We start from the raw sequence: 95,052 nt of genomic DNA on the forward strand, positions 1-95,052 counted from the left end.
CTGCTGGATATCGAAGCCGATACGGTTGTCGGCGCTGATGCGAAAGTGCAGCGTCTCGCCAGTCTCAACTCGCGCGGCCCGCTCGCGTAGCAGATTGCCCATGCCGCACAGGGTGTCGTCTTCGGGATCGGACTCGATGCTGACGATGCGCATACCCTCCGGCACCTGCAACCGCACCTGTTCGCCGACGTGGATGCGTGCGGCGAGCTTGCGATCGACCATCACCGCCACATAGCAACCACCGCCGCGCACGCCGAAGTCGCGGGTCACCACCAGCTCGCCGCCGTTGGTGATGGGCGTCTGATAGCCGCGCAGACGTTCCTGCGGCACCGGCTTGATGTCCTCCGGGTCAGCCTGCCAGGACGAGCAGCCGGCCAGTGCCAGTAGGGAAGCAAATGCGAGGGGCAAGCGCATGCGGGACTCTCCGATCAGATAAGCGAAGCGCTGATGGTATGACAGGTTTACGCTCGCCATGCGGGAAATACGGCGGCTGATCTAACGGGTCGACACCGGATGGCTGCTCCCGGGATAGGGCCGCTCTTCTTCTAGCCCGCCGTCGCGCCGGTAGACCTCGACCGAAGCGGTCTTGCCCGCCATGAATCTATCCAGCTCGGTGAACATCTCGTCCTTGGTCACCGTCCGTAGCACGGTTTCGCGGGATTGCGGGTCGGTCAGCTCCCAGCCCATCGGGGTTGGATTCACGTGGTATTTGTCATGGGTACTCCTGATGGCGGGCGCAGGTTCGATCGCGTCCTGGGCTGGCGGGCTATCGGTCGTCGACACCGTCCTCGATCTCGCTTTCGTCGAAGTCCGGATCCTCGCCGGGCTCTTTCTCACCGCTATCGGTCATGGTGACGTCCGGCGATTCGTCAGCGGGATGGTCATGTTCGGATTGATCCTGATGGTGCTGGCTCATGGCGATCTCGCTGTATGACGCAATGGGGTCTATCGCATTGGAGCCGCCTCAGTCCGACGGCGTTCGCTTCACCAGGTGCCGGCGGTCCGATCGCCATCGGTTGCCGGCAGGAGAATCCGCCGCGCCGGCCAACTTGCGATTGCAGCCGCACCAGGACTCCACCACACTGCCGTCAATCCCACCTGTGACCGGAGCTGCCCCCATGCCTGCCAACAACCATCCCCCGCGCGACAGCATTCTGGCCGACCCGAATGCGCTCAGCTGCACCATCTACCGTGCCCACGAAACCGATCCGGACGGCGAAGAAAAGGACATGGGCGACGCCCGTGTGATCATCACCGGACAGTTCGAACCGCCGCAGGAATGGGACGCCAAGGCGCGCGCCGATTACTTCGACGGCATGCCGGAAGACGCCTTCTTCACGGCTGTATTCGCCAGCGAAGCCGGCACCGACTCCAAGGGCTATTTCACCGTCGAGGCCGATGATTACGCCGCCGTGACCGAGCAGGACGGCACCATCTCGATGTTCTATGTCTGCGAGCGCCTGGACGACGGCACCTACGTGCTGCTGCGCGAAGAAGACGACGGCGAGGAATAAGCCGCCGGTACCGCCCGCCGCACTAACGCAACAAACGGGTAATCGAACCCGCTCCCACCCAACCGGGTCTGCTCTTCATGGGCAGCCCGTCGGTCGTCCGGCCGAACCGCCTGCATCATCCGTCGCCATCAAAGAGGAATCGCATGAGCCCTCTGCAACATCGCTGGCAGTCGCCGGTTTTACGTATGAAGCTGGTCGCCGGCCTTCTGCTGCTGCTCGCGGCCCTGCTCTATGTCGTGGCGACCGCCTTGGAACCACGGCACCCGGCTTGGGGTTATCTCGCTTCTTTCGCCGAAGCGGCCATGGTTGGCGCCATTGCCGACTGGTTCGCCGTCACCGCCCTGTTCCGCCACCCGCTAGGCCTGCCCATTCCGCACACAGCAATCATTCCGCGCAGCAAGGCCCGGATCGGGCAGAACCTGTCGGTCTTCATCACCACCCACTTCCTTTCCACCCCATTGGTACTGGCCAAGCTGGAGGCTCTGGATATCGGCGGACGCCTGGCCAACTGGCTGCGCCATCCGGCCAATGCCGACGCCGTCGGCCGGCAGCTCACCGGCATGGCACGTTTCGGCGCCGAGTCGCTGCATGACGAGCGGGTGCAGGCCTTCGTCCAGGCCAAACTGATCAACCGCGTGCGCAAGATCGATCTTGCGCCGGTCTGTGGTCAGGTGCTGGAAATGCTCACCCGCCAGGGCAAGCATCAGGCGATGCTCGATGAAGCGCTGATCAAGCTCGACACCCTGCTGCAGGATGACGACACCCGGGCATTGGTAGCCGACGCCATCACCGCCGAAGTACGTACCCTGCGCTACCTGGGCCTGGGCAGGGCCGTCGGCGGCTGGTCGGCGAACAAGTTCGTCGACGGCGTTTCGGCGGTGATCGCCGAAGTCGCCGAAGATCCCGAGCACCCGCTGCGCGAACGCTTCGACGAGCATGTCGGCGAATATATCGAGCGGCTCAAGCATGACCCGGCCTATCGGCTGGAGGTCGAGCGCCTCGTCGCTCAGTTGCTTGAGCATCCAGCCACCACCGACTACCTACAAACGCTCTGGCGCGAGCTGGCCGACTGGCTGGAAGCCGATCTGGACAGCCCGGACTCGCGCATCGGCAAACGGATCGTGCGCCTGACCCAGGGCCTGGGCGACTCGCTGGCCGCCGACACCGCGATGCGCACCTGGATCAACGAGCAATTGATGGCTGCCGCACCCACGATGCTCGAGCGCTACCGCGGGCAGATCGGTAAATACATCGCCCAGCGCGTGGAGAACTGGGAGAGCCGTGAGCTGGTCGAGCAGATGGAGCAGAGCGTCGGCAAGGACCTGCAGTACATCCGAATCAACGGCACCCTGGTCGGTGGGCTCGTCGGCCTGGTGTTGCATGCGCTCACGCAGCTGGCCGTTGGGTAGGCGGCCGCGAGGGAGATCGGCAATGCCCCGCTACATTCAGGCGCTGAGCAGACGCAATGTTTCGCTGATATGGCTGGCGCTCGCATCGCCGGTCAATGGCCGATCCCAACGTAGGGTCGCCGGGTGCCCGGCGAGGTACCACAAGCGATTGGCCAGTTGATCGGCATCGCGCGCGTCGTGGGTCACGCAGATCATCGCCATCTGCGGCTGCGCGTCGAGCAGGCGGACGATAAGCGCGCGCAGTTCCGTCGCGCGGTCGGGATCCAGCGAAGCGAAGGGTTCGTCGAGCAACAGCAAGTCCGGGCGGATCGCCAGGCTGCGCGCCAGCGCCGCACGACGCGCCATGCCCAGCGACAACTGATCGGGCAGCCGATCCGCGGCATCGCCCAGCCCCACCTCGCTCAGCAGTCGCTCTATGTCTGCCGCCGAGGCGCCGACCAGTGCCAGATTCTGGCGCACGGTGCGCCAGGGTAGCAGGCGATGCTCCTGAAACAGGTAGCCGACCCGCGGAGGCTTTCCCGCGCGGAGCGTCGGCACCAGCCGTGGATCGAGCCCGGCGATGGCGTTGAGCAGGGTCGTCTTGCCGATACCCGAGGGGCCAAGCAGGCAGATGCGGTCGCCGGCAGATACCTGCAAATCGATCGCCCCTAACACCGGATGGGCGGCCGCGGCACCATCGACGCGCAGCTTAAGCATGCTGCACGCCCGCCTCGCGCCAGGCCGACGCCCGTCGTTCGAGGGGTTGCAACGCAGCCAGTTCGATCAGCTGCACCACCGCAATGAAGGTCAGGCTGTAGGCCAGGATGCTCGCCACGTCGAAGACCTGAAAGGCCATGTGCAGCTGGAAACCGACGCCGTCCGAGCGCCCGAGCAGCTCGACCACCAGCACGATTTTCCAGATCAGCGCCAGGCCGCCTCGGGTCGCCGCCATCAAGTAGGGAAACAGCTGCGGCAGCCACACATCCAGTACCCGCTGGCGACAGCTGAAAGCGTATACCTGGGCCATCTGCTCGAGCTTCGGATCCAGGCTGCGCGCGCCTTCGCGCAGCGTGACCGCGACATTGGGCACCTTGTTAATCACCACCGCCAGCACGGCCGCCGCTTCCACCAGGCCGAACCAGACGTAGAGCAGGATGATGGTCACCAGCGCCGGCAGGTTGAGAAACAGCACCAGCAGCGGATCGAGCACGGCGTTGGCCGTGCGCGAACGGCCCATCCACACGCCGAGCAGCGCGCCCAGGGCCATCGCCAGAATGAAACTGATCAGCACCCGACGCAGGGTTACCACCAGGTGATGCGGCAGCTCGCCATTGTGCAGCGCGCGCCAGAAGGTCTCCAGCACCGCTGCCGGCGAGGGCAGCAAAGGGGTGTGCATCAGCCATGCGATCAGCGCCCAGAATGCCACCAGCAGGGGCAGCGCGAGCCAGCAGGCCCAGCGCGTATCGCTCATGGTTCGCTCTGGAACAACGCGGCCGGCATCAGGGCCGCCGGGGCGGTGCCGGTCAGCGTCAGCAAGCGCTGCAAGGTCGCGATGCGCGCCGCGTCCAGCGGTTGCGGAATGCCCTCGACAAAGCTGTTGCGCAAGGCGGCGAACACCGCCTCGTCATCGGCCCGCATCAGGGGACGAATCGCCTGCCACGGCTCTGAGCTGCTCGCCAACGCACGCTTGGTCTGGCGCAGGGCCCTGCTGAAATGCCGCAGCAGCGCCTCGTGCGACGCGGCCCAATCCTCGGCGAACAGGTAGCCGAGCACCGGCAGATCGGGGGCGAGGTCCAGCGTGCGGAGCAGATCAGCCAGACGAAATGCACTGCGCACGCCGCCTTCGCCACGCAAGCGCGCCGAGAAATGCCAGAAGGTCAGCAGCGCGTCGATCTGGCCGCGGCGCAGCGCCTGCCCCAATAACGGCGGCGCGGCGTACTGCACGGTCGCGTCGCGCGCCAAGTCGATGCCCTGCCGCGCCGCCACGCGCTGCAACAATTGCCAGCCGAGGCCGTCCGGCCCGCCTGCGACACCGATGCGCTTGCCGCGCAGGTCGGCCAGTCCGTGGATGTCGCTGCCCTCGCTGACCAACACTTCGCCGATCTGCGAGGAAAACGGCACGTAGCGGTAGGCGGTGCCAGCGGTATAGCGCGCCTGGGCCCAGAGCAGGTCGCTCACCGCCCCGTCGACGCTGCCGCTGGTCAGCGCCAACCGCGATGCTGGCAGGTCGGCCACCAGGAGCACCTGCAAGTCGAACCCGTTAGCGTGATCCAGCCCGTGACGCTTGAGGTGGTCGAGTTCCCAGTGCGGCGTCCCGAACTGCAACACGCTGAGAGTCAGCACCGGCAACGCTCGCTCCTCGCTCTGCGCGGACGCAAGTAGCGGGACCAAGGCCACCAGAACTGCAGGCAGGCATCGACGCGCCGCTCGGAAGGCGCGGACGGAGAACCGGGTGAGGAACCACGAAGCAGGCATCATGCCCGCAGGGTACGAAGACGCCAGCCCGTCACGAATAGTACTTTGGTGCTCGTTGGCTGCTGCGATGGTCGTGGCTACGGCGGTGCAGCAGCCACGATCTCACGCGGCCTGTGATCGAAGACCTAAGCGCTCTGCTGCTTCAGCCGCTGCACCAGCCGTGCCTGCAGTTTCTCCAGTTCTGCCGGCTCCGCCTTGCCCGCCGCATGGATGCCCAGCCCTTCGCCGGCAAAACGCGGGACGATGTGCACATGGATGTGAAAAACCGTCTGCCCCGCCGGGGCACCGTTGAACTGCGCGACCTGCACGCCGTCGGGCTGCAACTCGTCGACGATCACGCGGGTCAGCTTCTGCACCACCGCCATGACCTTGCACAGCGCCTCGGTATCCACATCGAGGATGTTGCACGCCGCGGAGCGCTTCGGAATCACCAGCGCATGGCCGTAGGACTGGGGGAACAGGTCGAGGAAGGCAAGCACGTCGTCGTCCTCGTAGAGCTTGTAGCAAGGCGCATCGCCCCGAATGATCTGGCCGAAAATGTTTTGCGGGTCGTAGGGAGTGGTCAGCGACACGTGCAGCGCTCCATGAAGTGGGGTGAGCGCCAACCATAGCGGGAGCCGACCACGCAGAGCCAGCGGTACGTTGATGGCGTTGCGCAAGCCTCGAGCAGCCCTGACACATGCATTCGAACGCATATGCACCGGAACGATGCAACGTCGCGAGCGCTCTCAATCTCACCACCCACCCGAACCGAGGTCTTCACAATGCGCGTCCGTCCCTCCCCGCTCGCCGCTGCCGTTGCCCTGTGCTTCTTTTCCCTGACCAGCTTTGCGGCCGACCTCAAGCCCGACGAGCTACTCAAACAGGCCGAAGCCGAGCAGAAGCCCTATCTGGAAACGGTGAAGGCGCTGGTCGCCGTCGATACCGGCACCGGGCTGGAAAAGGGCCTGGCGACCGTCAGCCAGATGCTGGTCAAGCGTCTCGAAGCCTTGGGGGCAAGTGTCACGACCACGCCCGCAACGCCTTCGGCAGGCGACAACATCGTCGGCACGCTGAAAGGCTCGGGCAGCAAGAATTTCATGCTGATGGTTCACTACGACACCGTGTTCGGCGAAGGCACGGCCGCCAAGCGTCCGTTCCGCATGGACGAGCAGCGTGCCTACGGGCCCGGCGTCGCGGACGCCAAAGGCGGCGTGGCGATGATTCTTCACGCGTTGGAATTGCTCAAACGCGAGGGCTTCGACGACTACGGCAGCATCACCGTGCTGTTCAACCCGGACGAGGAAATGGGCTCGTCGGGCTCGAAGCAAATCATTGCCGAGCTGGCGCGCAAGCATGATTACGTCTTCTCCTACGAGCCGCCGGACAAGGATGCGGTGACCACCGCCACCAACGGCATCAACGCGGTGATACTCGAGGTGAAGGGCAAATCGTCCCATGCGGGCTCGGCGCCAGAAGAGGGTCGTAATGCCGTGATGGAACTGGCCCACCAACTGGTGCAGCTGCGGGACCTGGGCGATCCGAGCAAGGGCACCACCGTCAACTGGACCATGATCGAGGGCGGCGAGAAGCGCAACATTATCCCCGCCAGCGCGAAAGCGGAGGCGGACATGCGCTACTCGGACCTCAGCGAGTACGACCGGGTGCTCGCGGATGCCAAACGGATCATCACAAAGCAGCTGATCGACGAGACCACGGTCGAGGTGCACATCGACAAGGGCCGCCCGCCGCTGGCGAAGAATGCCGGCTCCGAAGCCTTGGCCAAAACGGCGCAGGAACTCTATGGCGAGATCGGTAAGGATATCGAGCCCATTGCCATGCGCTTCGGCACCGACGCCGGTTACGCCTACGTCCCGGACAGCGATACGCCTGCGGTGCTGGAAACCATGGGGGTCGTCGGTGCCGGCCTGCATTCGGACGAGGAATACCTGGAGCTCGCCAGCATCGCGCCGCGCCTGTACCTGACGGTGGCGATGATCAAAACGCTTTCCACGCAGTGATTGTTCAGCCCTTGAGCAGAACGCGGCGCGGGGGCGCATTGACGGCCCGCGCCGGAAAATGACCGCGTCACCTCGCAGCCGCTATCCTCACCTACCGAATCCTGTCTTGCGGAGAGCGCACCATGCATGACCTGTCTTCCTTCCCCATCACCCAGAAATGGCCCGCCAGCTACCCTGATCGCCTGCAGCTGTATTCGCTGCCCACGCCCAACGGGGTGAAGGCGTCGATCATGCTGGAGGAGACCGGTCTGCCCTACGAGGCGCATCTGGTCAATTTCGAGAGCAACGATCAGCTCTCGGAGGAATTTCTCTCACTGAACCCGAACAACAAGATCCCGGCGATCCTCGATCCCAACGGACCGAATGGCGAGCCGCTGGCACTGTTCGAGTCCGGTGCGATTCTGCTGTATCTGGCGGAGAAGACCGGTCAGTTCATGCCGGAGGATGCCGCGGCTCGCTACGAGACGATCCAATGGCTGATGTTCCAGATGGGCGGCATCGGCCCGATGTTCGGCCAGTTGGGCTTCTTCCACAAATTTGCCGGCAAGGACTACGAGGACAAGCGCCCACGCGATCGCTACGTCGCTGAAAGCCAACGCCTGCTGGGCGTGCTGGACAAGCGCCTGGAAGGCCGCGATTGGCTCATGGGCGGCCGCTACAGCATCGCCGACATCGCCACCTTCCCATGGGTGCGCAACCTGGTGGGCTTCTACGAAGCGCGCGAACTGGTGGAATTCGAGCGCTTCGTTAACGTGCAACGCGTGCTGGACGCCTTCATCGCGCGGCCGGCAGTGGCCAAAGGTCTGAACATCCCGCCACGTGGGTGAAGGCCCAAAAAATTACTGATAACAGCCACAAGTCGTAACCGGCTTATCAGGCGCGGGCCGGGCATCTGATGAAATGCAGTCAGCGCTGATCCGATCTGTCCGAGGCGCGGCGAACCGCGCCCACCTCAGATCACCTTCGCCGCACGGCCGATGAACTGAATCGGCCCGGTCGGCGACCCGGTGGGCTGCTCCAGCGTCAGCTCGAAGAGTTGGTTTGGTTGCAACGGCGGAAGGTCGTCCAGGCGAATTTTGACGACTCACCCGGCTTGACCAGGCCAAGGGAGACCGGTGCCTGCCAGCGGCCCGCCTTGGTCCAGAGCCGCAAGGCCTTGCCAAACGGCATCTCTTTTTCATCCACACGCAGCGGTGGCTGGAGTTGTCAGAAAAAATCGCACATCCGTGTCGATTCCTTTGGCCGTGAATCGACCAATGAACAGAGCCAGCGGATTGAGCAGCACCGACTAGGCTGTTCTTCAACTGACAAAGGAGCCGCACGATGCGATTCATGGTGATGATCAAGGCCAACCAAGACACCGAAGCGGGCGTGATGCCCAGCGAGGAGGTGCTCGCGGCGATGGGCCAGTACAACGAGGAACTGGTGAACGCCGGCGTCATGCTGGGCGGCGAAGGCCTGCACCCCAGCCGCCGGGGCGCGCGCGTGCGCTTCAGCGAGGGGCAACCATCGGTGGTGGATGGCCCGTTCATCGAAACCCGCGAGCTGATTGCCGGCTACTGGCTGTTCCAGACCGGCTCGCTGCAAGAAGCCATCGACTGGGTAAAGCGTTGCCCAGCATCCGCCATCGGCGATTCGGAAATCGAGATTCGCCAGATTTTCGAAGCCGAAGACTTCGGCGCCGAGTTCACCCCAGAGTTGCGCGAGCAGGAAGACCGGTTGCGCGCACGGATCAGCCAATAACCCGAATAGGAGAACACCTATGAAAATCACCCCTTATCTCACCTTCGACGGCCAGGCGCGCGATGCCTTCACGCTCTACCAGAAGGTGCTGGGCGGCACACTGGAGATGATGACCTTCGCCCAGGCGCCAGAATCCGAGCATTTCCCGGCCGAACATCGGGAGCGGATCATGCATGTCTGCCTGAACCTGGGCGATTACCAGTTGATGGCGTCCGACACCATGCCCGGCGATGCCTGTGGCGGCGGCCCGTACGAAGGCATCAAGGGCTGCTCGATATCCCTGCATCCGAAAAGCGTTGCCGAGGGCGAGCGCGTATTCAACGGGCTGGCCGAAGGTGGCCAGGTCGTGATGCCACTGGAAAAAACCTTCTGGGCCGAGCGTTTCGGCATGTTCGTCGACCGCTTCGGCGTGTCCTGGATGGTCAACTGCGAGCAGGCCTAACGGCAGCTGTCGCCTAAGCACTGCCACCGATGCGAAGACGCCTGACTCCGCGCTGAGCCAAGCGTCTTCCACCCTACCGCCCCGACACCCGACGCGACTCGCGGAGCGAGCTGCCATGGCTCGCCATACGCGCCATGCGATTTTGGATTTTGCGCTCCGTCTATTTTGTTATAACGTATCGCAAGCCGTACGAGCAATCGCTGATTGCCGCCTCCAAATCCCCCGTCGTGAGCCGTTCCATGCCCTCCACCGCTGCCTCGCCAAATCCGGCGCGTCTACTTTCCATCGACGCGCTGCGCGGTCTGGTGATCCTGTTCATGCTGCTTGACCATGTTCGCGAAACCTTTCTGCTGCACATGCAGGTCTCCGACCCCATGGATGTGACAGTCACCGAGCCGGCCCTGTTTTTCAGCCGCACCTTGGCGCATCTGTGCGCGCCGGTGTTCATTTTTCTTACCGGCCTGTCCGCGTTTCTATTCGGCGAGAAGTACCAGGGACGCGCCGCCGTATCGAGCTTCCTGCTCAAGCGCGGTTTGTTTCTGGTGATTTTGGAATTCACCTTGGTCAATTTCGCCTGGACCTTCCAGTTCCCGCCGAGCGTGATTTACCTTCAGGTGATCTGGGCCATCGGGCTAAGCATGCTCGCCCTGTCGGCGCTGCTCTGGTTACCGCGCACGTTGCTTGCGGCGCTGGGGCTGGTGATCATTGCCGGACATAACCTGCTGGACCCGTTGCAGTTCGCCAGCGATTCGCTGATGCATGTGCCCTGGGCAGTCCTGCATGACCGTGGCTGGATCGAGGTATCGGAAAGCCTTCGCCTGCGCACGTCCTACCCACTGCTGCCCTGGATCGGTGTAATCGCCCTGGGTTACGCTGCGGGGCCGTTGTACGCACGGCCCGCCGATGCGGCATGGCGTCGGCGCCGCTTGCTGGGCTGGGGCCTTGGTTCGTTACTGGTATTCGCGCTGCTGCGGCTGCTCAACGGCTACGGCGAACAACCCTGGAGTGCGGGTGCTAACGCCGTGCAAACCCTGATGAGCCTGCTGAATATCACCAAGTATCCGCCGTCGCTGTTATTTCTCTGCCTGACATTGGGCATTGGGCTGCTGTTGCTGCTCTGTTTCGAACGCAACCAGGAGCGCGGCTGGCTGCGGCCATTGACGGTGTTCGGCGCCGCGCCGATGTTCTTCTACCTGCTGCACCTGTACGTGCTGAAGTTGCTCTATCTCGCCGCTGTGGCGATATGGGGCCTCAATCGCGGCAGCCACTTCGGCTTCGACGCGGTTTGGCCGCTGTGGCTGGGCACGCTGGTCCTGGCGGTCGCACTGTACCCAGCGGTACGCTGGTTCGCTGAGCTGAAAGCACGGCGACGGGATATCGCCTGGCTCAAATATCTTTGACGCAAGCCTCTCGTTGGCTGCGCATCAGAGGCAGCGGCCCGAAGCGGGTGATACCTCTTCAGCCACGGCCGCGAAACGCTTGCCGGTAATGGCTGGGCGATATGCCGAGTGCCTTGCTGAAGTGCTGCCGTAGCGAAACCGGCGAGCCGAATCCTGCCAATGCGGCGATCGCATCGATGGGCTGATTGGTGCTTTCCAGCAGACGCTGGCTCAACGCGATACGTTCGGCCAACAGCCAGCCGCCAACAGTGGTGCCGGTGTGCTGCCGGAAATGCCGGCTGAAGGTGCGACGGCTCATCAGCGCTTTTTCCGCCAGGCTATCCAGCGTATGCGGCAGGTGCAGGCTCGCCCGCGCCCAGTCCAGCAATTCGCCGAGACGGCTGTCCCGGCGGCTGGTCGGTAGGGGTTGCTCGATGAACTGCGCCTGACCGCCCTGCCGGTGAGGCGACATGACCAGGTGCCGCGCCACCTTGTTCGCCACCTCAGCCCCCCAGTGCTTGCGCACCAGATACAGACAGCAGTCCAGCGCCGCCGCCGTTCCAGCCGACGTCAGCAAATTAGCGTCATCCAGATAGAGCACATCGCTGTCCACCTGAATCCGTGGATGCTGCGCCTTGAAATGCTCGACCCACGCCCAGTGCGTAGTCGCGCGACGGCCTTCGAGCAGCCCGGTTGCGGCCAGCACGTAAGCGCCCAGGCAGAGCCCGACCAATGTCGCTCCCCGTTGATGAGCTGCTATCAGTGCTGCGAGCAGCGCGGCCGGTGGTGCCTCGTCGCCATCGCGCCAACTCGGAACGATCACCGTATCGGCCTGCTCCAGCGCTTCCAGCCCGTGCGCCACATTCAATTCGAAGCCCGCGGTGGTACGCAGCGGTCCGGCTTCGGCAGCGCAGACATCGACGGCATAACGGTGCGTGCGTGACATGGCATCGCCGAACACCATGCACGGAACGGAAAGATGAAAGGGACTTATCTGGTCGAAGGCGACCACGGCGATTCGGTGCAGTTGCATGGCGAGATGTCGGCTGGAGTTGGCCCGATCTTATCGCAAGTTGTCATTCGGGCCACTCACTCTCTCGGGTCGAGCGACGAAACAATGCGGTCGCCCCCAACTTCGAATGAGGACACACCATGAGCCAGCCAAAACGCGCGCTGATCGTCATCGACGTGCAGAACGAATACGTCACCGGCAACTTACGTATCGAATATCCCGATGTGCAACTATCACTGTCGAACATCGCCAGAGCCATGGACGCGGCCCGTGCGGCGGGCATCCCGGTAGTGGCCGTGCAGCACATCGCGCCGGAAACATCGCCGCTGTTCGCCCGCGGCAGCCAGCAGGCCGAGCTGCATCACACGGTCGCGGCGCGATCACATGACCTGCACGTGGAGAAGTCGCTGGCTAGCGCATTGGTCAACACCAACCTGGGCGCCTGGCTGCGTGACCGGCAGATCGACACCCTGACGGTGGTCGGTTACATGACCCATAACTGCGACAACTCCACAGTGGTGCAGGCGCACCATGAAGGCTGGAAGGTCGAGCTGCTGCACGACGCCACCGGCTCGCTGCCCTACCAAAACTCGGCCGGTGCAGCCAGTGCCGAGGAGATTCATCGAGCCTTCACGGTGGTGATGCACACCGGTTTCGCAGCCGTGGCGAGCACCGATCAGTGGCTCGAAGCGGTGAACACCGGGCAACCGCTGTCGCCGGACAATATTTACCTGTCCAACCAACGGGCGATTCAGGCACGCTGATCACCCAACTGAGCGTGACGCATACCCCATTGCGTTCAGTCCGCCGTCATCGACCCCAGCAAGGCTCGCATGTCCTGCCAGTGCGAGCCCTCCCAGAAAATCCTGCCGCAGCAATCGCAGCCTACGAATCGCTTATGGCGTTCCAGCACGCGCGGCGGCACACGGTCGCGCGCAGTCTGCTTGTCGATCTCGGAGAGTGGCCGGTTGCAACGCATGCATAGGCTGAAGGGGCGAGCATGGATGGCCAGGTCCAGGCGCTCATACAACTCACGCAACTGCCCCGCCGGCTTGAGCGCGTGCACGTAGCAGCCATGCTTGACCACCCGGTGCATGAGCAACGCGCGGTCACGGGTTAGCAGTACTCGATCCTCACGATTGGCCAGCGCGGTCATCGCCGCATCTTCGTAGCGGTTGTCGAAGAGCGTATCGAAGCCGGCCATGCGCAATAGCCGGGCGAGGCCGCCCAGATGGGCATCGGCGACGAACCGCGGCGGGCCGCTCGGGAGCGGCTGCATGGATGTCAGTCCAGTAATATCCAGTCGTTCGAATTTCGGGTAGACGGCAATTCGATCACCGTCATTGATAGCCCAGTCGAGCCCGGCCGGGGTTCCATTGGCCAACACCAGCGCCACCTCGGTATGCGGCACGCCGAGGGCTTCGATCATGTGCTTCGTGGTCGCCGCCTGCGCGCATGAACAACTGAAAGCCTGTCCGCGGCGCTCGACCGGAAGGAAAGCGTTGAGCCTGGCGTAGAAGCGGAATGTCGCTGTCGTCATGCATGTTCAGCGACGCCAGCCGCGATGATGTTCATAACGGAACGCGCGGTGCGTCGCGCCTCCGAAAAAGGATGCGGTCAGATCAGCTTATAGCCGATGGCCGCCAACATTACCGCCATGCAGGGTCGCAAAAAGGAGTCCGGAACACGGCCGGACAGGTTGCTGCCCAGGTAAATGCCCGGCAACGAACCCATCAGCAGATAGGCCAGAATGGTCCAATCCATGTTGCCCATGCCAGCGTGCCCAAGTCCGGCGACCAGCGTCAGCGGCACCGCATGGGCGATTTCCGTTCCGACCAGACGGCGCGTGCTCAGCAATGGATAGAGAAAGAACAAGGCCACGGTACCCAGTGCGCCGGCACCGATGGAGGTCAGCGTCACCACTGCGCCGAGCACCATGCCGACCACAACGGTCAGCACGTCCAGGCCACGAGGCGATAGCCGCGGGGTGGGTCCGGACAGGCGAGAGGCGAGTACCAACAGACGCTTCTTGAACAGCACGGCCAGCGCGGTGAGCACCAGAACGATGCCCAGCGATTGTTTGATCACCGCGTTGAGCGTGTCCTGATCGCTATGTAACCCCTTCAATATCCAGAGCATCGCCGCTGCGGCCGGCACGCTACCCAGCGCCAGCCAACCGGTAATGCGCCAATCGATGTTGCGATTCTTCTGATGGACCCAGACGCCACCCGCTTTGGTGATCGCCGCGTAGAGCAGATCGGTGCCGACAGCGGCTGCGGGGTTGACGCCGAACCACAACAGGATCGGCGTCATCAACGAACCACCACCAACCCCGGTCATGCCGACGATGAACCCGACCAGCAGGCCGGCTATCACAAAGCCAAGAACACCAAACTCCATCGTTCAACCCCAAAGTGGGCCCAGCAGGCCTTATCAGATGGCCGCCAGCATAACCGCGCGAGTTAGCAATTCTTAATATAAGTTTGTGCTTTCTTAGTAGCTAAAAAGAATATGCATCGAAACCCCGACGGTGCGAGGCAAAGGCGAACTTCTGCGCGACGATTGGAGTCGCCATACTGACGGCACGAATCAGGGAGCCCTCGTGTGGACCTTCTATTTCTCGGCACCTCATCCGGTACCCCGACCAGGGCACGCAACGTCAGCGGACTGGCACTGTTGGAAGACAGCGGCAAGGGCTGGTACCTGATCGATTGCGGTGAAGGCATCCAGCATCAATTGCTGCGCACGCCACTGACCTTGCATGGCCTGCGCGCGATCTTCGTTACGCATGTCCATGGCGATCACTGCTACGGATTGCCCGGTCTGATTGCCAGCGCCGGCATGGCGCGGCGGCAGGAACCGCTGGATATCATCGCCCCGGCCGCAATCGAAGGATGGGTGCGTGCCACGCTGGAAATGAGCCAGAGCTGGCTGCCCTACGCGTTACGCTTCCATGCCACCGAAACGTTCCAGGGCTGGCGCAATCTACAGGTACGTGTCGAAGCCACCGCCCTCTCCCACCGCGTGCCGAGCTGGGGCTACACCTTCAGCGAAACCCGGCCGGACCCGCGCCTGAACATCGACAAGCTCGACCACGACGGCATACCTCGCGGGCCGCTCTGGGGCGAGCTGATACGCGGCCACGATGTCGAATATGCAGGCCGCACCCTACGTAGCGAAGACTACCTGCTGCTCGGCCGTTCGCCCCGACGTATCGTCATCGGCGGGGACAACGACCGCCCCGAACTGCTCCGCGACGCCTGCCAGGGCGCGCATGTGCTCGTCCACGAAGCCACCTACACCCTGGCCATCGCCGAAGCCGGCAAAGCCGATTTCGGTCACAGCACGGCCGCCCGGGTCGCCACCTTCGCCCAGGCCGTAGGCGTTCCGAATCTAGTGCTGACGCACTTCAGCGCGCGTTATCAGAGCGCCCCGAACCAGGGTTTATCGATCGAAGACATTCGAGCGGAAGCGGCCGAACGCTACAGCGGGCAGCTCACGCTAGCCGAGGACCTGTTGCGATTGAGATTGGACAACAAGGGACAAATGCAACGGGTTGAACGCCTTGCTCGAAAGCACAACGAGGCGGAGGGCACAGCCCAGCGAAGTGATGGAACCGCAGACGATCCTTGATCTGACCGGCGACACTCGCACAAATATTCAACCAGACCGAACTCAAGCAGAACGCCATGATTGCCGGCAGAACCATCAACGGCTGTATGGCGTGGGGTTCGGCTGTCAGGAGAAGGACCAGCAGTTCTACAACTAGGACGATGTGGAGCGCGTACCGGTTTACGGCACTGCAACCTGTTCCGTTCCAGGCCAATAGAAAGACCGGCGATGGCCTGAACACGCAAGAGACGCTCGGATTCTACGTCCAGGACATGATCGAACTGTCGCCACATTGGAAAGCGCTGTTGAGCGTGCGCTATGACGAATTCGACCAGACATTCCGTGACGACTTCAACGGCAAGGCGGAACTGGAGCGCACCGACTACACGCTCAGTCCCCGTGCGGGCCTGGTGTGGCAGCCGGATGACGTGCAGTCCTACTACCTCTCGGTCAGCCGCTCCTATCAGCCTTCCGGCGAGATGTTCCAGGTCAGCGCGTCTAACGTCGAATTCGACCCGGAGAAACCACCAACTACGAGCTCGGCGCCAACTGGAACCTGCTGCAGGAGCAGCTCACGTTGACTGCTGCGGTGTTCCGCCTGGAACGCAACGCGCAGGCGCCTCGTCACGCAGCCGTGCGCTTCAGGCAACCGAAACCCGCGTGTTTTACACCTATGAGCGCACGGCGTCTGCCCACTCTTGAATATGTTTCCAGAGACGCATGGCGACAGGCCCATGTGGACGGTCGCGTCGACGGCTGGCTACCAGCTCTTCCGTCACGCCGGGAAAGTGCCGTCCGGCAATGGAAATAAGACGTCCGTTTCGCAATTCTTCTTCGATCATGAAAAGCGGCAAGTGCCCCCAGGCCATGCCCTGCAGGACGACCTCGGCCTTCATCGAGTGGTCGGCCACGGTGCACTGGGGCGATCCGTCGATGACGAAATGGCTGACATCACCAGGATCATGCGCGGTGTCCCGAAGGATGCATTGCGTGAGTCCGCGCATCTGCTCGGGGGTGATCGCGTCGGTCTGAGGAAAGGGCAGAAAGCCGGGCGCTACTACCGGAACCAATGAGATGACTCCCAGATCCACCCACTCCAATTGAGGATTGGTTTTATCGATGCGGTGCAGAATCAAATCCGCCTCGTCATTGAACAACCGTTCCCAGGGGCCAGTGACCGCTTCGAAGTGAAGCTGCAGCCGCGTGCCTGGGCATTGTGCGAAGAAGCTGCTCAACATCCCCAGCACCTGCGGACGGGGACATAGGTCGCCAATAACCACCCGCAACCCCGTTTCTTCCCCCATCGCCAATTGCTGAGCATGAAGGGAAAAGGCTTCCGCCTCTTGCAATAGGTGCTGCGCCCTATCGTAGAGGGCCAGCCCTGCCTGAGTGGGGCACACACGGTAGCCGGCGCGATCAAGCAGAGCCACGCCGAACTGCCGCTCTAACTTGCGCAGGGCTGCAAAGACCGCAGTATGAGAGCGGTGCAAAGCCGCCGCAGCAGCCTGGAAACTGCCTTCTCGTACCACGGCCTCGAAGCAGAGCAGGTCCTGCAGAGTGAACTTGTACATGTTCATAAAAACTGTCGATGATCGTTCAATCTTTGTAATTTCTTCCTAATAAACTCGCAACTAGCATTCCGGCTGAATTCACCTCAAGGCACCACGCCGAAGGAGCTCCGAATGCTGCGCACGCTTACCTCCCTGCTCACCAGTTTCGTATTGCTTGCCCCAGCATTTCCGAGGGCGGTACAAGCGAACGACACACCCAATCCCGCCGAGGCACACCCCGCACAGGCGAGTGCGCAGGCCCTGTCTTTCTTTACGACTGGAGATGGTACCCGTATCGCTTATCGCCTCGATGGCTCGGCAGACAAGCCGGTGTTGGTGCTATCCAACTCCATCGGAACGAATCTGCACATGTGGGATACCCAGATTCCCGTTCTGGCCAGGCACTTCCGCGTGCTGCGTTATGACATGCGAGGGCACGGCGCATCCGATGTGCCACCCGGCGCGTACTCAATCGGTAGGTTCGGTGGAGACGTGATAGAGCTGCTGGATGCCCTCGATATCGAGCGCGCCCATTTCCTGGGGCTCTCGCTCGGTGGATTCGTCGGTCAATGGCTTGGTATCCACCGCCCCGAACGCATCGATCGCCTGATTCTCAGCAACACCGCAGCCTATCTAGGGCCGACCGAGCAATGGGATCCGGCGATCGCCGCCGTGCTCGAAGCGCGAGACATGCAGAGCACCGCCGAAGCCTTCCTGCGTAACTGGTTTCCTGCGCGAATGCTGGCAGTAGAAAGTCCCGTCGTGGCGCAATTCCGGACCATGCTGCTGGAAACCGATCGGCAAGGCATCGCGGGCTCTTGGGCGCTGGTACGGGATACCGATATGCGGCGCACCATCGCCCTTATCCCCAATCAAACCTTGATCATTGCCGGGAAGCACGACGCGGTAACTACCGCTGCGCACAGTGAAGCCATGGCCGCTGCTATTCCCAATGCTCGATTGCTGGTTCTGCCGGCAGCCCATTTGACGAATATCGAGTATCCAACTGAATTCATGCATGCGGTGCTGGCCTTCCTCCGCAGCTGACGCGCCTGGCTCGAATCTGCGCATCAGCCCAAAGGCAGGCTAATCGGCCGCTGTCGGTCGCTCAGTTCTTGGCGATAGCCGCATGCAAATGGCCACGACTCGCCTCTAGCACCTCACGTTGAGTGTCTTCACTGGCCAGCATGCGCGCCACGACCAATGCACCGACGCATTGGGCAATCAGCGCCCAGGCCAGCTGGGCATCCTCCAGCGCGGCGGCCCAAGCCTGTTGCAGGGCACAGAGCCAATGTTCAGCCTCCTCGCGCACGGGCACATCGGCACGGGCAATCTCCGCGCCCAACGCCGGGATGGCGCAGCCGGCCTCCGGGTTGTGCAGGTGGGCCAGGCTCAGGTAACCGTCGAGGCAGCGCTCAAGCCTGGTCCGATCCAGAACACCGTCGCGCGCAAGAATCGGGCTTTGCGACAACTCGCGCCGCACCACCTCGGTAAACAGGTCGCTCTTGGATGGAAAATGACTGTAGAACGCGCCCCCCGTCAGGCCGATGGCTTTCATCAGTCCATCGACACCGGTGGTGGCGAAGCCGCCGCGCTTGGCGATGGCGCCGCTGCTTTCGACAAGACGCTGTCGGGTTTCCTGCTTGTGGCTGGCGGAGTAACGCATACAGCACAACCTCTTTGAGTCACTTGACGATAGGCCGAGCGTAACATAACGTTCGTTTACCTAACGATCGTTTAGCAAGAGAGCGCACCCCATGGATAACAACAATCGTGTCGCCATGATCATCGGCGCCGGGGATTCTACCGGCGGTGCCATTGCGCGGCGCTTTGCCCGTGAGGGCTACGTGGCTTGCGTCACCCGGCGTAGCGCCGACAAGCTGCAGCCGCTGGTCGACAGCATCATTGCCGAGGGCGGTCGTGCCCATGGCTTCGCCTCCGATGCGCGCAAGGAAGATCAGGTAGCCGAACTGGTCGAGACCATCGAGCGCGATATCGGCCCAATCGAGGTGATGGTGTTCAACATCGGCGCCAACGTGCCGTGCAGTATCCTCGAGGAAACTGCGCGCAAATACTTCAAGATCTGGGAAATGGCTTGTTTCTCTGGCTTCCTTACCAGCCAGGCGGTGGCCAGACGCATGGTGACCCGCGGGCGCGGCACCATTCTCTTCACCGGTGCCACGGCCGGTTTGCGTGGAGCTGCCGGCTTCGCTGCCTTCGCCGGGGCCAAGCACGGCATCCGCGCGCTGGCGCAGAGCATGGCGCGCGAGCTAGGCCCGATGAACATTCACGTGGCCCACGTAGTGGTCGATGGCGCCATCGACACCGACTTCATTCGCGACAGTTTTCCCGAGCGCTACGCCCTCAAGGACCAGGACGGCGTGCTCAATCCCGAGCACATCGCCGACAACTACTGGCACTTGCACAGTCAGCCACGCGACGCCTGGACCTTCGAACTCGACCTGCGCCCCTGGATCGAGCGCTGGTAATCCCCCCTTCCCTTTGGAGTTGCGACATGGACAAGACCGTGGAGTTTTTCTTCGACCTCGGCAGCCCGGCGGCGTATCTCGCCTGGACCCAATTGCCCGCGCTGTGCGAACGCGCCGGCGCAGAGCTGCGTTATCGGCCCATGCTGCTCGGGGGCGTCTTCCAAGCCACCGGCAATAGCTCGCCGGCGACCGTTCCGGCGAAAGGCCGTTACATGACGACGGACCTGTTGCGCCATGCACGCCGCTACGATGTGCCGTTCGACTTCAACCCGCACTTTCCGATTAATACGCTGGCGCTGATGCGAGGCGCAGTCGGCTATCAACTGCAGCAACCCAAGGATTTTCCGCGTTATCTGGACGCCCTGTTCAAAGCTCTCTGGGTCGATCAGCGCAACCTCGGCGACGAGCGGATACTAGCAGCGGTCCTGGCGGAAGCCGGCCTCGAGCCCGAGCAGTTCCACGCCTTGGTCACCGATGAGCACGTCAAGAACGCTCTCAAGGCGAACACCGAAGAAGCCGTGCTGCGCGGCGTGTTCGGTGCGCCGACGTTCTTCGTGGGCAGCGAAATGTTCTTTGGACAGGACCGGTTGGGCTTCGTCGAAGAAGCCTTGAGCTAGCGCCCAGACCGTATGCCCGGCCTGGCGATGCGCCGTCAGGCCTCGACCTGTCCCCACTGCTTGTTCAGTCGCTTGTCCGATACCGCGACTTTCGTCCCCAACTGCTGGGCCCAGAGCGATACGCGGTATTCCTCAAGCATCCAGCGGTACAACGCCAGTTCCGGATCGCGCTTGCCTTCTTGCTGATGCTTCTTCAGGCGTGCCTGGTACTGCTCCCAATAGCCGGCCAATTCGCCGGACCAGACGCGATCACGCTGTAACTGCGCGCCGATCTTTTCGAAGCGCTGCTCGATGGCCTTGAGATAGCGCGGGTATTCCTTGAGCCATTCAGCCGACGTTTCGCGCACGAAGCCGGGATAGACCAGATTGCCGAGCTGCGCCTTGATGTCGTTGAGCGTCACGGCTTGGGCCAGATCGATCTTGCCTTTGAAGCGCTTTTGCAACCCATGCCAGAGCTTTAGGATTTCCAGTACCTGCCGCGCGAGGCGTTCGGCATGCGACGTCCAGTCGCCACGCTTTCGCTCCGCGAGCGCAGCCAACGCCGCGCCGTCGCGGGGTAGCGAGGCTTCCCCATCGAGGATGCAACTGTCGAGGCTGGCCAGCAGGATGTCCTCGAGCAACGAATCCACCTTGCCCATCTCGCGGTAAAGCAGCGCCAGGTCGGTAAGGCCCGGCAGTTTGCTGCGTAGGAATTTCGCCGGTTCGCTGAGTTGCTGCAACAACAGTCGCTGCAGAGCGCGGCGGTGCTGATATTCGGCCTCCGCCTGGGTCGGGAAGCGGCCTTCCTTGACCACGCCACCCTCTTCCACCAAGGCGGGATAGACCGTCATCGACAATCCGGCCATCTTCGCCTGAGCCGTTTGTGCCACCTCAGCGAAGGCCTTGGCTTCGACTGGTTTCTGCTCCGCCTTTTGCTGCGGTGGCGCCAGCGCGGCCTGGCTGGCCTCGGAGAAGCGCGCAGTGAGCTCAGCCAGATCGCGTCCTTCACCCAGGTACTTGCCGCGACCATCGACCACTTCGATGTTCATTTTCAGATGGCTGTCGAGCTGGTTCGCTGCCTCGTCCCATGCCTCTTCAGACACGCGGGCGCCCGTCATGCGCAGCAGTTCGCGGCCCAACGCCTCGGCCAACGAGCCCTCACCGAAGCTGACCTTCGAAAGCGCAGCCCTGACGAAATCCGGCACCGGCACGAAGTTTTTGCGGATGGCCTTGGGCAGGCCGCGCACCAACGCTACGGCCTTGGTTTCGAGAAGCCCGGGCACCAACCATTCGAGCCTTTCGCTGCGCAGTTGCGGCAGCAGCGGTGCCGGCACGCGCAGCGTCACGCCATCGCGCGGATGGTTGGGTTCGAAGTGGTACTCGAGCGGCAATTGCAGTTCGCCGATGTGCAGCTGATCCGGGTACTGCGCGCTAGTGACCTCACTGGCATCACGGGCGAGCACATCCTCGTCCCGCATCATCAGCAACTGCGGGTCTTTCGCACTTTCGCGCTTGTACCAGCTCTCGAAGCTGGCGGTCTGATAGATGTCCTGCGGCAGACGCGCGTCGTAGTAAGCGAACAAGGTGTCCTCGTCGGCAATGATGTCGCGCCGGCGGGCCTTGGCTTCCAGTTCGTCGAACAGCTCCAGCAGCTCACGGTTGGCCGTTAGCGCCTTGGCGCGGCTGTGCATTTCGCCGCGTACCAGCCCTTCACGGATGAACAGCTCACGTGCCGCAGGCGGATCGATCGGACCAAAATGCACCGGCCGGCGCGCGACGATGATCATGCCGTATAAGGTCACCTGTTCGAATGCCACCACTTGACCGCGCTTCTTTTCCCAATGTGGTTCGAAGTGGTTGGTCTTGGTCAGATGCTTGGCGAGGGGCTCGATCCAGTCCGGCTCGATCTTCGCCACCATGCGCGCAAACAGCTTGGTGGTCTCCACCAGTTCGGCCGCCATGATCCAGTTGGGCTTCTTGCGCCCGATGACGCTCGACGGATGCACCCAGAAGCGTCGCTGCCGCGCGCCGAGGAAGTCGCCCTCCTCGGTCTTGTGCCCAACCTGGCTGAGCAAGCCGGAGAGGATTGCCTTGTGCACGGCGGCATAGCTCTTGGCTTTCTGTGCCGCCTCGCTGGCTTCGGCTTGCTGGGCGAGCTTGACGTTGACCTTTTTATCGGTGGTGAGCGCGGGCTGCTCGATGGAAGAGGCCCCGCCGTCTTCCACCTTACGGGAGTCGGCCTTTTTGGCGGATGGCTGACCGGGACCAGCCGTTTCCTTGCGCTTGCCCAGATTCAGCTCACGTGCGATCAGGGTCAGCTGCCGATGCGCATCGCGCCATTCGCGCAGCCGCAGATAGTTGAGGAAGTGCTTCCGGCACCAGGTACGCAGCGGATTGGAGCCGAGCGCCTGGCGCTGTTCTTCGAAACCGCGCCAGAGGTTGATCAGCGCAGCGAAATCCGAGTCCGGGTCCTTCCACTGGGCATGGGCCTGGTCGGCCTGCTGCTGACGATCGGCCGGGCGCTCGCGCACGTCCTGCACCGACAGCGCACTGGCGACGATCAACACCTCGGCGAGGCTGCCTAGGCCGGCCGCTTCCAGCAGCATTCGACCCAGACGTGGATCGATCGGTAGACGCGCCAGCTGCCGCCCGAGCGGCGTCAGCTGATTCTCGCGGTTGACCGCCGAAAGCTCCTGCAACAGGTTGAAGCCATCGCTGATGGCCTTGCCGTCCGGCGGCTCGATGAACGGAAAGTCCTCGATCTGACCGAGGCGCAAGTGCAGCATCTGCAGGATCACCGCCGCCAGGTTGGTGCGCAGGATCTCCGGATCGGTGAATTCCGGTCGAGAGAGAAAATCCTCTTCGCTGTACAGACGAATGCAGATGCCCGGCTCGACCCGCCCGCAACGGCCCTTGCGCTGATTGGCACTGGCCTGAGACACGGCCTCGATCGGCAGTCGCTGGACCTTGGCGCGGTAGCTGTAGCGGCTGATACGCGCAGTGCCGGAGTCGATCACGTAGCGAATGCCGGGCACGGTCAGCGAAGTTTCCGCGACGTTGGTCGCCAACACGATCTTGCGGCCGGCAGCGGGTCGGAAAATCTTCTGCTGCTCGGCCGGCGTCAACCGCGCATACAGCGGCAGCACCTCGGTAAAGCGCAGATTGGCCTTGCGCAGCACCTCGGCGGCGTCGCGGATCTCGCGCTCGCCGGGCAGGAACACCAGCACATCGCCGGGGCGCTTGCCAATGCTCTTCTCATGGGCGTCGATCTCGTCCAACGCGGCAAGGATGCCCTGATCGACGGTGAGGTCGTCCTCGACCCGGTTGCCATCCTCATCGGTTTCTGCCGCCAGCGGCCGGTACCAGGTTTCGACCGGATACGTACGCCCCGACACTTCGACGATGGGCGCATTACCGAAGTGTTCGGAAAAGCGTTCCAGATCGATGGTCGCCGAAGTGATGATCACCTTCAGATCGGGCCGACGCGGCAGTAGGGTTTTCAGGTAGCCGAGCAGGAAGTCGATGTTGAGGCTACGTTCGTGCGCCTCGTCAACGATGATGGTGTCGTATTTCTCCAGGAAGCGGTCGTGCTGGGTCTCGGCCAGTAGGATACCGTCGGTCATCAGCTTGATCAGCGAGCTGTCCTTGCTCTGATCCTCGAAGCGCACCTGATAGCCCACCAGCTCGCCCAGCGGCGTGCCGATTTCTTCGGCCACTCGGGTCGCCACGCTTCGCGCCGCCAGCCGGCGCGGTTGGGTATGGCCGATCAACCCGTGCACGCCGCGGCCGATTTCCAGGCAGATCTTCGGCAGCTGAGTGGTCTTACCCGAGCCCGTCTCGCCCGCAATCACCAGCACCTGATGCTTGCGCAGCGCCTCCTTGATCTCCTCACGCTTGGCAGCGATCGGCAGGCTGTCGTCGTAGCGCATGGCTGGCACGCTCTGCCGGCGCGCCTCGACCTTGGCCACCGAGGCCTGGAAACGCTCGAGCCACAGGGAAAGGTGCTCGTCTTCGAGCGGCGCATCGCCGGCCTTCTTGCGCAGGTCATGCAATTGACGACGCAAGCGATGACGGTCGGCAAACATGGTCTGATCGAGGTTTTCCAGGAGTTGTGCAAAAGCGGGCGTTGCGTCGGTCATGGACAGCCGTAAGCGATTTCGTGAAGGACGCGATTGTCGCAGATTTAGCCGGCTGGCCGTAGGGAAAGGGACTGATGGAAAAGACCGCGCCGGCTAGCCGGCGCGGCGCTCACGCGGTCAACGGATCCAGTGACCCCAACGCGACTTCTCCTGCGCCTTCTGCATGCGCAGGGTGCCGATGCCCTGCTCGGCCGCTGCGTCGATCTCGTCGTCGACCATCTTGGTCGACAGCGACAACCAGCTGGTGGCGAAGGCCAGGGCGTCACCATGCAATTCCAGCGCCTCGGTGGAGACGTTGCCGAGGTTGTCACACTCGCTGTGGTAGCACGGATCGTATGCCTGCCCAGCCGCACCGCCATAGAGCTGCGCCTGCTCTACGCTCTTGATGTCTTCAGCACCGGTGAACAGGCCACCAAAGGCGATGCCGTCATCGAAGAACTGCGCGTAATCGGAGCGGAAGTCGATCTCGGTCCCCTCCGACGGTGCGTTGCGCAACTGGAAGTAGGAGCGGAACAGGCGCTCGATCGCACCGGAGCCGGGCGGGCCCTGCAGGCCGAAATCGGAGCCATCGCCGTCATAGATGAAGTTGGCGTAGTTCGGCGAACCGATCATATCGACGTTGAGGTACGCCTTGATCTGCTGTTTCTCCTCCTCCGGTAGCTGAGTGACGTAGTAGGTCGACCCGACCAGCCCGGACTCCTCCGCGCCCCACCAGGCGAAGCGCACCTTGTTCAGCGGGTGCGCCTTGCTCATCAGCGTGGCCATTTCCAGCAAGGCGGCGCTACCGGAGCCGTTGTCATTGATGCCAGGTCCTTCGAAGACTGAATCCAGATGCGCACCGACCATCACCACGTTGTCCGGATTGCCGCGACGGGTCTCGGCCAGCACGTTGTAGGTCTCCGACTGCTCACGGATCACGTCGACGTTCATGCTCAGCTGAAGCCCCTCGGTCTGCGACCAGCTCACACCATTGTCATAGGTCGAGAACATCACCGGGATGCCGCCCTGATAGTCCTCGCCCAAGGTCGCGACCAGCAGATCCTTGCGGTCCTCGGTATCGCCCTGGTTGAAGATGATCGCTCCGGCTGCCCCAGCGGCGGCCGCATTGGTGGCCTTCTCGCCGAACGGACAGGTGCCGCGTTGCATCAGCGCAATGGCGCCCGCCGGGAAACCAGCGAAATCAGACGGCTCGCAGCCGCTGGTCGAGGTATTGCCCAGGCCGAGCGCCAGGTCCACCGGCACCACGGGCGCTGTGACATTGCCAGGATCGGTCTGGTCGGCGTAGGTGAAATCCTCCTCCCAGATGTACTGCACCGGCTGCGGCGTCACTGCCGCTAGCGCGCCCGGGCCTGCGGGATAGAACGCCAGGAACGGAAATGCCTGCACCCTGACCCGATAGCCGGCGCGCTCGAGAGTGCTGCGCACGTAATCCACCGAGGCTTGATAGCCAGACTGTCCGGAGGCGCGATTGCCGCGGTTCATTGACGCGATGTCCTGCAAATTCTCCAGGTGCTTCATCACGTTACCGGCCTGCATACAGCGCGGCAGACCGAGCGGCGTTCCCACCAGCAATGGTGATCGACAGATCCGAGAGTCGGGCTTGCCGGGCGACCAATAGTCATCGAACGCAGCGATCTCGGCGGAGGGTGCTGCCAAGGCTGCGGTGGAAGCGAATAAAGCGAAAGAAGCAACTACCCGACGTGCATTGTTTTTCTTCTGCATGGGTAACTCATCCTTGCAACGAGATTGATGGGCAGGCCGCAAAATGGCATGCGCCATCGTCCCCTACGGCACAGACGGCCGTTGAAAACGGAGCGAGCGACAGATATGGAGGCCAAGCCGGCTGCGTCGCGCACCGGCGCGCTGCAGTTGCTTACATCAGACGGCTTCAGCACGGCATAGGGAGGCGCGCTGGCATTCAACAGCCGCTAGAGCGGACGCGGCCATAGGGTCCTAGACCCGGGTTGTCTCGCTTCGGTTCGCGCCGTCGCGCCAGACGGCAGCACCGCCGGTCGGCTTGATGGAACCCGACGGAATTCTGCCGGCAGTTCTCGACAGACCAAGGCGGGCATTGCACCCGCCTCATCGATGATGGCTCAGATACGAAACTGGCCGACCAGACGCTGCAGACTCTCGGCCAGGCTATTGAGTTCGCGGGAGGTCTGGGCGCCTTCGGCGGCCTCCTGCGCCACGCCATCAACCGCATCGGCGATGTGATGAACGCTGCGATTGATCTCCTCGGCGACCGCAGTCTGCTCCTCGGCGGCGCTGGCGATCTGAGCGTTCATGGAGCTGATGGTGCCTATCAGCGCGGCAATCGCATCCAGCGACTCGCCCGCCTGGTTCGACTGGGCCCGGGTGCTTTCGCCCTGCTGCCCGGCGCGACCCATGCCGGTAACAGTCATTGCCGTGGTGTTCTGCAGACGGTCGACCATGCCCTGAATTTCGACCGTGCTCTGCTGGGTACGGCTGGCGAGCGCTCGCACTTCGTCGGCGACCACTGCGAATCCGCGGCCGGCCTCGCCGGCGCGTGCCGCTTCGATGGCGGCATTGAGCGCCAGCAGGTTGGTCTGCTCGGCGACCGCCCGGATCACGTCGAGAACGCCTACGATGCCTTCCACATCCTTCTGCAACCCGCCAAGCGATTCGCCGCTGTCACGCAGCTCGCCGACCAGAGCGTGGATCTGCTGAATGCTGCTGTCCACGGTTCGCTTGGCGCCCTGGCCCTGCTGATCCGCTTCCTGCGCCGCTTCGGCGGCGCGCTGTGCGCTCATTGCCACTTCCTGTGCAGCAGCCGACATCTCGTTGATCGCAGTCGCCACCTGATCGGTTTCATGGCGCTGTGCGGCCATCGCCTGCTCGGAACGTTGCGCCTGGCTGGCAACGCTGGCAACCAGCGTCGTCAGCTGGCCGGTGGTTTTCGAAACCTGCTGAACCAGGCCATGGATCTTTTCGACGAAGCGATTGAACGAGGAAGCCAGATCGCCCAGTTCGTCCTGGCTGGTAACTGGCAGGCGGTGGGTCAGATCGCCCTCACCGGACGCCATGTCATCGAGCTTGCCCTTTATCAGCATGAGCGGCCGTAGCAGCGTGCGGCTCGTGGCAGTTACCAGCACGGCGATCAGCACCAGCAGCGCGACGGCGGAGCCTAGCATGACGAACAGCAGTTCGTTGATGTCGTCCTGGAACGCTTTCCGAGCCGCCTGTACATCGCGCTCTACTCCGTCCAGATTGAGCGATGTGCCAAAGACCATGTTCCACTTCGGCAGATGCTCTGCATAGCCGATCTTCGGGACGAGCGTCGTGCTGTTGCCCAGCACAAAGCTGTAATCGACGTAACGGCTTCCATCCATACCGGCCCGGACGAGCTCACGGATGGCGTACTTGCCGCTGGGGTCACGATAGTCATAGAAGCTTTGCCCAATCTTGTCCTTGGTGTTGCCCTGGAGAATCCGCACGCTTTGTTCGTCGTAGCCCCAGAAATAGCCGTCCTTGCCGTAGGAGAGCGTTTCCAGAATGGCCACGGCGCGGTCTCGTGCTTCCTGGTCATCCGAGGCGGAGCTATCGTAGATGGGGGCGATCATCTTCCGGGCAAGCTGCACGTAGTTTTCCAGTTCCGCGCGGCGATCCCGAACGAGATTTTCACGCGTCTCTGCTTCCTGCTTGGCCGCCAGTTCTTGCAGCGTGAGCACGGATATGCCGCTGAGGAGTATCGCCAACAAGAGGATTGGACCTAATGCGAGGATGAGAAGCTTCGTTTGCAGACGTAATCTGGAGAGCATGAGCTGGACCTTGAGCAGAACTTAAAGGCGGCGAGAGCGCCTGTTTTTCGGCGCCAAATTTATCGCACCATCGAGGCTATCGGCTAGCTAGCGGCGTAATTGAGTCAACCAAGCAAATCTTCCCTCGAAGATGACGTAGGTCTTAACGCGCGCGAGACAGATCGCTCAAGCCAGAACAGACGGTAGGCGAGCCGGCCTCGAACGAGCGCACTGCTCCAAAAAAAAGCCCCGCCGAAGCGGGGCTCTCACTAGCCTGAGTCGTTACTTCTGGCCGAGTTTGCGCAACTCTTCGTCACGCAGTTCACGTCGCAGAATCTTACCGACGTTGGTGGTGGGCAGGCTGTCGCGGAACTCGACGGTCTTGGGACGCTTGTAACCGGTGACATTGTCGTGCATGTGCTGCATGACCTGCTCTTTGGTCAGGCTCTCGCCCGGCCTGACCACCACGAAGAGCTTGATCGCCTCGCCAGACTTGTCGTCCGGTACGCCAATCGCGGCACACTGCAACACGCCAGGCAGCGTGGCGAGCACGTCTTCCAGTTCGTTGGGATATACGTTGAAACCGGATACCAGAATCATGTCCTTCTTGCGATCGACGATGCGCATGTAACCGTCGTCCTGGATGATTCCGATGTCGCCCGTCTTCAGCCAACCCTGCTCGTCGAGCACTTCGGCCGTGGCTTCCGGACGCTGCCAGTAGCCCTTCATCACCTGCGGGCCCTTCACGCATAGTTCGCCAGTAGCGCCTATCGGCAGTTCGTTGCCATCCTCGTCGATGACCTTGCACTGGGTCGAGGGCATCGGGATGCCAATGGTGCCAATCTGAATGCCACCGAACGGATTGACCGACACCACCGGACTGGTTTCGGTCATGCCGAAGCCTTCGCAGATCGAGCAGCCAGTCACCTGCTGCCAACGCTCCGCCGCCGCCAGCTGCAATGCCATACCGCCGGAAAAGGTGGCCTTGAGCGCGGAAAAGTCCAGCTTACGGAAGCTCTCGTTGTTGCACAGCGCCACGAACAGCGTGTTGAGGCCGACGAAGCCGGTGAACCGATACTTACTCAGATCTTTGACGAAAGCCGGCAGGTCGCGCGGGTTGGTGATCAACACGTTGTGCGCGCCGATCAACATCATTGTCATGCAGTGAAAGGTGAACGCGTAGATGTGATAAAGCGGCAGCGGCGCGACCATGGTCTCGCAGCCACTGCCCAGCTCGGTGCCCATCAACCCACGACACTGCAGCATGTTGGCGACCAGATTGCGATGGGTCAGCATGGCGCCCTTGGCGACTCCGGTGGTGCCACCGGTGTACTGCAGCACGGCGATATCGTCACCGCTCGGGTTGGCCTCGCTCGGCACCTTGCCACGCCCAAGGGCCATGGCCTCGTTGTATTTGACCGCCTTGGGCAGATGGTAAGCAGGCACCATCTTCTTCACGTGCTTGACCACCGCATTGACCAGCAGTCGCTTGATGGTCGGCAGCATGTCGCCGACCTCGGTAATGACCACATGGCGAATGCCAGTCTTCGGCAACACGTCTTCGGCCAGGTGGGCCATGTTGGCCAGGCACACCAGCGCCTTGGCGCCGGAGTCGTTGAACTGATGCTCCATCTCCCGCGCGGTGTACAGCGGGTTGGTGTTGACCACGATCAGGCCGGCGCGCATGGCACCGAATACCACGATGGGATACTGGATCAGGTTGGGCAGCTGCACCGCGATCCGGTCGCCCGGTTGTAGATCGGTGTGCTGCTGGAGATAGGCGGCAAATTCGCCGGACAGCGTGTACAGCTCGCCGTAGGTCAGGGTTCTGCCGAGATTGCTGAAGGCCGGCTTGCCCGCGAACAGCTCGCAGGATTGTTTGAGCACAGCCTGGATGTTCCGGTATTCATCGGTATCGATCTCGCTTTCGACCCCGACAGGATATTTATCCTTCCAGAAGTTATCGGTCATGAAACCCCACTCCTAAGCGACAGCTTTACTGCATATGGCAGCTGTTTTGTTGTGTTTTGTTAACTTTTGTACGGCAGTTCCGCGCAAAAGGCGGGGCGAGGTTAGCAGTTTTGCAACAGCCCGAACAGTGGCTCCGAGTGATGCGAGCACACACAAAGTGACTGACAGGACAAATCCAGTCACTCAGTGCGAGCTTAGAGAGCCGTGTCTTGGCGGACTCAGGCCTGATCGCGCAGCTCCCTGCGCAGAATCTTGCCAACCGGGGACATTGGCAAGGAGTCACGGAACACGAAGTGCCGCGGCACCTTGTAACCTGTGAAATTCTCCCGGCAATAGGCTTGCAGCTCTTCGAGGGTCAGGCTGGGATCGCTACGGACCACAAACAGCTTCACCGCCTCTCCTGACTTCTCGTCCGGCACGCCGATCGTGGCACAAGCAGCGACCTTCGGATGAGCCATGACCACGTCTTCGATCTCGTTGGGATAGACGTTGAAACCAGAGACGATGATCAAATCCTTCTTGCGGTCGACGATGCGCACGAAGCCGTCCGGATCGATCACCGCGATGTCGCCGGTCTTCAGCCAGCCATCACTATCGAGTACTTCGGCGGTGGCTTCAGGCCGCTGCCAGTACCCCTTCATCACCTGCGGTCCCTTGACGCAGAGTTCGCCGCGCTCGCCCAACGGCAACTCGTTGCCCTCGTCGTCGATCACTTTGAGCGTCGTACCCGGTACCGGCAGGCCAACGGTGCCCAGACGCGACTGGTCGCCGTGCGGGTTGGCGCAGACCACCGGCGAACTCTCGGTCAGCCCGTAGCCTTCGGTCACGGTGACACCGGTCAAACTCTTCCAGCGCTCGGCCACCGAGGAGACCAGCGCGGTGCCACCCGAGTTGGTGCCCTTGAGCGCCGAAAAATCGATTTTCTTGAAGTCTCGATGCGACATGAGCGCAACGAACAACGTGTTCAGCCCGAGAAAGGCGGTAAAGCGCCACTTCTGCAGTTCTTTGACGAAGCCGTCGATGTCGCGAGGATTGGTGATCAACACGTTATGGTTGCCGGTCACCATCATGCACATGCAATTAACCGTGAAGGCGTAGATGTGATACAGCGGCAACGGCGCGATCATCACCTCTTGCCCATCCTTGATGAGCGGATGGCCGTCAGCGCCCAGTTGCTGCATGTTGGCATGGACCTGGCGCATGTTGGCCACCAAATTTCCGTGCGTAAGCATCGCGCCCTTGGCCACGCCGGTGGTGCCGCCGGTGTATTGCAGCACCGCGACGTCGTCGAGCGTCAACGGAACCGGCTTGAGGCTATGGCGTCCCCCCTCGGCGAGCACGTGTTTGAACGAAACGGCCTGGGGCAGGCTGTAGGCCGGGACCATCTTTTTCACATGCTTGACCACGGCATTGACCAGCAGCCCCTTGACCGGCGGCAGCATGTCGCCAATGTGCGCCTCGATAAGCACTTCGATGCTGGTATCGGGCAGCACTTCCTGCACCAGCTTGCCGAACGTATTCAGGTACACCAGCGCCCGTGCGCCGGAATCCTTGAACTGATGGCGCATCTCACGCGCGGTGTACAGCGGATTGGTATTGACCACGATCAGCCCGGCACGCAAGGCGCCGAAAACCGCGATCGGGTACTGCAACAGGTTGGGCATCTGCACCGCGATGCGATCTCCCGGTTGCAGATCAGTATGGTTCTGCAGCCAGGCCGCAAATGCGGCCGAGTAGCGTTCCAGGTCGGCGTAGCTGAACGTCACCCCCATGTTGCTGTAAGCAGGGCGGTTCGCATGGGTTTTGCAGGAGCGCTCGAACACCTCCACCACCGAGCGGAAGCCCCCCATATCCACATCGTCGGGCACACCGGCGGGACGCTTGTCGTTCCAGAAGTCAGGTTGCATTGTTATTGGCCTCGTTACCTGAGAGTGTCTGGCCCACTCGTCGCGGGCTGTGGCGAACTTAACAGCTCCGCATTGCAGAGCAATAGGTCGACCGTGTAAATCAGCGACGTGAATCTCGGCCCACGGCGGCAAAGCCAAAGCGAACCGGGACAACCGGCCTGCCGCCCTCTAGAATGCAGCCACCCAAGCGCCCTCCACGGCGTGCCCGTCATGGCCGTGCGGCAACCCCTGCCGCGACGGGGTTTTCCGTTTGTTATCGCATTCAGAGGTTTACGCATGAGTACGCTAAGCAACACACCCTACGCCGATCTGGAAGTCGGCCAGAAGGCCACGTACAGCAAGACGGTGGAAGAGCGCGACATTCAGCTGTTCGCCGCGATGTCTGGCGACCACAACCCGGTCCACCTGGACGCCGAATTCGCTGCCTCGACGATCTTCCGCGAGCGCATCGCCCATGGCATGTTCAGTGGTGCGCTGATCAGTGCCGCAGTGGCCTGCGAATTGCCGGGGCCGGGCACCATCTATCTGGGACAAACGATGCGCTTCGCCCTGCCGGTCAAGCTCGGCGACACCTTGACCGTGCGCCTGGAGATTCTAGAGAAACTGCCGAAGTTTCGCGTCCGCATCGCCACCCAGGTGTTCAACCAGCGCGACGAAATGGTCGTCGATGGCGAGGCCGAAATCCTCGCACCGCGCAAAGCGCAAACCGTCGAGATCAAAGCCCTGCCACCGGTCAGCATCGGCTGATACAGGGGACGCGCGCTCACTAGCGTCAGTTTTGGCCGACAAGCCCAGCGCTTGACGGCGACAGCCAATAGGCGCCTCCGCGGCGCCTTCCTTCTGCGCTCAGCCAGTAGAATCTCCGCGACGCAAGGTCTGCTCGCAACGCCTTCCCGCAGGCGTTGCATCCGCCGCATACCGTTCATGAACGGTCGATAGCTCGGTTTGTAGCAGTTGCGGCAGACAGTCGAGCGAACCAGCGAAAAACTAAGCCGGACGAATACCAGCAGAACGCTATTACGGCCCTCGGCTACGCCCCGAAAGCATCTTCCATGGAGGATGCGCACAGTCGGCCACGCACCGACCATCCCGCAAGCGGTACAACAAGAACAACACCGGGACCTCATCCATGCTCATACGCTCGATTGCTTATCGGCGCCTGGCGGCGCTCGTCCTCGGCGGCTTTTCGCTAGCCATCCAAGCGGCTTCGGCCGTGCCGCTCGACCCTGGCCCCGACGAGGCTCTGCTGTACTACCAACGGGCCGATGGCAACTATGCCGGCTGGGGTCCACATCTGTGGAACACGGCGAGCTGCGCCGGCAGCCTGAACGAGACGAGTTGGGATCAGCCATTGCCCGCCGCCGGTATCGACCCGGACCATGGCGCCTACTACCGCATCGCCCTCACCGCCGACGCCGGTTGCCTGAATCTGATCATGCACAAGGGCGACGAAAAGGATCTGGGTGGTGATGACCTGGTTTGGCGCTTCGACGAAATCGGTCGCCGCGCCTTTACCCTCAGCGGTAACGCACAGCTCTCCGGCACCCCCGTGAGCGGGCCCGCCGTGGCGATAAAGGGCGCCCGAGCCCACTGGCTCGACCCGTTCACCCTGGCACTCGTCGATGGCGCCCCCGACGCCAGCCGAATCGAACTGCGCTACTCCACCAGCGCCGACATTCGCATCGACAGTGAAACACGTACGGTCCGTGGCGGCACCGCGCTCGCACTGCAACCGGCGACCTTGCGCGAAGGCCTCAAACGCCAGCATCCACACCTGGCCGAGGCACCGGCGTTCCATCTCTCCGCCCATGCCCGCGACCTGCGGCGCGCCGTAATGAGCCAGCTGGTGGTGGTCACCTATGACGACGATGACAAGGTGCTCGACGCCACTGAAGTGCAAACGGCCGGGATTCTCGACCTGCTGTTCGCCTATAACGGCGAACTCGGTGCACGCGTCGATGCACGTGGCGTGTCCTTCACGCTCTGGGCACCCACCGCGCAGCGGGTGCGCCTGCATGTGTTCGACGAGGCCAAGCGCCTGTTGCCCGGTTATCCGAAGATCATGCGAGAACGTCTCGGCGTGTGGAGCCTTGACGGCCCGCGCTCCTTGGATCGGCAGTATTACCAGTACGAGGTCACGGCTTACCGGCCCAGTACCGGCAAGATCGAGACGACGCTGGTCAGCGATCCCTACGCTCTGAGCCTGTCGCGCAACAGCCAGTACGCTCAGGTCGTCGACCTGGACGCCGACGATCTCAAGCCCTCCGGCTGGGATGCGCTGCGCCCACCGCACCCGGCACGCCCCGAAGCGAGCGTGATCTATGAAACCCATCTGCGTGACTTCAGTGCCAGCGACGCCAGCCTGCCTGCCGAACTACGCGGGACCTACGGCGCCTTCACCCACCCGGACAGCAACGGTATGCGGCATCTGCGCGACCTGAAAAATGCCGGGCTGACCCACGTGCAGCTGCTGCCGGTATTCGATATCGCCACCATCGATGAAGACCCGACCCGCCGCGTCGACCTCGACGACCCGTTCGCCAAGCTTTGCGATCTGTCCACCCAGGCCCGTGAAAACTGGTCGCAATACTGCAGCGCCACGAGCATCCGCCTGGTGCTGCAAGGATTCGATCCGGCCAGCGGCCAGGCGCAAGCGCTGTATAACGACCTGCGCGCCCTGGACAACTTCAACTGGGGCTACGACCCCTTCCATTTCAGCGCACCTGAAGGCAGCTACGCCAGCGATGCCGAGGGCGCGCAGCGCATCATCGAATTCCGCCAGATGGTCCAGGCGCTCGCCAACGACGGCCTCGCCACGGTGATGGACGTGGTCTACAACCACACCAACGCATCAGGACTGACGGACAAGTCGGTGCTGGACAAGATCGTGCCCGGTTACTACCACCGCCGTAACCCATCCACCGGTGCCGTCGAAACCTCGACCTGCTGCGAAAACACCGCCAGCGAACACCGCATGATGGCCAAGCTGATGACCGATTCGCTGGAGGTCTGGGCACGCGACTACAAGATCGCCGGATTCCGCTTCGATCTGATGGGCCATCACCTACGCAAGAATCTGGTCGATGCGTACCGCGCGGTGCGCAAGATCGACCGAGACACCTATTTCTACGGCGAGGGCTGGGATTTCGGCGAAGTCGCCGGCAATGCCCGGGGCATCAATGCCACCCAGCTGAACATGGCCGGTACCGGCATCGGCACCTTCAACGATCGGCAGCGCGACGCGGTTCGCGGCGGCAGTCCCTTCGACAGCGGCGAAAGCATCCGGCGCAATCAGGGCTTCGCCAATGGCCTTTATGTGCTGCCGAACGAGCTGACCGGCGCCGGCGAGCAGGAAAAGGCGCAGCTGCTGCATGCCGCCGACCTGATCCGCGTTGGCATCGCCGGCGGACTGCGCGACTACCAGTTCGTCACCGCCGACGGCAGCACGCGCAGTGGTAGTCAGATCGACTACAACGGGCAGCCCGCCGGCTATACGCTCGACCCGCAGGAGACCATCAACTATGTCTCCAAGCACGACAACCAGACGCTATGGGACAACAACCAGTACAAGCTGCCGGTGGGTCTGCCCGTCGCCGACCGTGTCCGTCTGCAACTGCTGGCGTTGTCCGTGCCGCTGTTCAGTCAAGGCGTGCCCTTCATTCACCTCGGCTCGGATATCCTCCGTTCCAAATCCATGCAACGCGACAGCTACGACTCGGGCGACTGGTTCAATGCGGTGGATTTCAGCTACCAGGACAACAATTGGAACAAGGGCCTGCCGCGGGCCGATAAGGATGCTGACAACTGGCCGCTGGTCCGCCAAGTCATCGCCAACCCCCATACCAAGCCGAGCGCCGTGAACATAGTCGCGGCCAAGCGGCGCTTTCTGGAACTGCTGAAGATCCGGAGCGACAGCCCGCTGTTTCAGCTCGACAGCGCGCGCGAGGTGCAGCGCCGTTTGCGTTTTCACAACACAGGTCCAACGCAGCAGCCGGGTGTGATCGCCTTCAGCCTGGCCGATGGCCCTGGCGACGGCCGCGATCTCGACCGGCGCTACCAGGCGCTGATGGTGGTGTTCAACGCCTCTGCAGAGCGGGTTCGCCTACCTGGCGCTGACGGCTACCAGCCGCATCCGGTACAGCGGGATTCAAGCGACCCGATCAGCCGTCAAGCCAGGGTCGTCGCTGGCGAGTTCGAGGTACCGCCGTTCACCAGCGCCGTATTCCTGCAACCCCAACGCCGTCGTTGATTCACAGGCAAAAAAAAAGGGCGACCTAAGTCGCCCAAATGCCTTGCGTGCTCTGTCTATCTGCGGAATCACTGCTTTTTGTGTGCATCCCGCCAGATGAAATATCCGAAACCGCCGAGGAAGGCGACCATCAGGCCGACCGTGACCACCCCTGCGAGCACCACATTATCGACGAACATGATTCCTGCCTCCCAAGCCGTTGTGCTGTCTGATGGCTGCATAGTCGTCCTCTCCCGCCAATAAAAAATTGACCGACGTCAATAGGCCCCAAGCCGACGGCAAAAGGCATCGCGGAAGCTGATCTGAGTCAAAAAAACGGAGGGGATCGGAGGGAGCTACGGAGGGCGCGACAGCATCGAACCGTCGCGGTGAGGCTTGGAGCGGCGCCTGGTTATGAGGCCTGTCAGCGCTTCTTCGGCTTGGTCTTGGACTTCTTCTTCGGCTTGGCTAGCGGCAGCGCCTGCTCGAACGCCTCACGCATCTCGGCAAGGCGCTTCTCCTTGATGTCGTGGATACGCTTTTCACGTTCGGTGCTGAGGTCGATCAGCTTTACTTCATGGCTCATACGGCTGGCTCGCAAGTGATCTGACGGTATGTCAGGTTGAGGCGCGGTTCGGTTACCTTGCGCGTCCTGGCGATCTGATGTTGCCAATAATGCTGCGTCGGTCCGCCCATGACCAGTAGCGATCCATGCTCGAGAGCGATTGAGTGCTGGATACGGCTGGCACCCTTGCGACGGAAATCGAAGCGCCGCGTCGCGCCCAGATTGAGCGAGACCACCAGCGGTTCCGAACCCAGTTCCGGCTCGTCGTCGCTGTGCCAGCCTATCGCGTCCTGGCCGTTGCGATAAAGATTGAGCAGCACGCCATTCATGTCCCGGTCAACCTCTCGCTGCACCTGCTGGCGAATCTCGGCCAGCAAAGGCGTCCAGGATAATGGATCGTGGATCAGACCCGAGTAACGCAGGCGCGCGCCAGGGTCGCCGTACCAGGCGACCAGCCGGGGCATGGCGAAGCGACGGCCATATAGCTTGAGCTCGGGTTGCGACCAGGGCGTTTGTACCAGCAGCTCTTCCAGCCACTGATCGGCGGTTTCTGCACTGATCCATTGTGGCAGGTAGCGCAGATCGGCCTGCGGCAGGTCGTTCATTGGATCGCCGTTGTGCTCAGCAGGCGGCTCGTCATACCTCGACATCAACCCACAGACCTTGGCGTGGCAGCTCCTCGAGTGCGTCCTGATCCTCTTCGGCAGTCTCGCCTTCGGCCAGTTCCTGCGGGCTGTAACCACGCCGACGTTGCCGCCTACGCTGTTCGTCGCGCAGCATCTGTTCGGCTTCTTGCGGGTGTCGCCGATCGAGCCCCACCGAACTTTCATTGGCGCTTGGCTGCACCGGAGCTACCGGGGCCACCTCCGGCCGCGGTTTGACCACATCCTGTTGGGCGGTAACCTGAACGGTGCCCGGTGGAATGATTGGCAGCATCTGTGCTCTCCCATGAGCAGCCCCAAGTTCGATCGGTGTCTTTATGCGGGCTTGCACCAGTTGATCGGCTGAATTGCGGTCGACTTTAACAGCAACGCTACACTGCCTATCGAATCGGCATCTGTCGTCGCTCTATCGGCAGGGTTCCGTTACCATAGCGCGCTTTTTTCACAGGCGGGAGGCAGCATGGCGCAGCAGTATCTACCGGGGCAACGCTGGATCAGCGACAGCGAAGCGGAACTCGGTCTGGGAACCATCCTCATGCAGGATGGGCGGATGCTCACCGTGCTCTACCCGGCGACCGGCGAAACCCGCCAATACGCCGCACGCAGTGCCCCGCTGACCCGCGTGCGCTTCGTTCCCGGTGATGAAATCACCCATTTCGAAGGCTGGAAGATGACCGTGCGCGAAGTCGACGACGTCGACGGGCTGCTGGTCTATCACGGTCTGACCGCGCAGAACGAAGCCCGTACTCTGCCGGAAACCCAGTTGTCGAACTTCATCCAGTTCCGCCTCGCCAGCGACCGCCTGTTCGCTGGCCAGATAGACCCGCTGAATTGGTTCAAGCTGCGTTACCACACACTGGAAAATCAGAGTAAACAGCTGACCTCTTCACTTTGGGGCCTGGGCGGCGTGCGCGCGCAACCCATCGCGCACCAGTTGCACATCGCCCGCGAAGTCGCCGACCGCATCGCCCCGCGCGTGCTGCTGGCCGACGAAGTGGGTCTGGGCAAAACCATCGAAGCCGGCCTGGTGATCCATCGCCAACTGCTGTCGGGGCGCGCCAACCGCGTGCTGATCCTGGTTCCGGAGAACCTGCAGCATCAGTGGCTGGTGGAAATGCGTCGCCGCTTCAATCTGCAGGTCGCGCTATTCGACGACGAGCGCTTCATCGAGAGCGATGCCAGCAACCCGTTCGAAGACACTCAGCTGGCTCTGGTCTCGCTGGAATGGCTGAAGGACGACGAACGTGCCCAGGACGCCGCCTTCGCTGCCGGCTGGGATCTGCTGGTGGTGGACGAAGCGCACCACCTGGTCTGGCATCCGGAAGATGCCAGCGCCGAATACAAGCTGGTCGAACAGCTGGCCGAAGTGATTCCCGGCGTCTTGCTGCTGACCGCGACGCCCGAGCAACTGGGCCAGGAAAGCCACTTCGCCCGCCTGCGCCTGCTCGACCCCAACCGTTTCCACGATCTCGAAGCCTTCCGTGCCGAAAGCGCCAGCTACCAGCCGGTCGCCCAGGCGGTACAGGAGCTGCTCGACGAGGGCCGCCTGTCACAGGAAGCGCACCAGACCATCCACGATTTCCTCGGAGCCGAAGGCGAAGCGCTGCTCGCTGCGGCCACCGACGGCGACATCGAAGCCAGCAGCCGATTGATCCGCGAACTGCTCGACCGCCACGGCACCGGCCGCCTCTTGTTCCGCAACACCCGCGCCGCCGTACGCGGCTTCCCCGAGCGCCAGCTGCATCCTTATCCGCTCCCCTGCCCGGCCGAATATCTGGAGCTGCCACTGGGCGAGCATGCAGAGCTGTATCCGGAAGTCAGCTTCCAGACCCAGCAGGAAGTACCCGATGCGCAGAATCGCTGGTGGACGTTCGACCCGCGTGTCGAATGGCTGATCGACACCCTGAAGATGCTGAAGAAATTCAAAGTGCTGGTTATCTGCGCCCACGCCGAGACCGCGCTGGATCTCGAAGACGCTCTGCGCGTGCGCTCAGGCATCCCCGCTACCGTGTTCCATGAAGGGATGAGCATCCTCGAGCGCGACCGCGCCGCCGCCTACTTCGCCGACGAGGAGTTCGGCGCGCAGGTGCTGATCTGCTCCGAGATCGGCAGTGAAGGCCGTAACTTCCAGTTCGCCCATCACCTGGTGCTGTTCGATCTGCCGTCTCACCCCGACCTGCTGGAACAGCGCATCGGTCGTCTCGACCGGATCGGTCAGGCGCACATCATCCAGCTGCACGTGCCCTATCTGGAAACCAGCCCGCAGGAACGCCTGTTCAAGTGGTATCACGAAGCGCTGAACGCCTTCCTCAACACCTGCCCCACCGGCAACGCCCTGCAGCATCAGTTCGGCCCGCGCCTCCTGAACCAGTTGGAGGAAGGTGACGACGACGAATTCCAGAAACTCATCGACGAAGCCCGCGCCGAGCGCGAGCGGCTGGAAGCCGAGTTGCACGCCGGCCGTGACCGTCTGCTGGAGCTCAATTCCGGCGGTGGCGAACAGGGCAAGGCGCTGGTCGAAGCCATCGAGGAGCAGGACGACCAGTTCGCCCTGCCGATCTACATGGAAGAACTGTTCGACGCCTTCGGCATCGACAGCGAAGACCATTCCGAGAACGCGCTGATTCTGCGTCCCAGCGAAAAGATGCTCGACGCCAGCTTCCCGCTGGGCGACGACGAAGCCGTGACCATCACCTACGACCGCGAGCAGGCACTGGCGCGCGAAGACATGCAGTTCCTCACCTGGGAACATCCCATGGTGCAGGGCGGCATGGACCTGGTGCTGTCCGGCTCCATGGGCAACACCGCGGTGGCGCTGATCAAGAACAAGGCACTCAAGCCCGGCACCGTCCTGCTGGAACTCTTGTTCGTCAGTGAAGTGGTGGCGCCGCGTGCGCTGCAGCTCAATCGCTTCCTGCCGCCGCTGGCGTTGCGTTGCCTGCTGGACTCGAACGGCAACGACCTGGCACCCAAAGTCGCGTTCGAGACGCTGACCGATCAGCTGGAAAGCGTCCCGCGGGCCAGCGCCAACAAATTCATCCAGGCCCAGCGCGATGTATTGGCGGTGCAGATTTCCGATGCCGAAGCCAAGATCGCCCCGCGTCATAGCGAGCGTGTCGCCGAAGCGCAGCGCAAGCTCAAGGCCAGTCTCGACGAAGAGTTGGCGCGCCTGACCGCGTTGCAGTCGGTCAATCCGAGCGTGCGCGACAGCGAGATCGAAGCTCTGCGCAAGCAGCGTGAAGAAGGCCTGACGATGCTGGAAAAAGCCGCACTGCGCCTGGAGGCAATTCGGGTGCTGGTCGCCGGCTGATTCAGGCCTGGAGGGTCCGGAAGGCCGGTTGCGAGCGCTCGCAGCCGGCCTTTTCGTTGGCAGCCTCGCACCTAACGGCGCGTCACCGCGAGCAGTTGCCGCGCCTTGCGCTGATCGTCTTCGTCGAGTTCCGCCAGCAGCTCCGGTTTGCCGGCGATCAACCAACCCAGCGGGACACCGTCGCGATAGAGAATTCGATTGCCCGCCATCGCTGGCACGCGATCACCCGGCAGTAAGGTCCCGACCTGATTCAGCGGGTCGACCGCTGAGACCGCGATCATTTCCCCTGACGTTGGCCGCTTGCGGATTTCGCGCAGCAGACCGACGGCCTCCGGCAACGCGAACTGTTCGCCAGGCAGGCCGGTAACGAAGCGACCGCCCCGAATTTCGCCACGCGCCTCGAGCCGGTGGTAAACGCGCAGCAGGTCACGCCACGGCGGCAACCAGTCCGCTTCGCGATCCAGCAATCGCCAGAACACCACGCCGTAACGGCGCAGCAGCACCATGGCGATGTGTTCCAAGGCGTCAGGATCGAATGATCGGCGTAGCGGCGTGGGATCGACCATCGGAGCGGGTCCCTTGCGTACCAGCGCCCAGCGCCCCGCATCGGCCATACCGCCGATGAACGCGCCGCCGCGGCTCTGTCGCGTAGCGCGCGGACGCTTGGCCGCCGGCGCCAACAACGCGCGCAGGCCCGCGAAGCTGTCGGCATTGACCAATCCCACGGCGACCAGCTCGCCGAGCGCATCCTCCAACTCGCTACGTAGCAGATGCGCCTCGTGTTGCAGCTCGTCGAAGAACAGTGCGCCCTGCGCCTGCAATGTCTCGAACACCCGCTGCGCGCGTGACGACAGTTCTGGCTGCGGTGCTTCGCTGGCCAGCGCATGCCAGGCGGGCAGATGCCGGCGCGGCAGCAAGACGATCGGTGTACCGCGCACAGGACCGCTGCTGGCCTTGATACGTCCGGCCAGACGGGTCCAGACGATACGCCCGGCACGACAGAGTTCGTCCAGCCAGGTGCCGCCGTAGTCGTGCAACCGTGCAGGCAATAGTTCGCTTTCCCAGGCCCCGGCGGCGGCCTGGAAGCCTTCAAGCTGCTCGACCACGGGGCCGAGCGCGTCACGCCCCTGCATTCGTGTCGCGTCGGAAAGATGCTGCCAGTCGAATAGAAACCGCATGAAATCGGCGCGCTCCACCGGCTCGATCTCGCGGCGCAGGCGCTTGACCGTGTAGCGGTGGATGCGCGCCAGCAAGTGCCGCTCGCACCATTCTTCCTCGCTTGCCCCTGGCGTGAAGCGACCGCGCAGCACATAACCTTCGGATTCCAGTCGAGTCAGCGCCAGCGCTACGGCCGACGCCGGCAAGGCCAGCGGCCTGGCGATCAGCGGGACCGGCAAGGGGCCGAAGCCGGTCAGTCGCGCACGGATCAGCTCGACCAATGCGTCTTCTTCGCTCGACAGCTGGTCGAAGCCTGGCAATGGCGTCAGGGCCGGCTCGCAACGAGCGCCGGGGTAGATCGACTGCAACAGCGCCAGGCGCTCGATGGGCAGCCAGAGCGCGCGATCCTGCGCGACCTGCATGCGGGTCGCGCGTCCGCCACGGGCCAGTTCGCTCAACCAGGCAGGCCACTGCGAATCGGCCTGCGTATCGGCTTCGGCCAGGCAACCCAGCCCCATCAGCGCTTCGTGCAATTCGTCCAGATGGCGCGCCTGTGGCCAGGCCTCCTCACGTACCGCGTCGATGGCTGCGGCGTCCAGTGCACCGAGGTCGGCGCTGGACTCAGGATCGGTCCAGCGCCGATTGAGCACCGCCTGGGTGCGGCGCTCTTCCAGCGGTGCATCATCGAGGAAGGCATAAGGGCGCGCGCCGAGCACTTCCATTGCCAACGGTGATGGCGTCGGCAGGTCGCGCGCCAAGATTTCGATCTCGCCGTTTTCGATGCGCCGCAGCAGAGCCAGCCAGCCCTTACTGTCCATGGCGTCATGCAGGCAGTCATCCAGCGTCTGCGCCACTAGCGGATGCTCGGGAATCTCGCGCTCGCCGACGATGTTTTCCAGGCAGGCCACCTGATCGGGAAAGACCGTGGCGAGCAGGTCTTCACTTTTCATCCGCTGCAGCTGCGGCGCCACCTTGTGTCCTCCCGCCATCCGGGGCAACGCCAACGCGGTGGTGGCGTTCCAGCGCCAGCGCACGCCGAACAGCGGTGCATCGAGCAGTGCCTGGATCAGCACGCCTTCGGCGCTATTGGAGTGCAGGTACCGCCACACCTCCTCAAGCGGAAAGCTGTGACTGGTGGACAACGAGAGGATAATCGCGTCCTCGGTCGCGGCGGCTTGCAGTTCGAAGTTGAAGGTGCGACAGAATCGCTTGCGCAACGCCAAGCCCCAGGCGCGGTTGATCCGGCTGCCAAACGGCGAATGGATGACCAATTGGGTTCCGCCGGACTCATCGAAGAAGCGCTCCATGATCAGCCGCTGCTGAGTCGGCAGCGCGCCCAGCGCGGAACGCGAGCGCGCCAGGTATTCGACGATCTGCCGAGCGGCGGCGTCCGGCAGGTCGAGGGAGTCGGTGAGCCAGTCGATGGCGAGCTGAAGCCGTCCGCCAGTTTCTACAGGCGTCAGCTCGCCGGCCAACGCCGAGGCCGACTCATACTCGTGAGCCTGCTCGCGCCTGCAGGCTTCGGCGGCGCCCAGACGCGCATCGATCTCGCCGCGCAGCCTCGCCACCGCCAACGACAGCTCATCGCTGCGCCCTGGCGCCTCACCCAGCCAGAACGGGATGTTCGGCGGCTGGCCTTGGGCGTCCTCGACCCGGACCCGCCCGGGCTCGATCCTGATGATGCGATAGGCGGTATTGCCCAGCTGAAACACGTCGCCGGCCAGGCTCTCCACGGCGAAATCCTCGTTCACCGTGCCGATGTTGAAGCCCTGCGGCTCGAGCAGCACCGCGTAATCGGCGTTGTCGGCGATGGTTCCGCCGGAGGTCAGCGCCGTCAGCCGGCTGCCGCGCCGGCCACGCAAGCTATGGTTGACCACATCACGATGCAAATAGGCGCCTCGCGCACCATGGCGGGTGGTGTAACCCTCGGCGAGCATAGTCAGCAAAGCCTGATAGCGCGCCTCGCCGAGGGTCGCGTAGGGCATCGAACGTCGGATCAGCGCCAGTAGTTCATCCTCGGTCCATTCACGGCAGGACACCTCGGCGATGATCTGCTGCGCCAGTACGTCCAGCGGCGCGTCTGGGACCACCAGCCTATCCAGTTCACCGCGACGCACGCTGTCGAGCAAGGCGGCGCATTCGATCAGGTCGTCGCGCGAGCTGGGGAACAATCGCCCTTTGGAGACGCCAGCGACCTGGTGTCCAGCCCGACCGACACGTTGCAGAAAGGCGGCGATCGAGCGCGGCGAACCCAACTGGCAGACCAGCTCGACATCGCCGATATCGATGCCCAGCTCCAGCGATGCGGTAGCAATCAGCACGCGCAGTTCGCCTCGTTTGAGCCGCTGTTCGGCGTCCAATCGCTGTTCGCGCGCCAGGCTGCCATGGTGCTCAGCCACCACCGCGTTGCCGAGGCGCTCGCTGAGATGCCGCGCGGCGCGCTCGGCCATGCGGCGCGTGTTGACGAAGACCAAGGTGGTGCGATGCTCGCCAGCCAACGCCGCCAGCCGGTCGTAAACCAGTGCCCATACGTCGTTGCTCATCACCGCTTCCAGCGGCACCGGTGGCACCTCCAGCGCCAGGTCGCGCGCGCGACCATGACCGATATCGACGATTTCGCAGCGGCGCCCGACACCAACGAGAAAATCGGCCACCGCTTCAATGGGCTTCTGTGTCGCCGACAGACCGACCCGCACCAGCGGGCGCCCGCAGAGCGCTTCGAGCCGCTCCAGTGACAAGGCGAGGTGACTGCCACGCTTGTTGCCAGCAATCGCATGAATCTCGTCGACGATCACGCTGCGCACACCCGCCAGCATCTGCCGGCCGGATTCGGAGCCTAGCAGCACATAGAAGGATTCCGGGGTGGTCACCAGGATATGCGGGACCCGCTTGCGCATGGCCGCGCGCTCGGCTTGCGGGGTATCGCCTGTGCGCACGGCCGTCCGGATTTGCAGCGTCGGCAGGCCGAGTCGCTCCAGCTCGGCGGATATTCCTGACAGCGGCTGCTCGAGATTCAGATGGATGTCGTTGGACAGCGCCTTGAGTGGCGACACGTAGAGCACCGCCGTTTCGTCCGGCAGGCCACCTTCGTCCAGGCTCTGTTTGACCAGCTGATCCAAGGCCGCGAGAAAAGCCGTCAGGGTCTTGCCCGAGCCGGTTGGCGCCGCAACCAGGGTCGACTGGCCGGAACGGATCAGCGGCCATGCACGCGTCTGGGCCGGGGTCGGAGCAGCGAAGCTGCGGTTGAACCAGCCGGCAACCGCCGGGTGGAAAGCGGCCAGCGGGTCGTAGTCAGAGATCGGTTTCATGCTCCGAATATGCTGCCGCCGCGGCTCGGCTACAAGAGCGAGCAAGCGCAGCCCGTCGCCTGCCGGAAACGGCGGCTCGCCGCGGCGGTCCACTTCAGACAGTCAGACGACGGAGAACGCCATGAGAACCCCACCACTGAATCTCGACGATGCGATGCAACTGGTCAGCGAAGCCTTCCTTCCATGCGGCTGCGTGACCAGTGCCAACCCGGACGAAGACAGTTTCGGCTTTACCGTCATGTCCGGCAGCGGCATCGAAGTGCTGCGGGTGCCCAGCGTGTCCAGGGAGCAATACAGCAACCCGCAACATCTGGGCAGCGTCATCGAGCAGGCGCGACTGGAGGTTGAGGACAAGGATCATCGACTCGAACCCTGGACCATGCCGGTGCTCGCTGATGACACCGGCATTCCGGAAACGCCACCGAACTACTGAAGCCTTTAGCAGCCACCGAGCGAGGATGACATGAGCGACTCCGTTCTTCTGATTACCGGCGCGTCCTCCGGGATCGGCGCGGCCACGGCCCGACTGGCCGCCGAGGCGGGTTATCGCGTGGCGCTGGCGGCGCGCTCCGAACAGAAGCTCGCGCAATTGGTGAGCGATCTCGGCGGGTCGGCGCGCGCGCTGGCGATCCGCTGCGACGTCAAGGAATACGGAGACCAGGAGGCCATGGTGCAGCAGGTGCTGGACCATTTCGGACAGCTCGATGCGGTCTACGCCAACGCCGGCATACCGGGCAGCGAGGGTGGCTTCAGCGGTGCCGACCCTGAAGTGTGGCGTGAGATGTTACTGACCAACGTCTATGGCGTCGGCCTGACCCTACGCTGCAGTCTCGAGGCGCTCAAGGCCAGCCATGGTCACCTGCTCCTGACCGGCTCCGCCGCCGGGCGTTTCGTCATTCCCGGCTCGATGTACAGCGCCAGCAAGTGGGCGATCACCGGGATGGGGCTGAGCGTGCGCGAAGAATTACGCGGCACCGGCGTGCGGGTCACGCTGATCGAGCCGGGCATGGTCGACACACCGTTGTTCGACAAGCCGCCCGCCTATGCCCTGCAGCCCGAGGACATCGGCCGGGCAGTGGTTTACGCGCTCTCGCAGCCAGCACATGTGGATATCAACGAGATGCTGATCCGGCCTACCCCGCCGATCGAAAACCGGTAGCCGACGGAGCGTAGAGGCCCAACGAGCGTGCCAAGGCGTCTCGTCTGTTCGTTCGGCGTGTTTTTTAGCAAATGGTCGTCAGCACCTTTCGCAATCGGATGCGTGCTGCTGTCATCAAAGGCGGCGTTAACCCATGCAAGGCTCTCGCAGTAGCAGAAACTTTTGCGCCTCGCTTCGGGTCGCTATAGCAGAGCCTCCCGGCCGTTCCAGGCGCTGAACATTCGGGTATCGAACAAGGGGGAAGCCCATGGGCAACCTGGCCGAACAGCCAAAACAGCAACCGGCGCTCGCCGAGCTGGACTATCTGCTGCAGCGCTACCGACAAGTGCGTGCCACCAGCGAGGCGATCTGCGCACCCTTGCAGACCGAAGACTACGTGATCCAGAGCATGCCCGACGTCAGCCCGCCGAAATGGCATCTGGCGCACGTCAGCTGGTTCTTCGAGGCCTTCCTGCTCAAGCCCTATCTTGCGCGCTACAAGCCGCTCGACACGACCTATGACCATCTGTTCAATTCCTACTACGAAACGCACAGCACGCCCTTTCCCCGAGCCCAACGCGGTCTGATCTCACGGCCCGGTGTGGATGAGGTGTATCGCTTCCGCCAGCATGTAGACCGTGCCATGGACGAACTGCTGGCCAATCCTCCACAGCAGCATGCCGCCGAGATCCTGCGCCGGGTGGAACTGGGCTTGCAACACGAACAGCAGCATCAGGAACTGCTGCTGATGGACATCAAACACATCCTGGCGCAGAACCCCTTGCACCCGGTTTACCGGAGCGACCTGAAGTCGGCGCCGACACTGCACAACGACCGTCTCCGCTGGCACGACTATGCCGGTGGCGTGCGCCACATCGGCCACGCCGATAGCGGCTTCGCCTTCGATTGCGAGACACCGCGGCATCGGCAGTTCCTTGAGGATTTCCGGTTGGCCGATCGGCCGATCAGCAACCGAGAGTATCTGTCGTTCATCGCCGATGGCGGTTATGCCCGCAGCGAGCTCTGGTTGTCTGATGGCTGGGCGCAAATCCAGCAGTGCGGCTGGCACGCGCCGCTGTACTGGCAGCGCCTGGACGATGCCTGGCATGAGATGACCCTGGGCGGCCTACGACCACTGGATCTGGAGGCGCCGGTCTGCCACGTCAGCTTCTACGAGGCCGATGCTTACGCACGCTGGGCCGGCGCCCGGCTTCCCAGCGAGGCCGAGTGGGAAGTCGCGGCGACGGACCAGCCACTGCGCGGCAATTTTCTCGAGAGCGACCATCTACAGCCAGTCGCGGCGAACACGCCCAATGAAGGGCCGGCGAAACTGTTCGGTGATGTCTGGGAATGGACTGCCAGTGCCTACCGCCCCTACCCCGGTTTCCATCCTTTGGAAGGCAGCCTGGGCGAATACAACGGCAAATTCATGTCCGGCCAGATGGTCCTGCGCGGCGGCTGCTGCGCTACGCCGGAAGCCCATATCCGCGCCACCTACCGCAACTTTTTCCAACCGGCCATGCGCTGGCAATTCGCCGGGCTGCGCCTGGCCAGGGAGCTATGACCAATGGCATTAGCCGTTCATTTCCATGACCAGACACAACCGGCACACGATACGTCCTTGCGTGACGAAGCGCTGGCGGGGTTCGCCGCGGCGCCCAAGCGAATCTCGCCGAAGTTCTTCTATGACCGGCGCGGCTCCGAGCTTTTCGAGCAGATCTGTCTGCAGCCGGAGTACTACGTGACCCGCACCGAGGAAAAGATTCTTGCAGACGCAGCGAACGACATCCTCGAGATCGCCGGGCCACAGACCGACCTGATCGAACTGGGCAGCGGCGCCAGCCGCAAAGTGCGCCTGCTGCTCGAAGGCCTGCGACCGGTCAGCTATCTGGGCATCGACATCTCCGAAGACTTTCTGCTCACCAGCACCCAGCGTCTGGCGGCGGACTACCCCTGGCTGGAGGTGCATGCGGCGTGCGCTGATTTCTCTGACGAGCTGAAGCTGCCGGACGATTTCAAGCTTCACCATCCGCTGGTGTTTTTCCCCGGTTCAAGCATCGGCAATTTCACTCCACTGGAGGCTCGCAAGCTGCTCGGCCACCTGCACGAAATCCTTCCGCCCGGTGGTGGCGTGTTGATTGGCGTCGACCTGGTCAAGGACAGAGATGTGCTTGAGGCGGCCTATAACGACCGTGCTCACGTGACGGCGGCCTTCAACCTCAACGTGTTGCAGCGCATCCGCCAAGAGCTGGATAGCGATATCGACCCCTCACGCTTTACCCACCGGGCTTTCTTCAATGAACAGGATTCGCGCATCGAGATGCACCTGGTCAGCCGCGAGGCACAGGACGTGACCATCGAAGGCCAGCGCTTTCATTTCGATGCCGGCGAAAGCCTGCACACCGAGAACTCCTACAAGTACACCTTGGGATCTTTCGCCGACCTGGCCAATAGCGCTGGCTTCGACTGCAGTGGTCAATGGACCGATTCCCGCGACCTGTTCAGCGTGCACTATCTGCAATGTCGGCAATGAGGACAGCACGGCTTTTCCTGTCGATCGGTCTTGTGCTCGGAGCGTTGAATCCGAGCCCGGCAATGGCCGAGCCCGCTCCGTTACGCATCAAGGAGGTACAACGCTGCGGTGACCTCTTCGCCACCGATCTGCTGACCTTCTGCCTGCGCGGTACCGGGCTCGGCGACGGCGAGACCAGGTTGATGCTCGGCGGAAAACCGGTCGAAAGCTCGCCGACCGGCGAAGGCAACCTGCGCCTGTCGCTGCGTAAGGCTGAGCACCAGAGCGGACCGCTCTGGCTCGAACAGGGCGAACGCCGGAGCAACCCGGTGTGGCTGTCACTGAACGGCAGCCATGTGCTGGCGGCGGGCCCTGACGAGGTGGCGAAGAACATGGACGGGCTGAATACCTATCTGAACCTGATCAGCCTGATCATCGAAGAAAACCACGACGGCCTGGACGAAGCGCGCCGCCTGGCCAGCAAATATGGCGCCGAAGTGGTCGGCGCCATCGCACCGCTCAATACCTATCAGTTGCGCCTGCCGGTGAAAGACCTGACCGAGCGAGACGCCATGGTGCTGCGTCTGGGTAGTGAGGTGAGCGTGGATGCGGTGGTCGTCGAAGAATCCGGCCCTGAGGAGCCGGTGGAACAGGACCGTGGCAAGAAGCCCCGGAACAGTGAATGGGTCGCCAATCGGTTCCTCGACGCCGTGGATTATTACCGGCATCGCCTGCCGGCCCAACAGAGCTCGGCCAAGATGCATCCGGTGCGCATCGGCGTCATCGAACGCAATCTCGACTTCGACTCGCCCGAATTCGCCCAGTACATCGGTGATTGCGAACCGCAGGCGCCGCGCACCTGCGTCTACGCCAGGGATGCTGAAGACCCCACCGAGCACGGCACCACGGTAACCGGCATTCTCGCCGCGCGCAGTGAGGAACCCGGCGACAGCGGCTTTCTGAGCGCACTGGAACCGGCCAGCGCCGGCTTCGAGGTCATCGTCGAGCGCAACTCCGATGCTGGCATCACCGCCAACGTCGCCGCCTCGGTCAATCTGGTCGAGGACGGTGTGCGAGTACTGAACTGGAGTTGGGGCATCCACCGCGTTGGCGCGCGGGACGTCGAGGGCGAAGAGGTCGATTCGCTGATTCGCTCCGGCATTGCCATGAGCGGCTACGAGGAATTGCTCGAGGAGTTCTTTCTCTGGCTGCGCCGCGAGCATCCCGATGTGCTGGTGGTGAACTCTGCGGGCAATGGCTCGGCCCATTCCGGCCAGGACGACTACCGGCTGCCCTCCTCGTTCATCACCGAGCAATTGCTGGTCGTCGGGGGCCACCAGCGCAACGGCAAGCGTGACGTTCCGGTCACGCATCCCGAATACGTCACCAAACGGCCTTCGTCGAATGTCGACATGCGTGTCGACATCACCGCCTCGGCCTGCACCCGCGCTGCAACGCTGGAACCCGGCAAACGCGGCGACGTGCATTGCGGCACTTCATACGCCACGCCGATGGTGACCGGGGTCGTTGCGGCGATGCTCTCGATCAATCCGCAGCTTGCACCTGATCAGCTGCGTGAGCTGCTGCGCCGCAGCGCACTGACCATCGGCCGCGACCATGATTTCGAAGCGGCAGAGGCCGACGACCTGACCGCACCGATCCTGCCATCGGAGCGCAGCTATCAGCTGAACAATCAGGACATCGGCCGCTCGGCTCGGCTGGACATGCGCAAGGCGCTGGAGCTGACTTTCGACAGTCTGAATCAGGCGCGTTAACCGCCTCGGTCAACTGGGCCATTCAGCCTCCCGGCTGCTGCGTTTACATGCCGAAGCACACTCCCAGAAGTGCCGCTCTTTCATCTAACGCGTTTTATTGCAGCGCCTACAAGTGCGTCGTTAACGCTTCGCTTGTTCTCTTATCTTGCTCCTCGCGAAACATCCTGTAATAAACAATCATCGCTACCTCCGCCTAACAGAACTAACAAACGAAACGGCACTTGTCAGCGCGAAATAATCGCACTTCCAGCAACTACAATTAAAAACACTTATAGATCAGCCATTTATGTACACATATAACTAATAGCTGATTGCTATCAAATAATGTCACTATGCAATTAAATAATCAAAGATATGGTTATTGGCGACTTACCGGCGCCAAAATAATTTTACTATCCGTTGTTCGATCTATATAACGCCTATCCATACAAAGCGAGTCGCCGGCTCCGTCGTTTCGCTGCGTTGTGTATTAGGTGGCGTCGTCGGCAGTGCTTCGTTTGTTACATCACTCCGGGAATGCTTCCGAATTTTTTAAAAGGCACTCGTGCCTTTTGTCGTATTAAGTCCGGAGATATCAATGTCCCTCAGAGCAGTTTCGAACGTGCCAAGGGCGGTACTGGGTGCCGTCGTGCTGGCCGCCATGTTCGGGGTCGCGACGCCGATCCAGCAGGCATACGCAGCCACGTCAACAACGAACACCCTTCAGACCGTCGCCACCGCTCAGGTCAATGACTTCACCAGCCCCCAGTGGAACAAGGGCATCTGGCGCCAGTCCGCCGGGTTCTCCATTCCAGCGACGTCAGCCAGCAAAGCAGCTTTCAAGAAAGGTGCGCAGGTGAGGCTGGCGAATGGCCAGATTCGCACCGTGAAGGTCGTCTATTTTTCCGGCGCCCACATGAGCGTGATGCTGTCGGGTGCAACGCTCGACGCTGCGGCCGCCGGCTATCCACGCACCGTTGCAGCGCTGGACTCGGCGCCGGTTTCCAGCACGCCGCCGGCGACATCCGCACCGACGCCGAGCACGACGACCCACAGCAGCGCCATCAACAACTACACCAACAGCGACTGGCTGAACGGGGTGTGGCGTAAGTCGGCGGGCTTCTCGATTCCCCTGAACACCACCAACCGCTCTGTATTCAAACCCGGCGCCTCGGTGAAAATCGCAAACGGCCAGATCCGCACCATTACCGCCGTGTACACTTCCGGCAGCAACATGAGCGTGATGCTCTCGGGCAGCACCCTCAGCGGTACGCTCGGCTACCCGAACAAATTGTTCTCGACTACCAGCACGGCGGCACCAACCCCGGCCCCGTCCGCGCCGAGTCAACCCTCTACGCCCGTGGTCACGCCGCCTGCGAACCAGACGCCAGCTCAAGTCGTGGCACTGAACGCCTTCAACGGCGGCGACTTCGTCAATGGCATCTACAACACCAGCAAGTTCAACGGCGTATCGGTCAAGGCGACGGCTGAGAACAAGGCCGCATTCCATAAAGGCGCGAAGATCCGATTCGCCGATGGCCAGATTCGCACCATCAAGCTGATCTACCAATCTGGCGGTAACATGACCGTCATGGTCGATGGCGGCACCCTCAACGGTAAGGCCGTGGGCTATCCGCGCACCGTCTCGGTCAGCAACACGGGATTCAACACGCAGACCCCGAACGCCGGCAGCCAGACACCCGCTACCGGCGGCGCGCCGGCAAACCCGATCAATCTGGTGGGCATCAACCTGGCGGGTGCCGAATTCGGCGCCGACGTCGCGCTACCCGGCACCTATCTGAAGCAGTACATCTACCCCGGCGAAGCGGACTTCAAACGCTACGCCGAACGCAACCTGAAGCTGGTACGCCTGCCGTTTCGCTGGGAGCGCATCCAACCGCGGCTTAACGGCGAATTGAACCGCGCCGAGCTGGGACGTCTTCTGGCGACGCTCAACCATGCCAGGAAATACGACATGCAGGTCATCCTCGACATGCATAACTACTATCGCTACTACGGAAAGATGATTGGCTCCAATGAAGTACCGGTGAGCGCCTTCGCCGATACCTGGAAGCGTATCGCGCAGCAGGTCGCCAATCACCCGGCGGTCTATGGCTACGGTTTGATGAACGAGCCGCACACCACCAACGGCAAGTGGCCCGTCGCCGCCCTTGCGGCCGCGAAAAGCATTCGCAGCGTCGATTCGCAGCGCTGGGTGATCATCGCCGGCGATCGTTGGTCGAGCGCGTTCCACTGGCCGTCCTATAACACCAAGCTGGTCAGCGACCCTTGGATGCGCGATGCGAAAAACAACCTGATGTTCGAAGCCCACCTGTATTTCGACAAGGACTACTCCGGCTACTACACGAACAGGAACGAGGTTTATGACCCGATGATCGGCGTGGTCAGAGCCAAGCCTTTCGTCGAATGGCTTAGCAAGTACCGCCTGCGAGGCTTTATCGGCGAACACGGCGCACCGGACTTCTCACCCTCGGCCGTCGCCGCGACGGACAACCTGCTCCGTTATCTGGGCCAGCATTGCATTCCGAGCACCTACTGGGCAGCCGGGCCCTGGTGGAACGACTATCCGTTGTCGCTGGACGTCAAAAACGGTAAGCCGCGTCCGCAGCTGCCGGTATTGCAAAAGCACGCCGCCAACAAGGCGTGCGGAGCGGTCGGCCCGCTGTAATCGGCCATCGTGGTCGGCTGCGTCCCGTTCGATGACGCACAGCCGACCTCACCCTGTCGCCAGGGTATCGAAGACTTCCGGGGTGAGCGCCGCTTCCCCCTTCTCTTCCAGCCGTTGGCGGTGGCTGCCATCGCCACCGAGCATGCGCAGCAACCGCGTGCCGCGCTCGGTCAACACGAAGTTCTCGCCGTTGCCGCCCTCTTCTTCCGGCCGCGTCACCATGAAGCCGCCCTCGAACAGCAGGCTTTCGTAATTCTGCGCCTCGGCCTTCAACGAATCCATGTTGGGTAACGGCTGACCGGCGTCCTCCATGGCCATCGCGTGTTCGTCGGCGTACTGGCGCGGGGCGAAAGCCTCGTTGCCGGGCTTCTGCGCTTCTCGCAGCAGGCGCAGCATCAGATCCCAGTCGTAAGTCATGTCCTTTCTCCTGTTGCACCGCTTCAGCAGGGCGGCTCTTGCTAATACGGACCCTGCCGATGGCGGCATGGTTCGATCACCGGTGCGGCCGCAGAGGCTGAACTAAAGCGCGCCGACGGCGATCCACCGAACAAGTCGTTAGAAGGAGCGCACCATGAAATACCTGATGATTCCCCTCGCCGCCGCCCTGCTCGCCAGCCAGCCGGTATTCGCCGAATGCACCACCGATCAGATTGATGCGAAGGCCAAGGAGCTTGCCCAACGGGTGAATCAGCTGACCGAAAGCGACCCCGAGCGCGCGGCCGAGATCAACGAGGAACTGCGAGAGATGGAGGTCAAGCAGACTGCCGAGCAGCTTGGCGATGAATGTCAGGCCTATGACAAGCGGCTGCAGCACGTGGAAGAAGCGGAGAAGAAAGCCGATATCGCACCGGCTGAGAAGCGCTGAGAGGCGCTTAAGCCGGGGCAGTGAGGCCGCCCCGGCTCTGAGCCGATTATTCGGCGACGGGCTTTTTGCGACGCAGCGGCGCCATGCCGTCCTGGCTCACGATCTGTGATGGCGGCGTCTCACGCTTGGCGTTCTTCGGTCGCTTGGCGGTCGGTTTGCCAGTCGGCTTGGCCTTCTTGTCGATGGCCTTCTTCTTGTCGTCCTTTTTCTTCTTGGTGCCCGCCGCCTTGCCTGAAGCCTTGAGGTTCTTCGGGCCCATGTAACTGCCCTTCAGCCCCTTGATGACGCGTCGCTCGAAGCGCTGCTTGAGATAGCGTTCAATGCTCGACATCAGGTTCCAGTCGTTGTGGCAGATCAGCGAGATCGCCAGCCCTTCGGCACCGGCGCGACCGGTCCGGCCGATCCGATGCACGTACTCGTCGCCGGAACGCGGCATGTCGAAGTTGATCACCAGGTCCAGGCCTTCGATATCCAGCCCTCGCGCCGCCACATCGGTGGCCACCAGAACCTTGACCCCACCTTCCTTGACCCGGTCGATGGCCAGCTTGCGGTCCTTCTGGTCCTTGTCGCCGTGCAGCACGAAAGCCTTCACACCCTCGGCCACCAGACGGCCATACAAGCGATCGGCCTGCACGCGGGTGTTGGTGAAGATCACCGCCTTCTTGTAGGTCTCGTTGGCCAGCAGCCAATGCACCAGTTTTTCCTTATGCTCGGTGTTTTCGGCGGTGATGATCTGCTGGCGGGTGCCTTCGTTCAGTTCGCTGATGCGGTTGAGCTGCAGATGCAGCGGATCGCGCAGCACGCTGGCTGACATCTCGCGTAGCGCGGCGCCACCGCTGGTGGCGGAGAACAGCAGGGTCTGCTGGCGCTTGGCGCATTCGCCGACCAGGCGCTGCACGTCGTCAGCGAAGCCCATGTCGAGCATGCGATCGGCTTCATCGAGGATGAGCAGCTCAACGTCCTTGAGGACCAGCGTGCCGGCGTTCAGATGCTCAATCATGCGTCCCGGGGTGCCGATGAGGATATCCGGCACCTTGCGCAGGATCGCGGCCTGGACCTTGAAATCCTCACCGCCGGTGATCATCGCCGACTTGATGAAGGTGAATTGCGCGAAGCGCTCGACTTCCTTGAGGGTCTGCTGGGCCAGTTCGCGGGTCGGCAACAGAATCAGCGCACGCACATCGGTGCGGACCACCGCATCGCCGATCAAACGGTTGAGCATAGGCAGCACGAAAGCCGCGGTCTTGCCGCTGCCGGTCTGCGCCGTTACCCGCAGGTCACGCCCTTCAAGCGCCGGAGGTATGGCCGCCACCTGCACCGGCGTCGGCTCGACGAATTTGAGTTCGGCGATCGCCTTGAGCAGGCGTTCGTGCAGGGCGAATTGGTCAAACAAGGGTGACACCTCGGGTAGGTCGAAAAAACGTCGCATAGATTAACGCGTCCAGCCGCCGCGGAGGCGCCTTTATGCGGCCTGAGCTGCTCAACCGGCCCGGCGAGCATCGTGCGGATCGTGCGGGCGCGACCGGTGCCTGGCGATGCGGCCGCAGCCAAGCCGAGCCCGCGGACGCGGCGTTAGCGGCCCGTCAGGAAGACGTTTGCGGCTCACAGGTCAGCTTGATGCGCAGGCGGATCACATCACGCTTGAACTTGGCGACCATGGGTTTACGCTCGCCCGCCTTCAGGACGGTGTGGCGGGTTCGCGGCGCCTCCGGCCCATTGCGGAACACCGCGGTGCAGTCGACCGGGTGTTCACTGAAGTTCTGCAGTATCAGGCCGGCCATGTCTCGGTCGATGGTTTCAGTGGTGGCCAGCACGTCGGCACCGTTAAGTTCCTGCTCTACTTCCACTGGGTAGCTGACGGCCAGGGCGCTCAGTGGGATGATGGCGAGCGAAGCGAGCGCGGCGAAGCAGATGCTTTTCATTTTTTGTAAGGGCTCCTTGTCAAGGCTTGCCAGCGTACCAGACAGACGCCACAGGAAAACCATGGAATGAAAGTGCCACGCGTGACCCTCGATCAATGGCGAACTCTGCAGGCGGTGATCGACCACGGCGGCTTCGCCCAGGCCGCCGAGATGCTGCACCGCTCGCAGTCATCGGTCAGCTACACCGTAGCGCGCATGCAGGAGCAGCTGGGCGTACCACTGCTGCGTATCGACGGCCGCAAGGCGGTGCTCACCGACGCCGGCGAAGTATTGTTGCGCCGCTCCCGGCAACTGCTCGTCCAGGCCGGACAGCTCGAAGAACTGGCTCATCACATGGAGCAGGGTTGGGAAGCCGAGGTCCGCCTGGTGGTGGACGCCGCCTACCCCAACGCCAAACTGATCCGTGCGTTGACCGAGTTCATGCCCAAAAGCCGCGGTTGCCGGGTTCGGCTACGCGAAGAGGTACTGTCCGGCGTCGAGGACGTACTCAAGGACGGCACCGCCGATCTCGCCATCAGCGCCTTGGATATCACCGGCTACCTCGGCGCGGAGCTGAGCCACGTGGAATTCATCGCCGTCGCCCACGCCGACCATTCGCTGCACCAGTTGCAACGCAAGCTCAGCGTGCAGGACCTGCAGAGCCAGATGCAGGTGGTGGTGCGCGATTCCGGCCAGCGACAACCACGCGACAGCGGCTGGCTGGGCGCCGAACAGCGCTGGACCGTGGGCAGCCTGGCCACCTCGGTGGGCTTCGTCAGCAGCGGGCTCGGCTTCGCCTGGCTGCCGCGCCACATGATCGGACGCGAGCTGGCCGAAGGCGTGCTCAAACCGTTGCCATTGGTCCAAGGCAGTATTCGTCGCCCGTTGTTCTATCTCTACACTAACCCGAACAAGCCGCTCGGCCCGGCAACCCAGATTCTCATCGACCTGATCAAGACGTACGATGCGCAATCGCAGCCTGCCAACGGTGGGCTCACCCAGGCTTCCTCCCTCACCAGGACTACATCATGAAACGACTCCTACTCGCCGCCTGCTCATTGCTGCTCGCTGGAAACCTGCTGGCGGCGGAAAACCCGCGCGTGCTGCTGAACACCAGCATGGGCGAAATCGAAATCGAGCTGGAGGCCGAGAAAGCGCCGATCAGCGTGAAGAACTTCCTCAGCTACGTCGAAAGCGGCTTTTACGACGGCACCGTATTCCACCGCGTGATCCCCGGCTTCATGGTGCAGGGCGGCGGCTTCAATGAAGGCCTGAACCAGAAGAAGACCGGCGAACCGATCAAGAACGAAGCCGATAACGGCCTGCACAACGTCCGCGGAACGCTGGCGATGGCCCGCACGCAGAACGTCAACTCAGCCACCAGTCAGTTCTTCATCAACCACCGCGATAACGCGTTTCTCGACCATGGCAGCCGGGATTTCGGCTATGCCGTATTCGGCAAGGTGGTGCGCGGCATGGACGTGGTCGACCAGATTGCCCAGGTACCGACCGGCAACCGCAGCATGATGCAGAACGTGCCATTGACGCCGGTGAAGATCGTGACCGCGAAGAAGCTGTAACCCCCGACGCAGTCATCCTGACGCACGCCGCTCGCAGCCGTGCGTCATTGCCACCAGTACAGGAGATCCCGCATGAATGATCAGCATCCCCTGAATACGGCGCAAGGCGAAGCCCAAATGCTGCAGGATCTGCTGAGTGCCGAACGCGCGGGCGCCAAGGTCGCGGGTGAAAGCCTGCAGCATTGCAAAGATCCGGCGCAGCGAAAACTGCTGGAGCAGATTCGTCAGGGCGAGGTCGACAGCTGCAGGCTGGTGCTCAACTGCCTCAATCACCTGGGTATCGAGCCTAACCGCGAAACCGGTGCGTTCTATGACAAGGCCATGGCTATCGAGTCGCTGGACGAGCGCCTGCCCTTCGTTGATCGGGGGCAGCAGTGGGTGATCCGCAAGCTGCGCGAATACCTACCGGGTTGTGAGGACGCCTTCATCCGTACCGAACTGGAAAAGATGCTGGCTATCCACGAGATCAACAGCCGGGCCGCCTGAGCAAATCGACCGCCATGCGATGCTCAGCGCTGTGCGTCGTTCCAATAGCGCCGCCAGCGCGCAACCAACTGCTCTGGAGCTTCGACATAGAGTTCGCTGCCGATCTTCAGCGCACCGCTCTGCAGCTCGCTGCGACGCTCGGCAATCATTACGTCTAGCCGCTCATGCTGGCTCGGCTCACCAAACAGCTCGGGTTGCCGTTGTTTCAGCTGCTGCATCATCGCCAGGTCGTGATCGTCGCCGAGCATGTCGGCCAGGCGCTTGAGCGTATCGCTACGCAGTTGCATCAGCGTCGGCCAGCTCGGCGCGAGCAGTCGCGTCTGGTACCAGTGATCCTTGACCCGCTTGCGCCACTGGTGAAGCTGCTCATCGCTCAGATCAAGACGGGCTTTGGCCAGCTCCGCACAGCCATCCGTGTAAGTGCGGTGCACGCCAGCGGCGAACAAATCAAAGTCATTCGTCGCCAGCTTCCACTTCTCGACCCGCTCGCGTAGCGACTGAAGCTCGGCTTTCGCCTCAACAATTCGTTGATCGATGCCGCTGGTCTCGGTCTCACCACGTCGTGCCCGATCCCGTAGCCGCCGCCGCGTTTTTTTCAGCCCCTCTTGCGCAAAAGAATCAGGAAATCGCTCCGCCAGCAGATCCCAACTTTCAAGCATCGCAGCGGCATCGCGGGACTCGGCCAAGGCACGCCCAAGGTCGCGCAAGCGTTGGTTCTCACGTTTGAACTCGCCGCCCAAGGGCTCGCGTACCAAGCGCAACAGCGCGCGTAGCTCCTTGAAGCGCTTGCGCGCCTGGTGAATCCCTTCGGCACGTTCCGCGACCGGCGCGCCCAGCGCTTCCATGGCTTTGTCGATACCCTGACGCGCCACCTTGCGTACTTCGGCAGCAGGATCGTGCGGACGCAGCTTATACCCCATGAGGACTCCTATCAGGCCCGCCGCGGTGCGACTTCGCCGGCGTTAACGGGTAATCAACCGTAGCGCTTAAGCGCCTCGATCGCCAGGCCGCTGCCGATACTGCCGAAGCGATTCCCTTCGACGTGACGCGCCCGTGGCAGCAATCTGGCGACACTGTCGCGCAGTGCCGGAATCGCGCTGGAACCGCCGGTAAAGAACACCGTGTCGATTTCCTCATGCTTGAGCCCGGCACTGGCCAGCAATTGACTGACGGTGCTACGGATTCGTTCGAGCAACGGGTCGATTGCGGCCTCAAAGCCGTCACGGGTCAGATTCACCTGAAGCCCCGCCTCGATCCGCGCGAAGTCGATCAGATAGCGGTCCTGCTCGGTCAGCTCGATCTTGCCCTGCTCCACCTGCATCGCCAGCCAGTGCCCGGCACGCTGCTCGATCAGGCTGAACAGGCGATCGATCCCCGTCGGGTCGACGATGTCGTAGCGCATGCTCTGCAACGCACGCAGCGAGGCCGGCGCATACACCGCATTGATGGTGTGCCAGGTGGCGAGGCTGAGATGGGTGCTGGTGGGCATCGGAGCGTCGCTCTTCATACGGCTGCCATAACCGAACAGCGGCATCACACCCTGCAGGCTGAGCTGCTTGTCGAAATCAGTCCCGCCGATGTGCACGCCCGAGGTAGCGAGTATGTCGCTCTGCCGATCATCGACGGCACGCCGCTCCGGTGACAGCCGCACCAGCGAGAAGTCGGAAGTACCGCCGCCAATGTCGACGATCAGCACACGCTCTTCCTGCTCGATGCGCGACTCGTAGTCGAAGGCTGCGGCAATGGGTTCGTATTGGAACGACACATCTTTGAAGCCGATCTTGTTCGCCGCCGCAGCCAGGGTCTGCGCCGCTTCCCGATCGGCTTGCGGATCGTCGTCGACGAAGAACACCGGGCGACCCAGCACCACCTCGTCGAACGAACGCTCGGCCTCGATCTCGGCGCGTTGCTTGAGTGTTCCGAGGAACAGCCCGAGGATTTCCTTGAACGGCATGGCGCTGCCCAGCACCGTCGTTTCGCTCTTCAGCAGCTTCGAGCCCAGGAGACTCTTGAGCGAGCGCATCAGCCGCCCTTCGTAGCCTTCCAAGTATTCGGACAGAGCAAGACGTCCATAGACAGGACGACGCTCCTCGGCATTGAAGAACACCACCGATGGCAGCGTGTGTTGATCGTCTTCGAGCACGATCAGCGGCTCGCTGGCGGGTCGCCACCAACCGACGGTGGAATTGGAGGTACCGAAATCGATGCCGCAGGCGCGGGCGGGTGACGAATTGTGCATGTGCGTTCCGGACTGCCAAAAACGGCCGCGCAGTTTATGCGAGCCAGCAGCCAAATGTCGGCCAATCGTCGTTTTGATAGGGCAAGGCTGCGCCTGGTGCTGCGGTTGTTCACCACAGCACCAGGGAAGGATCAGGCCAGCGCCGCCTCGACAGCCGCGGCGGAGTCGGTCATGCCATCCGTCATGCGCTTGGAGTCATGACAGAAAGTACGCGAGGCCTGGAACAGAAATACCATGGTCAGTAACAGCGAGCCCGGAATCAGATACATGGCGCCGTGCAGGCCCTCCGCACGGAACACTTCGCTCATCTCGCTGGCGCCCGCGGCGAGCATTGCCGCTTCGGCGAAATGATCCGACAGCAGCCCCACCACCACCGTGCCCATGCCGCCGCCGAGCAGGTACAGCCCGGCGAAGAACAGCGCCATGGCGGTGGCGCGCAGACGCGGCTCGACCACGTCCTGAATGGCGGTATAGACGCATGTGTAGAAGTTGTAGGAGAACAGCCAGCCAATGCTGAACACCGCGACGAACACGCCAACCTCTATGCGCCCCGCCAGCAGTGCGTAACCGGTGGCGAACGTGGCGATGAGCATGCTCACGGCGGCGAAGATCAGCCGGCCACGGGCGAAACGCTGATGAATCTTGTCGGCGACCCAGCCGCCCAAAGTCAGCCCGATAAGACCGGTCAATCCGACGATCACGCCGGTGGCAATCGATGCTTCGACCAATGGCACGGCGTGATAGCGCATCAGCAACGGCACCATGAAGGCGTTGCAGGCGTAGGTCGCGAAGTTGAACGCCAGCCCTGCCAGCACCAGCCACCAGAACGTGCGAATCGCCAGCACTTTGCGTACCGGCTGCTGTACGCGTTCCTGGGAAACTTTCACCGTCTCGGCGGCACCGCGTTGAGGTTCTTTGACGAAGAAAATGAACAACGCCAGCACCAGCCCGGGTACGGCGGCGATAAAGAAGGGTGCGCGCCAGCTGCCGAAGTACTCAACCATCGAACCAATGGTGAAGAAGGCCAGCAGCAGCCCAAGCGGCAGGCCGAGCATGAAGATGCCCATCGCCCGTGCGCGCTTGTGTGCCGGAAACAGGTCGCCGATCAGTGAGTTGGCGGCCGGCGCATAACTGGCTTCGCCGATGCCGATGCCCATGCGCACCAGCAGGAACGTCCAGAAATTCCACGCCAGCCCATTTACAGCCGTCAGCCCGCTCCAGGCCGTCAGGCCCCAGCCCATGATCTTGCGACGCGATCCAACGTCGGCCATGCGCCCCAAGGGCACACCGGCTATCGCGTAGATGATGGTGAACGCGGTACCGATCAGCCCCAACTGGAAGTCGTTGAGGTTCCACTCCAGACGGATCGGTTCGGCAATGATGGCGGGAATGGTCCGGTCGAAGAAATTGAACAGATTGGCCAGAAACAGCAGGAACAGGACGCGCCAGGCGTTCGCGGCTTGGGTAGATGGCTGCATGACGTCGCTCTCGATTTATTGTTATACGCCGGTCGTCTGACCGACTCGACGCCGACTCTAGAGCGCCGGCGCTCGCCTGTCTGTCACCATCATCTTCGCTTATGCCGGGCAATGCGACCGTTCAGTGTTTTCGCCACGTTTCCAGCCAGCCCAGGCCGGCAGCGGTATCTGTGCCTTCGGGTCGATATTCGGCCGACAACCAGCCGTCATAGCCCACCGCCTGCAACGCATCGAGCAACGGTTCGAACGCCAGCGAACCGGTGCCGGGCGCGCCGCGGCCGGGGCAGTCGGCGAACTGCACGTGGCCAATGCGCGACCCCAACAGGCCAATACCGGCAGCCACGTCCAGCTGCTGCCGAGCCATGTGATAAAGGTCCAGCTGCGCCTGGCAGTTGGGGTGATCGACCCGCTGCAACAACGCGTGCAGATCGTCCGGCGTGTTGATCAGAAAGCCCGGCATATCCAACGGGTTGATCGCCTCGCAAACCACCCGAATGCCCAGCAACGCGAAGGCCTCGGCGCTCTTGCGCAGGTTGCCCGCCAGGGTTTCGAGCGCCTGATCGCGAGTCACGCCTTCGGCCAGCCGGCCCGGCAGTACGTTGACGCACACCGGCCGTACCATGGCCGCGTAAGTCAGCGCCTCCTGCAACGCAGCATCGAAGTCGGCCTGACGCGCCGGTACCGCAGCCAGGCCAGGACCGCCGTGCATGAAATCGCCGGCTGGTAGGTTGATCAGCACCAAAGGCAAATCTGCACGTTCGAGCAGTTCCTTGAGATGGATCGCTGGCAGTTCATAGGGAAACTGGATCTCGACACCATCGAACCCGGCAACGCGGGCCGCCATGACGCGTTCAGCAAGCGGCAGCTCGCTGAACAGCATGGACAGGTTGGCGGCGATCTTCATGGGTTCTGCTCCCGATACATGTTCACCAGCGTGGATGGATCGTTTTCAAGGTTTCCCTGGCTGCCATGCAGTCGCATCAGCTGCGCCGCCAGCCCGGTCATTGGAGTGGCGCTGCCTTCTTCGCGGGACAGTTGCACGGCCGTGTCGAGGTCCTTGAGCAGGGTCCGCACGTGCCATTTCACCGGATCGAACTCGCTGCTAGCCATCTGCGGGGCGAGAATTTGCAATGGTTTGGAATCGGCGAAGCCACCGGCGAGCGCCGGTGCGATCAGGCTGGCGTCGACGCCGGAGCGCTCGGCCAGCGCCACCACCTCGGCGATGACCAGTGCATTGCAGGCCACGATCATCTGGTTGCAGGCTTTCGTCACCTGGCCAGCACCGACATCGCCCATGTGCGTCAAGCGCTGGCCCAGGTACGCCAATACGGGGCGCACCCGCTCGACATCCTCGCGGCGCCCGCCGGCCATGATCGCCAGGCTCCCCGCCTCGGCGCCCGCCGTACCGCCTGACACCGGTGCGTCGACCCAACGCATGCCACTGCGTGCTTCGAGCTCCGCGGCCATGGCGCGCGTGGCGGCCGGCTCCAAGCTGGAATGATCGACCAGCACCTGACCCGCCCGAGCACCCTCGACGATGCCACCAGCGCCGAACACCACCTCGCGCACCACTGCTGTATCGGCCAGACACAGCAGCACCACATCGGCCTCGGCGCAGAGTTCGGCGGGACTGTTCGCCAGCCGCGCGCCGGCATCGACAAGGGGCGTGCATTTTTCAGGCGAGCGGTTCCAGACACTCAGTGGAAAACCGGCAGCGAGCAGCCGACGGCACATGCGCAGCCCCATCAGGCCGATGCCGGCAAAGGCAATGGATGGCAGTTCAGACATCAATGAAATCCCTTGAGCAAAGATGGCAGCGATTCTAGCGCCGCAATGACCGCTGCGAACAAGCGCCCCTCAGGACACCTCGCCTTTGTCCCAAAGCCGCACCAGTTCACCGGGTGCCCGCTCCTCCGGGATCTGGAGAACAAGTTCGTCGTCACGCTCATTTTCTCGGTAGCGCAGCTCGATCTGGTAATAACGGCGGTCACCCTGCCCGCTGGTACTGGTGGCCAGCGGCAGGCAGCCTTCCAATACCGAGCAGATCTGCCCGCGTTGCTGCTCGTCGCAACGGGCGAAATCAATCTCACGCGGGCGGCTAAGCGCCTGCATCGTGGCAATGCCACCCTGCCTTGACAGGCGGACAGTCGCGTCACTGCCCAATGCCGGTAACTGTTTCATGGAGCCTCCTCAGTTCACCATCACACCGACGCCCGCCCAGGACTGTTCCACTGCCTGCGCCTCGCTGTCACCGAAGCGAACGGTCGCGTTGTCCACGGTCAGTCGGGCAAACGCGACGAAATCCGCATCATTGGCCAGACGAGGATCGCACAGGGTGTCGTACCAGATGCGCCCGGCCTTCTCCCAAGCGTGGCCGCCCATCGCCGTGGCGGCCAGGTAGAACGCGCGGTTGGGAATGCCGGAGTTCAGGTGCACACCACCATTGTCATCGCGCGTTTCTATGAAGTCGCGCATGTGCCCGGGCTGCGGATCCTTGCCCAGCACGGGGTCGTCATAGGCGCTGCCGGGGTTGGCCATCGAACGCAGCGCCGATCCCTGCACGTTGTCGGTCAGCAGCTCGGCACCGATCAGCCAGTCGGCCTGGCCCGCCGTCTGTTTGAGGCTGAACTGCCGGACCAGCACACCGAATACGTCGGAAACCGACTCGTTCAAGGCACCGGACTGATTGAAGTACACCAGCCCGGCCTCGCTTTCGGTGACGCCATGGGCCAACTCGTGAGCCACAACATCCAGCGAAAGGGTGAAGCGATTGAAGATTTCGCCGTCGCCATCACCGAACACCATCTGCGCGCCGTTCCAGAAGGCGTTCTCGTAGCCGACACCGTAGTGCACCGTCCCGACCAACGGGAAGCCGTGGTTATCGATCGAATCTCGACCGAACGCTTGCCAGAAGAATTCATGCGTGATGCCGAGCGCGTCATAGGCCTCATCGACCGCCGCGTCGGCGACCGGCGGCTGGCCTTCGATCCGCGCCAGCACGCCCGGCAGCACCATCTGCTGCTGGGCATCGTGAATGCTGCGCCGCGGCTCGCCTGGTTGGCCGCGTTCGGGCAACACGCTGACCCTTGGCTGGCGATTGGGCGGCCCTGGATTAGGCAACAGCTCACGCACGTGGCCCAGCGTTCCCAGCGCACGTTCACGCTGCCATTCCGAGCCGTTATCGATGATGTGCCGCAGGATGTAGGGCGGGATGAAGCCGTGGCACGAAGTCCGATCGAGCATGAAGAGCCCCCTTCAAATCACATGGCTGCGGTGTGCACCCATACCCCTCTGATCAGGTCCTGTCCGTTGCGTTGCTTCGTCCGGACATTTATTTGTCAGCGGCAACAACGCAACCGGAACACGACACGCGCCATCGGTAACCATCAGCGGCGCGAAGAACAGACTGTGCAGACCTGAGGGCCAGTCTAGCTGTCGTTCGCCGAATGCCCCAGGCGCGCGGGAGCAGACTTGTCTTCCAGGGCGCGGATCGCTTCGTCCAATTGCTGGATGCAAAGATCGATCGCCATCTGCCGTAGGGCGTCCGGCCATTCATGGTCGGAAATCGGTTCGACCAGATCGAGCAACGCGGAGTAGCCGACGAGCATCCCATGCCTGATCTTCAGCGTCTGGCCGTCGCGCAACAGGGTCACCGGATCCCGCGAGACGATCGTCGCGCCGGCAGCGAGCATTTCGTCGACGTGTTTTCGAAGGGCGTGGAGCGTGCGTTTGTCTTGTTGCTCTTCCATAGCAATTAGCCATCTTCCATGAAGGCGGCGATTCTAGATTAACCGTGAACTGAATCACAAAACATTTTCCACGGCTTGTTTAACGCTTCAGGACGTCTCGCCTGACCGCCCTCACGCTGAAGCCCCTCACAGGGCGAAAGGCTCACAAGAGAATGCAGCCCAACAACCCGCTCAAACCTTCACCGATGCCATGCGACTTGCACCGTCGCACCTCTGTACCTCTATAATCCGCGCGCTTTTTCCGCTATTGAACCGGAGAACCACAATGTTGAAGCGAACCCTGGCAGCCCTTGCCGGCCTTGCCGTATCCCTGTCTTTTGTTACCGCTCATGCAGCCGAACCCCTCCGGGTATCGGCCATCCCCGACGAAGCACCGACCGAACTGATCCGCAAGTTCGAACCGCTCGGCAAATATCTCGAAAAACAACTGGGCATGCCGGTGAAGTTCACCCCGGTTTCCGACTACGCCGCAGTGGTCGAATCCCTGGCTGCCGACCGTCTCGACCTCGCCTGGCTCGGTGGCTTCACCTTTGTCCAGACCCGCCTGAAGACTGGCGACGCGATCCCGCTGGTGCAACGTGAGCAGGACGAGAAATTCACCAGCAAATTCATCACGGCCAATCCGGACGTGAAAACGCTGCAGGACCTCAAGGGCAAGACCTTCGCCTTTGGCTCCGTGTCGTCGACGTCCGGCAGCCTGATGCCACGCTATTTCATGATCCGGGACGGCATCGATCCCGAGCAGTTTTTCAAGCGCATCGCCTATTCGGGCGCGCATGACGCCACCGCTGCCTGGGTCGAAGCCGGCAAGGCAGATGGCGGCGTGCTCAACGCCTCGGTATGGGACAAGCTGGTCGCCGCCGGCAAGGTCGATACCGACAAGGTCCGAGTGATCTCCACTACACCGCCCTACTACGACTACAACTGGACGGTGCGCGGCGATCTCGATCCTGCTCTGGTAGCCAAGATCAAAGCCGCTTTCCTCGCGCTGGATCCAGAGAATCCGGAACACAAGAAGATTCTCGATTTGCAAGCTGCCAGCCGCTTCATCGAGACCCGCCCGGAAAATTATGAAGGTATCGAGGAAGCTGCCCGCGCCGCTGGCCTGTTGAAGTAATTTCCCGCCCTCGACCGCCGCGGTCGAGGTGCCGCCAGAAGTGGACGGCTCGGCTTTTCGCCCGACCGCCCCGCGCCAATGCCCTCATGGCGATGCACCGGCGGATCCGCCTGATGCAGCGCCTAGGTAGCCAAGATGAGCCGTTCGACAACAGTTTCACCTATGCCGGATCGCCACACGGCCGTTCCCGCGCCACTCCTGCGATTGACCGGCCTGACGCATCGTCATGCGAACGGGCATGTGGCGCTGCAGAACATCGAGCTTGCTATCGCAAAAGGTGAGCGCATCGCGATCATCGGCCCTTCCGGAGCCGGCAAGACCACTCTGTTGCGCCTTTTGGCCAGCCACATCCAACCGAGCGACGGAAATCTCGAGTTGTTCAGCTGCGTCCCTTGGTCGCTGTCCGCCGGCGGACGGCAAAAATTGCGCAAGCGCATCGGGCTGATTCATCAGGCGCCACCGCTACCTCCTCGCCAGCGTGTCATTACGGCGGTGCTGGCAGGGCGTCTGGGCGCCTGGTCGCTGGGGCGTAGCCTGGTCAGCCTGGTCTACCCGCTGGACAGGCAGGGTGCGGCCGAAGCCCTCAGCCGATTGGATCTGGCCGACAAGCTCTACGAGCGTTGCGATCAACTGTCCGGCGGGCAGCTGCAACGCGTTGGCATCGCCCGCGTGCTTTATCAGCAGCCCGAGCTGATCCTCGCCGACGAACCGGTGTCAGCGATGGATCCGGTGCTCGCGGCCTATTCGCTGAACGTGCTCAACCGCGAGAGCCTTCGCCGCCAAGCGACTTTGCTGGCCAGCCTGCACGCCGTCGAGCTCGCACTCGAGCATTTCCCGCGAGTCATTGGGGTTCGTGCCGGCCGCGTCCTGTTCGATAAGCGTTCGACAGAGGTGACAGCAGCCGAACTGGAGGCGCTGTACGCCAACGAGCAGTTGGACACTGCGCAGACCTCACTGCCCTTGCCCCACCAGCCTTTGCACGTTCCGCGATGCTAAACCCCGTCGTCGGCCACCGCGACCCGGCCGCCGGCCCGCGCCTGGCGGTGACCCTGCTGGCCCTGGTCTTGCTGTGGCCAGGCCTGTCGTTGAGCGAGCTCGATCTCGGTGTGCTGTTCGATGGCAGCAATGCCGAAACCATGGGGGCGTTCCTCGCCGGTTTCTGGCCGCCCGCACACGACGAAGCCTTTATTCGGCTGCTGGGGCGCGCCACGTTGGAAACCTTGGCGATCGCCACTGCCGGTATGGCACTAGCGCTGGTCGTGGCGCTGCCCTGCGCCTTGCTGGCCACGCGAGCGCTATCGATCTCGGCACTCAGCCGCGCCGGTCGCCCGCGACCCTGGGCGCAAGCGGTGCGCTGGCCGGTGCGCGGACTGCTGATCCTGCTACGCAGCGTGCCGGAGATCGTCTGGGCCTTGCTGTTCGTCCGCGCGGTCGGCCTCGGCCCCACGGCGGGGGTGATGGCCATCGCCATCACTTATGCCGGCATGCTCGGCAAGGTCTATGCGGAAATCTTCGAGTCGGTCGATCCGCTGCCGACACGGGCCCTGGTCGGTGCCGGTAGTTCACGGTTACAGGCGTTCGCCTACGGTGTGCTGCCGCAAGCGACAGGCGAAATGCTGTCCTATACCGTTTATCGCTGGGAGTGCGCTGTGCGCGCCTCGGTAGTCATGGGCTTCGTCGGCGCCGGTGGGCTGGGCCAGCAGATGGATCTGTCGATGCGCATGTTCGCCGGTGGCGAGGTGGCGAGCATGCTGCTCACTTTTCTGGGACTGGTGCTGGTGGCGGATCTGATCAGCCAGCTGCTGCGCCGGAGATTCGTGTGAGATCGCTTTCGCGCTATGCGCTGCCGTTGTTGTTGATCGCAGCGGTGATCGGCTCGTTCGCCTTTCTGCAATTCGAAGCCAGCGCAATGTTCAGCCGTGACGGCCTGGGACAGATGGCCCGTTACGCCTCGGGCTTTCTCAACCCCGATCTGTCACCTGATCATCTGCGGGCGATCGGCTACGGCGCGCTGGAAACCCTGGCCATGTCGGCAGTGGGCACGCTGCTGGCCGCTCTGTTCGGATTATTGCTGGCGCTACCGGCGTCAGGCCGCTTCGGTCTGGTTGCCAAGGGCTTCTCGCGCCTGCTGCTCAATGCACTGCGCGCCGTTCCGGAGCTGGTCTGGGCAGCGCTGATGGTGCTGGCGGCGGGCCTGGGCCCGAATGCCGGGACCCTTGCGCTGGCATTACACACTGCCGGTGTACTGGGGCGACTATTTGCCGAAGCCCTGGAAAATACGCCGAACGCCCCGGCCGAGGCATTGCGCCTTGCCGGCAGCAATCGCCTCGCCGCATTCTGTTACGGCACCCTGCCTACGCTGTGGCCACAACTGATGGCCTACACCCTGTATCGCTGGGAAAACAATATCCGCATGGCCGCCGTCCTCGGTTTCGTCGGTGCCGGCGGCCTGGGGCAGATGCTCTACATGAACCTCAGCCTGTTTCAGGAAGCCCAGGCCTCGACGGTCATCCTGGCCATGCTGCTAATGGTGCTGGCGGTCGACGCACTGAGCGGCTGGGCGCGCATGCGATGGGTGCGTGGCTGAGTTGAATCAGTGCAGGCTCGGTTTCGCTGCCCTTTCCTGTACCAGCACCCAGGGCGCCACCACCACTGCCCATAATTCGGGATCGCGCGCCAACCAATCCTGCGCCTGTTCGGCCTCGAGCTTGCACATATGGCCTTTAGCCAGCCATGCGGCTACTGTATCTCGATCATCCTGGGCCACGGCCTGCGCAGCCTCGATCAGATCGAAGTCGCTGGCGACGCGCAACAGCGCGCCGCGGGCGAAGAAGGGTTGCAATTCCTGCCAGGTGATCGGCGCGGTTTCGCCCAGCAGCTTGGCATAGAGAGTGCTTGGATCTTCGCTCATGGGTTTCACTCGTTATCCAAAAGGGCGTAATGATAGCGCCCGAGCGAATCCCATCAAATGGATCGAATCCTGACTGGGCAAACAGGTGCTGACGCTTCTACACTGTGCCGGTACAGTTGCCGTACCGTTTGGGGACGTTTGCCCCTTAACGACACTGCAGCCAGCAGGATTCAAACAATAATGATGCAAGTGGAGCGCATATGAAGACCAAGCAACGTCTGTCCAAACTTTTCATGGCTATCGCTTTGACCGGAGCAGCGAGCTATACGCTTGCCGCCGACACTATCAAGATCGGTTTGGCCGGTCCTGTCACCGGGGCCGTTGCGCAGTACGGGGACATGCAGTTCATCGGGGCCCAGATGGCCATCGAGCAGATCAACAAGAAGGGCGGCGTCAGCGGGCAGCAACTGGAAGGCGTCGTGTATGACGACGCGTGCGACCCCAAGCAGGCGGTTGCGGTCGCCAACAAGATCGTCAATGACGAAATCAGCTTCGTGGTCGGCCACCTGTGCTCCAGCTCCACCCAGCCGGCGTCGGATATTTACGAAGACGAAGGCATTCTGATGATTACCGCGGCGTCGACCAGCCCGGACATCACCTCGCGCGGCTATGAGCTGATCTTCCGCACCATCGGCCTGGACAGTCTGCAAGGCCCGACCGCCGGCAACTTCATTGCCGACCATGTCAAGCCGAAGAACGTCGCCGTCATCCATGACAAGCAGCAGTACGGCGAAGGTATCGCCACGGCAGTGAAGCAGACCCTGGAAAGCAAAGGCGTCAAGGTCGGCCTGTTCGAAGGCATCAATGCCGGCGACAAGGACTTCTCCTCGATGATTTCCAAGCTCAAGCAGGCAGGCGTCGACTTCGTGTACTACGGCGGCTATCACCCGGAACTCGGCCTGTTGCTACGCCAGGCCAAGGAGCGCGGTCTGAACGTGCGCTTCATGGGACCAGAGGGCGTCGGCAACAAGGAAATTTCGGCCATCGCCGGCCCGGCCTCCGAAGGCCTGTACGTGACCCTGCCGAAATCCTTCGATCAGGACCCGCGCAACCAGGAACTGGTCGACGCGTTCAAAGCGAAGAATCAGGACCCCAGCGGCCCGTTCGTATTCCCGGCCTACGCCGCGGTCCAGGTCATTGCCGAGGGTATCGAGAAAGCCGGCAGCACCGACACCGCCAAGGTCGCCGAAGCGCTGCGCAGCAACACCTTCGATACACCGACCGGCAGCCTCGCCTTCGACGAGAAGGGTGACCTGAAAGACTTCAACTTCGTGGTTTACGAATGGCATCAGGACGGCACCAAGACCGAAGCCAAGTGATCCGTTAACCAACCCAACCGAAGCCCACGGCATCCGCTGTGGGCTTTGTTTTAGCTGATCGGGGCTGACCCGGCCACAAGCAATTGGGCCGCCCCCCGCAACACCTTCATCCAAGCGAGTGCCTGCATAGCGCTGGCCCGCCTCGAAGTCGGCAATGTGCGTGATCCGCACGGAGCCCTTGGCGCTGCATTTCTCCGTGCCGCGTGTTCGAAGCAGGTCCGCATTGGCGGTCGAGCAGTCGCTGAAAAACGTAGGCGAGGCAGGCAATACAAGGCAGAAACAGGCTCAGAGACGCAGTTTAGGTTCCCTAAATGAGCAGCTGAGACCGTTTTTAACGATGTATAGCCGACCCAGACAGTTTTTCAGCCGCCTGCCAGCACGGGCTGCGGGTGTTCAGGAGAATGTAATGCCTGAGCTCTACCACTACTTCCAACAGCTGATAAACGGCCTCACGGTCGGCAGCACCTACGCCTTGATAGCCATCGGTTACACCATGGTTTACGGCATCATCGGCATGATCAACTTCGCCCATGGCGAGGTGTACATGATCGGCTCCTATGTCACCTTCATCGCCATTGTCGGCCTGACCATGATGGGGCTCGATTCATTGCCCATCCTCATGATCGGTGCGTTCGCAGCTGCCATGATCGTCACTAGCGCCTATGGCTATAGCATCGAACGCGTCGCCTACCGACCTCTGCGCGGCAGCAATCGACTGATTCCGCTGATTTCGGCGATCGGGATGTCGATTTTCCTGCAGAACGTCGTCCTGCTCTCGCAAGACTCCAAGGACAAGGCGATTCCCAACCTGATGCCGGGTAACTTCATTTTGGGTGAAAGCGCGATGAACGGCGTCGTCATTTCTTACATGCAGGTGCTGATCTTCGTGGTCACCATCCTGGCCATGTTGGGCCTGACCCTGTTCATCTCCCGCTCACGCCTGGGTCGCGCCTGCCGCGCCTGCGCCGAAGACCTGAAGATGGCCAACCTGCTGGGCATCAACACCAACAGCATCATCGCCCTGACCTTCGTCATCGGCGCTGCCCTGGCGGCAATCGCGGCTGTGCTGATCAGCATGCAATACGGGGTGATCAACCCGCATATCGGCTTCCTGGCCGGTATCAAGGCCTTTACCGCTGCAGTACTCGGCGGCATCGGCAGTATCCCCGGCGCGATGCTTGGTGGCCTGGTGCTCGGCGTGGCCGAAGCCTTCGGTGCCGACATCTTCGGCGATCAATACAAGGACGTTGTGGCGTTCAGCCTGCTGGTACTGGTGCTGCTGTTCCGCCCGACCGGCATTCTTGGTCGTCCGGAGGTTGAAAAGGTATGACCCGCAATCTTCGTACTGCCTTTTTCAGCGCGCTGCTGGTCGTTGCCGTCGCGGTGCCGGTGTTCGGCCTGAAGCTCACTACCGTCGGCATTAGCCTGGAAGTTCACGGAAGCGACGCCAAGACTTTCTGGATCATCGCCGCCTGCGCCGTGGTCATGTTCTTCTGGCAGCTGTTCCGTCATCACGCCGCAGCCGGGTGGGCCGCCAGCCCCAGGCTGCCGACGATACCAGCCGGTGCAGGCAACTTCCTGACACTACCGTCGACCCAGCGCTATATCATCATTGCTCTGATCCTGGTCGCCCTCGCCTGGCCGTTCTTCGGCTCACGCGGTGCGGTGGACATCGCCACGCTGATCCTGATCTACGTAATGCTCGGCCTGGGCCTGAACATCGTGGTGGGTCTGGCTGGCCTGCTCGATCTGGGCTACGTCGGGTTCTACGCCGTCGGTGCCTATACCTACGCCCTGCTCTCGCATTACTACGGGATCGGCTTCTGGGTAGCGCTACCGATTGCCGGGCTGATGGCTGCGTTGTTCGGTTTTCTCCTGGGCTTCCCGGTGCTGCGCCTGCGCGGGGATTATCTGGCCATCGTGACCCTGGGCTTCGGTGAGATCATCCGCTTGCTGCTGCGCAACATGACCGACCTGACAGGAGGCCCGAACGGTATCAGCGGCATCGACAAACCCACCCTGTTCGGCCTGTCGTTCGATCGCCGCGCAGCCGAGGGCATGCAAACCTTCCATGAGTTCTTCGGCGTGGACTATAGCTCCATCAACAAGGTGATCTTTCTCTACCTGATCGCCGTGCTGCTGGTGCTGCTGACCCTGTTCGTCATCAACCGTCTGCTGCGCATGCCGATCGGCCGGGCCTGGGAAGCGTTGCGCGAAGACGAAATCGCCTGCCGCGCGCTGGGCATGAACCCGACGGTGATCAAGCTCACGGCGTTCACCCTGGGTGCAAGCTTCGCCGGTTTCGCCGGCAGCTTCTTCGCTGCACGTCAGGGCCTGGTGTCGCCGGAATCGTTCACCTTCATCGAATCGGCCATCATCCTCGCCATCGTGGTACTCGGCGGCATGGGCTCGCAATTGGGCGTGATACTCGCCGCCATCGTGATGATCCTGCTGCCCGAGCTGATGCGTGAGTTCAGCGAGTACCGCATGCTGATGTTTGGCGCCCTGATGGTGCTGATGATGATCTGGCGTCCGCAGGGCTTGCTGCCCATGCAACGTCCCCACCTGGAGCTGAAGCGATGAGCCGCCCGATTCTCGAAGTAAGCGGCCTGACCATGCGTTTCGGTGGCCTGCTGGCCGTCAACGGGGTGGGGCTGACCGTCCATGACAAACAAGTGGTTTCCATGATCGGCCCCAACGGCGCCGGCAAGACCACCGTGTTCAACTGCCTGACCGGTTTCTATCAACCGACTTCGGGCGAAATCCTCCTCGATGGCGAGGCGATCCATGGCCTCCCCGGGCACAAGATCGCGCGCAAGGGCGTGGTGCGTACCTTTCAGAACGTTCGCCTGTTCAAGGACATGACGGCGGTGGAGAACCTGCTGGTCGCGCAGCATAGGCATCTCAACACCAACTTCCTCTCCGGACTGCTGAAGACCAAGGCCTTCCGCAAGAGCGAGCACGAAGCGATGGATTTCGCCGCGCACTGGCTCGAGCAGGTCAACCTGACCGATATCGCCAACCGTCCGGCGGGTACCCTCGCCTACGGCCAGCAACGTCGCCTGGAAATTGCCCGCTGCATGATGACCCGCCCACGCATTCTCATGCTCGACGAGCCCGCGGCCGGCCTCAACCCGAAAGAAACCGAGGACCTCAAGGCGCTGATTGGGATGTTGCGCGATGAGCACAACGTGACGGTTCTGCTGATCGAGCATGACATGAAGCTGGTCATGAGCATTTCCGACCACATCGTCGTGATCAACCAGGGCTGCCCACTTGCGGACGGCACACCGGAGCAGATCCGCGATAATCCGGATGTGATCAAAGCCTATCTGGGAGAGGCGTAACCATGCTGTATTTCGAAAACGTCTCCACCTTTTACGGCAAGATCCAGGCGCTGCATAACGTCGACGTCGAGGTCCGCAAGGGCGAGATCGTCACCCTTATCGGCGCTAACGGGGCCGGGAAATCGACCTTGTTGATGACCCTTTGCGGCACGCCCATGGCTTCCGAAGGCAGCATCCGCTTCGAAGGCGAGGAGCTAGTCGGCAAGCAGACTTGCGACATCATGCGCAAGGACATTGCCGTGGTACCTGAAGGCCGGCGCATCTTTGCTCGCCTGACCGTCGAGGAAAACCTCGCCATGGGCGGCTTCTTCACCAACAAGGCGGATTTCCAGGAGCAACTCGACAAAGTCCTGCTGCTATTCCCTCGCTTGAAAGAGCGCTTCCAGCAGCGCGGCGGCACCATGTCCGGCGGCGAGCAGCAGATGCTCGCCATTGCCCGCGCCTTGATGAGCAAGCCCAAGCTGTTGTTGCTGGACGAGCCATCGCTGGGCCTGGCGCCGATCATCATCCAGCAGATTTTCGACATCATCGAACAGCTGCGCAAAGACGGCGTGACCATCTTCCTGGTCGAGCAGAACGCCAACCAGGCGCTGAAGCTGGCCGATCGTGGCTACGTGCTGGAAAACGGTCGCATCGTCATGCAGGACACTGGCGAAGCACTGCTGAGCAACCCCAAGGTTCGCGACGCCTACCTCGGCGGCTAGAACCAGGGCACCGACAAAGCCGGGCACCTGCCCGGCTTTTTCATGCGCGCGTTCGGGGATGACAAGTGAAGTCGAAGCCTTTATCGTGCTTCTCGCGTCGTGTCTTCCTTGACGTCCGACTGGGCGTCCCAGCTAAGTCGCGCGCCCCTGGATCAGCAGACAGGGCATAACTGAGCTGGCAATTCTGAACTCAACTCAGGAGAAGCCGGCCATGACTGCCAGCCGTATCTGGATCAAGAATCCCCTCGCCATCTTTACCGCCAACGACCAGGACGCCTCCGGCGGGCTGGTGATCGCCAATGGCGTCATCGTCGAACTGCTTGCCGCCGGGCAATCACCCTCTTCTCCTGTCGACAGTACCTTCGACGCCCGCGAGCACGCCGTGCTGCCTGGCTTGATCAATACCCATCACCACTTCTATCAGACCCTGACCCGCGCCTGGGCGCCGGTGGTCAACCAACCGCTGTTTCCCTGGCTGAAGACACTCTATCCGGTCTGGGCACGCCTGACACCGGACCGGCTGGCGCTGGCCAGCAAGGTGGCACTGGCCGAGCTGCTGCTTTCGGGTTGCACCACCGCGGCCGATCACCATTACCTGTTTCCCGGCGGCCTGGAGAACGCCATCGACGTGCAGATCGAGGCCGTACGCGAACTCGGCATGCGCGCCATGCTGACCCGCGGCTCCATGAGTCTGGGCGAAGCAGACGGCGGCTTGCCACCGCAACACACGGTGCAAACCGCAGAGGCGATTCTGGCCGACAGCGAGCGGCTGATCAGTACCTATCACGAGCGTGGCGCGGGTGCGCAAATTCAGATCGGCCTGGCGCCCTGCTCGCCCTTTTCCGTTACCCCGGAAATCATGCGCGCCAGCGCCGCGCTGGCCGAATACCACGATGTGCGCCTGCATACGCACCTGGCGGAAACCCTCGACGAAGAAGCGTTCTGCGAGCAACGCTTCGGCCTGCGCACCGTGGACTATCTGGACAGCGTCGGCTGGTTGTCCGACCGTACCTGGCTGGCCCACGGCATTCACTTCAATGACCACGAGATCGCCCGGCTTGGCGAAGCGGGTACCGGTATTTGCCATTGCCCGAGTTCGAACATGCGCCTGGCTTCGGGCATCTGCCCGACCGTCGCGCTGGAGGCAGCCGGCGCGCCCATCGGCCTGGGCGTGGACGGTTCGGCCTCGAACGACGCGTCCAACATGATTCTCGAGGCGCGCCAGGCGCTGTACATCCAGCGCTTGCGCTATGGCGCCGAGCAGATCACCCCGGAGCGTGTGCTGGGCTGGGCCACGCGGGGCTCGGCACGCCTGCTGGGGCGCGACGATGTAGGCGCGCTGAGTGTCGGCAAGCAGGCCGACCTGGCACTGTTCAAGCTCGACGAGCTGCGCTTCTCCGGCAGCCACGATCCGATTTCGGCGTTGCTGTTGTGCGGCGCCGATCGTGCCGACCGGGTAATGATCGGCGGAAAGTGGCGCGTGATGGATGGCCAGATCGAAGGCCTCGATGTCGCCGGCCTGATCGCCGACCACAGCCAGGCCGCTCGTGCGCTGATAGCGGGTTAACCCGCCGCGCATCCTGAGCGGTACCTACGAGCGGGATGCCTCGCGCCGTAACAGTCATTCCAGTTACGGCGCGAGCATCGCTGCTCCGACGCACTACACCTATCGAGGCGAACGGCAATCTCCGCCCACCTGGGCCACACTCAAAGCATGAACTGAGAAGCCGAAGCGGCATGCACATTGCTGCGGAAAGCTCGCTTGTCGGCTCTACTGACTTTTGAGTCAGGAATTAGTTGACCGAAAAGTCAGATAAGGCTAATTTCCCCACCAGAGCCCAGAACAAAAACTCCCCGGAGGCCCGCCTTGATCCAGTTTCTTCTCAATCGAGAACTGCGCCGTGAGCAGACACTCGATCCGAATACCACCGTGCTGGAATACCTGCGCGAATATCGTGGCAAATCAGGCACCAAAGAAGGCTGCGCCTCCGGCGACTGCGGTGCCTGCACCGTCGTGGTCGGCGAGCTGGACGGTGATCGCCTGCGCTACCGCACGCTCAATTCCTGCCTGACCTTCGTCTCCGCCTTGCATGGCAAACAGCTGATCACCGTGGAAGACCTCAAACATCAGGGCCAATTGCACAGCGTTCAGCAAGCCATGGTTGATTGCCACGGCTCGCAATGCGGCTTCTGCACGCCAGGCTTCGTCATGAGCCTGTTCGCCCTGCAGAAATCAGCGGATGGTTTCGACAAGGCCGACACCCACGAAGCGCTGGCCGGCAACCTCTGCCGTTGCACAGGCTACCGTCCGATCCTGGAAGCCGCCGAGCAGGCCTGCTGCGGCCAGCAGCCGGATCAGTTCGATGCGCGCGAAGCCGAAACCATCGCCCAGCTGAAAGCCATCGAGCCACGCGAAACCGCCGAGCTGAACAGTGGCGACAAGCGCTGCCTATCGCCGTTGACCGTGGGCGACTTGGCGGAGATCTACGGCGCGAACCCGGACGCACGCCTGCTGGCCGGCGGCACGGACCTCGCCCTGGAAGTCACCCAATTCCACCGTGAACTGCCGGTGATGATCTACGTCGGCCATATTGCGGAGATGAAGAAGATCGAGGTCACCGACACGGGTATCGAGATCGGCGCAGCCACGCCGCTCACCGATTGCTACGAAGTGTTGGCCAACGAATACCCGGACTTTGGCGAACTGTTGCACCGCTTCGCTTCGCTGCAGATCCGCAACCAGGGCACGCTTGGCGGCAACATCGGTAACGCTTCGCCTATCGGCGACTCACCACCACTCTTGATCGCACTGGGCGCTCAGGTGGTGTTGCGCAAGGGCAGCAACAGCCGGACCCTGCTGTTGCAGGACTACTTCATCGACTACAAGGTCACCGCCCGGGAACAAGGCGAGTTCATCGAGAAGATTATCGTCCCGCGCGCGCAGGCGAACCGGGTATTCCGCGCCTACAAGGTGTCCAAGCGCCTCGACGATGATATCTCCGCCGTCTGTGCGGCCTTCGACCTGAAGCTCGAAGATGGGGTTATCGATGATGCCCGCGTCGCCTTCGGCGGCATGGCAGCCATTCCGAAGCGCGCGGTTGCCTGCGAACGAGCCCTGATCGGCGCGCCGTTCAATGCCGACACCATCGAACAGGCCTGCGAAGCACTGGAAAAAGACTTCACGCCGCTCACCGACTTCCGTGCCAGCCGCGAATACCGCCTGCTGGTCGCACAGAACCTGCTGCGCAAATGCTTCCACGAACAACAAGCGCCGGCGTACGAGACGAGGGTCACTTGCTATGCATAAGCCAACCAAATCTCAAGAGGAACTGGCCGCCCTGTTCACGCAGGACCTGGTCACCGGCGTCGGCCGCAGCGTCAAGCACGACAGCGCGCCCAAGCACGTCACCGGCGAGGCGGTCTATGTCGATGACCGCCTGGAATTTCCCAACCAGCTGCACGTGTATGCCCGCATGAGCGACCGCGCCCATGCCCGGATCGTCAGCATCGATACCAGCCCCTGCTACAAGGTGCCGGGCGTCGCCATCGCCATTACATCGAAGGACGTACCAGGTCAGCTGGATATCGGCGCGGTCATGCCCGGCGATCCGTTGCTGGCCGATGGCAAGGTCGAGTACGTCGGCCAGCCGGTGATCGCCGTCGCCGCCGACAGCCTGGAAACCGCCCGTAAGGCGGCCATGGCCGCGATCATCGAATACGAAGATCTGGAGCCGGTGATCGATGTGGTCGACGCACTGCGCAAGAAGCATTTCGTGCTCGACAGCCATACTCACAAGCGCGGGGATTCGGCCGGCGCACTGGCCACCGCGCCGCGCCGCCTGCAGGGCAGCCTGCATATCGGCGGCCAGGAACATTTCTATCTGGAAACCCAGGTCTCCTCGGTGATGCCGACCGAGGACGGCGGCATGATCGTCTACACCTCTACGCAGAACCCTACCGAGGTGCAAAAGCTGGTCGCTGAAGTGCTCGGCGTCTCGATGAACAAGATCGTCATCGACATGCGTCGCATGGGCGGCGGCTTCGGCGGCAAGGAAACCCAGGCAGCAGGTCCCGCCTGCATGTGCGCCGTGATTGCGCACCTGACCGGCCGCCCGACCAAGATGCGCCTGCCACGCATGGAAGACATGACCATGACCGGCAAGCGGCACCCCTTCTACGTCGAGTATGACGTCGGCTTCGATGATGACGGCCTGCTGCACGGTATCGAGATCGACCTGGCCGGTAACTGCGGCTACTCACCGGACCTTTCCGGCTCCATCGTCGACCGCGCCATGTTCCACTCCGACAACGCCTATTACTTGGGCGACGCTACGATCAATGGCCATCGCTGCAAGACCAACCTGGCTTCGAACACTGCCTACCGCGGCTTCGGCGGCCCGCAAGGCATGGTTGCCATCGAGGAGATCATGGACGCAGTAGCGCGGCAGCTGGGCAAGGACCCGCTGGACGTGCGCAAGCGCAACTACTACGGCAAGACCGAGCGCAACGTCACGCCGTACTACCAGACCGTCGAGCACAACATGCTCGAAGAGATGACCGCCGAGCTCGAAGCCAGCAGCGAGTATGCGAAGCGCCGCGAGGAGATCCGCGCGTTCAACGCCAAGAGCCCGATCCTCAAGAAGGGCCTGTCGCTGACCCCAGTGAAGTTCGGCATCAGCTTTACCGCCAGCTTCCTCAACCAGGCCGGCGCGCTGGTGCACGTCTACACCGACGGCAGCATCCACCTGAACCACGGCGGCACTGAGATGGGTCAGGGCCTGAACACCAAGGTCGCGCAGGTGGTGGCCGAGGTGTTCCAGGTCGGTATCGACCGCATCCAGATCACCGCGACCAACACCGACAAGGTGCCCAACACCTCGCCGACAGCGGCCTCCTCCGGCGCCGACCTCAACGGCAAGGCCGCGCAGAACGCGGCGCAGACCATCAAGCAACGCCTGATCGAATTCGCCGCGCGGCATTACCAGGTCACCGAAGAGGACGTGGAATTCAAGAACGGCCAGGTCCGCATTCGCGACCAGTACGTCTCCTTTGACGAGCTGATCCAGCAGGCCTATTTCGGCCAGGTTTCGCTGTCGTCCACCGGCTTCTACCGCACGCCGAAGATCTACTACGACCGCAGCCAGGCACGCGGCCGGCCGTTCTACTACTTCGCCTATGGCGCGGCCTGCTCGGAAGTGATCGTCGACACTCTGACCGGCGAGTACAAGATGCTGCGCAGCGACATCCTGCATGACGTCGGCGCTTCGCTGAACCCGGCCATCGACATCGGCCAGGTGGAAGGCGGCTTCGTCCAGGGTATGGGCTGGCTGACCATGGAAGAGCTGGTGTGGAATGACAAGGGCAAGCTGATGACCAACGGCCCGGCCAGCTACAAGATCCCGGCGGTGGCGGACATGCCGCTGGACTTGCGGGTCAAGCTGGTGGAAAACCGCAAGAACCCGGAGGACACGGTGTTCCACTCCAAGGCCGTGGGTGAGCCGCCGTTCATGCTCGGGATTTCGGTCTGGTGCGCGATCAAGGATGCGGTGGCGAGCCTGGCGGACTACAAGGCCCAGCCGAAGATCGACGCGCCCGCGACACCCGAGCGGGTGCTCTGGGGTGTTGAGCAGATGCGCAAGCTGAAGCGGACGGCCGTCGCGGTCGAGGCAACGGAAACTACGCCAGCCTGACGTAAGGTGGACAACGCTTTGCTTGTCCACCTTCAACGCAACATGATGTTTTCGGTGGAAGACGTTTCTCGGTCTTCCACGGGGCGGCCACCCGCACTACGAAGGACATATACATGAGCAATACCGCCTGGATCGACGCCCTCGCCGAACTGCAACACAAAGGCGAACCCTGCGTGCTGGTGACCATCATCGAGGAGCGTGGCTCGACGCCGCGCAATGCCGGTTCGAAGATGGTGGTGAGCCGCGATCGACTGTACGACACCATCGGCGGCGGCCATCTGGAATACAAGGCACAGGCGATTGCGCGGGAGATGCTTGAAAACCGGGTGCGTGATACGCGGCTGGAACGCTTTTCCCTGGGCGCGAGCCTCGGCCAGTGCTGCGGCGGCGCTACCGTGCTGCTGTTCGAGCCCATGGGCCAACCGCAGGCGCATATTGCGGTGTTCGGTGCCGGCCACGTCGGCCGCGCATTGGTGCCCCTGCTCGCCAGCCTGCCGTGCAAGGTGCGTTGGATCGATTCTCGTGAAAGCGAGTTCCCTGTGCATATCCCGGCGGGTGTCGAAAAGGTGGTCAACGACGAGGTGGTCGATGAAGTGGCAGAGATGCCTGCGGGCAGCTACTTCATCGTCATGACCCACAATCACCAGCTCGACCTCGAACTGACCGCAGCCATCCTTGAACGTAACGATTTCACCTATTACGGGCTGATCGGTTCGAAGAGCAAGCGCGCCAAGTTCGAACACCGTCTGCGCGACCGCGGCTTCCAACCGGAAACGGTGCAACGCATGCGCTGCCCGATGGGCATCGCTGAGGTGAAGGGCAAGCTGCCAATCGAAATTGCCGTGTCCATAGCCGGTGAAGTGATCGCCACCTACAACGCCAACTTCGGTGAAAAGACCGTCGACGGTGAAAAGCCAGTGCCCATGCTTGTCCCTGCATCGCGCCGCTCTCAGACGGGCTGAACACGCGCCTCGCTCTCTTTCTGGGAGGCCCGTCACGCGGCGAACCGGCCATAGACTGGCCAGGCCGACAGCAGGCCTCCTACACAAACGTCTTACCTCTATACAACGATTCCGAGACTCACCATGCCCCAATCAAAAGCCTACCGTGCCGCCCTGCTCCACTGCCTTGCCGACCCGCGCGAGGTGGGCATCGAGCAATCCCATGAATATTTCGAAGACGGCCTGCTGGTTGTAGAGGATGGAAAGGTCGTCCAGATCGGCAATGCTGCTGACCTGCTTCCAACCCTGAAAGCCGGCACCGATGTGGTCGAGTACCCCGACGCGCTGATCACCCCCGGCTTCATCGATACCCACATCCACTACCCGCAGGTTGGGGTGATCGGCTCCTACGGCACACAGCTGCTGGATTGGCTGGAAACCTATACCTTCCCCAATGAAGGCCGCTTTAGCGACATGGCCCATGCCCGCGAGCAAGCCGACCTGTTCCTCGGCGAGTTGCTGCGCAACGGCACCACCACGGCTCTGGTGTTCGGCACAGTACACAAGCAATCGGTGGACGCCTTCTTCGAAGCGGCGGAAAAGCTCAACCTACGCATGATCGCCGGCAAAGTGCTGATGGACCGCAACGCGCCGGATTTCCTCACCGACACGGCCGAGTCCGGCTACGCCGACAGCCGCGAGCTGATCGAGCGCTGGCACGGCAAGGGCCGTCTGCATTACGCCGTCACCCCGCGTTTCGCCCCGACCAGCACGCCGGAGCAGCTCACCCTGGCCGGCAAGCTGTTCGCCGAATTCCCCGACCTGTACATGCACACCCACATCTCCGAGAACAAGCAGGAGGTCGAGTGGGTCAAGGAGCTGTTCCCCGAGCGCAAGGGCTATCTGGACGTCTACGACCACCACGGCCTGATTGGCCCGCGCTCGGTGTTCGCCCACGGCATCCACCTGTGCGACGACGAGTGCAAACGCCTCGGTGAGACCGGCTCGGCGGTGGCCTTCTGCCCTACATCCAACCTGTTCCTCGGCAGCGGCCTGTTCGACCTGGCCAAGCTGGAAGGCCACGGCGTGCGGGTGGGTCTGGGAACGGATGTCGGCGGCGGCACCAGCTTCTCGCAACTGCAAAGCCTCAATGAGGCCTACAAGGTGCTGCAGCTGCAAGGGCAGAAACTCGATGCGTTCAAGGCGCTATACCTCGCCACGCTCGGCGGCGCACGCGCGCTGTATCTGGATGACAAGATCGGCAATCTGCAGCCGGGCAAGGATGCCGACTTCGTCGTGCTCGACTACAAGGCGACTCCGCTGATCGAGTACCGCCTGAGCCAGGCCACAACCCTGCAGGAAAAACTCTTCGCGCTGATGATTCTGGGTGATGACCGTGCGGTGAAAGAAACCTATGCCGCCGGGGTTTCGGTGCATCGAAAGACATCGTGAACAGCGGTACCAGGACTTGCTGATTGACCGTCTCGCCAGCGACGCAAGCTACAGGCGTGGCCGCGTGGATCGATAAAGCGTGATCCACCCTACGGCTCGGAGCCACAGCCGTGCGTAGGGTGGATGTCGCTTTTTACATCCACCATCGGGTCGCTCAGAGGCTCGACGGACGCGTGGATCGATAAAGCGTGATCCACCCGGCTCGGAGTCACAGCCGTGCGTAGGGTGAATGTCGCTTTTTTACATCCACCATCGGGTCGCTCAGGGCTCGACGAACGCGTGGATCGATAAGGCGTGATCCACCCTACGGCTTGAGCGCTGCCATCAGCGTGTCGAGGTTGTGTTCAAACATACCCAGGTAGGTACTGGCCGGTCCGTCGCTGGCCAGCGCATCGGAATACAGGGTACCGCCAACGGTGGCGCCGGCCTCGTCGGCGATCTGCTCGATCAGCCGGGGATCGCGAATGTTCTCCACAAACACTGCCCGTACGCCTTCGCTGCGCACCTGGCGAATCAAGGCCGCCACCTCGGCGGCCGATGGTTCGGCATGGGTAGACAGCCCCTGTGGCGCGATGAATTTCAATTGCCAGGCTTGCCCCAAATAGCCGAAGGCATCATGGCTGGTTACCACCTTGCGCTGGCTGGCCGGCAGGCGGGCGATGCGGGCATCGGCGCGCTTGAGCAACGCATGCAGACGGCTCAAATAGTCCTCGCGACGCGCTTCGTATTCTTCCCGGTGGCTGGGGTCGAGCTGCACGAGCGCCTTGGTGATGTTGCGCACGTAGATCTCGGCATTGTTCAGGCTCTGCCAGGCGTGCGGATCCGGCACCCGTTCGCCTTCTTCCTCAAGCATCAACGGAACGACACCGGCGCTGGCGTCGATGCGCTTGCCAGTCGGTTCGCTGCTGGCCAGCAGGCGCTCCAGCCAAGGCTCGAAACCCAGGCCGTTGGCGACGATAAGATCGGCACGCAACAGTGCCTTGGCATCGTCCGGGCTGGGCTCGTAGACGTGGGCATCGGCGTCGGCATCGACCAGATTAGACAGTTCGATACGCTCGCCGCCGACTTCACGGGTCAGGTCTTCAAGGATGCTGAAGCTGGTGACCACCTTGAGCCGCTCGGCCGCGTGCAGTGAGAGAGGCAGCCACAGGGCCAGCACGATGAGCAGGTAACGCATGATGAACACCTCAGACGGTCATGGGTAAAGAAGGCGAGCGCAGCAGGCCTTGGACCGGCCCCGCCATCACCGAGAACAGGTAGAACGCGCCAGCCAAAAGCACGATGCACGGCCCGCTGGGCAGGCTTGCGTAGAAGGACAGCAGCAGTCCCAGCCACACGCAGATCGCGCCGAACAGTGCGGCCAGCGGCAATAGAACAATGAGACGTCGACTCCAGAAGCGCGCCGCAGCGGCAGGCAGCATCATCAGCCCGACCACCATCAGCGCTCCGATGGCCTGAAAGCCAATCACCAGGTTGAGCACCACCAGCGTCAGGAAGGCCGCATGCGCCAACGGCCCGAAGCGACTGATGCTGCGCAGGAACAGTGGATCGAAACTGTCCAGCGCCAGGGCGCGATAGCTCAGCGCAAGCACCACCAGGCTGAACACTGCGGTGCCAAGCATGCCGTACAGGGTTGTGGTATCGACCGCCAACGCCGAGCCGAACAGGAGATGCAGCAGGTCCAGCTTGCGTCCCGCCACCCCGAGCAGCAGCACGCCGCCGGCCAGCGAAATGGGGTAGAGCGCGGCGAGACTGGCGTCCTCGCGCAGCCCGGTACGCCGGCTGACCCAGGCTGCGGCACCGGCCATGCCAAGGCCAGCCACCAGCCCACCGGCCGTCAGCGCCGGCAGGCTCAAGCCGAATAGCCAGAACGCCAGCGCCGCACCTGGCAGGATGCCGTGCGCGATGGCATCACCGATCAGGCTCATCCGTCGCAGAATCAGAAACACTCCCAGGGGCCCGGCGCTGCAGGCCAGCGCCACCCCACCGATCAGAGCGCGACGCATGAACGCGAACTCACCGAAGGGCGCCCACAATATTTCCGGCGTCACGCGACCTGCCCGAACCGTTGCCGGTCGGCGATGAACTGCCCGATCGGCGCAAAGATGCAACCACCGCGGGCAATCATCAGCGCCTCGCAGTGCTTCTGGCTCAGCCCGGCGAGGTTGTGGCTGACCCACATTAGCGTCCGTCCCTGCCGCTGCCAGTGCTCGATGTGCTGCCAGAGCAACCGTACCCCTACTTCGTCCAGCGCCGCCTCGGGTTCGTCGAGCAGCAGCAGCTGCGCATCGGTCAAGCTCAGACGAGCCAGCAAGGCACGCTGCAATTCGCCACCGGACAGGGCATGGAGTCCTTGCGTTTGCAGATCGAGCAACCCCCAATCCGCCAAAGCCTGGCGCAAGCGCATCCGCTGTTCGCTACGACCGATACGGCTGCGCCAGAGACCGGCACTGACTAGCTCGGCCAGACGAATCGGAAATTGCCGATCCACCTGCTGCTGTTGCGGCAGATAGGAAACGCCCCCCAGAAGCGGAACGCCCACCTCGATTCGCCCCGCCAGTGGTCGATCCAACCCGGCGATTACCTTGAGCAAGCTGCTTTTACCCGAGCCGTTGCCGCCGATAACGGCCGTCAGGCTCCCGGCTGGCAGCTTCAAGTCGAGGGGCGGCGTGAGCGCAGTTCCACCGGCGCCCCATTGCAAAGCATGGCATTCGATCATCGTAACCTCGCAGATTCGGGGTCCGTCCAGGCGCTCCGCAGTCGGGACCGGCTTCAGCGTTGCAGCGGAAGCCGGCGGCGGGTGGTCAGGCACTGGAGCGCCATGAATTTATTAGTTATAACATAACATTATACGCATTGACCCGAACGCTTGCAACGAGGCGATCAGGCGAGATGGTGCTTTGAAATGGTCAATCGGAGGGGCAACACTTGGAACGACGTGAATGACTGGCAGGTATCGCCAATTAGGCGTGCTACGACCTGAACATAAACCGTTAACGATCGACGCTGACACATCCCTCTCACGACGGAACGCTGGAATCGCCAAGCAACCTCCCCCGAGGCTGGGGGCCAAAGCAGGAGGTACGTCAAATCAGGGCAAGTGCGCCCTCACAGACGCAGCGGTACAGAACCAACTTTTGGCGGCAAATGCAGGGGCGCTCAGCTCGCAACGCCCTTAAGAGCTCCAAACCGTAACCGCCTCGAGCCAAAGCAGTGATGGCCTAGCGGGCCGTACGAGGTTTTTTCTTTGCCAATGCCAAGTGCGAGAAGACCGCGTGCAGATCATCCGAAGCGCTGTCTTCGTCGAGGTTGAGCTTGCTGTCGATATGATCCATGTGATGCATCATCAGGCTTACGGCCTTGTCGCTGTCTCGCGCAGCGATGGCGTCGATCAGTTGGTTGTGTTCATCGAAGGAACAATGCGAGCGGTTGCCGCTCTCGTACTGGGCAATGATCAGCGATGTCTGGGAAACCAGGCTGCGCTGGAAACTCACCAACGGCGCATTCTTGGCCGCCTCGGCCAACTTGAGATGAAACTCGCCGGACAGACGGATGCCGGCGCCTCGATCACCCCGAGCGAAGCAATCCTGCTCGTCCGCCACCATCTTGCGCAGCTCCGCCAGTTGCTCGCTGCTGGCGTGCTGAACGGCCAGTTCGGTGATGGCGCGTTCTACCATTCGGCGGGCGAAAAAAATCTGTCTCGCCTCTTCGACACTGGGACTCGCGACGACAGCGCCCCGATTCGGTCGCAACAGCACCACGCCTTCATGGGCCAGCCGCGACAATGCGCGACGGATGATGGTCCGGCTCACGCCGAAGATCTCACCCAGGGCCTCTTCGCTGAGCTTGGTACCTGGCGCTAGGCGTTGCTCAAGAATGGCGTCGAAAATATGGGCGTAAACGATGTCGTCCTGTGTCCCCGTCCGGGCCTTGCCGCTTCGTGTCGGCTTTTTTAGAGGCTGCAACTGTTCGTTCATGGTGACTCGCGTCGGAAATGTCGGCAGAACCGAACTTTACTGCCTTTCGGCATCCGGCTGGCAGTAGCCAGCGGCGAAATACGGAAAAAATTCGATATTTATTGTGCACAATCAATTGTTTCAGATTCTTCTTCATGCCCTGCTAGACAACCCCAATAATTTGGCAAGGAGTTTTCGCTCTGTGCGTCGAGAGCCGCTGAATCAGCGAGCATTCAGAAATCCCTGTTGCATTTCTTGTATACAAAAGCATAATCGCGTCAAGCCTTCCTGACTCTTCGGTCAAAAACCCGAACAGAAAGAGCTCTCACCATCACCTGACCTCGAGAGCACCGCTCTGGGTGATAGACAACAAGAACGATGAGGAACACCTTGTGGAAACCACAAAGCAGGAACAGCACACCCTCGCGCTGCAAGCGAAGAATCTTGGCTGGCTCGACCGATTCTTCAAGCTCAGCGCGCATCGCACCAGCATCAAAACCGAACTGCTTGCCGGCCTGACGACGTTCGTCACCATGGCCTACATCATCTTCGTCAACCCGAACATCATGGCCGATGCGGGCGTCGACCATGGCGCGGCGTTCGTCGCAACCTGTATCGGTGCGGCGCTGGGCTGCTTCCTCATGGGCCTGTATGCCAACTGGCCGGTGGGTCTGGCGCCGGGCATGGGCCTCAACGCGTTCTTCACCTACACAGTGGTCGGCGAGATGGGCTACAGCTGGCAGATTGCACTCGGCGCGGTGTTCATTTCTGGTGTGCTGTTCATGATCATGAGCCTGTCACGTATCCGCGAATGGCTGCTCAACAGCATCCCGATGAGCCTGCGCTTCGCGATGGGTGCTGGCGTCGGGCTGTTCTTAGGGCTGATCGGCCTGAAGACCGCCGGTATCGTCGTCGACAGCCCCGCGACGCTGCTGACCATGGGTTCGTTCGGCGAACCCACCGCGCTGCTGGCCGCGATCTGCTTCCTGATGATCGCGGTACTGAGTCATCGCAATGTATTCGGTGCGATCCTGCTCAGTATGCTAGCCGTCACGGGCATCGGCTGGGGCCTGGGGCTCGTGGAGTACAACGGTATCGTCTCGATGCCGCCGAGCCTGGCACCGACCTGGCTGGCAATGGACATCGCCGGCGCGCTGAATGTAGCGATGGTCAGCGTGATCCTGGCGTTCCTCTTCGTGAACATGTTCGACACGGCCGGCACGCTCATGGGCGTCGCGCACCGGGCGCACCTGGTGGACGATGATGGCAAGATCCAGAACCTGTCACGTGCGCTGAAGGCCGATAGTACCTCCAGCGTCGTCGGCGCCTTCGTCGGCTGCCCGCCGGTGACCAGCTATGTCGAAAGCGCCTCGGGTGTCGCCGCTGGTGGTCGCACCGGCCTGACCGCTGTCACCGTTGGCGCACTGTTCCTGGTCGCCATGTTCTTCGCGCCGCTGGCGGGCATGATCCCAGCGTATGCGACCGCGGGCGCGCTGATTTATGTCGCCATGCTGATGATGAGCGGATTGGCGCATATCGACTGGAAGGACCATACCGACACCATTCCGGCTATCGTTACCGTAGTCATGATGCCGCTGACCTTCTCCATCGCCAACGGTATCGCGCTGGGCTTCCTGACCTACGCGACGCTCAAGCTGCTGACGGGTCAGCGCGACAAGGTGTCGATCAGCCTCTATGTGCTGTGTGTGATCTTCATCGCCAAGTTCGCTTTCCTTTAAGGAGAGCGAACGATCAGGCTCCATCGCTTTTTGCGGTGGGGCCTGTTGTATTTCCAGCATGGGCGCCCTGGGCTATCCATAGCGCGACGGCCCGCGACATCACCATCGAAAAACAGCTGAACGAAACACCTGAAACGCAACATTGCCGAGGAGCACTGAGATGAGTCTGGAAACCTGGTTGTTATTCGCGAGCGCGGCGCTGGTGGTGATTCTGATCCCCGGCCCGCTGTCGCTGCTGATGATCAGCAACAGCCTCAACTACGGCCTGCGTCGCTCCTGGCCGGCGTTCGTTGGCGGTGTCAGCGCATCGATATGCCTGCTCAGCGCCTCCGCTCTTGGGCTCGGTGCGCTTCTGCTGGCCTCGGAGCAGGTATTCAGCCTGTTGAAGATCGTGGGTGCGTTCTACCTGTTCTATCTCGCCTGGCAGAGCTGGCAGGAATCACGCCGCCCCGCCAGCGGGCCCAGCGTGGCGACTTCCGAGGTCAGTCCCCGCTTCCGCCAATTGTTCTGGCGCGCCTTTGGTCTGGGCGCGAGCAATCCCAAAGACATTCTGTTTTTTGCGGCCTTTCTGCCGCAGTTTCTCAGTGCTGATCGACCGTTCGTGCCGCAGCTGCTGGTGATGATCTTCACCTGGGCGGTGCTGGACCTGTGCTGCAAGCTCGCTTACGGTCTTGGCGCTCATGGCGCGGCGCGTTATCTGCGCACTGGCAAGGGGCAGGTCTGGTTCAACCGCACCAGCGCGGCGCTGTTTGGGGGCGCGGGAGCGGCTTCGTTGATGAGTCGGTGACGTTGATAGTGCTTTTGTAGGCGCACAGGGGACGCCCAATCCTTGCTCGCGAATCCAAAACCCAAGCGCTTCGTAAGCAAAACCCGCCCCCTCGCGAAAGCCCCTCACTACCGGGTCAAAAAAAACCCGCCATCAGGGGCGGGTCGTAGGCTCAGGGAGCCAAAGTTTCACGCATGGGAGAGGTATCTGCCGCGTCGCTGCGCGGCAGATGGCATCAGCTACCGCGGTAGGTGGAGTAGCTGTACGGCGAAATCAATAACGGCACATGGTAATGATCCTGCTCGGCGCTGATGCCGAAACGCAGCACCACCACATCCAGAAAGGCCGGCTCAGGCAGCTGCACGCCACGACCTCGGTAATAGTCCCCAGCAGAGAACTGCAGCTGGTAAACACCGGAGCGGTAGTCGTCGCCCTCGAGCAGCGGCGAGTCGCAACGGCCATCGGCGTTGGTCTGGCGCGTGGCGATCAGTTCGAGGCGCTCGCCATCGACACGATAGAGTTCGATACGGATGTCGCTGCCAGGGCAGCCGTGAGCTGCATCCAGCACATGAGTAGTTAAACGTCCCATAGATTCCGGCATCGTAGCTTGGCTGCCGATGCCTGCCTCCTCTTGTGATTGGTGTGGACTGGATTCGAGCATAGCATGCACGCGAGAAAACTAAAGACAGTTTTCACAAAAACTGTACACAATTTTCAACATCTCATTCTGGCCCTAATTCTGCTCTAGATCTCTCGCTCGTGCGACAGAAGAACGCGGTTAACGCTCAAGCGCGAGCACCGCGAGCCAGCCGTTGGATCAACCGATGGGAGAAATCAGCGAATTGTGATTTACAAAGCGCAAAACCTTTTGTATACAATTGGACCATGACGGTCGCCGACACTTCACAGTCGCGACCCGCGGATCAAATAAGGAATAACAACAGTGAGCGCAGACTACCCTCGCGACCTCATCGGCTACGCCGAGAATCCACCCCATCCGCAATGGCCGGGCAACGCCCGTATCGCCCTGTCCTTCGTACTCAATTACGAAGAGGGCGGCGAGCGTTGCGTACTGCATGGCGACAAGGAGTCCGAAGCCTTCCTGTCCGAGATGGTTTCAGCCCAGCCGCTGCAGGGTGTGCGCAACATGAGCATGGAATCGCTCTACGAGTACGGTAGCCGCGCCGGTGTCTGGCGTTTGTTGAAGCTGTTTCGCCGGCACGACATACCACTGACCATCTTCGCGGTCGCCATGGCCGCGCAGCGTCATCCGGACGTGATCAAAGCCATGGTCGCCGACGGCCACGAAATCTGCAGTCACGGCTATCGCTGGATCGACTATCAGTACATGGACGAAGCGCAAGAGCGCGAGCACATGCTCGAGGCCATCCGCATCCTCACTGACATCACCGGTGAGCGTCCGCTGGGCTGGTACACCGGCCGTACCGGACCAAACACACGCCGGCTGGTACGTGAGGAAGGCGGTTTCCTCTACGACTCCGACACCTACGACGACGACCTGCCCTATTGGGATCCGGAATCGACGCCAGACAAGCCGCACCTGGTTATTCCCTACACACTGGACACCAACGACATGCGTTTCACCCAGGTGCAGGGCTTCAACAAGGGTGACGACTTCTTCGAATACCTGAAGGACGCGTTCGACGTGCTTTACGCCGAAGGCACCGAGGGTGCGCCCAAGATGCTGTCCATTGGCATGCACTGCCGTCTGCTTGGCCGCCCCGCACGTATGGCCGCGCTGCAGCGCTTCATCGAGTACGCCAAGGGTCATGAGCAGGTGTGGTTCGCCCGCCGTGTCGACATCGCCCGCCACTGGCACTCGACTCACCCCTTCACCCAGGAGCGCAGCCAATGACTCCGTTCAAAACCATCAAGCCGTCCACCCTCGATCGCGAGGCCTTCATCGCCACCTTCGCCGATGTCTACGAGCATTCCCCCTGGGTCGCCGACACCGTCTATCAGGCAGGCGTGGACGAGACACTGGATTTCGTCGAGGTGATGCACACCCGCATGTCGCAGGCGATGCTGTCGGCCCCTCACGACACCCAGCTGGCGCTGATCAATGCTCATCCGGACCTCGCCGGCAAGGCCGCCGTGCGCGGTGAGCTGACCGCCTCAAGCACCGCCGAGCAGGCCGGTGCAGGGATTCATGAATGCACGCCCGAAGAGTTCACCCGCTTTACCGAGCTGAACGACGCCTATAAAGCCAAGTTCGGCTTCATCTTCATCATGGCCGTCAAGGGCAGTAACCGGCATCAGATCCTGGCGGCTTTCGAAGAGCGCATGCACAACTCGCAGGACCAGGAGTTCGCCCGCGCCCTGGCCGAAATCAACAAAATCGCCCTGTTCCGTCTGCAGGCGATGTAAGCAAGAGCCCCATCAGACGACACGAAGAGAAGAACAACGTATGAAGAGCTACGCCGTACCTTTCGAAAAATACGTCAACCTGGCTGACGCCCGTCTGGGCACCAAAGCCATTTCCGTCACTGACGATTGGTTTGCCGACGTCAACCGGCTGTTCCAGCCGACGCCGGCCGTATGGAAGGAGGGCGTTTTCGATGACAACGGCAAGTGGATGGACGGCTGGGAGTCGCGCCGCAAGCGCTTCGAAGGCTATGACCATGCGGTCATTCGCCTCGGCGTGCCCGGCTCGATCAAGGGCGTCGACATCGACACCAGCTTCTTCACCGGCAACTTCCCTCCGTCCGCTTCACTGGAAGCCTGCTTCCTCGCCGAAGGCGACCCGGACGACAACACCGTATGGACTGAAATCCTTCCCGCGGTAGAGCTGCAAGGCAACAGCCATCACTACCATGAGATCGCGTTCGACAAGCCGGTCAGTCACCTGCGCTTCAATATCTACCCGGACGGAGGTGTCGCCCGTCTGCGCGTGCATGGCATTCCGTACCGCGACTGGAGCAGCGTTGGCGACAACGAGCAGCTCGACCTGGCGTCGGCGCTCAACGGCGGCCGCGCGCTGGCCTGTTCCGACGAGCATTTCGGTCGCATGAGCAACATCCTCAACCCGGGCCGCGGCATCAATATGGGCGATGGTTGGGAAACCGCACGCCGTCGCACGCCGGGCAACGACTGGGTCATCGTCGCGCTGGGCGCCCCCGGCGAGATCGAGCGCATCGTCGTCGACACCCTGCACTTCAAGGGCAACTACCCGGACAGCTGCAACATCCAGGCGGCTTACGTCAAAGGCGGCACCGACAGCCAGATTGAAACCCAGAGCCTGTTCTGGCGCGAGCTGCTGCCGAGCCAGAAGCTGGAAATGCACGCCGAGCACGAGTTCAGCGAGCAGATCGCCAAACTCGGCCCGATCACCCACGTGCGCCTGAACATTTTCCCGGACGGTGGCGTTAGCCGTCTGCGGTTGTTCGGCAAGGCGGTGAAGTAAAGAGCAATCCTGGGAGCGAGCAAGGATTGACGTCCCCTCGCTCCTAGGGCTCATTGCCGGCTCAGGCCGGCTGCGGTGGGCTGAAGCGGAACGCCGCCAAGCTCACCTTACAAATCAGCAATACAGATAACGAGCACAGCATGCGCACACTCAAGATCGAACCGTTGACCAAGGAAGCCTTCGCCCCATTCGGTGATGTGATCGAAACCGAAGGCAGCGAGTACTTCATGATCAATAACGGTTCCACCCGCCGCTATCACAAGCTGGCGACGGTTGAGACCACGCAGCCGGACGATCAGGCCATCATCAGCATCTTCGCCGCCGACGCGCTGGACATGCCGCTGGTCATTCGCATGCTCGAACGACATCCGCAGGGCAGCCAGGCTTTCATTCCGCTGCTCGGCAACCCCTTTCTGGTCGTGGTCGCGCCACTTGGCGATGCACCTGTACCGGGTAACGTCCGCGCCTTCCGCAGCAACGGCAGGCAGGGCGTCAATTACCACCGCGGCGTCTGGCACCACCCGGTGCTGACGATCGAAAAGCGGGATGAATTCCTGGTGGTCGATCGCAGCGGTTCTGGCAACAACTGCGACGAGCATTTTTTCACCGAGGACGAGCTGGTTCTCCTCGACCCCCACCGGGACTCCGAACAAGCGATCAATTGATCACCGAGGGGCCATTACCGGAACGGCTGGAAAACACAACCGATACCGGCATGCGTGCTTCGGAACAAGCGGGACACTTGCGACGAGTCGAATAAGAAGAAACAGCGGTTGGTACGCCAGCCGTGCAAGAGGTAATTATCGTGGAAGCACATCTGACCGAATGGCTGAACCTTACTATTCGCTGGATTCACATGATCGTCGGCATCGCCTGGATCGGTGCGTCGTTCTACTTCGTCTGGCTGGAAAACAACCTTAACCGCGCCAACCCCCGCGATGGCCTCTCGGGTGATCTCTGGGCGATTCACGGTGGCGGTATCTACCACCTGGAAAAATACAAGCTGGCCCCGCCGCAGATGCCGGACAACCTGCACTGGTTCAAGTGGGAGGCCTACACCACCTGGCTGTCAGGCGTCGCCCTGCTGATGGTGGTCTACTACCTCAACCCTTCGCTGTATCTGATTGCGCCGGGCAGCGACATGGCGCCAGCGATGGCAATCGCCATCGGCTTCGGCTCGCTGATCGTTGGCTGGTTCGTCTATGACCTGCTCTGCGACTCGCCATTGGGCAAGAAGCCCGCGCTGCTGGGTCTTGTGCTGTTCGTCCTGGTGATTTTCGCCGCCTGGGCCTATTCGCAGGTGTTCAGCGGTCGCGCCGCCTACATTCATACCGGCGCGCTGATCGGCACCATCATGGTCGGCAACGTGTTCCGCATCATCATGCCGGCGCAGCGCGCACTGGTCGCGGCGATCGAGCAGAACCGCACGCCCGATCCGGTATTGCCAGCCAAAGGCCTGTTGCGTTCGCGCCACAACAACTATTTCACCCTGCCGGTGCTGTTCATCATGATCAGCAACCACTTCCCGAGCACCTATGGCAGCCAGTACAACTGGCTGATCCTGGGCGGTATCTCGGTACTGGCGGTCCTGGTACGCCATTACTTCAACACGCGCCATGACAGCAACCGCTTCGCCTGGGCGCTGCCCGCTGCGGCAGTCGGCATGATTTGCCTGGCGTTCGTCACCGCACCTAACCGTCAGCCGGCAGCACCCAACCTGGCTCCAACCTCCCCGGAGCAGGCCAGCAGGAGCGCACAACAGACCGGCACCGCGGCAGAGCCAGAGGCCAGCAATAGCGAGTTCGCCAAGGTTCGCAGCGTGATTGATGAGCGCTGCACGGTTTGCCACGCCGCTCAGCCGAGCAGCCCGCTGTTCAGCGCAGCGCCAGCAGGCGTGATGTTCGATACGCCGGAGCAGATCCGCCAGCAGGCCGCGAAGATTCATGCGCAAGCCGTGGCCAGTCAGATCATGCCGCTGGGCAACATGACCAACATGACCCAGGACGAGCGCGACCTGCTCGGTGCCTGGATCGACAAGGGCGCGCCGATCGATTGATCGCCGCCCGTCAGCCGCGCTCCCGGGCGC

Annotated in this window: 86 protein-coding genes and 1 pseudogene (1 of these 87 running past the window's edge); 47 read left to right on the plus strand and 40 right to left on the minus strand. The window is 62.3% G+C overall.

Annotation, left to right across the window (positions count from 1 at the left end; genetic code table 11):
* The 3 genes from UF78_RS16000 to UF78_RS23020 form a co-directional block, all read right to left on the minus strand.
* On the minus strand, window positions 1-414 hold the 5' portion of the coding sequence (locus UF78_RS16000) for a hypothetical protein (RefSeq protein WP_045163193.1). Its footprint begins 15 nt before the window's first position; the window shows 414 of its 429 coding nt (coding positions 1-414); it begins with the start codon at window positions 412-414; its stop codon lies beyond the left edge, outside the window.
* A gap of 81 nt (window positions 415-495) precedes the next feature.
* Window positions 496-702: a hypothetical protein gene (locus UF78_RS16005; RefSeq protein ID WP_230623672.1), complete on the minus strand. Its 207-nt coding sequence runs from the start codon at window positions 700-702 to the stop codon at window positions 496-498.
* Between the two features lie 64 nt (window positions 703-766).
* The gene (locus UF78_RS23020; RefSeq protein ID WP_196298683.1) at window positions 767-916 is read right to left on the minus strand and encodes a hypothetical protein; all 150 of its coding nucleotides are present in this window, start codon (window positions 914-916) and stop codon (window positions 767-769) included.
* Window positions 917-1,118: 202 nt separating this feature from the next.
* Here UF78_RS23020 and UF78_RS16010 point away from each other — a divergent pair, with 202 nt between their 5' ends.
* Window positions 1,119-1,514 carry a hypothetical protein gene (locus UF78_RS16010; protein WP_045163195.1) on the plus strand — a complete coding sequence of 132 codons (396 nt, stop codon included), beginning with the start codon at window positions 1,119-1,121 and terminating at the stop codon, window positions 1,512-1,514.
* 143 nt (window positions 1,515-1,657) lie between these two features.
* Window positions 1,658-2,923 carry a DUF445 domain-containing protein gene (locus UF78_RS16015; protein ID WP_045163196.1) on the plus strand — a complete coding sequence of 422 codons (1,266 nt, stop codon included), beginning with the start codon at window positions 1,658-1,660 and terminating at the stop codon, window positions 2,921-2,923.
* 36 nt (window positions 2,924-2,959) lie between these two features.
* Here UF78_RS16015 and UF78_RS16020 read toward each other — a convergent pair whose 3' ends face one another.
* From UF78_RS16020 to UF78_RS16035, 4 genes are all read right to left on the minus strand, one after another.
* A complete protein-coding gene (locus tag UF78_RS16020; protein ID WP_045163197.1) occupies window positions 2,960-3,619 on the minus strand; it encodes an ABC transporter ATP-binding protein in 660 nt (219 codons plus the stop codon).
* Window positions 3,612-4,373, minus strand: a complete 762-nt coding sequence (locus UF78_RS16025) for an ABC transporter permease (protein ID WP_045163198.1) — start codon at window positions 4,371-4,373, stop codon at window positions 3,612-3,614. The genes UF78_RS16020 and UF78_RS16025 overlap by 8 nt, the downstream gene beginning before the upstream one ends.
* A complete protein-coding gene (locus UF78_RS16030) occupies window positions 4,370-5,380 on the minus strand; it encodes an ABC transporter substrate-binding protein (RefSeq protein WP_045163199.1) in 1,011 nt (336 codons plus the stop codon). Before UF78_RS16030 ends, UF78_RS16025 begins: the two co-directional genes overlap by 4 nt.
* 122 nt (window positions 5,381-5,502) lie before the next feature.
* Complete coding sequence (locus UF78_RS16035) at window positions 5,503-5,949, minus strand: HIT family protein (RefSeq protein WP_045163289.1); 447 nt, start codon at window positions 5,947-5,949, stop codon at window positions 5,503-5,505.
* A 192-nt stretch (window positions 5,950-6,141) separates the two neighbouring features.
* Here UF78_RS16035 and UF78_RS16040 point away from each other — a divergent pair, with 192 nt between their 5' ends.
* On the plus strand, window positions 6,142-7,377 hold the full coding sequence (locus UF78_RS16040) for a M20/M25/M40 family metallo-hydrolase (protein ID WP_045163200.1): 1,236 nt from the start codon (window positions 6,142-6,144) through the stop codon (window positions 7,375-7,377).
* Window positions 7,378-7,499: 122 nt separating this feature from the next.
* On the plus strand, window positions 7,500-8,204 hold the full coding sequence (locus UF78_RS16045; RefSeq protein ID WP_045163201.1) for a glutathione S-transferase N-terminal domain-containing protein: 705 nt from the start codon (window positions 7,500-7,502) through the stop codon (window positions 8,202-8,204).
* A 125-nt stretch (window positions 8,205-8,329) separates the two neighbouring features.
* Here UF78_RS16045 and UF78_RS22695 read toward each other — a convergent pair.
* Window positions 8,330-8,550: pseudogene (locus UF78_RS22695) on the minus strand (anti-sigma factor domain-containing protein); the annotation flags it as partial.
* A 150-nt stretch (window positions 8,551-8,700) separates the two neighbouring features.
* Between UF78_RS22695 and UF78_RS16050 the strand changes: the two are divergent.
* The 3 genes from UF78_RS16050 (at window position 8,701) to UF78_RS16060 (ending at window position 10,962) form a co-directional block, all read left to right on the plus strand.
* Window positions 8,701-9,120 carry a YciI family protein gene (locus UF78_RS16050; RefSeq protein WP_045163202.1) on the plus strand — a complete coding sequence of 140 codons (420 nt, stop codon included), beginning with the start codon at window positions 8,701-8,703 and terminating at the stop codon, window positions 9,118-9,120.
* A 19-nt stretch (window positions 9,121-9,139) separates the two neighbouring features.
* Window positions 9,140-9,562, plus strand: coding sequence for a VOC family protein (locus UF78_RS16055; protein WP_045163203.1), 423 nt, complete (start codon window positions 9,140-9,142; stop codon window positions 9,560-9,562).
* A 239-nt stretch (window positions 9,563-9,801) separates the two neighbouring features.
* Complete coding sequence (locus UF78_RS16060) at window positions 9,802-10,962, plus strand: DUF1624 domain-containing protein (RefSeq protein WP_045163290.1); 1,161 nt, start codon at window positions 9,802-9,804, stop codon at window positions 10,960-10,962.
* A 58-nt stretch (window positions 10,963-11,020) separates the two neighbouring features.
* On the opposite strand, the gene UF78_RS16065 is transcribed toward UF78_RS16060, so the two are convergent.
* On the minus strand, window positions 11,021-11,974 hold the full coding sequence (locus UF78_RS16065; RefSeq protein WP_045163204.1) for a GlxA family transcriptional regulator: 954 nt from the start codon (window positions 11,972-11,974) through the stop codon (window positions 11,021-11,023).
* 119 nt (window positions 11,975-12,093) lie between these two features.
* Between UF78_RS16065 and UF78_RS16070 the strand changes: the two genes are divergently transcribed.
* Window positions 12,094-12,717, plus strand: a complete 624-nt coding sequence (locus UF78_RS16070; RefSeq protein WP_045163206.1) for a cysteine hydrolase family protein — start codon at window positions 12,094-12,096, stop codon at window positions 12,715-12,717.
* Window positions 12,718-12,752: 35 nt separating this feature from the next.
* On the opposite strand, the gene UF78_RS16075 is transcribed toward UF78_RS16070, so the two are convergent.
* Window positions 12,753-13,493 carry a Mut7-C RNAse domain-containing protein gene (locus UF78_RS16075; protein ID WP_045163207.1) on the minus strand — a complete coding sequence of 247 codons (741 nt, stop codon included), beginning with the start codon at window positions 13,491-13,493 and terminating at the stop codon, window positions 12,753-12,755.
* Window positions 13,494-13,570: 77 nt separating this feature from the next.
* On the minus strand, window positions 13,571-14,353 hold the full coding sequence (locus UF78_RS16080; protein ID WP_025242676.1) for a sulfite exporter TauE/SafE family protein: 783 nt from the start codon (window positions 14,351-14,353) through the stop codon (window positions 13,571-13,573).
* A 204-nt stretch (window positions 14,354-14,557) separates the two neighbouring features.
* Between UF78_RS16080 and UF78_RS16085 the strand changes: the two genes are divergently transcribed.
* Both UF78_RS16085 and UF78_RS16090 read left to right on the plus strand, forming a co-directional pair.
* Window positions 14,558-15,586 (plus strand): ribonuclease Z, encoded by a 1,029-nt coding sequence (locus UF78_RS16085; RefSeq protein ID WP_045163208.1) that lies wholly within the window; start codon window positions 14,558-14,560, stop codon window positions 15,584-15,586.
* 56 nt (window positions 15,587-15,642) lie between these two features.
* A complete protein-coding gene (locus tag UF78_RS16090; protein WP_230623674.1) occupies window positions 15,643-16,146 on the plus strand; it encodes a TonB-dependent receptor domain-containing protein in 504 nt (167 codons plus the stop codon).
* A gap of 90 nt (window positions 16,147-16,236) precedes the next feature.
* On the opposite strand, the gene UF78_RS16095 is transcribed toward UF78_RS16090, so the two are convergent.
* On the minus strand, window positions 16,237-17,142 hold the full coding sequence (locus tag UF78_RS16095) for a LysR family transcriptional regulator (RefSeq protein ID WP_230623675.1): 906 nt from the start codon (window positions 17,140-17,142) through the stop codon (window positions 16,237-16,239).
* 105 nt (window positions 17,143-17,247) lie between these two features.
* Here UF78_RS16095 and UF78_RS16100 point away from each other — a divergent pair, with 105 nt between their 5' ends.
* Window positions 17,248-18,162 carry an alpha/beta fold hydrolase gene (locus tag UF78_RS16100; RefSeq protein WP_080890640.1) on the plus strand — a complete coding sequence of 305 codons (915 nt, stop codon included), beginning with the start codon at window positions 17,248-17,250 and terminating at the stop codon, window positions 18,160-18,162.
* 61 nt (window positions 18,163-18,223) lie between these two features.
* Here the strand turns inward: UF78_RS16100 and UF78_RS16105 are convergent, their stop codons facing one another.
* The gene (locus tag UF78_RS16105) at window positions 18,224-18,781 is read right to left on the minus strand and encodes a TetR/AcrR family transcriptional regulator (protein ID WP_045163210.1); all 558 of its coding nucleotides are present in this window, start codon (window positions 18,779-18,781) and stop codon (window positions 18,224-18,226) included.
* 91 nt (window positions 18,782-18,872) lie between these two features.
* Between UF78_RS16105 and UF78_RS16110 the strand changes: the two genes are divergently transcribed.
* Together UF78_RS16110 and UF78_RS16115 are read left to right on the plus strand one after the other, a co-directional pair.
* Window positions 18,873-19,604: an SDR family oxidoreductase gene (locus tag UF78_RS16110; protein ID WP_045163211.1), complete on the plus strand. Its 732-nt coding sequence runs from the start codon at window positions 18,873-18,875 to the stop codon at window positions 19,602-19,604.
* Window positions 19,605-19,630: 26 nt separating this feature from the next.
* Window positions 19,631-20,221: a 2-hydroxychromene-2-carboxylate isomerase gene (locus UF78_RS16115; protein WP_045163212.1), complete on the plus strand. Its 591-nt coding sequence runs from the start codon at window positions 19,631-19,633 to the stop codon at window positions 20,219-20,221.
* 35 nt (window positions 20,222-20,256) lie between these two features.
* Here UF78_RS16115 and hrpA read toward each other — a convergent pair whose 3' ends face one another.
* From hrpA to fadD2, 5 genes are all read right to left on the minus strand, one after another.
* Entirely contained in the window at window positions 20,257-24,339 is a 4,083-nt protein-coding gene (gene hrpA / locus UF78_RS16120) for an ATP-dependent RNA helicase HrpA (RefSeq protein ID WP_045163213.1), read from the minus strand.
* A 117-nt stretch (window positions 24,340-24,456) separates the two neighbouring features.
* Window positions 24,457-26,061, minus strand: a complete 1,605-nt coding sequence (locus tag UF78_RS16125; RefSeq protein WP_045163214.1) for a M28 family metallopeptidase — start codon at window positions 26,059-26,061, stop codon at window positions 24,457-24,459.
* Window positions 26,062-26,435: 374 nt separating this feature from the next.
* Window positions 26,436-28,121, minus strand: coding sequence for a methyl-accepting chemotaxis protein (locus tag UF78_RS16130; protein WP_045163215.1), 1,686 nt, complete (start codon window positions 28,119-28,121; stop codon window positions 26,436-26,438).
* Between the two features lie 261 nt (window positions 28,122-28,382).
* Window positions 28,383-30,071, minus strand: coding sequence for a long-chain-fatty-acid--CoA ligase FadD1 (fadD1, locus tag UF78_RS16135; RefSeq protein WP_045163216.1), 1,689 nt, complete (start codon window positions 30,069-30,071; stop codon window positions 28,383-28,385).
* Window positions 30,072-30,289: 218 nt separating this feature from the next.
* Window positions 30,290-31,978, minus strand: coding sequence for a long-chain-fatty-acid--CoA ligase FadD2 (fadD2, locus tag UF78_RS16140; RefSeq protein WP_045163217.1), 1,689 nt, complete (start codon window positions 31,976-31,978; stop codon window positions 30,290-30,292).
* Window positions 31,979-32,254: 276 nt separating this feature from the next.
* On the opposite strand from fadD2, the gene UF78_RS16145 reads away from it, so the two are divergent.
* Window positions 32,255-32,725 (plus strand): MaoC family dehydratase, encoded by a 471-nt coding sequence (locus UF78_RS16145; protein ID WP_045163218.1) that lies wholly within the window; start codon window positions 32,255-32,257, stop codon window positions 32,723-32,725.
* A gap of 382 nt (window positions 32,726-33,107) precedes the next feature.
* Window positions 33,108-36,227, plus strand: coding sequence for a pullulanase-type alpha-1,6-glucosidase (gene pulA / locus UF78_RS16150; protein ID WP_045163219.1), 3,120 nt, complete (start codon window positions 33,108-33,110; stop codon window positions 36,225-36,227).
* 68 nt (window positions 36,228-36,295) lie between these two features.
* On the opposite strand, the gene ccoM is transcribed toward pulA, so the two are convergent.
* The 4 genes from ccoM to UF78_RS16165 all read right to left on the minus strand — a co-directional run bounded on the left by ccoM (window position 36,296) and on the right by UF78_RS16165 (window position 37,707).
* The gene (gene ccoM / locus UF78_RS23245; RefSeq protein ID WP_045163220.1) at window positions 36,296-36,406 is read right to left on the minus strand and encodes a cytochrome c oxidase subunit CcoM; all 111 of its coding nucleotides are present in this window, start codon (window positions 36,404-36,406) and stop codon (window positions 36,296-36,298) included.
* A gap of 224 nt (window positions 36,407-36,630) precedes the next feature.
* Window positions 36,631-36,792, minus strand: a complete 162-nt coding sequence (locus UF78_RS23025; RefSeq protein ID WP_196298684.1) for a hypothetical protein — start codon at window positions 36,790-36,792, stop codon at window positions 36,631-36,633.
* On the minus strand, window positions 36,789-37,376 hold the full coding sequence (locus UF78_RS16160; RefSeq protein ID WP_230623677.1) for an alpha-ketoglutarate-dependent dioxygenase AlkB family protein: 588 nt from the start codon (window positions 37,374-37,376) through the stop codon (window positions 36,789-36,791). Before UF78_RS16160 ends, UF78_RS23025 begins: the two co-directional genes overlap by 4 nt.
* Before the next feature lie 31 nt (window positions 37,377-37,407).
* Window positions 37,408-37,707 carry a hypothetical protein gene (locus UF78_RS16165; RefSeq protein ID WP_045163222.1) on the minus strand — a complete coding sequence of 100 codons (300 nt, stop codon included), beginning with the start codon at window positions 37,705-37,707 and terminating at the stop codon, window positions 37,408-37,410.
* Window positions 37,708-37,893: 186 nt separating this feature from the next.
* Here UF78_RS16165 and rapA point away from each other — a divergent pair, with 186 nt between their 5' ends.
* Window positions 37,894-40,743 (plus strand): RNA polymerase-associated protein RapA, encoded by a 2,850-nt coding sequence (gene rapA, locus UF78_RS16170; protein WP_045163223.1) that lies wholly within the window; start codon window positions 37,894-37,896, stop codon window positions 40,741-40,743.
* Window positions 40,744-40,814: 71 nt separating this feature from the next.
* Here the strand turns inward: rapA and UF78_RS16175 are convergent, their stop codons facing one another.
* Window positions 40,815-45,209 carry a DEAD/DEAH box helicase gene (locus UF78_RS16175; RefSeq protein ID WP_080890645.1) on the minus strand — a complete coding sequence of 1,465 codons (4,395 nt, stop codon included), beginning with the start codon at window positions 45,207-45,209 and terminating at the stop codon, window positions 40,815-40,817.
* A gap of 121 nt (window positions 45,210-45,330) precedes the next feature.
* Here UF78_RS16175 and UF78_RS16180 point away from each other — a divergent pair, with 121 nt between their 5' ends.
* From UF78_RS16180 to UF78_RS16205, 6 genes are all read left to right on the plus strand, one after another.
* Entirely contained in the window at window positions 45,331-45,642 is a 312-nt protein-coding gene (locus UF78_RS16180) for a hypothetical protein (protein WP_045163224.1), read from the plus strand.
* 30 nt (window positions 45,643-45,672) lie between these two features.
* Entirely contained in the window at window positions 45,673-46,368 is a 696-nt protein-coding gene (locus tag UF78_RS16185; RefSeq protein WP_045163225.1) for an SDR family oxidoreductase, read from the plus strand.
* Window positions 46,369-46,615: 247 nt separating this feature from the next.
* A complete protein-coding gene (egtB, locus tag UF78_RS16190) occupies window positions 46,616-47,911 on the plus strand; it encodes an ergothioneine biosynthesis protein EgtB (RefSeq protein ID WP_045163226.1) in 1,296 nt (431 codons plus the stop codon).
* Window positions 47,912-47,914: 3 nt separating this feature from the next.
* The gene (gene egtD, locus UF78_RS16195) at window positions 47,915-48,880 is read left to right on the plus strand and encodes an L-histidine N(alpha)-methyltransferase (protein WP_045163227.1); all 966 of its coding nucleotides are present in this window, start codon (window positions 47,915-47,917) and stop codon (window positions 48,878-48,880) included.
* Window positions 48,877-50,634: a S8/S53 family peptidase gene (locus UF78_RS16200; protein ID WP_045163294.1), complete on the plus strand. Its 1,758-nt coding sequence runs from the start codon at window positions 48,877-48,879 to the stop codon at window positions 50,632-50,634. The genes egtD and UF78_RS16200 overlap by 4 nt, the downstream gene beginning before the upstream one ends.
* 577 nt (window positions 50,635-51,211) lie before the next feature.
* Window positions 51,212-53,302 (plus strand): glycoside hydrolase family 5 protein, encoded by a 2,091-nt coding sequence (locus UF78_RS16205; RefSeq protein WP_045163228.1) that lies wholly within the window; start codon window positions 51,212-51,214, stop codon window positions 53,300-53,302.
* 48 nt (window positions 53,303-53,350) lie between these two features.
* Here the strand turns inward: UF78_RS16205 and UF78_RS16210 are convergent, their stop codons facing one another.
* Window positions 53,351-53,719, minus strand: coding sequence for a hypothetical protein (locus UF78_RS16210; RefSeq protein ID WP_045163229.1), 369 nt, complete (start codon window positions 53,717-53,719; stop codon window positions 53,351-53,353).
* A 154-nt stretch (window positions 53,720-53,873) separates the two neighbouring features.
* Between UF78_RS16210 and UF78_RS16215 the strand changes: the two genes are divergently transcribed.
* Window positions 53,874-54,167, plus strand: a complete 294-nt coding sequence (locus UF78_RS16215; protein WP_045163230.1) for a hypothetical protein — start codon at window positions 53,874-53,876, stop codon at window positions 54,165-54,167.
* Between the two features lie 46 nt (window positions 54,168-54,213).
* Here the strand turns inward: UF78_RS16215 and UF78_RS16220 are convergent, their stop codons facing one another.
* Both UF78_RS16220 and UF78_RS16225 read right to left on the minus strand, forming a co-directional pair.
* The gene (locus UF78_RS16220; RefSeq protein WP_045163295.1) at window positions 54,214-55,560 is read right to left on the minus strand and encodes a DEAD/DEAH box helicase; all 1,347 of its coding nucleotides are present in this window, start codon (window positions 55,558-55,560) and stop codon (window positions 54,214-54,216) included.
* A 190-nt stretch (window positions 55,561-55,750) separates the two neighbouring features.
* Entirely contained in the window at window positions 55,751-56,089 is a 339-nt protein-coding gene (locus UF78_RS16225) for a hypothetical protein (RefSeq protein WP_045163231.1), read from the minus strand.
* A gap of 66 nt (window positions 56,090-56,155) precedes the next feature.
* On the opposite strand from UF78_RS16225, the gene UF78_RS16230 reads away from it, so the two are divergent.
* From UF78_RS16230 to UF78_RS16240, 3 genes are all read left to right on the plus strand, one after another.
* Window positions 56,156-57,100 carry a LysR family transcriptional regulator gene (locus tag UF78_RS16230; RefSeq protein WP_045163232.1) on the plus strand — a complete coding sequence of 315 codons (945 nt, stop codon included), beginning with the start codon at window positions 56,156-56,158 and terminating at the stop codon, window positions 57,098-57,100.
* Window positions 57,094-57,648, plus strand: a complete 555-nt coding sequence (locus UF78_RS16235; RefSeq protein WP_045163233.1) for a peptidylprolyl isomerase — start codon at window positions 57,094-57,096, stop codon at window positions 57,646-57,648. Before UF78_RS16230 ends, UF78_RS16235 begins: the two co-directional genes overlap by 7 nt.
* A 72-nt stretch (window positions 57,649-57,720) precedes the next feature.
* Window positions 57,721-58,134: a DUF6306 domain-containing protein gene (locus tag UF78_RS16240; protein WP_045163234.1), complete on the plus strand. Its 414-nt coding sequence runs from the start codon at window positions 57,721-57,723 to the stop codon at window positions 58,132-58,134.
* Between the two features lie 23 nt (window positions 58,135-58,157).
* Here the strand turns inward: UF78_RS16240 and UF78_RS16245 are convergent, their stop codons facing one another.
* From UF78_RS16245 to UF78_RS16280, 8 genes are all read right to left on the minus strand, one after another.
* Window positions 58,158-59,054, minus strand: a complete 897-nt coding sequence (locus tag UF78_RS16245) for a CHAD domain-containing protein (RefSeq protein ID WP_045163235.1) — start codon at window positions 59,052-59,054, stop codon at window positions 58,158-58,160.
* A gap of 53 nt (window positions 59,055-59,107) precedes the next feature.
* Window positions 59,108-60,373: an Hsp70 family protein gene (locus UF78_RS16250; protein WP_045163236.1), complete on the minus strand. Its 1,266-nt coding sequence runs from the start codon at window positions 60,371-60,373 to the stop codon at window positions 59,108-59,110.
* Between the two features lie 131 nt (window positions 60,374-60,504).
* Entirely contained in the window at window positions 60,505-61,851 is a 1,347-nt protein-coding gene (locus UF78_RS16255; RefSeq protein WP_045163237.1) for a spinster family MFS transporter, read from the minus strand.
* Between the two features lie 121 nt (window positions 61,852-61,972).
* The gene (locus UF78_RS16260) at window positions 61,973-62,755 is read right to left on the minus strand and encodes a hydroxypyruvate isomerase family protein (protein ID WP_045163238.1); all 783 of its coding nucleotides are present in this window, start codon (window positions 62,753-62,755) and stop codon (window positions 61,973-61,975) included.
* Window positions 62,752-63,639: an NAD(P)-dependent oxidoreductase gene (locus UF78_RS16265; protein ID WP_045163239.1), complete on the minus strand. Its 888-nt coding sequence runs from the start codon at window positions 63,637-63,639 to the stop codon at window positions 62,752-62,754. Before UF78_RS16265 ends, UF78_RS16260 begins: the two co-directional genes overlap by 4 nt.
* Window positions 63,640-63,708: 69 nt before the next feature.
* Entirely contained in the window at window positions 63,709-64,032 is a 324-nt protein-coding gene (locus tag UF78_RS16270; RefSeq protein ID WP_045163240.1) for a protealysin inhibitor emfourin, read from the minus strand.
* Window positions 64,033-64,041: 9 nt separating this feature from the next.
* Window positions 64,042-65,094: a M4 family metallopeptidase gene (locus UF78_RS16275; RefSeq protein ID WP_045163241.1), complete on the minus strand. Its 1,053-nt coding sequence runs from the start codon at window positions 65,092-65,094 to the stop codon at window positions 64,042-64,044.
* Window positions 65,095-65,279: 185 nt separating this feature from the next.
* Complete coding sequence (locus UF78_RS16280) at window positions 65,280-65,600, minus strand: hypothetical protein (protein ID WP_045163242.1); 321 nt, start codon at window positions 65,598-65,600, stop codon at window positions 65,280-65,282.
* A gap of 265 nt (window positions 65,601-65,865) precedes the next feature.
* Here UF78_RS16280 and UF78_RS16285 point away from each other — a divergent pair, with 265 nt between their 5' ends.
* The 4 genes from UF78_RS16285 (at window position 65,866) to phnE (ending at window position 69,304) form a co-directional block, all read left to right on the plus strand.
* Complete coding sequence (locus UF78_RS16285; protein WP_045163243.1) at window positions 65,866-66,717, plus strand: putative selenate ABC transporter substrate-binding protein; 852 nt, start codon at window positions 65,866-65,868, stop codon at window positions 66,715-66,717.
* A gap of 162 nt (window positions 66,718-66,879) precedes the next feature.
* Window positions 66,880-67,713, plus strand: a complete 834-nt coding sequence (locus UF78_RS16290) for a phosphonate ABC transporter ATP-binding protein (protein ID WP_045163244.1) — start codon at window positions 66,880-66,882, stop codon at window positions 67,711-67,713.
* Complete coding sequence (locus tag UF78_RS16295; RefSeq protein ID WP_045163245.1) at window positions 67,707-68,540, plus strand: PhnE/PtxC family ABC transporter permease; 834 nt, start codon at window positions 67,707-67,709, stop codon at window positions 68,538-68,540. The genes UF78_RS16290 and UF78_RS16295 overlap by 7 nt, the downstream gene beginning before the upstream one ends.
* Entirely contained in the window at window positions 68,537-69,304 is a 768-nt protein-coding gene (gene phnE, locus UF78_RS16300; protein ID WP_045163246.1) for a phosphonate ABC transporter, permease protein PhnE, read from the plus strand. Before UF78_RS16295 ends, phnE begins: the two co-directional genes overlap by 4 nt.
* A gap of 6 nt (window positions 69,305-69,310) precedes the next feature.
* Here phnE and UF78_RS16305 read toward each other — a convergent pair whose 3' ends face one another.
* A complete protein-coding gene (locus UF78_RS16305; RefSeq protein WP_045163247.1) occupies window positions 69,311-69,628 on the minus strand; it encodes a DUF2288 domain-containing protein in 318 nt (105 codons plus the stop codon).
* Window positions 69,629-69,828: 200 nt separating this feature from the next.
* Here UF78_RS16305 and UF78_RS16310 point away from each other — a divergent pair, with 200 nt between their 5' ends.
* The 10 genes from UF78_RS16310 (at window position 69,829) to guaD (ending at window position 83,081) form a co-directional block, all read left to right on the plus strand.
* Complete coding sequence (locus UF78_RS16310) at window positions 69,829-70,947, plus strand: branched-chain amino acid ABC transporter substrate-binding protein (protein WP_045163248.1); 1,119 nt, start codon at window positions 69,829-69,831, stop codon at window positions 70,945-70,947.
* 406 nt (window positions 70,948-71,353) lie between these two features.
* The gene (gene livH, locus UF78_RS16315; protein WP_045163249.1) at window positions 71,354-72,277 is read left to right on the plus strand and encodes a high-affinity branched-chain amino acid ABC transporter permease LivH; all 924 of its coding nucleotides are present in this window, start codon (window positions 71,354-71,356) and stop codon (window positions 72,275-72,277) included.
* A complete protein-coding gene (locus UF78_RS16320) occupies window positions 72,274-73,530 on the plus strand; it encodes a high-affinity branched-chain amino acid ABC transporter permease LivM (protein WP_045163250.1) in 1,257 nt (418 codons plus the stop codon). The genes livH and UF78_RS16320 overlap by 4 nt, the downstream gene beginning before the upstream one ends.
* Window positions 73,527-74,294 carry a high-affinity branched-chain amino acid ABC transporter ATP-binding protein LivG gene (gene livG, locus UF78_RS16325; protein ID WP_045163251.1) on the plus strand — a complete coding sequence of 256 codons (768 nt, stop codon included), beginning with the start codon at window positions 73,527-73,529 and terminating at the stop codon, window positions 74,292-74,294. The genes UF78_RS16320 and livG overlap by 4 nt, the downstream gene beginning before the upstream one ends.
* A 2-nt stretch (window positions 74,295-74,296) precedes the next feature.
* Complete coding sequence (locus UF78_RS16330; protein WP_045163252.1) at window positions 74,297-74,998, plus strand: ABC transporter ATP-binding protein; 702 nt, start codon at window positions 74,297-74,299, stop codon at window positions 74,996-74,998.
* 211 nt (window positions 74,999-75,209) lie between these two features.
* Window positions 75,210-76,565 (plus strand): 8-oxoguanine deaminase, encoded by a 1,356-nt coding sequence (locus UF78_RS16335; RefSeq protein ID WP_045163253.1) that lies wholly within the window; start codon window positions 75,210-75,212, stop codon window positions 76,563-76,565.
* Window positions 76,566-76,865: 300 nt separating this feature from the next.
* A complete protein-coding gene (gene xdhA / locus UF78_RS16340) occupies window positions 76,866-78,305 on the plus strand; it encodes a xanthine dehydrogenase small subunit (protein ID WP_045163254.1) in 1,440 nt (479 codons plus the stop codon).
* Window positions 78,298-80,688: a xanthine dehydrogenase molybdopterin binding subunit gene (xdhB, locus tag UF78_RS16345; RefSeq protein WP_045163255.1), complete on the plus strand. Its 2,391-nt coding sequence runs from the start codon at window positions 78,298-78,300 to the stop codon at window positions 80,686-80,688. The genes xdhA and xdhB overlap by 8 nt, the downstream gene beginning before the upstream one ends.
* 113 nt (window positions 80,689-80,801) lie before the next feature.
* Complete coding sequence (xdhC, locus tag UF78_RS16350) at window positions 80,802-81,650, plus strand: xanthine dehydrogenase accessory protein XdhC (protein ID WP_045163256.1); 849 nt, start codon at window positions 80,802-80,804, stop codon at window positions 81,648-81,650.
* Window positions 81,651-81,773: 123 nt separating this feature from the next.
* Entirely contained in the window at window positions 81,774-83,081 is a 1,308-nt protein-coding gene (guaD, locus tag UF78_RS16355) for a guanine deaminase (RefSeq protein WP_045163257.1), read from the plus strand.
* A gap of 304 nt (window positions 83,082-83,385) precedes the next feature.
* Here the strand turns inward: guaD and UF78_RS16360 are convergent, their stop codons facing one another.
* From UF78_RS16360 to UF78_RS16375, 4 genes are all read right to left on the minus strand, one after another.
* The gene (locus UF78_RS16360; RefSeq protein ID WP_045163296.1) at window positions 83,386-84,258 is read right to left on the minus strand and encodes a metal ABC transporter substrate-binding protein; all 873 of its coding nucleotides are present in this window, start codon (window positions 84,256-84,258) and stop codon (window positions 83,386-83,388) included.
* A gap of 10 nt (window positions 84,259-84,268) precedes the next feature.
* Entirely contained in the window at window positions 84,269-85,087 is an 819-nt protein-coding gene (locus UF78_RS16365) for a metal ABC transporter permease (RefSeq protein ID WP_045163297.1), read from the minus strand.
* 41 nt (window positions 85,088-85,128) lie between these two features.
* A complete protein-coding gene (locus UF78_RS16370; RefSeq protein ID WP_045163258.1) occupies window positions 85,129-85,800 on the minus strand; it encodes a metal ABC transporter ATP-binding protein in 672 nt (223 codons plus the stop codon).
* Window positions 85,801-86,302: 502 nt separating this feature from the next.
* Entirely contained in the window at window positions 86,303-87,058 is a 756-nt protein-coding gene (locus tag UF78_RS16375; protein ID WP_045163259.1) for a GntR family transcriptional regulator, read from the minus strand.
* Between the two features lie 371 nt (window positions 87,059-87,429).
* Between UF78_RS16375 and UF78_RS16380 the strand changes: the two genes are divergently transcribed.
* Together UF78_RS16380 and UF78_RS16385 are read left to right on the plus strand one after the other, a co-directional pair.
* Window positions 87,430-88,776, plus strand: coding sequence for an NCS2 family permease (locus UF78_RS16380; RefSeq protein ID WP_045163260.1), 1,347 nt, complete (start codon window positions 87,430-87,432; stop codon window positions 88,774-88,776).
* 160 nt (window positions 88,777-88,936) lie between these two features.
* On the plus strand, window positions 88,937-89,563 hold the full coding sequence (locus UF78_RS16385; protein ID WP_045163261.1) for a LysE family translocator: 627 nt from the start codon (window positions 88,937-88,939) through the stop codon (window positions 89,561-89,563).
* Between the two features lie 214 nt (window positions 89,564-89,777).
* On the opposite strand, the gene uraH is transcribed toward UF78_RS16385, so the two are convergent.
* Window positions 89,778-90,131 (minus strand): hydroxyisourate hydrolase, encoded by a 354-nt coding sequence (uraH, locus tag UF78_RS16390; RefSeq protein ID WP_045163262.1) that lies wholly within the window; start codon window positions 90,129-90,131, stop codon window positions 89,778-89,780.
* A 354-nt stretch (window positions 90,132-90,485) separates the two neighbouring features.
* Here uraH and puuE point away from each other — a divergent pair, with 354 nt between their 5' ends.
* The 5 genes from puuE to UF78_RS16415 all read left to right on the plus strand — a co-directional run bounded on the left by puuE (window position 90,486) and on the right by UF78_RS16415 (window position 95,022).
* Window positions 90,486-91,418, plus strand: coding sequence for an allantoinase PuuE (gene puuE / locus UF78_RS16395; RefSeq protein WP_045163263.1), 933 nt, complete (start codon window positions 90,486-90,488; stop codon window positions 91,416-91,418).
* Entirely contained in the window at window positions 91,415-91,930 is a 516-nt protein-coding gene (gene uraD / locus UF78_RS16400) for a 2-oxo-4-hydroxy-4-carboxy-5-ureidoimidazoline decarboxylase (protein WP_045163264.1), read from the plus strand. The genes puuE and uraD overlap by 4 nt, the downstream gene beginning before the upstream one ends.
* 40 nt (window positions 91,931-91,970) lie before the next feature.
* Window positions 91,971-92,966, plus strand: coding sequence for an allantoicase (gene alc / locus UF78_RS16405; RefSeq protein WP_045163265.1), 996 nt, complete (start codon window positions 91,971-91,973; stop codon window positions 92,964-92,966).
* Between the two features lie 140 nt (window positions 92,967-93,106).
* The gene (locus UF78_RS16410) at window positions 93,107-93,631 is read left to right on the plus strand and encodes an ureidoglycolate lyase (protein WP_045163298.1); all 525 of its coding nucleotides are present in this window, start codon (window positions 93,107-93,109) and stop codon (window positions 93,629-93,631) included.
* 140 nt (window positions 93,632-93,771) lie between these two features.
* Window positions 93,772-95,022 carry a urate hydroxylase PuuD gene (locus UF78_RS16415; protein ID WP_045163266.1) on the plus strand — a complete coding sequence of 417 codons (1,251 nt, stop codon included), beginning with the start codon at window positions 93,772-93,774 and terminating at the stop codon, window positions 95,020-95,022.
* Window positions 95,023-95,052 lie beyond the last annotated feature (30 nt).

Source organism: Stutzerimonas stutzeri, assembly GCF_000952685.1.
Taxonomy (GTDB): Bacteria; Pseudomonadota; Gammaproteobacteria; order Pseudomonadales; family Pseudomonadaceae; genus Stutzerimonas; species Stutzerimonas stutzeri_E.

What these genes read in the sequence shown, in the direction of transcription:
- UF78_RS16145 (WP_045163218.1), top strand. Translation starts at nt 32,255, where the DNA reads ATGAGTACGCTAAGCAACACACCCTACGCCGATCTGGAAGTCGGCCAG.
- UF78_RS16180 (WP_045163224.1), top strand. Translation starts at nt 45,331, where the DNA reads ATGAGAACCCCACCACTGAATCTCGACGATGCGATGCAACTGGTCAGC.
- UF78_RS16215 (WP_045163230.1), top strand. Translation starts at nt 53,874, where the DNA reads ATGAAATACCTGATGATTCCCCTCGCCGCCGCCCTGCTCGCCAGCCAG.
- UF78_RS16255 (WP_045163237.1), bottom strand. Translation starts at nt 61,851, where the DNA reads ATGCAGCCATCTACCCAAGCCGCGAACGCCTGGCGCGTCCTGTTCCTG.
- hrpA (WP_045163213.1), bottom strand. Translation starts at nt 24,339, where the DNA reads ATGACCGACGCAACGCCCGCTTTTGCACAACTCCTGGAAAACCTCGAT.
- UF78_RS16305 (WP_045163247.1), bottom strand. Translation starts at nt 69,628, where the DNA reads ATGAGCGAAGATCCAAGCACTCTCTATGCCAAGCTGCTGGGCGAAACC.
- UF78_RS16375 (WP_045163259.1), bottom strand. Translation starts at nt 87,058, where the DNA reads ATGAACGAACAGTTGCAGCCTCTAAAAAAGCCGACACGAAGCGGCAAG.
- UF78_RS16040 (WP_045163200.1), top strand. Translation starts at nt 6,142, where the DNA reads ATGCGCGTCCGTCCCTCCCCGCTCGCCGCTGCCGTTGCCCTGTGCTTC.
- livG (WP_045163251.1), top strand. Translation starts at nt 73,527, where the DNA reads ATGAGCCGCCCGATTCTCGAAGTAAGCGGCCTGACCATGCGTTTCGGT.
- UF78_RS16360 (WP_045163296.1), bottom strand. Translation starts at nt 84,258, where the DNA reads ATGCGTTACCTGCTCATCGTGCTGGCCCTGTGGCTGCCTCTCTCACTG.
- rapA (WP_045163223.1), top strand. Translation starts at nt 37,894, where the DNA reads ATGGCGCAGCAGTATCTACCGGGGCAACGCTGGATCAGCGACAGCGAA.
- uraH (WP_045163262.1), bottom strand. Translation starts at nt 90,131, where the DNA reads ATGGGACGTTTAACTACTCATGTGCTGGATGCAGCTCACGGCTGCCCT.
- UF78_RS16295 (WP_045163245.1), top strand. Translation starts at nt 67,707, where the DNA reads ATGCTAAACCCCGTCGTCGGCCACCGCGACCCGGCCGCCGGCCCGCGC.
- UF78_RS16055 (WP_045163203.1), top strand. Translation starts at nt 9,140, where the DNA reads ATGAAAATCACCCCTTATCTCACCTTCGACGGCCAGGCGCGCGATGCC.
- pulA (WP_045163219.1), top strand. Translation starts at nt 33,108, where the DNA reads ATGCTCATACGCTCGATTGCTTATCGGCGCCTGGCGGCGCTCGTCCTC.
- UF78_RS16200 (WP_045163294.1), top strand. Translation starts at nt 48,877, where the DNA reads ATGAGGACAGCACGGCTTTTCCTGTCGATCGGTCTTGTGCTCGGAGCG.
- UF78_RS16110 (WP_045163211.1), top strand. Translation starts at nt 18,873, where the DNA reads ATGGATAACAACAATCGTGTCGCCATGATCATCGGCGCCGGGGATTCT.
- guaD (WP_045163257.1), top strand. Translation starts at nt 81,774, where the DNA reads ATGCCCCAATCAAAAGCCTACCGTGCCGCCCTGCTCCACTGCCTTGCC.
- UF78_RS16210 (WP_045163229.1), bottom strand. Translation starts at nt 53,719, where the DNA reads ATGACTTACGACTGGGATCTGATGCTGCGCCTGCTGCGAGAAGCGCAG.
- egtD (WP_045163227.1), top strand. Translation starts at nt 47,915, where the DNA reads ATGGCATTAGCCGTTCATTTCCATGACCAGACACAACCGGCACACGAT.
- UF78_RS16010 (WP_045163195.1), top strand. Translation starts at nt 1,119, where the DNA reads ATGCCTGCCAACAACCATCCCCCGCGCGACAGCATTCTGGCCGACCCG.
- UF78_RS16175 (WP_080890645.1), bottom strand. Translation starts at nt 45,209, where the DNA reads ATGAAACCGATCTCTGACTACGACCCGCTGGCCGCTTTCCACCCGGCG.
- xdhB (WP_045163255.1), top strand. Translation starts at nt 78,298, where the DNA reads ATGCATAAGCCAACCAAATCTCAAGAGGAACTGGCCGCCCTGTTCACG.
- UF78_RS16245 (WP_045163235.1), bottom strand. Translation starts at nt 59,054, where the DNA reads ATGGGGTATAAGCTGCGTCCGCACGATCCTGCTGCCGAAGTACGCAAG.
- UF78_RS16320 (WP_045163250.1), top strand. Translation starts at nt 72,274, where the DNA reads ATGACCCGCAATCTTCGTACTGCCTTTTTCAGCGCGCTGCTGGTCGTT.
- UF78_RS16065 (WP_045163204.1), bottom strand. Translation starts at nt 11,974, where the DNA reads ATGCAACTGCACCGAATCGCCGTGGTCGCCTTCGACCAGATAAGTCCC.
- UF78_RS16025 (WP_045163198.1), bottom strand. Translation starts at nt 4,373, where the DNA reads ATGAGCGATACGCGCTGGGCCTGCTGGCTCGCGCTGCCCCTGCTGGTG.
- ccoM (WP_045163220.1), bottom strand. Translation starts at nt 36,406, where the DNA reads ATGTTCGTCGATAATGTGGTGCTCGCAGGGGTGGTCACGGTCGGCCTG.
- UF78_RS16130 (WP_045163215.1), bottom strand. Translation starts at nt 28,121, where the DNA reads ATGCTCTCCAGATTACGTCTGCAAACGAAGCTTCTCATCCTCGCATTA.
- UF78_RS16310 (WP_045163248.1), top strand. Translation starts at nt 69,829, where the DNA reads ATGAAGACCAAGCAACGTCTGTCCAAACTTTTCATGGCTATCGCTTTG.
- alc (WP_045163265.1), top strand. Translation starts at nt 91,971, where the DNA reads ATGAAGAGCTACGCCGTACCTTTCGAAAAATACGTCAACCTGGCTGAC.
- UF78_RS16105 (WP_045163210.1), bottom strand. Translation starts at nt 18,781, where the DNA reads ATGCGTTACTCCGCCAGCCACAAGCAGGAAACCCGACAGCGTCTTGTC.
- UF78_RS16225 (WP_045163231.1), bottom strand. Translation starts at nt 56,089, where the DNA reads ATGAAAAGCATCTGCTTCGCCGCGCTCGCTTCGCTCGCCATCATCCCA.
- UF78_RS16370 (WP_045163258.1), bottom strand. Translation starts at nt 85,800, where the DNA reads ATGATCGAATGCCATGCTTTGCAATGGGGCGCCGGTGGAACTGCGCTC.
- UF78_RS16410 (WP_045163298.1), top strand. Translation starts at nt 93,107, where the DNA reads ATGCGCACACTCAAGATCGAACCGTTGACCAAGGAAGCCTTCGCCCCA.
- UF78_RS23025 (WP_196298684.1), bottom strand. Translation starts at nt 36,792, where the DNA reads ATGAGCCATGAAGTAAAGCTGATCGACCTCAGCACCGAACGTGAAAAG.
- UF78_RS16265 (WP_045163239.1), bottom strand. Translation starts at nt 63,639, where the DNA reads ATGTCTGAACTGCCATCCATTGCCTTTGCCGGCATCGGCCTGATGGGG.
- UF78_RS16290 (WP_045163244.1), top strand. Translation starts at nt 66,880, where the DNA reads ATGCCGGATCGCCACACGGCCGTTCCCGCGCCACTCCTGCGATTGACC.
- UF78_RS16275 (WP_045163241.1), bottom strand. Translation starts at nt 65,094, where the DNA reads ATGCTCGATCGGACTTCGTGCCACGGCTTCATCCCGCCCTACATCCTG.
- UF78_RS16270 (WP_045163240.1), bottom strand. Translation starts at nt 64,032, where the DNA reads ATGAAACAGTTACCGGCATTGGGCAGTGACGCGACTGTCCGCCTGTCA.
- UF78_RS16165 (WP_045163222.1), bottom strand. Translation starts at nt 37,707, where the DNA reads ATGCTGCCAATCATTCCACCGGGCACCGTTCAGGTTACCGCCCAACAG.
- UF78_RS16330 (WP_045163252.1), top strand. Translation starts at nt 74,297, where the DNA reads ATGCTGTATTTCGAAAACGTCTCCACCTTTTACGGCAAGATCCAGGCG.
- uraD (WP_045163264.1), top strand. Translation starts at nt 91,415, where the DNA reads ATGACTCCGTTCAAAACCATCAAGCCGTCCACCCTCGATCGCGAGGCC.
- UF78_RS16075 (WP_045163207.1), bottom strand. Translation starts at nt 13,493, where the DNA reads ATGACGACAGCGACATTCCGCTTCTACGCCAGGCTCAACGCTTTCCTT.
- UF78_RS16335 (WP_045163253.1), top strand. Translation starts at nt 75,210, where the DNA reads ATGACTGCCAGCCGTATCTGGATCAAGAATCCCCTCGCCATCTTTACC.
- egtB (WP_045163226.1), top strand. Translation starts at nt 46,616, where the DNA reads ATGGGCAACCTGGCCGAACAGCCAAAACAGCAACCGGCGCTCGCCGAG.
- UF78_RS16285 (WP_045163243.1), top strand. Translation starts at nt 65,866, where the DNA reads ATGTTGAAGCGAACCCTGGCAGCCCTTGCCGGCCTTGCCGTATCCCTG.
- UF78_RS16365 (WP_045163297.1), bottom strand. Translation starts at nt 85,087, where the DNA reads ATGCGTCGCGCTCTGATCGGTGGGGTGGCGCTGGCCTGCAGCGCCGGG.
- UF78_RS16205 (WP_045163228.1), top strand. Translation starts at nt 51,212, where the DNA reads ATGTCCCTCAGAGCAGTTTCGAACGTGCCAAGGGCGGTACTGGGTGCC.
- UF78_RS16260 (WP_045163238.1), bottom strand. Translation starts at nt 62,755, where the DNA reads ATGAAGATCGCCGCCAACCTGTCCATGCTGTTCAGCGAGCTGCCGCTT.
- livH (WP_045163249.1), top strand. Translation starts at nt 71,354, where the DNA reads ATGCCTGAGCTCTACCACTACTTCCAACAGCTGATAAACGGCCTCACG.
- UF78_RS16160 (WP_230623677.1), bottom strand. Translation starts at nt 37,376, where the DNA reads ATGAACGACCTGCCGCAGGCCGATCTGCGCTACCTGCCACAATGGATC.
- UF78_RS23020 (WP_196298683.1), bottom strand. Translation starts at nt 916, where the DNA reads ATGAGCCAGCACCATCAGGATCAATCCGAACATGACCATCCCGCTGAC.
- UF78_RS16095 (WP_230623675.1), bottom strand. Translation starts at nt 17,142, where the DNA reads ATGAACATGTACAAGTTCACTCTGCAGGACCTGCTCTGCTTCGAGGCC.
- UF78_RS16090 (WP_230623674.1), top strand. Translation starts at nt 15,643, where the DNA reads ATGATTGCCGGCAGAACCATCAACGGCTGTATGGCGTGGGGTTCGGCT.
- fadD2 (WP_045163217.1), bottom strand. Translation starts at nt 31,978, where the DNA reads ATGCAACCTGACTTCTGGAACGACAAGCGTCCCGCCGGTGTGCCCGAC.
- UF78_RS16070 (WP_045163206.1), top strand. Translation starts at nt 12,094, where the DNA reads ATGAGCCAGCCAAAACGCGCGCTGATCGTCATCGACGTGCAGAACGAA.
- UF78_RS16385 (WP_045163261.1), top strand. Translation starts at nt 88,937, where the DNA reads ATGAGTCTGGAAACCTGGTTGTTATTCGCGAGCGCGGCGCTGGTGGTG.
- UF78_RS16185 (WP_045163225.1), top strand. Translation starts at nt 45,673, where the DNA reads ATGAGCGACTCCGTTCTTCTGATTACCGGCGCGTCCTCCGGGATCGGC.
- fadD1 (WP_045163216.1), bottom strand. Translation starts at nt 30,071, where the DNA reads ATGACCGATAACTTCTGGAAGGATAAATATCCTGTCGGGGTCGAAAGC.
- UF78_RS16030 (WP_045163199.1), bottom strand. Translation starts at nt 5,380, where the DNA reads ATGATGCCTGCTTCGTGGTTCCTCACCCGGTTCTCCGTCCGCGCCTTC.
- UF78_RS16125 (WP_045163214.1), bottom strand. Translation starts at nt 26,061, where the DNA reads ATGCAGAAGAAAAACAATGCACGTCGGGTAGTTGCTTCTTTCGCTTTA.
- UF78_RS16280 (WP_045163242.1), bottom strand. Translation starts at nt 65,600, where the DNA reads ATGGAAGAGCAACAAGACAAACGCACGCTCCACGCCCTTCGAAAACAC.
- UF78_RS16115 (WP_045163212.1), top strand. Translation starts at nt 19,631, where the DNA reads ATGGACAAGACCGTGGAGTTTTTCTTCGACCTCGGCAGCCCGGCGGCG.
- UF78_RS16060 (WP_045163290.1), top strand. Translation starts at nt 9,802, where the DNA reads ATGCCCTCCACCGCTGCCTCGCCAAATCCGGCGCGTCTACTTTCCATC.
- UF78_RS16050 (WP_045163202.1), top strand. Translation starts at nt 8,701, where the DNA reads ATGCGATTCATGGTGATGATCAAGGCCAACCAAGACACCGAAGCGGGC.
- UF78_RS16250 (WP_045163236.1), bottom strand. Translation starts at nt 60,373, where the DNA reads ATGCACAATTCGTCACCCGCCCGCGCCTGCGGCATCGATTTCGGTACC.
- UF78_RS16015 (WP_045163196.1), top strand. Translation starts at nt 1,658, where the DNA reads ATGAGCCCTCTGCAACATCGCTGGCAGTCGCCGGTTTTACGTATGAAG.
- UF78_RS16100 (WP_080890640.1), top strand. Translation starts at nt 17,248, where the DNA reads ATGCTGCGCACGCTTACCTCCCTGCTCACCAGTTTCGTATTGCTTGCC.
- UF78_RS16020 (WP_045163197.1), bottom strand. Translation starts at nt 3,619, where the DNA reads ATGCTTAAGCTGCGCGTCGATGGTGCCGCGGCCGCCCATCCGGTGTTA.
- UF78_RS16240 (WP_045163234.1), top strand. Translation starts at nt 57,721, where the DNA reads ATGAATGATCAGCATCCCCTGAATACGGCGCAAGGCGAAGCCCAAATG.
- UF78_RS16045 (WP_045163201.1), top strand. Translation starts at nt 7,500, where the DNA reads ATGCATGACCTGTCTTCCTTCCCCATCACCCAGAAATGGCCCGCCAGC.
- UF78_RS16230 (WP_045163232.1), top strand. Translation starts at nt 56,156, where the DNA reads ATGAAAGTGCCACGCGTGACCCTCGATCAATGGCGAACTCTGCAGGCG.
- UF78_RS16080 (WP_025242676.1), bottom strand. Translation starts at nt 14,353, where the DNA reads ATGGAGTTTGGTGTTCTTGGCTTTGTGATAGCCGGCCTGCTGGTCGGG.
- xdhC (WP_045163256.1), top strand. Translation starts at nt 80,802, where the DNA reads ATGAGCAATACCGCCTGGATCGACGCCCTCGCCGAACTGCAACACAAA.